Origin of the sequence: Blautia sp. AF32-4BH (assembly GCF_003460565.1) — a bacterium.
Classification (GTDB): Bacteria; Bacillota; Clostridia; order Lachnospirales; family Lachnospiraceae; genus Fusicatenibacter; species Fusicatenibacter saccharivorans.
In genome coordinates, this window is record NZ_QTVL01000003.1 from 1 (window position 1) to 115,343 (window position 115,343).

General features: G+C 48.2%; 97 protein-coding genes, 6 pseudogenes and 1 riboswitch (1 of these 104 running past the window's edge). Of the genes and pseudogenes, 89 read left to right on the forward strand and 14 right to left on the reverse strand.

What is annotated here, in order from left to right; translation table 11 throughout:
- From DWZ44_RS04750 to DWZ44_RS04820, 16 genes and pseudogenes are all read left to right on the forward strand, one after another.
- Nucleotides 1–478: pseudogene (locus DWZ44_RS04750) on the forward strand (radical SAM mobile pair protein B); the annotation flags it as partial.
- A 44-nt stretch (nt 479–522) separates the two neighbouring features.
- A complete protein-coding gene (locus DWZ44_RS04755; RefSeq protein ID WP_055228657.1) occupies nt 523–897 on the forward strand; it encodes a hypothetical protein in 375 nt (124 codons plus the stop codon).
- A gap of 74 nt (nt 898–971) precedes the next feature.
- Nucleotides 972–1,823, forward strand: a pseudogene (locus DWZ44_RS04760) (hypothetical protein); the annotation flags it as partial.
- A 98-nt stretch (nt 1,824–1,921) separates the two neighbouring features.
- On the forward strand, nt 1,922–2,092 hold the full coding sequence (locus tag DWZ44_RS18390) for a CHAP domain-containing protein (protein WP_199607201.1): 171 nt from the start codon (nt 1,922–1,924) through the stop codon (nt 2,090–2,092).
- Nucleotides 2,076–2,291 (forward strand): annotated as a pseudogene (locus tag DWZ44_RS19460) (glucosaminidase domain-containing protein); the annotation flags it as partial. The gene DWZ44_RS18390 and the pseudogene DWZ44_RS19460, both read left to right, overlap by 17 nt.
- Before the next feature lie 113 nt (nt 2,292–2,404).
- A complete protein-coding gene (locus tag DWZ44_RS19465) occupies nt 2,405–2,497 on the forward strand; it encodes a hypothetical protein (protein WP_330411363.1) in 93 nt (30 codons plus the stop codon).
- 279 nt (nt 2,498–2,776) lie between these two features.
- A complete protein-coding gene (locus DWZ44_RS04770) occupies nt 2,777–3,094 on the forward strand; it encodes a helix-turn-helix domain-containing protein (RefSeq protein WP_117801760.1) in 318 nt (105 codons plus the stop codon).
- Nucleotides 3,095–3,229: 135 nt separating this feature from the next.
- Nucleotides 3,230–3,305, forward strand: a riboswitch (cyclic di-GMP riboswitch).
- A 137-nt stretch (nt 3,306–3,442) separates the two neighbouring features.
- Nucleotides 3,443–3,946 carry a hypothetical protein gene (locus DWZ44_RS04775; RefSeq protein ID WP_117804342.1) on the forward strand — a complete coding sequence of 168 codons (504 nt, stop codon included), beginning with the start codon at nt 3,443–3,445 and terminating at the stop codon, nt 3,944–3,946.
- A gap of 395 nt (nt 3,947–4,341) precedes the next feature.
- Nucleotides 4,342–5,583 (forward strand): annotated as a pseudogene (locus DWZ44_RS04780) (ATP-binding protein); the annotation flags it as partial.
- Between the two features lie 89 nt (nt 5,584–5,672).
- Nucleotides 5,673–8,504, forward strand: coding sequence for a hybrid sensor histidine kinase/response regulator (locus tag DWZ44_RS04785; protein ID WP_117804343.1), 2,832 nt, complete (start codon nt 5,673–5,675; stop codon nt 8,502–8,504).
- Nucleotides 8,505–8,551: 47 nt separating this feature from the next.
- Nucleotides 8,552–8,749 (forward strand): hypothetical protein, encoded by a 198-nt coding sequence (locus tag DWZ44_RS04790; protein ID WP_174514952.1) that lies wholly within the window; start codon nt 8,552–8,554, stop codon nt 8,747–8,749.
- Between the two features lie 356 nt (nt 8,750–9,105).
- Nucleotides 9,106–9,723, forward strand: a pseudogene (gene wecB, locus DWZ44_RS04800) (non-hydrolyzing UDP-N-acetylglucosamine 2-epimerase); the annotation flags it as partial.
- Nucleotides 9,724–9,937: 214 nt separating this feature from the next.
- Nucleotides 9,938–10,876 (forward strand): hypothetical protein, encoded by a 939-nt coding sequence (locus tag DWZ44_RS04805; protein WP_147342460.1) that lies wholly within the window; start codon nt 9,938–9,940, stop codon nt 10,874–10,876.
- Complete coding sequence (locus tag DWZ44_RS19470) at nt 10,876–11,565, forward strand: hypothetical protein (RefSeq protein WP_199608659.1); 690 nt, start codon at nt 10,876–10,878, stop codon at nt 11,563–11,565. The genes DWZ44_RS04805 and DWZ44_RS19470 overlap by 1 nt, the downstream gene beginning before the upstream one ends.
- Nucleotides 11,566–11,592: 27 nt before the next feature.
- Complete coding sequence (locus tag DWZ44_RS04815) at nt 11,593–12,438, forward strand: LicD family protein (protein WP_117804346.1); 846 nt, start codon at nt 11,593–11,595, stop codon at nt 12,436–12,438.
- A gap of 31 nt (nt 12,439–12,469) precedes the next feature.
- Entirely contained in the window at nt 12,470–13,645 is a 1,176-nt protein-coding gene (locus DWZ44_RS04820; protein WP_117760761.1) for a glycosyltransferase, read from the forward strand.
- 63 nt (nt 13,646–13,708) lie between these two features.
- On the opposite strand, the gene DWZ44_RS18645 is transcribed toward DWZ44_RS04820, so the two are convergent.
- The 3 genes and pseudogenes from DWZ44_RS18645 to DWZ44_RS04830 form a co-directional block, all read right to left on the reverse strand.
- The gene (locus tag DWZ44_RS18645; protein ID WP_369123060.1) at nt 13,709–13,930 is read right to left on the reverse strand and encodes a diguanylate cyclase domain-containing protein; all 222 of its coding nucleotides are present in this window, start codon (nt 13,928–13,930) and stop codon (nt 13,709–13,711) included.
- A gap of 5 nt (nt 13,931–13,935) precedes the next feature.
- Nucleotides 13,936–14,262 (reverse strand): annotated as a pseudogene (locus tag DWZ44_RS19265) (GGDEF domain-containing protein); the annotation flags it as partial.
- A gap of 158 nt (nt 14,263–14,420) precedes the next feature.
- Entirely contained in the window at nt 14,421–15,242 is an 822-nt protein-coding gene (locus tag DWZ44_RS04830; protein ID WP_226906367.1) for a transposase, read from the reverse strand.
- Nucleotides 15,243–15,589: 347 nt separating this feature from the next.
- On the opposite strand from DWZ44_RS04830, the gene DWZ44_RS04835 reads away from it, so the two are divergent.
- The 4 genes from DWZ44_RS04835 (at nt 15,590) to DWZ44_RS04850 (ending at nt 17,855) form a co-directional block, all read left to right on the forward strand.
- Nucleotides 15,590–15,862 (forward strand): DUF4118 domain-containing protein, encoded by a 273-nt coding sequence (locus DWZ44_RS04835; RefSeq protein ID WP_158565829.1) that lies wholly within the window; start codon nt 15,590–15,592, stop codon nt 15,860–15,862.
- A 131-nt stretch (nt 15,863–15,993) separates the two neighbouring features.
- Nucleotides 15,994–16,302: a sensor histidine kinase gene (locus tag DWZ44_RS04840; protein ID WP_227797315.1), complete on the forward strand. Its 309-nt coding sequence runs from the start codon at nt 15,994–15,996 to the stop codon at nt 16,300–16,302.
- On the forward strand, nt 16,295–16,996 hold the full coding sequence (locus tag DWZ44_RS04845; RefSeq protein WP_022461465.1) for a response regulator: 702 nt from the start codon (nt 16,295–16,297) through the stop codon (nt 16,994–16,996). The genes DWZ44_RS04840 and DWZ44_RS04845 overlap by 8 nt, the downstream gene beginning before the upstream one ends.
- An 82-nt stretch (nt 16,997–17,078) precedes the next feature.
- The gene (locus DWZ44_RS04850) at nt 17,079–17,855 is read left to right on the forward strand and encodes a GTP pyrophosphokinase (RefSeq protein ID WP_117804347.1); all 777 of its coding nucleotides are present in this window, start codon (nt 17,079–17,081) and stop codon (nt 17,853–17,855) included.
- A 326-nt stretch (nt 17,856–18,181) separates the two neighbouring features.
- On the opposite strand, the gene DWZ44_RS04855 is transcribed toward DWZ44_RS04850, so the two are convergent.
- The 4 genes from DWZ44_RS04855 to DWZ44_RS04870 all read right to left on the reverse strand — a co-directional run bounded on the left by DWZ44_RS04855 (nt 18,182) and on the right by DWZ44_RS04870 (nt 24,597).
- Nucleotides 18,182–19,135 carry a tRNA dihydrouridine synthase gene (locus DWZ44_RS04855; RefSeq protein ID WP_055227649.1) on the reverse strand — a complete coding sequence of 318 codons (954 nt, stop codon included), beginning with the start codon at nt 19,133–19,135 and terminating at the stop codon, nt 18,182–18,184.
- A 230-nt stretch (nt 19,136–19,365) separates the two neighbouring features.
- The gene (bsh, locus tag DWZ44_RS04860; RefSeq protein WP_055219508.1) at nt 19,366–20,340 is read right to left on the reverse strand and encodes a choloylglycine hydrolase; all 975 of its coding nucleotides are present in this window, start codon (nt 20,338–20,340) and stop codon (nt 19,366–19,368) included.
- A 284-nt stretch (nt 20,341–20,624) separates the two neighbouring features.
- Nucleotides 20,625–22,697, reverse strand: coding sequence for an EAL domain-containing protein (locus DWZ44_RS04865; RefSeq protein WP_117804348.1), 2,073 nt, complete (start codon nt 22,695–22,697; stop codon nt 20,625–20,627).
- 364 nt (nt 22,698–23,061) lie between these two features.
- Nucleotides 23,062–24,597, reverse strand: coding sequence for an aminotransferase class I/II-fold pyridoxal phosphate-dependent enzyme (locus tag DWZ44_RS04870; RefSeq protein WP_117804349.1), 1,536 nt, complete (start codon nt 24,595–24,597; stop codon nt 23,062–23,064).
- Between the two features lie 298 nt (nt 24,598–24,895).
- On the opposite strand from DWZ44_RS04870, the gene DWZ44_RS04875 reads away from it, so the two are divergent.
- Together DWZ44_RS04875 and DWZ44_RS04880 are read left to right on the forward strand one after the other, a co-directional pair.
- Nucleotides 24,896–26,218 carry an APC family permease gene (locus tag DWZ44_RS04875; RefSeq protein WP_117804350.1) on the forward strand — a complete coding sequence of 441 codons (1,323 nt, stop codon included), beginning with the start codon at nt 24,896–24,898 and terminating at the stop codon, nt 26,216–26,218.
- Nucleotides 26,219–26,240: 22 nt separating this feature from the next.
- On the forward strand, nt 26,241–27,620 hold the full coding sequence (locus DWZ44_RS04880; protein WP_117804351.1) for an MATE family efflux transporter: 1,380 nt from the start codon (nt 26,241–26,243) through the stop codon (nt 27,618–27,620).
- A 177-nt stretch (nt 27,621–27,797) separates the two neighbouring features.
- On the opposite strand, the gene DWZ44_RS04885 is transcribed toward DWZ44_RS04880, so the two are convergent.
- Nucleotides 27,798–28,202, reverse strand: a complete 405-nt coding sequence (locus DWZ44_RS04885) for an amino acid-binding protein (RefSeq protein WP_117801750.1) — start codon at nt 28,200–28,202, stop codon at nt 27,798–27,800.
- Between the two features lie 323 nt (nt 28,203–28,525).
- On the opposite strand from DWZ44_RS04885, the gene DWZ44_RS04890 reads away from it, so the two are divergent.
- The 3 genes from DWZ44_RS04890 (at nt 28,526) to glgD (ending at nt 33,786) form a co-directional block, all read left to right on the forward strand.
- A complete protein-coding gene (locus tag DWZ44_RS04890; protein ID WP_117804352.1) occupies nt 28,526–31,141 on the forward strand; it encodes a glycoside hydrolase family 3 protein in 2,616 nt (871 codons plus the stop codon).
- Between the two features lie 300 nt (nt 31,142–31,441).
- Entirely contained in the window at nt 31,442–32,650 is a 1,209-nt protein-coding gene (locus DWZ44_RS04895) for a glucose-1-phosphate adenylyltransferase (RefSeq protein ID WP_117509275.1), read from the forward strand.
- A complete protein-coding gene (gene glgD / locus DWZ44_RS04900) occupies nt 32,644–33,786 on the forward strand; it encodes a glucose-1-phosphate adenylyltransferase subunit GlgD (protein WP_117801747.1) in 1,143 nt (380 codons plus the stop codon). The genes DWZ44_RS04895 and glgD overlap by 7 nt, the downstream gene beginning before the upstream one ends.
- Before the next feature lie 221 nt (nt 33,787–34,007).
- On the opposite strand, the gene DWZ44_RS04905 is transcribed toward glgD, so the two are convergent.
- Both DWZ44_RS04905 and DWZ44_RS04910 read right to left on the reverse strand, forming a co-directional pair.
- Nucleotides 34,008–35,771, reverse strand: coding sequence for a Na/Pi cotransporter family protein (locus DWZ44_RS04905; protein WP_117804353.1), 1,764 nt, complete (start codon nt 35,769–35,771; stop codon nt 34,008–34,010).
- 283 nt (nt 35,772–36,054) lie between these two features.
- The gene (locus DWZ44_RS04910; protein ID WP_022461386.1) at nt 36,055–36,483 is read right to left on the reverse strand and encodes a hypothetical protein; all 429 of its coding nucleotides are present in this window, start codon (nt 36,481–36,483) and stop codon (nt 36,055–36,057) included.
- Between the two features lie 371 nt (nt 36,484–36,854).
- Between DWZ44_RS04910 and DWZ44_RS04915 the strand changes: the two genes are divergently transcribed.
- The 9 genes from DWZ44_RS04915 (at nt 36,855) to DWZ44_RS04955 (ending at nt 45,712) form a co-directional block, all read left to right on the forward strand.
- Entirely contained in the window at nt 36,855–37,730 is an 876-nt protein-coding gene (locus tag DWZ44_RS04915; RefSeq protein ID WP_022461385.1) for a methionyl aminopeptidase, read from the forward strand.
- A gap of 88 nt (nt 37,731–37,818) precedes the next feature.
- Nucleotides 37,819–38,727, forward strand: a complete 909-nt coding sequence (locus DWZ44_RS04920) for a radical SAM protein (RefSeq protein WP_226906368.1) — start codon at nt 37,819–37,821, stop codon at nt 38,725–38,727.
- Nucleotides 38,728–38,863: 136 nt separating this feature from the next.
- Complete coding sequence (locus tag DWZ44_RS04925; protein ID WP_117804354.1) at nt 38,864–40,066, forward strand: class I SAM-dependent rRNA methyltransferase; 1,203 nt, start codon at nt 38,864–38,866, stop codon at nt 40,064–40,066.
- Between the two features lie 115 nt (nt 40,067–40,181).
- Nucleotides 40,182–40,358, forward strand: a complete 177-nt coding sequence (locus tag DWZ44_RS04930) for a DUF6472 family protein (RefSeq protein WP_226906373.1) — start codon at nt 40,182–40,184, stop codon at nt 40,356–40,358.
- Between the two features lie 74 nt (nt 40,359–40,432).
- Nucleotides 40,433–40,954, forward strand: a complete 522-nt coding sequence (locus DWZ44_RS04935; protein WP_117804356.1) for a nitroreductase family protein — start codon at nt 40,433–40,435, stop codon at nt 40,952–40,954.
- Nucleotides 40,955–41,089: 135 nt separating this feature from the next.
- On the forward strand, nt 41,090–41,761 hold the full coding sequence (locus DWZ44_RS04940) for a response regulator transcription factor (RefSeq protein WP_022461380.1): 672 nt from the start codon (nt 41,090–41,092) through the stop codon (nt 41,759–41,761).
- Between the two features lie 24 nt (nt 41,762–41,785).
- On the forward strand, nt 41,786–42,805 hold the full coding sequence (locus tag DWZ44_RS04945) for a sensor histidine kinase (RefSeq protein ID WP_243002031.1): 1,020 nt from the start codon (nt 41,786–41,788) through the stop codon (nt 42,803–42,805).
- A gap of 146 nt (nt 42,806–42,951) precedes the next feature.
- Nucleotides 42,952–43,719, forward strand: coding sequence for an ABC transporter ATP-binding protein (locus DWZ44_RS04950; RefSeq protein ID WP_117804357.1), 768 nt, complete (start codon nt 42,952–42,954; stop codon nt 43,717–43,719).
- A complete protein-coding gene (locus tag DWZ44_RS04955) occupies nt 43,712–45,712 on the forward strand; it encodes an ABC transporter permease (RefSeq protein ID WP_117804358.1) in 2,001 nt (666 codons plus the stop codon). The genes DWZ44_RS04950 and DWZ44_RS04955 overlap by 8 nt, the downstream gene beginning before the upstream one ends.
- Before the next feature lie 118 nt (nt 45,713–45,830).
- Here the strand turns inward: DWZ44_RS04955 and DWZ44_RS04960 are convergent, their stop codons facing one another.
- The gene (locus DWZ44_RS04960; RefSeq protein ID WP_199608661.1) at nt 45,831–46,370 is read right to left on the reverse strand and encodes an FKBP-type peptidyl-prolyl cis-trans isomerase; all 540 of its coding nucleotides are present in this window, start codon (nt 46,368–46,370) and stop codon (nt 45,831–45,833) included.
- 327 nt (nt 46,371–46,697) lie between these two features.
- On the opposite strand from DWZ44_RS04960, the gene DWZ44_RS04965 reads away from it, so the two are divergent.
- The 10 genes from DWZ44_RS04965 (at nt 46,698) to DWZ44_RS05010 (ending at nt 56,353) form a co-directional block, all read left to right on the forward strand.
- On the forward strand, nt 46,698–48,170 hold the full coding sequence (locus DWZ44_RS04965; RefSeq protein ID WP_243002032.1) for a vWA domain-containing protein: 1,473 nt from the start codon (nt 46,698–46,700) through the stop codon (nt 48,168–48,170).
- Nucleotides 48,171–48,257: 87 nt separating this feature from the next.
- Nucleotides 48,258–49,697, forward strand: a complete 1,440-nt coding sequence (locus DWZ44_RS04970) for an ATP-binding protein (RefSeq protein ID WP_117804360.1) — start codon at nt 48,258–48,260, stop codon at nt 49,695–49,697.
- 105 nt (nt 49,698–49,802) lie between these two features.
- Nucleotides 49,803–50,540 carry a tRNA pseudouridine(38-40) synthase TruA gene (truA, locus tag DWZ44_RS04975; protein ID WP_117760794.1) on the forward strand — a complete coding sequence of 246 codons (738 nt, stop codon included), beginning with the start codon at nt 49,803–49,805 and terminating at the stop codon, nt 50,538–50,540.
- Nucleotides 50,541–50,646: 106 nt separating this feature from the next.
- Nucleotides 50,647–51,975 carry an electron transport complex subunit RsxC gene (rsxC, locus tag DWZ44_RS04980; protein WP_117804361.1) on the forward strand — a complete coding sequence of 443 codons (1,329 nt, stop codon included), beginning with the start codon at nt 50,647–50,649 and terminating at the stop codon, nt 51,973–51,975.
- Nucleotides 51,976–51,988: 13 nt separating this feature from the next.
- The gene (locus DWZ44_RS04985) at nt 51,989–52,945 is read left to right on the forward strand and encodes an RnfABCDGE type electron transport complex subunit D (protein WP_117804362.1); all 957 of its coding nucleotides are present in this window, start codon (nt 51,989–51,991) and stop codon (nt 52,943–52,945) included.
- A complete protein-coding gene (locus tag DWZ44_RS04990) occupies nt 52,942–53,580 on the forward strand; it encodes an FMN-binding protein (protein WP_022461370.1) in 639 nt (212 codons plus the stop codon). Before DWZ44_RS04985 ends, DWZ44_RS04990 begins: the two co-directional genes overlap by 4 nt.
- The gene (gene rsxE, locus DWZ44_RS04995; RefSeq protein ID WP_022461369.1) at nt 53,577–54,281 is read left to right on the forward strand and encodes an electron transport complex subunit RsxE; all 705 of its coding nucleotides are present in this window, start codon (nt 53,577–53,579) and stop codon (nt 54,279–54,281) included. The genes DWZ44_RS04990 and rsxE overlap by 4 nt, the downstream gene beginning before the upstream one ends.
- Nucleotides 54,278–54,853 (forward strand): electron transport complex subunit RsxA, encoded by a 576-nt coding sequence (rsxA, locus tag DWZ44_RS05000; protein WP_022461368.1) that lies wholly within the window; start codon nt 54,278–54,280, stop codon nt 54,851–54,853. The genes rsxE and rsxA overlap by 4 nt, the downstream gene beginning before the upstream one ends.
- Before the next feature lie 13 nt (nt 54,854–54,866).
- A complete protein-coding gene (locus DWZ44_RS05005; protein ID WP_117509259.1) occupies nt 54,867–55,661 on the forward strand; it encodes an RnfABCDGE type electron transport complex subunit B in 795 nt (264 codons plus the stop codon).
- A gap of 191 nt (nt 55,662–55,852) precedes the next feature.
- Nucleotides 55,853–56,353, forward strand: coding sequence for a heme-degrading domain-containing protein (locus DWZ44_RS05010; RefSeq protein WP_022461366.1), 501 nt, complete (start codon nt 55,853–55,855; stop codon nt 56,351–56,353).
- Between the two features lie 113 nt (nt 56,354–56,466).
- Here the strand turns inward: DWZ44_RS05010 and DWZ44_RS05015 are convergent, their stop codons facing one another.
- A complete protein-coding gene (locus DWZ44_RS05015; protein ID WP_117804363.1) occupies nt 56,467–57,357 on the reverse strand; it encodes an RluA family pseudouridine synthase in 891 nt (296 codons plus the stop codon).
- A gap of 257 nt (nt 57,358–57,614) precedes the next feature.
- Here DWZ44_RS05015 and ftsH point away from each other — a divergent pair, with 257 nt between their 5' ends.
- The 36 genes from ftsH to DWZ44_RS05200 all read left to right on the forward strand — a co-directional run bounded on the left by ftsH (nt 57,615) and on the right by DWZ44_RS05200 (nt 104,885).
- On the forward strand, nt 57,615–59,474 hold the full coding sequence (gene ftsH / locus DWZ44_RS05020; RefSeq protein WP_117509257.1) for an ATP-dependent zinc metalloprotease FtsH: 1,860 nt from the start codon (nt 57,615–57,617) through the stop codon (nt 59,472–59,474).
- 152 nt (nt 59,475–59,626) lie between these two features.
- Nucleotides 59,627–61,324 carry a hypothetical protein gene (locus DWZ44_RS18150; protein WP_158565830.1) on the forward strand — a complete coding sequence of 566 codons (1,698 nt, stop codon included), beginning with the start codon at nt 59,627–59,629 and terminating at the stop codon, nt 61,322–61,324.
- Between the two features lie 61 nt (nt 61,325–61,385).
- Nucleotides 61,386–61,778: a TIGR04086 family membrane protein gene (locus DWZ44_RS18155; protein WP_158554962.1), complete on the forward strand. Its 393-nt coding sequence runs from the start codon at nt 61,386–61,388 to the stop codon at nt 61,776–61,778.
- A gap of 133 nt (nt 61,779–61,911) precedes the next feature.
- On the forward strand, nt 61,912–62,052 hold the full coding sequence (gene scfA, locus DWZ44_RS05030; RefSeq protein WP_022461131.1) for a six-cysteine ranthipeptide SCIFF: 141 nt from the start codon (nt 61,912–61,914) through the stop codon (nt 62,050–62,052).
- A gap of 117 nt (nt 62,053–62,169) precedes the next feature.
- Nucleotides 62,170–63,528: a thioether cross-link-forming SCIFF peptide maturase gene (gene scfB / locus DWZ44_RS05035; protein ID WP_117509255.1), complete on the forward strand. Its 1,359-nt coding sequence runs from the start codon at nt 62,170–62,172 to the stop codon at nt 63,526–63,528.
- 24 nt (nt 63,529–63,552) lie between these two features.
- Nucleotides 63,553–65,832: a protein translocase subunit SecD gene (gene secD / locus DWZ44_RS05040; protein WP_117804422.1), complete on the forward strand. Its 2,280-nt coding sequence runs from the start codon at nt 63,553–63,555 to the stop codon at nt 65,830–65,832.
- Between the two features lie 79 nt (nt 65,833–65,911).
- Complete coding sequence (gene recJ, locus DWZ44_RS05045; RefSeq protein WP_117804364.1) at nt 65,912–67,636, forward strand: single-stranded-DNA-specific exonuclease RecJ; 1,725 nt, start codon at nt 65,912–65,914, stop codon at nt 67,634–67,636.
- 131 nt (nt 67,637–67,767) lie between these two features.
- Nucleotides 67,768–68,292, forward strand: coding sequence for an adenine phosphoribosyltransferase (locus DWZ44_RS05050; RefSeq protein ID WP_022461135.1), 525 nt, complete (start codon nt 67,768–67,770; stop codon nt 68,290–68,292).
- Nucleotides 68,293–68,339: 47 nt separating this feature from the next.
- Nucleotides 68,340–70,637, forward strand: coding sequence for a RelA/SpoT family protein (locus DWZ44_RS05055; protein ID WP_022461136.1), 2,298 nt, complete (start codon nt 68,340–68,342; stop codon nt 70,635–70,637).
- A 15-nt stretch (nt 70,638–70,652) separates the two neighbouring features.
- On the forward strand, nt 70,653–71,276 hold the full coding sequence (locus DWZ44_RS05060; RefSeq protein ID WP_117804365.1) for an MBL fold metallo-hydrolase: 624 nt from the start codon (nt 70,653–70,655) through the stop codon (nt 71,274–71,276).
- Nucleotides 71,248–72,747, forward strand: coding sequence for a coproporphyrinogen dehydrogenase HemZ (gene hemZ / locus DWZ44_RS05065; protein ID WP_117804366.1), 1,500 nt, complete (start codon nt 71,248–71,250; stop codon nt 72,745–72,747). The genes DWZ44_RS05060 and hemZ overlap by 29 nt, the downstream gene beginning before the upstream one ends.
- Nucleotides 72,744–73,424, forward strand: coding sequence for an HD-GYP domain-containing protein (locus DWZ44_RS05070; protein WP_117804367.1), 681 nt, complete (start codon nt 72,744–72,746; stop codon nt 73,422–73,424). The genes hemZ and DWZ44_RS05070 overlap by 4 nt, the downstream gene beginning before the upstream one ends.
- Entirely contained in the window at nt 73,357–74,613 is a 1,257-nt protein-coding gene (hisS, locus tag DWZ44_RS05075; RefSeq protein WP_055227609.1) for a histidine--tRNA ligase, read from the forward strand. The genes DWZ44_RS05070 and hisS overlap by 68 nt, the downstream gene beginning before the upstream one ends.
- A 92-nt stretch (nt 74,614–74,705) precedes the next feature.
- The gene (aspS, locus tag DWZ44_RS05080; RefSeq protein ID WP_117804368.1) at nt 74,706–76,514 is read left to right on the forward strand and encodes an aspartate--tRNA ligase; all 1,809 of its coding nucleotides are present in this window, start codon (nt 74,706–74,708) and stop codon (nt 76,512–76,514) included.
- 223 nt (nt 76,515–76,737) lie between these two features.
- Nucleotides 76,738–77,001, forward strand: a complete 264-nt coding sequence (locus DWZ44_RS05085; RefSeq protein WP_022461142.1) for a hypothetical protein — start codon at nt 76,738–76,740, stop codon at nt 76,999–77,001.
- A 222-nt stretch (nt 77,002–77,223) separates the two neighbouring features.
- Nucleotides 77,224–78,654 (forward strand): efflux RND transporter periplasmic adaptor subunit, encoded by a 1,431-nt coding sequence (locus DWZ44_RS05090; RefSeq protein WP_117804369.1) that lies wholly within the window; start codon nt 77,224–77,226, stop codon nt 78,652–78,654.
- Nucleotides 78,651–79,334, forward strand: a complete 684-nt coding sequence (locus tag DWZ44_RS05095) for an ABC transporter ATP-binding protein (protein WP_117509246.1) — start codon at nt 78,651–78,653, stop codon at nt 79,332–79,334. The genes DWZ44_RS05090 and DWZ44_RS05095 overlap by 4 nt, the downstream gene beginning before the upstream one ends.
- The gene (locus DWZ44_RS05100) at nt 79,331–81,718 is read left to right on the forward strand and encodes an efflux RND transporter periplasmic adaptor subunit (protein WP_117804370.1); all 2,388 of its coding nucleotides are present in this window, start codon (nt 79,331–79,333) and stop codon (nt 81,716–81,718) included. The genes DWZ44_RS05095 and DWZ44_RS05100 overlap by 4 nt, the downstream gene beginning before the upstream one ends.
- An 11-nt stretch (nt 81,719–81,729) precedes the next feature.
- Complete coding sequence (locus tag DWZ44_RS05105; protein WP_022461146.1) at nt 81,730–82,980, forward strand: ABC transporter permease; 1,251 nt, start codon at nt 81,730–81,732, stop codon at nt 82,978–82,980.
- Between the two features lie 275 nt (nt 82,981–83,255).
- Nucleotides 83,256–83,723 (forward strand): CBS domain-containing protein, encoded by a 468-nt coding sequence (locus DWZ44_RS05110; RefSeq protein WP_022461147.1) that lies wholly within the window; start codon nt 83,256–83,258, stop codon nt 83,721–83,723.
- Nucleotides 83,724–83,745: 22 nt separating this feature from the next.
- Nucleotides 83,746–85,512, forward strand: a complete 1,767-nt coding sequence (argS, locus tag DWZ44_RS05115) for an arginine--tRNA ligase (RefSeq protein ID WP_022461148.1) — start codon at nt 83,746–83,748, stop codon at nt 85,510–85,512.
- Between the two features lie 292 nt (nt 85,513–85,804).
- Complete coding sequence (locus DWZ44_RS05120; protein WP_243867745.1) at nt 85,805–87,262, forward strand: serine/threonine protein kinase; 1,458 nt, start codon at nt 85,805–85,807, stop codon at nt 87,260–87,262.
- The gene (locus DWZ44_RS05125; RefSeq protein ID WP_117804372.1) at nt 87,259–88,593 is read left to right on the forward strand and encodes a hypothetical protein; all 1,335 of its coding nucleotides are present in this window, start codon (nt 87,259–87,261) and stop codon (nt 88,591–88,593) included. Before DWZ44_RS05120 ends, DWZ44_RS05125 begins: the two co-directional genes overlap by 4 nt.
- A 90-nt stretch (nt 88,594–88,683) precedes the next feature.
- Nucleotides 88,684–90,303, forward strand: coding sequence for an HAD hydrolase-like protein (locus DWZ44_RS19110; protein WP_117801725.1), 1,620 nt, complete (start codon nt 88,684–88,686; stop codon nt 90,301–90,303).
- A gap of 178 nt (nt 90,304–90,481) precedes the next feature.
- Nucleotides 90,482–91,213 carry a 30S ribosomal protein S2 gene (gene rpsB / locus DWZ44_RS05135; RefSeq protein WP_022461152.1) on the forward strand — a complete coding sequence of 244 codons (732 nt, stop codon included), beginning with the start codon at nt 90,482–90,484 and terminating at the stop codon, nt 91,211–91,213.
- Between the two features lie 120 nt (nt 91,214–91,333).
- Nucleotides 91,334–92,272, forward strand: a complete 939-nt coding sequence (gene tsf, locus DWZ44_RS05140; RefSeq protein WP_022461153.1) for a translation elongation factor Ts — start codon at nt 91,334–91,336, stop codon at nt 92,270–92,272.
- A 254-nt stretch (nt 92,273–92,526) separates the two neighbouring features.
- Entirely contained in the window at nt 92,527–94,206 is a 1,680-nt protein-coding gene (locus DWZ44_RS05150; RefSeq protein ID WP_117804373.1) for an FMN-binding protein, read from the forward strand.
- Between the two features lie 740 nt (nt 94,207–94,946).
- The gene (locus DWZ44_RS05160) at nt 94,947–97,685 is read left to right on the forward strand and encodes a translation factor GTPase family protein (protein WP_117804374.1); all 2,739 of its coding nucleotides are present in this window, start codon (nt 94,947–94,949) and stop codon (nt 97,683–97,685) included.
- 1 nt (nt 97,686) lies between these two features.
- Nucleotides 97,687–98,391 (forward strand): IspD/TarI family cytidylyltransferase, encoded by a 705-nt coding sequence (locus DWZ44_RS05165; RefSeq protein WP_055219430.1) that lies wholly within the window; start codon nt 97,687–97,689, stop codon nt 98,389–98,391.
- Nucleotides 98,388–99,401 (forward strand): galactitol-1-phosphate 5-dehydrogenase, encoded by a 1,014-nt coding sequence (locus DWZ44_RS05170; protein WP_117804375.1) that lies wholly within the window; start codon nt 98,388–98,390, stop codon nt 99,399–99,401. Before DWZ44_RS05165 ends, DWZ44_RS05170 begins: the two co-directional genes overlap by 4 nt.
- Nucleotides 99,402–99,405: 4 nt before the next feature.
- A complete protein-coding gene (locus tag DWZ44_RS05175) occupies nt 99,406–100,077 on the forward strand; it encodes a ribulose-phosphate 3-epimerase (protein WP_117801721.1) in 672 nt (223 codons plus the stop codon).
- An 80-nt stretch (nt 100,078–100,157) separates the two neighbouring features.
- The gene (locus tag DWZ44_RS05180) at nt 100,158–100,718 is read left to right on the forward strand and encodes a manganese efflux pump (protein ID WP_055219426.1); all 561 of its coding nucleotides are present in this window, start codon (nt 100,158–100,160) and stop codon (nt 100,716–100,718) included.
- A gap of 139 nt (nt 100,719–100,857) precedes the next feature.
- Nucleotides 100,858–101,622, forward strand: coding sequence for a glycosyltransferase family 2 protein (locus DWZ44_RS05185; RefSeq protein WP_117804423.1), 765 nt, complete (start codon nt 100,858–100,860; stop codon nt 101,620–101,622).
- Nucleotides 101,622–103,019 carry a sugar transferase gene (locus DWZ44_RS05190; RefSeq protein WP_117804376.1) on the forward strand — a complete coding sequence of 466 codons (1,398 nt, stop codon included), beginning with the start codon at nt 101,622–101,624 and terminating at the stop codon, nt 103,017–103,019. The genes DWZ44_RS05185 and DWZ44_RS05190 overlap by 1 nt, the downstream gene beginning before the upstream one ends.
- Nucleotides 103,012–103,887, forward strand: a complete 876-nt coding sequence (locus DWZ44_RS05195; protein ID WP_055219421.1) for a LicD family protein — start codon at nt 103,012–103,014, stop codon at nt 103,885–103,887. Before DWZ44_RS05190 ends, DWZ44_RS05195 begins: the two co-directional genes overlap by 8 nt.
- Before the next feature lie 17 nt (nt 103,888–103,904).
- Nucleotides 103,905–104,885 carry a glycosyltransferase family 2 protein gene (locus tag DWZ44_RS05200; RefSeq protein WP_055219419.1) on the forward strand — a complete coding sequence of 327 codons (981 nt, stop codon included), beginning with the start codon at nt 103,905–103,907 and terminating at the stop codon, nt 104,883–104,885.
- 58 nt (nt 104,886–104,943) lie between these two features.
- Here DWZ44_RS05200 and DWZ44_RS05205 read toward each other — a convergent pair whose 3' ends face one another.
- Nucleotides 104,944–107,190 (reverse strand): hypothetical protein, encoded by a 2,247-nt coding sequence (locus tag DWZ44_RS05205; RefSeq protein ID WP_158565832.1) that lies wholly within the window; start codon nt 107,188–107,190, stop codon nt 104,944–104,946.
- Nucleotides 107,191–107,389: 199 nt separating this feature from the next.
- Between DWZ44_RS05205 and DWZ44_RS05210 the strand changes: the two genes are divergently transcribed.
- From DWZ44_RS05210 to DWZ44_RS05235, 6 genes are all read left to right on the forward strand, one after another.
- Nucleotides 107,390–108,457 (forward strand): DUF6077 domain-containing protein, encoded by a 1,068-nt coding sequence (locus DWZ44_RS05210; protein WP_117804378.1) that lies wholly within the window; start codon nt 107,390–107,392, stop codon nt 108,455–108,457.
- 12 nt (nt 108,458–108,469) lie between these two features.
- Nucleotides 108,470–109,306, forward strand: coding sequence for a hypothetical protein (locus DWZ44_RS05215; RefSeq protein WP_117804379.1), 837 nt, complete (start codon nt 108,470–108,472; stop codon nt 109,304–109,306).
- 16 nt (nt 109,307–109,322) lie between these two features.
- On the forward strand, nt 109,323–109,673 hold the full coding sequence (locus DWZ44_RS05220; protein WP_022462984.1) for an EamA family transporter: 351 nt from the start codon (nt 109,323–109,325) through the stop codon (nt 109,671–109,673).
- The gene (locus DWZ44_RS05225; protein WP_022462983.1) at nt 109,666–110,004 is read left to right on the forward strand and encodes an EamA family transporter; all 339 of its coding nucleotides are present in this window, start codon (nt 109,666–109,668) and stop codon (nt 110,002–110,004) included. Before DWZ44_RS05220 ends, DWZ44_RS05225 begins: the two co-directional genes overlap by 8 nt.
- Nucleotides 110,005–110,099: 95 nt before the next feature.
- Nucleotides 110,100–110,291: a hypothetical protein gene (locus DWZ44_RS05230; protein ID WP_117804380.1), complete on the forward strand. Its 192-nt coding sequence runs from the start codon at nt 110,100–110,102 to the stop codon at nt 110,289–110,291.
- A gap of 126 nt (nt 110,292–110,417) precedes the next feature.
- Nucleotides 110,418–111,230, forward strand: coding sequence for a hypothetical protein (locus DWZ44_RS05235; RefSeq protein ID WP_117804381.1), 813 nt, complete (start codon nt 110,418–110,420; stop codon nt 111,228–111,230).
- Nucleotides 111,231–111,347: 117 nt separating this feature from the next.
- Here DWZ44_RS05235 and DWZ44_RS05240 read toward each other — a convergent pair whose 3' ends face one another.
- Nucleotides 111,348–113,297, reverse strand: coding sequence for a sulfatase-like hydrolase/transferase (locus DWZ44_RS05240; RefSeq protein WP_243002033.1), 1,950 nt, complete (start codon nt 113,295–113,297; stop codon nt 111,348–111,350).
- Nucleotides 113,298–113,602: 305 nt separating this feature from the next.
- Here DWZ44_RS05240 and rfbC point away from each other — a divergent pair, with 305 nt between their 5' ends.
- The 3 genes in view from rfbC to DWZ44_RS05255 are tightly spaced (at most 16 nt apart) and all read left to right on the forward strand, a layout consistent with a single transcriptional unit that may run on beyond the window.
- Nucleotides 113,603–114,163 (forward strand): dTDP-4-dehydrorhamnose 3,5-epimerase, encoded by a 561-nt coding sequence (gene rfbC / locus DWZ44_RS05245; RefSeq protein WP_022462980.1) that lies wholly within the window; start codon nt 113,603–113,605, stop codon nt 114,161–114,163.
- Nucleotides 114,164–114,179: 16 nt separating this feature from the next.
- Nucleotides 114,180–114,980, forward strand: coding sequence for an ABC transporter permease (locus DWZ44_RS05250; RefSeq protein WP_055227566.1), 801 nt, complete (start codon nt 114,180–114,182; stop codon nt 114,978–114,980).
- A gap of 9 nt (nt 114,981–114,989) precedes the next feature.
- On the forward strand, nt 114,990–115,343 hold the start of the coding sequence (locus tag DWZ44_RS05255; protein ID WP_117801715.1) for an ABC transporter ATP-binding protein. The gene runs 978 nt beyond the window's last position; the window shows 354 of its 1,332 coding nt (coding positions 1–354); its start codon is at nt 114,990–114,992; its stop codon lies beyond the right edge, outside the window.

A 115,343-nucleotide genomic window follows, 5' to 3' on the forward strand; every position in this document is an offset into this window, starting at 1 on the left:
CACACTAGATGAAAATTTCAAGAACGATATGGATTCTGCTTCGAGCATTGAGCGCCGTATCTCTGCTATGAAGCAGGTATATGAAGCAGGTATCCGTACAGTCTGTTTCGTATCCCCGGTATTCCCCAGTATCACGGATTTTGAAGCAATCTTTGAGCGGGTAAAGGATCAGTGCGATCTGTTCTGGCTCGAAAATCTCAATCTTCGAGGCGGTTTCAAAAAGACAATTATGGATTATATCGCCGGAAAATATCCTGATCTTGTACCACTTTACGACGAGATCTATAACAAGCATAACCGCAGCTACTTTGAAGCACTTGAAGTAAAAGCTGAGAAAATGGCTAAGAAGTATGATTGTGCCTTTGTGGATAATGAAATGCCTTATGGCAGAGTCCCGCAGGGACATCCGGTGATCGTAGATTATTTCTATCATGAGGAAATCCGTGGGACAGAGAATACCGGAAAAAGAAATCGCTAACTTCAAGTTTGCAGGGAAGGTGGCTATCATGGAGATGAAGAGAAATGGATGAGAGGAAAGCGTATTGGTTTGAACAGCCATATATGCCGCAGATGAAAAATATTGCGGTGGCTCCTGTTATTCTGGAAGATGGAAGACTGTCCTTCTGTGTTCCAGGGGATGATGGTCCTCCGTGGTCCGGGGTGTGGAACCTGACTGGAAAGGTTGTTTTGGACGGGGATGATTATTTTGAGTTCCAGTGTGATGATGAAGTGATGCACAGACGGGGTGGAACATATAAATTTCATGCTTTGGATGTTGATACATTCAGCAGGGAAACGTGTCAGTGGATATCACAGGGAAAAGAGATTGCAGACTGCTGTAAAACAACAGAAGAACTGCATGAATGGTACCTGAAACATTGGACTTATAACAGATAGAATGATTATATTTACGAAGGCATCGGTCACCTGGTTGGCTGGTGCTTTTTTCGTGGGGAAATGGAGGTGGCGGGATGTATCCGGTATCGGATGGGTTTCTGAGAGCTGTGAAGAGCAATACAAGAAAATATTACTGGACGGGTACGATCGTTACCAGAGGCGGAATGACGTATGAGTTCGGGGCGAAGGAGATTGTGAAGGGTTCCGGGTATATTTCCAGGCAGTGCTGTGGAAGCACGGAAATTGAACTGGGGACGGTGTATGCGGCGGAGATGGGGATCACGCTTCTGAGTGACATTGACAGGTATACGCTGGAGGATGCTCAGGTGACGCTGGTGTTTCATCTGGTGCTGGCGGATGATTCGGTGGAAGATGTGCCGATGGGAGTTTTTGAGGTCAGTGAGGCGAACCGTCTGGCAAAGTGCCTGGAACTGAAAGCCTATGATTTTATGCTGCGGTTTGATAAGAGTTTCAACGGGTTTGAGACTGTGGGGACTGCTTATGATTTTATTGCTTTGTGCTGTAAGCGGTGTAAAGTGGAGTTTGCGAATAAGAGGGCGGAGATTGATGCCATGCCGAATGGCGGGGTGACGCTTTCTGTTTATACTGAAAATGATATTGAGACCTGTCGGGATGTGCTGTTTTATGTGGCACAGGTTCTGGGAGGTTTCTTTATTATTAACAGGGAGGGAAAGCTGGAACTGAGAAAGTACGGGAAGGATCCTGTGATGAAGGTGGAGCAGAGACACCGGTTTTCTTCCAGCTTTTCGGATTTTATTACCAGATACACGGCAGTGAGTTCCACCAACAAGCAGACGCAGATTGCAGAGTATTATGCTCTGGATCCGGATAATGGGCTGACCATGAACCTGGGTGTGAACCCGCTTCTGCAGTTTGGGTTAAAGGAGACCAGGGAGATGTTGTGCAGCATTCGGATGAATGGTGTGATACCTGTGTGTCTGCTGCAGGGATCAGGGCAGGATGCAGTGAGTTGATCGGCAGGGAGTGCGGCGTGGAGGAATACGTGAAGATCTTCAGGGAGGTGGGGATCTGGATCGAAGACGGAACCATCACGCCGGAGCCGGGTTATGTGATTGTGTATAACTGGGACAAGGCCACACAGCCGAATGACGGGTACAGTGACCATATCGGTTTTGTGGAGGAGGTTTCCGGTGGGAATGATTACTGCTATTGAAGGTAACCGGGGTGAAAAGGTTGACAGAAGGGTGATCCCCCTGGGATGGGGATATATCCGCGGATATGCGGCTCCGCAGTATGAGAAGGCTGTGAAAGGAACCGGCGGGAATCCTGGTACAGGAAAGAAAAGTGTGGAAGCTGTGGCGAAGGAAGTGATTGCCGGAAAGTGGGGGAACGGCGAGGACAGAAAGAAGAGACTGCAGGCTGCAGGGTATGATTATCCGGCAGTGCAGGCGAAGGTGAATGAGCTGGTGAAAAGTAGCAACAAAAAGAGTGTGGAAACTGTAGCAAAGGAAGTCATTGCCGGAAAGTGGGGAACGGCGGGGACAGAAAGAAGAGACTGCAGGCTGCGGGATATGATTATGGGGCAGTGCAGAGAAAAGTGAATGAGTTGATGAGATAGTAGGAAGCCTGCTGTTGTCTGTGGAGAAATCTGCGGATGATGGCAGGCTTATTTTTTTGTTTGAGGTTTCAAACTTTTATGTGACAAACATAACTGTCTGTGCTATTATAAAAACGATATAAGCGAAAATGACTTTTGCGGAAACGAAAGTATCTTTATATTTTTTTATCCGTATACTTCCTATAATGGGAATGAATACTTGCAAAGTTGATTACTAATATTTTTTCATTATTACAGGTACAATAAGAACATGTAATAGCGGAAATGAGGTATAGTTACTTGCAGATAGAGAAGTATATTGCGGATAAAATAACATTTTTGTGTGAAAAGCGTGATATCAGTAAATATAGATTATCGCAGCTGTCGGGAATTTCCCAGTCATCACTGGGAAGAATCATGGCGCAGGAAAACCTGCCGTCGCTGATTACACTTGAAAAAATATGTGCAGCTTTGGGCGTGACATTATCACAGTTTTTTCAGGAAGGTAATTCAGAGAATCTGACAGAAAAACAGAAAGAAGTTTTAAGGATATGGAACAATCTGAGTACAAATGAGCAGGAAACAGTAATGTCAATGCTGCGTGGACTTCGGAAGTAGGAGAACAGTTCGAGTATATGTATCGGCTGTTCTTCTTTTGTTTTTAGGCGTTAAAACGGTAATGTTTTTCTTGTACATAGTCGAGCATTAGAGTATAATAAAACCAGTTTTTTTTCATATGTTTAAAAGCTATAATAAGAAAAACGGCAAAACAGATGAAAGTCTGCGACGCAAAGCTATAGGGCCTGTAAAATGGTAGCCAGTTGCCACGTTAAAGATGCATTGTCTGCAATGACAATGCTTTTTTCATTTTTGGAGATTAAAAAGAAACTAAAACAGGCAATAATTGGTGGATGCTAAAATATAAAAATGAAGTAGATAAAAACGCAGGTGTAAAGGAAATCGGTTATGTGGAAGAAAATTAAGTCAGCACAGGAACAAAAAAATACATTTAGGATAAAAAAAGAGTTATGGATTCCGGTATTTGTATTGATGATCGGTTTGGTTGTTCTGGTGAATATAGACATTCGTGCGGATAGCAGTCAAAGGGATTTGATAAGGTCAAGAGCTGAATTAAACGCAGTAACGTATGCAGATCATATGAAGGCTGATATCGTGAGGGGAATTGATATTACAAATACTTTTGAACAGATTGTTATTAGTGAAAACGGAAAAATTTCCATGTTCTCGAAAGTTGCAGAGAATATGATGGCAGATTATATCCAGAGTATTCAGATCGCACCAGACGGCGTAGTGACTGAGATTTATCCGGAAGACGGAAATGAGGCTGGAAAGATAGATCTTATTTATGATAAAGAACGAGGAAAGATATCTTGTTATGCCAGAGACAATGATGTGATAACCATGCAGGGACCATTTTCTTTGAAACAGGGTGGAACGGGATTGCTGTAAGAAATCCGGTGTATGTGGAGCAGAAAAATGGCGAAAGGACATTTTGGGGATTTACAATTGTAATTATTCGTGTACCGGATATATTCGCTGATTCTATAAAGTCACTTACCGATTTTAGCTATGAATATAAGTTGTCTAAAAGTATTGCACCGTGGGATGAAACATACGAAGAAGTGTATGGCTCAGTTGTGGAAATGATTGATCCTGTCACATATACTTTCGAATTAGGTGACAGTCAATGGATTCTGGAAGTGATGCCTGAAAACGGATGGAATAGCAATGAAAAGTTATATAGACTATGGGGCTGCGGTTTACTGATTGTTTTGCTTTTAACTGGATTTGTTTTTATGATTATGTTACTGCACAGGACACAGGAATCGGAAAACACAGTAGTGGAATTAAATAAAAAACTGCAGAAAGCATTGGAGCAGGCGAAAACAGCCAGTGTTGAAAAATCTAATTTTCTGTTTAATATGTCACATGATATACGTACTCCTATGAATGCAGTTATTGGTATGACGTCATTAATAAGACATGATGCAGGAAATAAAGATAAAGTAATAGAGTATGCAGATAAAATAGATATTTCATCCCAGCATCTGTTAGGGATTATTAATGATATTCTGGATATGAGCAAAATTGAGGCAGGAAAAACAGTTTTTAAATACGATGATTTCTCTATTCTGAATTTTATACAGGAAATCAATAATCTATTTCATTCACAGATAGATGAAAAGAAACAGATTCTTACAACAAAGAAAAATATCCGACATGAGTGGGTGAACGGGGATCAGCTTCGCCTGATGCAGATTTTCAGCAACCTGCTTTCTAATGCAGTGAAGTACACGCAGGAAGGTGGAGAAATTCAGTTTCTGGTAGAAGAATGTGAAACAAATTCATCCGTCCATGCAAAGTACCGTTTCTTAGTCAGGGATAATGGAATAGGAATGTCAGCAGATTTCAAAGATAAAATCTTTGATGCTTTTACCCGTGCCGAAAGTTCTGTGACGAATAAGATCCAGGGAACCGGTCTTGGAATGGCTATTACCAGAAATCTGGTTGAAGCAATGGGAGGTACCATTGATTTGGAGAGTGAACTGGGACAGGGAAGTTGTTTTGAGGTTTTCATAGAGCTGAGAATTGCAGAGGATAGAACAGTTGCTCTGGCGGCACAAGAAAAAACAGATGAGCAGGATGGTAATATTCTGCAGGGAATGAGGTTCCTGTGTGCAGAGGATAATGAGCTGAATGCTGAGATCCTGACGGAACTGTTAAAGACTGAAGGTGCAGAATGTACCATCTGTGAAAATGGTGAAGAGGTTTTGAAAGCATTTGAACAGTCTGCTCCGGGGGATTATGACATGATCCTGATGGATGTGCAGATGCCTGTTATGAATGGTTATGAGGCAACAAAGGCAATCCGCAGAAGCTCCCATGAACTGGCAAAGAAGATTCCGATCATTGCCATGACCGCCAATGCATTCTCAGAGGATATCCAGCATTCTCTGGCAGCCGGTATGAATGCTCATGTTTCAAAACCAGTTGAGATGAAGGTACTGGAAAAGACAATCAGAAGTATAAAATCCGGCGGGGAGGCACCGAAGTGCAGGTTATTGAAGAGTGATAAATGGATTTGATGCGGCAGTGCAATTTTATGAAATCAGGAGGTTGACAGGAAGATGTATAGAGAAATATATTTGCCAGACAGGCAGACAGGAGATTTAATATGATTTCGAGAGCAAAGAAATATGTGGCAGTGTTACTGGTTTTTGTATGCGTGTGTATGATATTTTCTCCCCAGACTGCATATGCAGCCGAGGACAGTTCGCAGCATGAAACTGTCAAAGTCGGTTTCTTTGCCATGGATGGTTATCACATGATGGATGAAGAGGGGAACCGTAGCGGTTATGGCTATGATTTCCTTCGGTTGATGGCTCGTTATTGGGATGTAGATTACGAATATGTCGGATACGATCAGAGCTGGGATGATATGCAGCAGATGCTTGAAGATGGCGAGATTGACATGGTAACATCTGCCCGCAAAACACCGGACAGAGAAGAAAAGTTTGATTTTTCACGTCCGATCGGAACCAATTATGGGATGCTGACCGTCCGCAGTGACAACAGCACGATTGTGGACGGCGATTACAGCACTTACAACGGTATGCGTGTGGCGCTTTTGAACGGAAACACCCGGAATGAAGAGTTTGCGGATTTTGCAGACAACAAAGGATTTACATATGTTCCATCTTATTTTGATACGACCGCAGAGATGGAGGAAGCCCTTCAGAGCGAAAAAGTTGATGCGATTGTTACCAGTTCTCTGAGAAAAACAAACAATGAGCGAATCGTGGATAAATTTGGCAGCAGCGATTTCTATGTCATGGTTAAAAAGGGCAATACAGAATTGCTGAATGAGATCAATTATGCGATCGATCAGATGAATGCGGTTGAGGGTGACTGGAAAACGACGCTTTACAATAAAAATTATGAAAGCATAGAAACTAAGAATCTGGAATATACGGAGCAAGAAAAAAGTATTATTGCACAATATTCCAAGGACAACCCAATTCGTGTTCTGTGTGATCCGACCCGTTATCCATATTCTTATAATGAAAATGGTGAGATGAAGGGTATTCTCCCGGATTACTTCCGGAAAATTGCAGACTATGCCGGGATTTCCTATGAGTTTCTTACACCTGCCACCAGAGATGAGTATATTGCTTATCAGAAAAATAAGGAAACCACAGATATGAGCATCGATGCGCGTCTGGATACAGATAACTATGCTGAGACGAAAGAATGGGGAATTACCGCACCTTATATTACGATGCAGCTGGCTAAGGTGACACGGCGGGATTTTGACGGAGAAATAAAAGTTGTTGCTACGGTTGACCAGACAGCGTCAACTTCAATTGCAGATGCAATGGCACCCGGCGCAGAAAAGCTGATGTGCAGTACCCGGCAGGAAATGATGGAAGCTGTCCGTAAGGGTAAAGCCGATGCTGCCTTCGTCTACTATTACATGGCACAGGCGTTTGTGAATAGTGACACTACGGGCACCATGGCATATACGCTGCTGGAACAGCCTACATTCACCTACCGCATGGTAGTTTCGTCAACAGAGAACCATGCGCTGGCTGGTATTCTGACGAAAGCAATGTATGCCATGCCCCAAAATCTTGTCGAAGATCTAGCAGCACGGTATACCACATACAAAGCAGCAGAGCTGACATTTGTTGACTGGATCCGTCTGCATCCTGTTGCTACTGTTTGGGTTCTTCTTATTTTCGGATGGCTGCTGACTACTATGGCTGTGATAGCAATGCGTCTCAGTGCAAGAAAAAAAGCTCAGAAGGCAGCCCAGGAGAAGGCTGAGGAAATGGCGGAACTGGCAGAGCATGCGCAGGCTGCAAACAAGGCAAAAACAGCATTTCTGTCACATATGTCCCATGATATGAGAACACCGATGAATGCAATCATGGGATTCACCGGTATTGCAATGAAAAATAATCCGTCAGACGAAGTGAAAAATTGTCTGGAAAAGATTGATGAAAGTTCAGAGCATTTACTGTCGCTGATCAATGATGTATTAGATCTGACTCGCGTGGAAAGTGGAAAAGTGAAATACAATCCGGTACCGGCAGATTTGAAAAGTATCACAGATTCTGCACTGGATATTACAAAAGGCTTTCTTACGAACAGGGATATCAGCTTTAAGATCCAGCGTGAAGAAGCAAAGATCCCAAATGTACTTGTGGATCCTGTACGTCTGCGAGATGTGCTGGTTAATATTCTGAGCAATGCCGTGAAGTTCACTCCGGATGGAGGGACGATTACATTTGAAGCCTGGTGTCAGGAAAAGGGCGGGGATGGATATATAAATATGCATTACCGCATTTCGGATACTGGTATTGGCATGAGTGAGGAATTTACAAAAGAAGTTTTTGAGGAATTTGCACAGGAAGATTCCGATGTGAGAACGCAGTACCATGGAGCTGGACTGGGGATGGCTAGCGTAAAGAAGTATGTAGATATGATGGGTGGAACCATTTCCGTGCGGAGTAAAAAGCATGAGGGAACTACTTTTACTGTGGATATTCCTCTGGAAATTACAGATAAGGAATGTAATAAGTCAGACACAGGTTTTTCTGAAAAGGTAAATCTTACAGGTGTGAATGTTCTTATTGCAGAGGATAATGAACTGAATGCAGAGATTGCTGCCGTGCAGTTGGAAGAGTTCGGGATGAATGTAGAAAGAGCTGTGGATGGAAAGAATGCTGTTGAGATTTTCAGAAATCATCCGAAAGGCACATTTGATGTAATCCTGATGGATATCATGATGCCTGAAATGAATGGTTATGAAGCGGCAAAAGCAATCAGGGCGATGAATGACAGACCGGATGGAAAAAACATTCCTATTATAGCAATGACAGCCAATTCATTTGCAGAAGATGTTCAGGCATCACTGGATGCAGGAATGAACGCACATTTGTCAAAGCCGATTGTGATTGAGGAAGTTATAAAAACGATTTTAAGGTATGTTCATAATGATTAGCAGAGGTTCATGAATTAGTGGAATACAATTGACAGGAGGGCTAAAAGATGACAATGCAGGAGTGCTATAAAGCTATCGGAGGAAATTATGAGGCTGTTTTGGGACGCCTTCACAGCGAAGCACTGATTCAGAGATTTACATTAAAGTTCCTTGAAGACCAGAGTTATCTACAGTTAAAACAGGCATTGGAAAATAAAAATTATGAAGATGCTTTCCGCAGTGCGCACACATTGAAAGGGGTGTGACAGAATCTTTCCTTTGACCGTCTGTTAGTAAATTGACACAAGTTGGCTGTAGAGTATAATTATAGTAAAAGTACAGCAGAAGCTGTCGCAAAGATATTTATAAAAATGTTGTGGGGGTATTGAACATTAATGAATGTAAAATTAAAATCTGGAAGCAAGCAAGCAAGCAAGCAAGCAAGCAAGCAAGCAAGCAAGCAAGCAAGCAAGCAAGCAAGCAAGCAACTGTAGCCCGGAGGGTGGGAGAAAGATGAAGAAGTGCAAATTAGTACAGAATATAAGAAATTTCAAATCTTGTTATTTTATATTTTGCACAATGATATGTTTAGTTGTTTTTCCTGTTTCCACATCTGCCCAAGAAAGATCCAGAGCGGATCTTTATCACAGGAAATACAGGAATTGATGCTTTGCACTATACGGTGCGAAGTGATTTTTATCATCCGGAAACAGAATGGGCAAAAGGCAGCAGACTGATTGCTGTAACAGCACACAGAAGGGAGAATCTGGGAGAGCCCATGCGTGATATGTTCCGGGCTATACGCAGGATCGTGGAAGAATTTACAGATGTGAAGGTTATTTATCCTGTACATTTGAATCCGCAGGTCAGGAAGATCGCAGATGAGGAATTTGGTGGATGCGAGAGAATACACCTGATCGAACCAATGGATGTGGTGGAATTCCATAACCTGATGAAAGCCAGTTATCTGATCATGACAGACAGCGGCGGAATTCAGGAAGAAGCTCCTGCACTGGGAAAACCGGTACTGGTCATGCGGGATACAACAGAGCGTCCGGAAGGTGTGGAAGCAGGAACCTTAAAGCTTGTAGGCACGAAGATGGAGGATATTTACAGAGAATGCAGGCGGCTTCTTACAGAGCCGGAGACATACAGAAAAATGAGTGAGGCTAGAAACCCTTATGGTGATGGGACTGCAAGTATCAAAATCAGAAAAATCCTGGAGGATATAGATGCATAAGCATAAACAGAGCCAATGCAAAAGAAAAGTGAAACATCGAAAGAACTTGATGGGACTTATTATATTTTGCATAACTGTGTGCATTGTGTTTATGTTTGCTTATTATCAGAACCTGAGAAAAGAAATATCTGTCCGGCAGGAATGGCTGGAAACCGTCCTGACCAGAGAAAAAAAGTGGATCCTTGAGAATCAGGGCCCTGAAGGCGAAATATATATGAATGGAAGTAAAGCCGGAGATGTTAATCCATACTTTGCATGTATGGCTGCACTGGGGCTTCTGGCAGAAACAAAGAATTGCCCCATGACTGAAACAGAGCAAAAAGCTGTTGGCAGGTATCTGGACTGGCATACTGGGGTTTTGCTGGAAACAGATGGAAAAATGGGAATCTACAGGAAAGAGGGTGGGGAACTTATTTATAAAGAAAAGGCTGATTCCGAAGACGGATATCTTGGTATGTACCTTTTTCTTATGGGAAAATATCTGGAAAAGACAGAAAGTACAGACCTGCCGGAATCCTGGAAAAATGGAATCAGCCTTGCATTAAAAAAGATTCAAAGCCTGATGCAGGATGGAATTACACAGGTTTCAGAAGAAAACACAACAGTTTATCTGATGGATAATCTGGAAGTGTGGAAAGGCCTGTACGAATTGGAACTTGCAGGACTGGAAGATACGCAGGCGATCAGTGAAATTCGTAAAAAGATACAGAAACAGATAGAAAAGATATTCTGGGATGATGCGAATCAAAGATGGAGAATTATCGGAAACAGTGATCGGTATCATCAGACAGAATTTTATCCGGATGGTGTTGCTCAGATTTATCCGCTGATTTATGAATTTCCGGTAAAAGAGAAGAAAAAGCAAAAGGTATTATATGATCAGTTTACGGAAAGGTTTCAGTGGCAGAAACTGAATAAAAAAAGAACTGGCTTTTTGTGGGCAATGACAGGAATGGCTGCTGCGCAGATGAGGGATATCAATAACCTTGTGGAATTAGTAGGAAATTATGAAACAGAATATTGTAAGGAACGAAAATATCCGCTATATACAGGCGAAGCAGGATGGATATGCATGGAATGCGAGAAATTGTATGGATTATATGAAAGAAAAATAAAAACAGCATATTTGCAATATGCAGTTTGCGGATGTTGATGAAGCCCAAAGAACCCGAATCTGATTGCAATCAAGTAAAACGCCGGTTGTGTGAATTTCTGAAAAAACGTGAGGAAGAATTAAGCTCCACGCATGAAAACCTCCAGTTTATTGCCGTGAACCAGGAAGGATACTATTATTCCGATGAGGGTCTGCAGGGCGTGTGGTACGGATCTAAAGATCTGCAGGATGCGGATATCAAAAGCTTTCTGACATTGGACTGGATCACCAATGAAAACCAGATGGTATTTGCCAGAAAACTGCAGAGCCAGCTGGTGTTCGACGGCAGTATCATCACACACTTTATTCTGATCCGTTCGATGGAGGAGATGGCACCGTATTTCAGAAGCAGTGCATTCAGCAACCAGAGCACGACGTATGTGGTGGACAGCAACGGAACGAAGATGTTCGAGGATACCGCTGTCGAGGAGCTGAGGATTCTGGCAGTAATTCTGCTCCTGATCCTGGCATCGGTTCTCTTTGTGACGAAATTCCGGAACAGCAGCCACCCGCTGGCAAAGAAAATCCCGATTCTTGCGATGACAGCCAATGCATTTTCAGAAGATGTGCAGAATGCCTTCAATGCGGGCATGAACGCACACATAGTAAAACCGGTGGATATGAAGGTACTGATAAAAACAGTGCGGAATCTTCAGACGGGCGCCGGAGCGGCAGGAACTTTAAATTGAAAAAATCCGGCAGAGTGTTTATAATGGATGGGAAAAACAAAACAGAAAGGCAATGCCGTTATGCGTAAAATTACAGAATTAAAAGAAAAACAGGAGATTGCGCTTGGAATATTACTGTATCTGGATGAAGTCTGCCGGAAACATCACCTGATCTATTTTGCAGCAGATGGAACACTGCTCGGGCTGATCCGGCATCAGGGGTTCATTCCGTGGGATGATGATGTGGATGTCTGGATGCCGAGAGCGGATTATGAAAAACTGGAACAGATTGTAAACAGCGAAACGGATAAACCGTACCGCGTCATGAATTTTCATAATACAAAGGGTTTCACACTGGCATACGGAAAGCTGGTACACACCGGAACGAGTCTTGTGGAGCACGTGGCAGGAGCTGTGGATACCGGTCTTTTCGTCGACATTTTCCCGTTTGACGGACTGCCGGAAAAAGATACACCGGAGTACGACCGTCACTGGAAAAAGCTGCTGTTTCTGGAAAGCCAGCGGATGAATGCATTCCGCACCTACCGCCAGACCTTAAAAGGAAACAAAGGAAGCTTCGCAAAATGGTGCAAATGGGCGATCCGGAAATGCTATGGAAAAGAGCGGATTCTGCGCGAGATGGAAAAAGAGTGCAGAAAGTACCGCGCGGAGGACTCAAAGTGGGTGGCCTGCCAGTGCGGCGGTTACCGCAAGTCGGACGCGATTCCAAAAACAGCGATCGAAGAGATCGTGCGCCTTCCGTTTGAAGGCCATCTGATCAATGCCCCGGCGGGATACGAGACGTATCTTCACACCCTGTACGGCGATTACCATCAGCTTCCACCGGAGGATCAGCGTCATCCTGCGCATGTGGGAGATGCCTACTGGCGTTAGAACAGAGAAAAAAGCAGATGAGAGGTAAGCAATGAGTAAAATACTGGTGCTGGGACGTACCATGGACATGGGCGGAACGGAAGTTGCCATGGCAGCGCTGCTGCAGAAACTGGTGGAGAAAAAAGAAGATGTAACGCTTCTTCTGGTCGAAAAAAGAGGCGTTCTGCTGGAGCGGATTCCGAAGGAAGTGGAAGTGCGCCAGATGATCTGGAACAAAAAGCCGCATCCGGCTTTGGAACGGATTGTGGGAAAACGGGAGACACCGGCAGAACGGTCTTTCTATGCCAGAGGAATGGGCGTATTTCTGATGCGCGTCGTGTATGGAAAGAAACGGTATGGAAAACTGTATGAACGGATTCTGGAGTGTGTGGAGCCGGAAACAAAACAATACGATCTTGTTTTCGACTTTTTCGGATTCGGTGCGTTCACAACCGCATTCGGAGCCAGAAAGACGAATGCGCGGAAAAAAGCGGTCTGGTTCCACGGAGAAAATCTCTGGTGGCTGTTCCGGACCAGGGACTTTATTCCGGAGTATGATAAAATTTACTGCGTTTCCGAGCCTGTCCGGAAACAGGTCATTGCCCGTTTTCCGGAACTCGCGGACCGGACAGAGGTTCTGCTGAATTTCATTGACATCAAACAGGTGCAGAGACGGAGTGAGGAGCCGCTTAGCGATCCGCAGTACACAGGAGAGCTGAAATTTCTGACGGTGGGAAGAGCTTCGGAAGAAAAAGGATATGATATTGCGGTGCAGATTACGGCGGAGCTGAAAAAACGGGGACTTCGCTTCAAATGGTTCATCATCGGTGATGGAAGAGATCTGAACAAGCTGCGGACCATGGCAAAGGAATATCAGGTGGAGCAGGAAATTATTTTTCTCGGAATGCGCGAAAATCCTGCGCCGTACGTAAAATCCTGCGACCTGTATCTCCAGCCGTCCCGTCACGAAGGCTATCCGATTACGATTGTAGAGGCGAGAAGCCTGCAGAAGGTCATCATCGCTTCCGATATTCCGTCCATGCGCGAGCAGATCCGGGATGGGGAAAACGGATATCTCTGTCCGCTGGATGTGATGCAGTTTGCCGATAAAATCCAGAAAGTGCTGGCAGATCAGGAAGGACGCGATGCGGTCAGAAAGAAGCTGCGGGAGGAACCCATTGATTTTTCAGCGGGATATGCGCAGATAGAAGCGTTTGCAAAAAAATAAAAGAGAAACAGCAAGAAAAAACGCCAGAACCGGCGATAAGATATTTCCGGTTCCGGCGTTTCTTTAGTCCTGGCGTCCCTGCTTGCTCTGCTGCTTGTTTTCATACATATATTTATCTGCTTTGTCAAACAGCGTGCGGAGCGTACATTCGTTGTAATCGGTGGAAAGTGCCCAGCCGTGGGAATAGCTGATGCGGAACTGGGTTCCGTAGCTGTTGAACTGTTCGACTTCGTTCTGAAGCTCTGTGAGGATTTCTGTGATGCTTTCGCGGGTTGCATCATAGATGACCGCCATAATTCATTGCCGCCGTATCTTCCTACAAAATGCTTCGCGGGAATCGAGTTTCGCAGCAGCCGGGCAAAGTTCAGAATCAGCTGGTCGCCGATGGAGTGGCCGAGGCTGTCGTTGACGCGTTTCAGGTTGTTCATGTCAAAGACGATACAGGCGGTAGGAGTTTTGATGAATTCCACATTGTGGAACAGCTCTTCGCACTTGCTCTTGTTCGGCAGTCCCGTGTGAAGGTCGATGTAGGCTTTCTGTTCCAGCTGGCGGTTGGCACGGGAAACTTTGACTGCGGCAACCGTTTCATCTGCCATCTGGAAATACGTCTCGCTCATGTCTACCAGATCCGCCGTTCCGTTTTCTCCGGATCTGACCTTCTGAATTTCATTTTTCAGTTTATCCCAGCAGGCAATCTGGACATCCAGTTTTTTCTGATAATCCTTGTCGGAAAGACTCACGAGATCGTAGTGGCCGTCCTCGTATTTCAGTCCGCTTAAGATATCGTCCAGGTAAGGTCTATCTCAAATCCGGAAAGATCCCAGACTTCAATACTCTTTTTTCCCTTCCTGAAGCTCCTTTTTCTCCCCTCGTCCCGCTGAAACATGCTTTCCGCATCCTGAAACAGAAGCCTTCTTTCATCTTTCAGACGGATTACCGTTTCTAAACCGCATTCTTTCAAAGTATTGATAAACGGGGCATTCAGGTACAGTGCATCCGCCACAATCACATCTGCGAAATGACCATGCCTTTTCTTTAAACGCCGGATGAGCCTTTTCGCTCCTGTCAGTCCCCCTTCATCTTTTTCTGAACCATCTCTGGGTTTCAGCATTTCCTGCCCAAAGATCACATGCGGCGATTTTCCTACCGTCATACATACCACACTTCGATGAAAGTATTTTGTCTTCCCCGTCCCGTTCTTCCGGCTCAGGCAGTCTGGACAGGACTTTTTTGTACTGCTGAATAATTCCATCCCATCAATACCTGCCGCAACATATCCGCCTATGGTTCCCTCCCGAAATACGCGGTTGCGTTTCAGAACATCAATCGTCTGCGCGTGAATTTCCTCGATTTCTTTTGGATCAATCCGGGAAAGAAGATCCCTGACTGCATCAACTTTTGGGATTTTTCCACGGATACAGTTTTTCAGTCGTTTCTCCATGCTTTCCGGCGCTGAAAAAATGGTGTGAAAACTTTCATACTGAAGCATCAGGAAAATCAGCACTGGCATAACGATATTAAACAACGGGATGGATTTTCTTTTTCTTTCATCGGATAAACCCTTGATTTTTTGTGGAATTTTGTATACACTTTTCATATAAGTTAGCAGTTTCTTCAATGCTAATTTTTCATTAAGGACACCTTCTTTCGTATGTTTGTGGGGTAACATAATTATACAATAAAAGGTGTCCTTTTTGAGTGTTTATCCGGACTGCGGCACAGATGGCCCGGGCATTTGGTGCTAATTTTACAGCACTGTATGTGCAGACCGCGGAACCGGCAGAGAAAACGCCGGAGGATTAGGCAAGGCTGCAGAAGCATATCCACCTGGCAGAACAGAGCGGGGCGGAGATTGTAACGACGCACAGCGAGGACATTGCCCTGCAGATTGCAGAATATGCGAGAATTTCCGAAGTAACGCGGATTGTCATTGGAAAAAGCATGATGGATCAGGGATTTTTTCGAAAGAGAAGGGGATGGACCGAACGGCTGACCGATCTGGTGCCGGATTTGGAAATCCATATCATTCCGGATTCCAATATCATTACCATATATCTGGTCGGCGTTATGATGACGTCAATTCTGACCAGCGGTTATACCTGCAGCGTAATCAGTTCTGTGATCAGTGTAGTGCTGTTTAACTACTTCCTGACAGAACCTTCTTTTCAATACCAGCCAGCTTCTGCAGAAGGCAGAGGATGCGTCGGAGATTTTTGATATTACAGCGACAAAGCTTGTAAAACTGCTGGGAAGGGATCTGACGGCCGCACCGGCAGGGGCACAGGAGAGCAGAATTGTCCGCGGAACACTTTACAGCGCGCAGACAGGAGGAAAGACGGAAAAAATCTTTGACCCAAGGGAACAGGAAATCATTCAGTGGGTTCTCGACAGCCAGAAAAGAGGAGAAAAATGTCTGGATCGCGGTGGAGGACAACGGCCCCGGGATTCCAAAAGAGTCCAGAGAGCATGTGTTTGAGATGTTCTATTCCGGGAAAAATAAAGTAAGCGACAGCCGCAGAAGCCTTGGCCTTGGACTGGCACTCTGCCGTTCGATTGTAAATGCGCACGGCGGGGAGATAGCACTTTATGACTGCGATCCACAGGGCTGCTGCTTTCGGTTTACCCTGCCGCTCAGTGAGGTGAATTTGAATGAATAAGACATTAATTCTGGTTGTGGAAGATGATACGCCGGTTCACAACCTGATTACTACGACGTTAAAAACACACGATTATAAGTATATTTCTGCAAAGAACGGTGCGGGTGCCATTATGGAGGCATCCACACATAATCCCGACATTGTTCTGCTCGACCTTGGCCTGCCGGATATTGATGGCGTAGAGGTGATTGAAAAGATTCGAAGCTGGTCGAATATGCCGATTATCGTAATCAGTGCAAGAAGTGAGGACAGCGATAAAATCGAGGCATTGGACGCAGGAGCGGATGATTATCTGACGAAACCGTTTTCTGTGGAGGAACTGCTGGCCCGCCTTCGAGTCACACAGCGCCGTCTGTCCCAGATGCAGGCAGAAAATGGAGTCCAGTCGGCTGTCTTTGAAAATGGCGCACTGCGGATCGAGTACGCAGCGGGGTGCGCATATCTTGACGGAGAGGAACTTCATCTGACACCAATCGAATACAAGCTGCTCTGCCTGCTGTCGCAGAATGCAGGGAAGGTGCTGACGCATACGTTTATCACACAGAAAATCTGGGGAAGCAGCTGGGAGAATGATATCGCTTCCCTCCGTGTTTTCATGGCGACGCTTCGGAAAAAGCTGGAAAAGAACGGAGAGCAGACGCAGTATATCCAGACGCATATCGGGGTTGGCTACCGGATGCTGAAGGTAGAGTAAAAGAAGAAAAAATTTGACTTTACAGGCCTAAAATGATAGCATAAAGGACAGAGAACGCAGTTTTGGGAGGACGAAAAAACGGATGATGAAAAACCTCGAAGTACTGGAGGAAATAAAAAAACAGGGAAAAAACCTGATTGGGACAAAACGGGATGAATTTGTAAAGCAGAATCTTTTATCGGATGAGTTTATTGAGATGATGCAGAAGAACAAAAAGCCGTTCGATCTTCTGATGTCGTATTATCAGTGCGCCATTATGGAAATCGAGACAAAGTTCCGGGTGCTGAATCAGGAATACTCGCTTTCCTATGACCAGAACCCGATCGAAGGAATCAAAACAAGGGTCAAATCGTATGAGAGCATTATGCGGAAAATCCGCGTGAAAGACATCCCGGTCACACTGGAATCTATTGAGGAAAATATCCGCGATATCGCCGGTGTGCGCGTGATCTGTTCTTTTCCAAGCGATATTTATAAGCTGGCAGACAGTTTTCTGAAACAGGATGACATTACGCTGATTGAGCGGAAGGACTATATTCAGCATCCGAAGGAGAGCGGCTACCGCAGTCTTCATCTGATCGTTCAGGTGCCGATCTTTTTACAGGATACAAAGAAACTGGTTTACGTGGAAGTACAGTTCCGTACGATCGCGATGGATTTCTGGGCGAGTCTGGAGCACAAGATGCGCTACAAGAAAAATATTCCCGAAAATCATGTCAAATATCTGCAGGATGAACTCTACGACTGCGCAAGACAGAGCGCGGAGCTGGATAACCGTATGCAGAATATCCGGAATCTGATTGCAGAGGAAGCAGAAGAGGAAGAGCTCGATACGCTTGCAATGCTGCCGATGAAATAGAGAACGGATTTGGGAGTTGGAGAAAAAGAGCATAAAAATACGCCGCAGGTCTAGTGATCAGATCTGCGGCGTATTTTTGCTCATGCTTCTTTCGAATAATGAATATGCTGCAATTTCCATTTCTCGTCTTCTTTGACGGCGACCTGTGTCTCGAGTCCGCGGATGCCGTACGAAGTGCCATCCTCACGGCGGATGCATTCGGTGTGGTAAGAGAAAAGGATGAGAGCTGTGTTTTCGTTGATCAGACGCGGTTCAATTTTATCTGTGCGGAACAGGATGGAAAAATCAAGCGAAGGTTCATAAGCGGCTTGCGCGGCTCGATTCGGTTAAAAAATCAGCTCCTGTTCCCGAAAGAGCGAATCAACGGCCTCTTCATACTCGGCAAGGCGATTTGCTTTTTTGATCTTTTTCAGATACTTCTGGGGATTCGTAAACGATGTTCCGAGGTAAATCCACAGTGCCTTTAATTTAAACAGCACATTTTTATCCCCGGAAATAACGCGCGCATAGCCGGCACAGAGATCTTCGCAGAATGCGCGCAGCAGCTCCTTATCTGCCGGAGCTAAATTTTCACTGCTGGCAGGATCTGTACTGCGCAGCATCCCGATCAACCAGGGGTTCTGCAGCACCCCGCGGCCGAGCATGACCTTTTCCGTCAAGGGAAAATCATGGCAGAGCTTCTGAAAATCAGCGGTTGAGAAAAGATCCCCATTGTAGCACAGCGAGTGGCGGCTCGTCTCATATGCTGTCCGATAACACTCCATGCGCGGCGTATATTTGTAGAAATCTTTCTGAATCCGCGGATGAATAATCAGCTCTTCCAGCGGATATTTGTCATAAATCGCAAGCAGCGTCTCCCACTCATCGGTGTCGGTTGTGCCAAGTCTTGTCTTGATGGAAATCCGGCAGTCGCAGGACGAAAAGATTTCATCGAGAAATGCATCGAGTGTATGCGGCCACGCAAGCAGTCCGGAGCCGCGCCGCTTGGCGACAACCGTGCCGGACGGACAGCCAAGGTTCAGATTGACGGTATCGTAGCCGTACTCCTTCAGTTCTTTTGTCAGAGAAAGAAAGTCCTCCGCCTGGTTTGTGAGAATCTGCGGGATCACCGTCATCCCTTCGTTATGCTCCGGGAGAATGTCATTGCGCTCGCGGGAGCTCATCTTTTTATTTGTAATAAATGGCGTGAAATAACGGTCAGCCGCCGGAAAATATTTGTGGTAGGCGCTCCGGTACACATATCCGGTCAGCCCTTCCATCGGGGCGAGATAAAATTGCATGATGATAAAATCCTTTCAAAAAAATCGGTTTTCCAATACGAAAAGTGTATCATAAAACTACCGGAAGGGACAGAAAAAAATGAAAGTAAAATAATATCTACTAAACAAGTAAGAGGTTAAAAGAAGAAGCCGGTGCGACGTCTGTTTTACAATGTGTGATGAGATGTAGAAAAAATCCGATACAGAATCTTTTTTTGAGGGGTCCTCAAAGATTTCTGTACCGGATTTTTCTAATTCTGCATATGAATCTGCTCGCCCGTCACCGGCGCAAAGCAGCGAAGCGTTTCGCCATCGAGATTCTCGCGGTGCATATCAACCGCAGAAATCTGATGATTGTCATACGTCGTATAATAGTAAATTCCCTGCGTCGCATTGCAGCAGGAAGTATAGAGCGTGATCTCATACTTTCCGTCCGCCACCTCGCAGCATCCTCTCTGCTGGTCGACAGAATTTAAAATATGGAAAAACTGGCTGACACTCTCCGTTTCGCTGTTTCCCGAGATCGAGTTCTGCTTTACAAACGCCACGCGTGCAAAGCGGGAAGCAGACGAGAGGTCGCCCGGCAGTCCAAGACCGCCCATGCCACGGCTGTACGTAGAAAGATCGAGCTGGTTGGAAAACGTGTTGGCCGGCTGTTTTGGTGACAGATGCAGGTAATTGTTCAGTGAGAACATCTGCATTGGAAACGGCGGATTGTTTGTCAGAACGCCGACCGGATTGTCGTAGACATGCAGACCGTCCGCCGTGGATTCCACGGTGATGGCACCCGATGCATCTGCGATGATCCAGTGAAGCTGTGCGAGCGGAAGATTCTTTTTAAAAGGTGTGCTGATGAGATTGATACGGGAGAGGGATTCTTTTGCTTCCGCAAGCGAAGCACATGTACCGAGAATCCACGGGATCAGCTCGAACTGCGCGATATTGTCTTTCTCCGGTTTCGGATCGAAATAAACGGCATTTCCTACAAAATTAAGGCCGGCGATACCAAGCCCTTTTTCATTGAACGCCTCATAATAGAGCGGGTAATCATCCATCACACACGCCATGCCGATCATTGCATAGTGATGGGAAAGGGACGGCATATGAAGAAAGGAAAACGGGTAATTGCGAGGTGTGACGGTGATCTGGTCGCCATAGGAAAATTCATAATCGAGTGTGCGGCCCATATAAAAGTCGCGTGTTTGATAGGTTGCTGCTGTACACATAGAAAAACTCCTTTCGATGGATGATTTGTCATTGCTGTAAGGTATCATAGCACAGAAGCGGAGGAACGAACAGGAGAAAAATATGAAAAAAGTATAAAAAAGGATCCTGTCAGGCAGAACCCTTCGAGTGTAAACAAAACCCTGCTTTTGCAGGGTTTTGCTATGGGCGTTTTTAAGGGATGACTTCTCAAATACGCTATGGGTCTCTGACCGGTGCATGTTTCAAAACAGCAGATCAGCCATAAATTCTGTCATTTGAAATGATGCTGCAGGAAGAGGTGGAATTACGCAAGATGCTTCCGGAAGTGTTCTATGACAGCAACGGATTCTGCACTGACAGGTTTCGGAACAGCGGACGGTTTTGCAAGAAAATAGCCCTGCAGGAGATCAACATCCAGTTCCAGTACCTTCAAAAGTTCAGCTGGAGTTTCCAGACCCTCGGCAATGATTTTCATGCCTCTTTGATGTGCATAGGAAACAATATTTTCTACGATCTGCTGCTTGTCCGGATCGGAGTCGATATCGCGGATGATGGAAAGATCCAGCTTGATATACGCCGGTGCAAGCTCCAGAAGCGTTTTTTCATTGCTGTAGCCGCTGCCGTAGTCATCCAGGGCAAATACACCGGAAAATCCCGGCATCTCACGTTTTTTCAACAGAGCTGTAAGATCCTGTGAATCCTCCTCTGTGATCTCGATGACAATCCGATCCTGAAGAAAGCTGTATTGTTCGACGTAAGCCACTGACTCATCGTGATTCATGTATTGGCTTGCAATCGAATTGACAAAGAGAAGCTCATCACCGCGTATCTGATGGGTGGAGAGGAATGTGGCATAGGATTTTGCAGAGAGAAACATAGTCAGACATTCTATTTCATGCAGGCACTCTTCCTCGTGAGCCAGCTGCAGGATCTGATCCGGACGAGTAAGTGCCGGGAGATTTCCGCGCATCAGCGCCTCGTAGGCGTAGATACTGCCGTCCGCAGCGGAAACAATTGGCTGGAAGTAATACGTAAACAGCTCTTCATTCAACATTTTATGGAACAGGCGGCGCATCTCGGTTTCCTTTGCGTTTTTTGTAAAAAGCTCCAGATCGAATTCGGTAATGTACCCTTTTTCTGCTTTCTTTACCTGGTACATTGCGAAATCCGCATATTTTTTCAGCGTAGACAGATCTGTACTGTTTTCCGGATACCAGGAAACTCCGCCGGAAAGGCGAAGGGGCAGTTTACGACCACTTGGCAGCTCCAGGGCTGTATTTGAAACCGCAAGGGAAAGATTCTGCAGCAGTGCTCGAATTTCTTCCTGCGATTGGTAGCCGTAGAACAGAAGATTAAATTCATCGCCGGAAATACGGGCACAGAGCGTTTTAGCCGGCACAGAGGAGATAAAACACTGTCCTGCCTGCCGGATATAGGCATCGCCCCAGTCGTGGCCGAAGGTGTCGTTGGTGCGTTTTAGATTGTCAAGGTCGATCATCAGAAGGGCAGCGTGACCGAGAACTTCCGAATGCTCAAAAAGAGCTTCACTTTCCCGTTGAAACGCGCGTCGATTGTAGAGACCGGTCAATGCATCGTAATCACGCTCGTGCTCTATACGCTGCCGTTCCAGCATAACGGAGGTAAAATCTTCGACAAGTCCGATCTGCGCATAGCCCTCGCGGGAGGTCTCCATACGGATGTAGCGGATTGTTCCGTCAGAAAATGAAATTTCATACACCTTAGAATGCCCGACCCATACGGTATGAGAATGTGTCTGGTCAAATTCACGCAGCATCTGCTGGAAATACCGGGTGGAAAGCCCGGAGACATCTTCAGATGGAAGGTTGAGCATGGGAAAAAAGTTCTTTGTGACATAGACCGTGTTGAGATCAAAACGCATCTCATAGCCACCCAGTTCAATACTTGCCATTTCCATGATACGCAGGAATTTTGTGGAGGTTGTCAGAATAATGTGGATACTGCCGTCATCGGAAAAGTCACCTTCTTCCAGGTAATTGGGAAGATAGGCAGCCTTTTCTTTCTCTGTAAGATAAGGGGAAAGATCAACGACCTGTCCCATCTGCTCAAGCGTATAGGCGGTATCGGCGTAGGCGGAAAAAATATTTGGCATGGCAAGGGCACCAACCCTTCCTTTGGCGGCATCGAGAACATTTTTTTCCAGGTCATTGATGCTGCCCTGACTGGAGGCTTCGACCGTAATATGCTCTTTTTTTCCGATCGTTGTATTGAATTCCTCAACAAGACGTTCAAAGGAAGCTAACTGATCTCCGTTGTAATACGTCCATACGGTCAGCGTAACGGGTTTGTCGGAGGCGCGGCATCCGCCAAGAAGCGATACAGCGAGAACAGAACTCAAAAGAAAGGTTGTGACTTGATTTGAAAGAATTATAACATAAAGGAACAGGAGCCGCAATCGAAATTAAGCCGTGGAACAGAAAAGTTGTTACAGTTCACTGGTTCCCAGCGAACTGTAACATTCGCAGCCCTCATTTAAAGTTTTGCTTCGCAAAAGGCGGGCTGCTCACGCCTGAATCACTTTCTTACGCAGCGAAACAGCAAGTGTTTCACTGCTGAGTGAACAGTAACGAAAAGTTACCTGTTGTTTGCCGGGTACCGGTGAAGTGTAATGCAGCAGGAAAGAATCCGGTAAAGGAAAAAAGCTCCGCCGGAAAAAAAGGTGGTATTTCCGGTGGAGCTCTGTGAAAAAAGTGATCAGAATTTTACTGATGATAATAAGAGAGGAAGTCGGTGATCTTTTCAACCGCATCCTTTAAAACTTCAATTCGCGGCAGGTAAACAACGCGGAAGTGATCCGGCTGTCCCCAGTTGAAGCCGCCGCCGTGGACGATCAGAAGTTTTTTGTCGCGCAGCAGATCGAGAGCAAATTTTTCGTCGTTTGTGATATTGAACTTTTTCGTGTCAATTTTCGGGAACATATAGAACGCAGCTTTTGGTTTGACTGCGGTGATACCCGGAATATCGCAGAATGCCTTGTAAACGTATTCGCGCTGCTCGTAAATCCGTCCGCCCGGAATGATGTAGTCGTTGACACTCTGGTGGCCGCCAAGAGCGGTCTGGACAACGGACTGTGCCGGAACATTGGAGCAGAGACGCATGTTGGAGAGCATTTTGAGCCCTTCAATATAGTCCTTTGCGATAGCTTTATTTCCACTTAAGATCATCCAGCCGATACGGAAGCCTGCGATCATGTGCGATTTGGAAAGACCACTGAAGGTGACACAGAACAGATCCGGTGCGAGGGATGCAATAGAAACATGCTCGAGACCGTCCATGACGAGCCGGTCATAAATTTCATCGGAAAAGATGATCAGCTGATGTTCTCTGGCAAGCTCGACAATCTGCTGCAGTACCTCTTTCGGATAGAGTGCACCGGTCGGGTTATTCGGATTGATGATAACAATCGCTTTTGTGCGGTCGGTGATCTTCTTTCGCATATCATCAATGTCCGGATACCATTCGGACTGTTCATCGCAGATGTAGTGGACGGCTTTTCCACCGGCCAGCGTTGCGCAGGCGGTCCAGAGCGGGTAATCCGGGGATGGGATGAGGATTTCATCCCCGTCATCCAGAAGAGCGGACATGCAGAGGTTGATCAGCTCACTGACGCCGTTTCCGGTGTAGATATCATCGATAGAAACATTTGGCAGTTTCTTTAACTGCGCATACTGCATGATCGCTTTTCGTGCAGAGAAGAGACCCTGGGAAGGAGAGTAACCCTCGCAGTCGGTAAGCTGATGGCTCATGTCGTAGATGACCTCATCAGGAGTACGGAAGCCAAATGGAGCCGGATTTCCAATGTTCAGTTTCAGAACCTGTGTGCCGCACGCTTCCATGCGGTTTGCTTCTTCTACGACAGGTCCGCGGACATCATATAAGACATTGTCGAGTTTCGATGATTTTTTAAATTCTCGCATAGGGGAACCTCCTGTTTTTGTCTGGGAAAGGGAAGCGGCAGATGGATCAGAAAAGGATTCTGCCGGATCGGAAACCGTATCTGCCGTATAGTTTACTGTGGAATCTTTTGCAAGCAGCCAGTCGGGATCGACCTGGAGCACATCGGCCAGAAAGTGAAGAATGTCGGAGCGCGGAACCGTTTTTCCGCTGACATACTGGCTGACATGGCTTTTTCCAAGCTTCACACCGCGCCGCTGGGCCGCTCGGATCAAATCGACCTGCTTGAACTGTTTCGCCTGCATGGCCAGTTTCAGACGGTCGGAAAAGGTTTCATTTGTCATAGAAAATCTCCTTAAGATAGAATACAAAATAAAAAAAGTTCAAAACTGTGCTTATTGTAGCATGGACAAGAAAAAAGTTCAATAGAAAAACTGAAAATTGTAAAAATGTTGAAAAGTTCAAAATTAAAGCGAAACAAGTTCAATTATAATATTGTCTATTCTGTACAGGTAAAGCGTTAAACCTTGCGCATTTTGCAAATTGACAAACGATGAGATTTCGGTAGAATAAAAAAATAGGATGCTATGCGTTTCTGTTGGGATCCGCCAATAGAAACGGGAGAGAAAGGAAGGAAAATGTATGGGGGAAGGTCATAAAAAACTGAATTTTTCCGATTGTATGGGACTTGCGATCGGACAGATCATCGGTTCGGGCATCATGGTACTGACGGGAATCGTCATCGGTCTGACAGGACACGGCATTGCCGCAGCGTTTATTTTAGGTGCCGTGCTTGCCATTATCACCTGTGTACCGTTCATCATCCTGACGTCCACAATCCCGTCATCAGGCGCCGGCTTTACTTACATCCGACGATTGATGGGTGAAAAAGCCGGCTTTATGTACATTGCGATGTTTGTTTTAAGCCAGGTTCTGATCGCAACGTACGCGAAAGGCTTTGCAAGCTATTTCTGCTCGATTTTTCCGCAGTTTGGCGAGTCGGCTGTCGCAATGGCAGCACTTGTAATCTGTACCGCCGTCAATCTCATCGGACTGAAATCGAGCGCACTGGTGCAAAAGGGCATGGTTGTGCTGCTGCTTTTAAGCCTGTTCTTATTTATTGTATTCGGGTTGCCCAAAGTAAGCTGGGATGCCCTGACACCGACGGTATCCAACCTGATGCCGAACGGTCCGAAGAACTTTTTCACAGGCGTGGCACTTTTGAGTTTTGCGTGCGGAGGCGCAAAATTCGTTGCGGAGAACGGAGACGATATTGTGGAGCCGTCCCGCACAATTCCAAAGGTTATCGTGCTTTCCACGAGTATCGTTGCTGTATTCTATGTGCTGATCGGTATCGTGGCAGGCGGCGTGCTTCCGGTCGAAACGGTTGCATTTCAGAATCTGACGCTTGTCGCACAGGAGATTTTTCCAACCTGGCTGTACCTGTTTTTCGTGTTCGGTGGTGCTGTATTTGCACTGCTCACCACCCTGAATGGAACCTTGAGCTGGGTGACGCGAGGACTGCAGGCGGCCGCAAAACAGGGCTGGCTGCCAGAAAAAACTGCGAAGGAGAATAAAAACGGTGTTCCGGTGATCCTTCTGATGGTCTTTTTCCTGATGGGCGCTATTCCGATTCTTACGGGAATGGATCTGACATTGATTTCCAACATGGGTGTCGGAACCGATATGGTGACGGAATTTATGGTACTCCTGGCCTGCTGGCGTCTGCCGGATATTTTCCCGGAAGAGTATCAGAAGTCTGCGTTTTGTATGAAAAAGCGGACACTTCACATTCTGCTGTTTTTCATCGGCATTCTGATGATCGGAACCTCGTATGTCAATCTGTCGGATCTTACGGTTCCCGCGGCGATTGCATGCGGCATCTATATTCTGGTGATGTTTGTTTACACGCAGGTCCGATATCCGTATGTGAAGGCAAAACAGGAAAAGAAAGAAAACAAATAAAGAAGAGAAATGGAGAAGAAACATGAGGGCAACAACAAAAGAGCAGGGTTTTTACAGCCAGATTTTTAAGCTGGTTCTGCCGATTGTGATTCAGAATCTTTTAAGCGCGGCAGTCAACTCTGCCGATGTCGTGATGCTGAACTACGTGGGACAGTCCGCTATTTCCGCGGTATCCCTGGCATCCAACTATGCAAATGTATTATTTATGGTTTATTACGGACTGGGAACAGGAGCAACACTTCTGTGTGCCCAGTACTTTGGAAAGGGCAATATGCGCGCAATTCAGACTGTCGAGGGAATCGCACTTCGATTCTCCGTCATCATCTCCGTTATTGTGGCAGGAATTGCTTTTACCATGCCGCAGATGATGATGCGTCTGTTTACAGATAATGCGGAACTGATCCGGATCGGTGCTTCGTATCTGCGCGTCATGGGTGTGACCTACCTGTGTTGGGGCATCACGGAGATCTATCTTGCGGTACTTCGAAGCCTCGGCCGTGTGACGATCAGCATGGCGATGAATATGATGGCATTCGCACTGAACGTATTTTTCAACGCATGCTTCATTTTTGGCCTCTTCGGATTTCCGAAGCTTGGAGCAACCGGTGTTGCAATCGCAACGGCGATGTCGCGTGTCATTGAACTGATCGGCTGCGTGATTGTGTCGATTATGAGTAAGGATATCAAGCTTGATCTGCGGTACATGTTCATCCGCAACAAGCTGCTGTTTTCCGATTTTGTGAAGCTGTCACTTCCGGCGCTTGGAAATGATCTTTCCTGGGGCGTTGCATTTTCGATGTATTCTGTGATCCTGGGCCATCTGGGAAGCGATGCGGTAGCGGCAAACTCGCTCGTTGTCGTTGTAAGAAATATCGGAACCGTGCTGTGCTTTGGTGTGGCAAGTGCAGGCGGTATTCTGCTTGGAAATGTTATGGGAGAAGGAAATCTGGAAAAGGCGAAGGAATATGCATCGAAACTGCTGAAGCTGACGGTTGTTGCCGGAGCTGTGGGCGGACTGGTTGTGCTGGGTATCACGCCGTTTGTATTGAAATTTGCTTCTTTAAATGAGACCGCGATGCATTATCTGAAATATATGCTGCTGATCAATACCTATTATATTATGGGGGCGGCCGTCAATACGACGCTGATTGCCGGAGTATTCCGTGCCGGAGGTGACACAAAGTTCGGACTGGTCTGTGATACGATTGATATGTGGTGCTACGCGGTGCCGCTTGGATTTATTGCAGCGTTTGTCTTCAAGCTTCCTGTCCTTGTGGTTTATTTCCTGCTGTGTACAGACGAGTTTGTAAAATGGCCGTGGGTTCTGAAACGGTATAAGAGCGGACTGTGGGCAAAAAACATTACGCGGGATCACCTGTTTGAGGATGAAGAAAAAGAATAGATGATATAGAAAAAAGACATCTGCAGGGGTGAAAAATCACTTCGCCAGATGTCTTTTTCAAACACGCTCTAACTGTGCTGCAAGAGTCAAAGAAACAACAGCGGAAAGTCAGAATGGTTATAGCATAACGGATCGGAAACTGGTATGATCAGACCGTAAAAGGATAGTGCAAAAGTTTTAAAGAACGGTATATCCTTTGCTCTTTAAGCTTGCTTCTGTCTCGTACACATCCGGTACATGGAACACCATGATCGGGCAGCCGGACTCGCGGTTGAAGGAGAGATAGATATAGTCGATGCTGATATTTGTCTCAAGCAGTGTTTTCAGAAGGGAATTTAAGTTGCCCGGCTGATCGACGACTTCAACACCGAGTACATCCGTCTGGCGTGTCATGTAACCGGCAGCCTGAAGCGCCTGCTCTGCTTTATCCGGATCGGAAACGACCATGCGGACAATGCCGTACTCTGCGCTGTCGTTGTTGACAGAACCTAAAATATTGACGTCGTTTTCAAACAGAATCTGTGTGATCTGCTGCATCGTGCCTTTTTTATTTTCTGCGAAAATAGAAAGTTGTTTTAACATAATGGGGGCCTCCTAAAATTGATCTCTGATTCCATTATACTGCCAAAATCAAACGCGTCAACGAATTTTGTAAAAGAAGACGAAAAAAAAGGTAAAAAAGCGTATCGTTTACAGAAAATTAATAGAATAAAAGCATCAATATAAAAAAATAAAAAAAGAAATCAATGAGCGAAAAAAAGACAGAAAAGTCGGATAATAAGAGAAAATGCACAAAATACAAATAAAATATGAGAAAACAGGTGAAAAAACTTTTGCATAATGACGAAAAATGCGCTACAATATAAGCGCTATATGTGAATTTATTATTGGGAGGTATTAGAATTATGGCAACATTTTATGCATCAAAAACAGGAGAAGTATCTGCTAGAGAAAAAGAACATTCCGCGCTGGTACGTGAACTGGCCGGTGAGTGCATGACACTTCTTGAAAACGACGGAACCCTGCCGCTTGCCGGTGCAGGAAAAGTCGCAGTTTATGGTAACGGCGTCCGCCACACGGTAAAAGGGGGTACCGGTTCCGGAGACGTTAACACAAGAACGGTTGTTACGATCGAACAGGGCTTAAAAGAGGCCGGCTTTGAAATTCTGACTGGTAAATGGCTCGATGAATATGACAAAGTGCTTGCAGATGCGCAGGCTGCATATCAGGCAGAGCTGGCAAAAAAAGCAGAGGAGCTTCACGTTCCGATTTTTGCTGTTATGTTCTCGGAAGTATTTGCACAGCCTGATGTGCCGGTAATTACCGAAAAAGAGGACACCGATACCGCTATCTATGTTCTGTCAAGAAACTCCGGTGAAGGTGCAGACCGCTATAACAGAGCATGCGATTATCTGCTCGGCGAAAACGAGCTCGCTGACATTGCCTATCTGGCAGAGCATTATGAGAAAACAGTTTTAATTTTGAATATTGCGAACCTTGTAGACACCACAGAGTTAAAGAAAATCAAAGGACTGAATGCAATTCTTCTTGCAGGACAGGCCGGAAATGCAACCGGAAACATCGTTGCAGACGTTGTTCTCGGAAAGAGCATCCCATCCGGAAAGCTGACTGATACATGGGCTGCTTCCTATGAAGACTATCCGTCCTCAAAAAATTTCAGCCACAACAACGGTGACACCAACGATGAGTATTACAGCGACGGCATTTATGTCGGCTACCGTTATTTTGACACCTTCAACGTAACCCCGAACTACTGCTTCGGCTATGGCAAAGGTTATACTGATTTTGAGACGGAAGTAAGGGACGTGGAGGCAGATGCCAAGAACGTTACCGTTACCGCATCCGTAAAGAATATTGGTGATACATTCGCCGGAAAAGAAGTCGTACAGGTTTACTATTCCGCACCGGATGGCACGATTGAGAAACCGTATCAGGAGCTTGGCGGCTTCGGAAAATCCGATCTGCTCTCGCCGGGTGAGTCCCAGACGATTACCATTTCCTTCCCGACAAAATCTATGGCTTCCTACGATGAGAAAAAAGCAGCATGGGTACTCGAGGCAGGAACGTATTACATCCGTGTCGGCAACAGCTCCAGAACAACGAAAGTAGCAGCAGCCCTGAAGCTCAAAGAGACCGTTGTTACGGTTCAGGGAAAGAATCTTTTCCCGGCAGATGATGCTCCACAGGAACTCTCCAAAGCAGGCGTAACACCGTACAGCTATGAAGGTGAGGCAGAAGAAAAAGCAGCTGCAAAACAGATCGATATCTGCAGCAAATGCATCAAGACGGAGACTGTTGTCTACAGTGAGACACCGGAAGCATTCCCGGCTTATGAGGGAGAGAAGCTGACCGCGGCAGATGTAAAGAGCGGAAAAGCGACGTTAAAAGATCTCGTATCGCAGCTGACCGTAGAAGAGATGGCTGCCGTTTGCAATGGTACTGCAGACGGACTTGGCCAGGAAGGATTTATCGGATCTTCTTCCGATATGGCGCCTGGAGCAGCGGGAGATACGACTTCCATTCTTCTTGAGGACAGAGGTATTTACAATACGATTCTTGCAGACGGTCCGGCCGGTCTTCGTCTGATTCCGCACTTTGTCGTTGATGCAGACGGAAAGATGGTATCCTCCGGAAATCCTCTGGAAGATGCGTTTAACAAAAATGAAATCGAAGTTCCGGAAGGCGGCACGGAGTATTTCCAGTACTGCACCGCAATCCCGGTAGCAGCGCTTCTTGCGCAATCGTGGAACATGGATCTGATCCGGAAATGCGGTGATATCGTCGGAAAAGAGATGGAAGAATTCCACATTTCCGTATGGCTGGCGCCTGGCATGAATATTCACAGAAATCCGCTTTGCGGAAGAAACTTCGAGTACTACTCGGAAGATCCGCTGGTGGCAGGTATGTGCGCCGCAGCCGATACCAGAGGAATCCAGTCCCATGCCGGAATCGGAACCAGCATTAAGCACTTTGCAGCCAACAACCAGGAAGACAACCGTATGTACGTCAATGAGCACATCAGCGAGCGCGCAATGCGTGAAATCTATCTGAAGGGCTTTGAAATCGCAGTCAAGACAGCACAGCCGATGACGATTATGTCTTCCTACAACCTGGTAAACGGTGTGCATACTGCCAACAGCCACGACCTTCTGACCGCAGCAGCAAGAGATGAGTGGGGCTTCGCAGGCTATGTCATGACCGACTGGGGAACCTCAGAGGACATGAGCGGATTGTTCGCTTACAAATATAACCTGAAATATGGACATTCCACTTCAAGAGAGTGTGTTCTTGCAGGAAACGATCTGCAGATGCCTGGCCAGCAAGGAAACCGTCAGGAAATTGTAGCATCTGTTGCAGACGGAACTCTGCCGCTTGGACAGCTTCAGACCTGTGCATACCGCATTCTGAATGTTGTTCTGCAGTCCCTCGCCTATGATGATTGCAAACCATACGGTGATCAGTTCGATCTCGAAGAGGCAGTTACCGTTACAAAAGCATAAAAAATCAAAAAAACATAGAAGCAGCCCCGCAGACCTTTACCATAAGGCTTTGCGGGGCTGCTTTTTGTACGGTCAAAGGAGCAAGGCTGTGACTGCAAGAGATAAGCGATTTCCGCAATCTGCAAGCCCAGCTTGGTGGCATAAAATGTAAAAAGCTCACGAAAGAACTGTAAAACTGGAGAAAAATACAGAATAAAATCGGTAAAAAAATAAAAAATAGTGAAAAATGCACAAAAAGATTGTCCATAGAGCAAATAGTGTGTTATAATGAATGCATCTATTAAAACAGGGGGATAGATTATGGCAAAAGAAATGATAGCAATGCTTCTTGCCGGAGGTCAGGGATCTCGCCTTTATGCGCTGACCGAGAAGCTTGCAAAACCGGCAGTTCCATTTGGCGGAAAATATAGAATCATCGATTTCCCACTTTCTAACTGCGTAAATTCCGGAATTGATACCGTAGGTATTCTGACACAGTATCAGCCAATGGTGTTAAATGAGTACATAGGAAACGGCCAGCCGTGGGATCTGGACCGCCTCCATGGAGGTGTTCACGTGCTGCCTCCTTATCAGAAAGCCTCAGGTTCTGACTGGTATAAAGGAACTGCAAATGCCATCTACCAGAACATTCCATTCATCGAGAGCTACGATCCGGAGTACGTCATCATCCTTTCCGGAGACCAGATCTGCAAACAGGACTACAGCGATTTCCTCCGCTTCCATAAGGAAAAGGGCGCAGAATTCAGCGTTGCGGTTATGGAAGTGCCGTGGGAGGAGGCATCCCGTTTCGGACTTATGGTAGCAGATGAAAATGACAAAATCACCGAGTTCCAGGAAAAACCAAAACAGCCGAAATCCAATCTGGCATCCATGGGTATCTACATTTTCAACTGGGATATCCTGAAAAAATATCTGATTGAGGACGAGGCAGACCCGAATTCTTCGAACGATTTCGGAAACAACATCATCCCGAATCTTTTAAAAGACGGACGCAATATGTACGCTTATCATTTCAGCGGATACTGGAAAGATGTAGGAACCATCTCCTCTTTGTGGGAGGCAAATATGGAAATCCTCGATCCGGAACACAGCGGAATCAACCTGTTTGACAATAACTGGAAGATTTACAGCCGAAACAGCGGAAAAACAGGCCATAAGATCACCGAAACCGCTGTTGTGGAAAACTGTATGATCACCGATGGCTGCCGTATTGCAGGTCATGTCAAACATTCGATTCTGTTCTCCGGTGTAAAGGTTGCAGAGGGCGCAGAAGTAGAAGATGCCGTTATCATGGGAGGAACCGTGATCGAATCCGGAGCAGTCGTGAAACACTGTATCGTTGCGGAAAACGTTGTGATTGGCCAGAATGCCGTGGTAGGAGAAATGCCGCATGACGGTGAAAAAGGTGTTGCCACCATCGGATCCGGAATCCATATCGGTGAGCGTGCCAAAGTAGGACCAAATGCAATGGTAAATGCAAATGTAAAGGATGGTGAAGAAGAATGGTAAACGCAAATGCAGATGCACTGGGCATCATTTTCCCAAACAGTTATGATGAGCAGGTACCGGATCTGGTAAACGAGCGTCTGATGGCCTCCATTCCTTTTGCCAGCCGTTACCGCATGGTGGACTTTATTTTATCCAGCATGGTAAACTGCGGAATCGGAAATGTATCCATTATCGTCCGCAAAAATTACCATTCGCTGATGGATCATCTCGGCTCCGGACGTGAGTGGGATCTCGCCAGAAAAAAAGGCGGCTTAAACATTGTTCCGCCTTATTCCGAGAAGAAAATTCAGGTGTATTCCGGAAGAGTGGAAGCACTGGCAAATGTTCTCGATTTTCTGAAATGGCAGAAAGAAAAATATGTTGTTATGGCGGACACCAACATTGCCTGCAATTTTGATTTCAAAGAGATGCTGAATCAGCATATCGAAAGCGGCGCAGATGTTACTGCAGCTTATACCAAGCAGCCGATTCCGGAAGGCGTCAGAAGCTCTTACGAGAAAACCAATTATCTGCACTACACCTTCTCCATGGCAGGACAGAAGATCAGCAAGATCTTTGTAAACTCGGAGGAAAACGGAGTACAGAATGTATCGATGAATATCTACGTGATGGAGCGTCAGCTTCTGATCGACGAAATCAAAAAAGGCTTTGTCCTTGGAAATAAATTCTTTGAGCGTGATGTCCTGGCACCGCAAACGGAGAAACTGAACATTCAGGGATATGAGTTTACCGGTTATCAGGCAAGAATTGATGATATGAAGAGCTATTTCGATGAGAACATGAAGCTCTTAAAAGATGAGAATCTCGATAGTCTCTTCTCCGGCAACCCGATCTATACCAAAGTCCGCGACGACAATCCGACCCGTTATATCAACGGATCAAAAGCGAAAAACGTGATGGTAGCAGACGGCTGTGTGATCGAAGGCGAAATCGAAAACAGCATTTTGTTCCGTGGTGTCAAGGTAGCCAAGGGAGCAAAAGTAAAGAACTGCATTCTGATGCAGGATACTGTGATTGAAGCAGGCGCTGAGATTGAGTACGTTGTTTCTGATAAATACGTTACGGTATCCGAAGGAAAACAGCTCAAAGGAACCGATTCCTTCCCGGTATTTATTGCGAAGGATCAGGTGGTATAAAGAAAAGAATAGAATGAAATAGAAATACCGACTGCCAATGTAGAATATATCAATATTGATGGGCAGTCGGTATTTTTTGGAAAAATTCAGAGAAAAATAGTAGATTGAGTAATGCATCTGTGATATTGTAATAAAACAAAACAGTGACAGCCTAAGGAAGGGAAGATTCTTACCATAAAAATTCCCGGTTGTACAGCTTATGGTTACAGTACAGTCTGTTTTCAGGCTTTTACATCCGGCAGCTGATACTGTTTTTTCAGCTCTTTATATTCTGCCTCAAATTCTTCTTCTTTCTTCAATGCATGCAGATATTCATGTGTATCGAACGATCCGCTGTGGATCTGGCTGACGCAGACGGCGATGTTGGAGCAGTGGTCGGAGATTCGCTCGAAATCGGTCATGACGTCGGATAAGATGAAGCCAAGCTCGATCGTGCATTTTCCACTCTGGAGCCGTTCGATGTGGTGGTTCTTCAGGCTGGAATTCAGGCTGTCAATCACCTGCTCGAGCGGTTCTACTTCATTTGCTTTTTTCACATCTTCATTATTGAAAACGGAGAAGGTCAGGCTGACGATATCTTTGACTGCCTTGCCATAAACAGCAAGCTCTGCGGCTCCGTCAGCGGAGAACTGCAGGTTCTTGTCATGCATTTCTCTTGCTGCTTTCATGATGTTGACGGTGTGATCGGAAATTCGTTCGAAATCGCCGATGCAGTGCAGAATCATGGAAAGTGTCTGGCTGTCCTTCGGGGAAAGCTTTTCACTGGAAAGCTTCACCAGATATGTGCCGAGGGCATCTTCAAAATGATCCACCTTTTTCTCAAGAATATCTACATTTTCCGCATCCGCCTCGTTGTAGGAGGCCATCAGGTCAACAGAAGTAACAAGACCGGTTTCGGTCAGTTCTGCCATTTTTGCGGCTGCAACTTTACACTGCTGCAGAGCAAAAGCCGGGCTGTCGAGGAAACGGGTATCGAGCATCTGAACCGCTTCGTCTGCTTTTTCTTCCGGTCCGTCCGGAATGGTCAGTTTCGCAAGTTTGACCAGTCCGTCTGCAAACGGAAACAGGATCAGTGTTGCAAAAATATTGAAGCCGGAGTGAACGATTGCGATGCCGGCTGCATTTGCGGAGGTTTCCAAAAATGGAAAATGTACAAAGGCATTGATTCCATAGAAGAGAACCAGGAAAATAACAGTACCGATGATGTTAAAATAAAGGTGAACCATTGCGGTACGGCGTGCATTGCGGCTTGTACCGATGGAGGAGAGCAATGCGGTGATACACGTACCGATATTCTGTCCCATAATGATCGGAATGGCCACGGCGTAGCTGACGGAACCAGTTGCGCAGAGTGCCTGAAGAATACCGACAGAAGCAGAGGAACTCTGGATCACGGCGGTCAGAATGGTTCCGGCGAGAACACCTAGAACCGGCATGGAGAATTTTACGAGAAGTCCCGTGAATTCCGGTACATCTGCAAGCGGTGATACAGCGCTGCTCATGGTGTGCATACCAAACATCAGAATGGAAAAACCGGTTAACAGGGTACCGACATTTTTCTTTTTATCGCTCTTTGCCAGCATCAGCATAAAAACGCCGATGATTGCAAGAATGGGGGAAAAGGACGACGGGTTCAGCATTTTAATGAACACATTGTCGCCCTGAATGCCGGTAAGACTTAAGATCCAGGAAGTGATGGTGGTACCGATGTTGGCGCCCATGATAATACCGACTGCCTGGTTCAGCTTCATGATGCCGGAGTTTACGAATCCGACAACCATAACAGTAGTTGCAGAAGAGGACTGGATAACTGCGGTAACACCGGCACCTAAAAGAACCGCCATAATCCGCTTTGAGGTCAGCTTTTCCAGCAGGTATTCCAGTTTACCGCCGGAAAGTTTGGTCAGGCCATCGCCCATGGCGCTCATGCCGTATAAGAACATGGCAAGACCACCGACAAAGGATAACACTCCAAAAATGTCCATAATTTCTCCCTTTACGTAATTTTCTTTTTCTTTTCGTGGTTTTAACAATAGATACACGTTTTGCAGGTCTTACTCGAGAAAAAACCTACATTTAGAAGATAACACATCTAAAAACAGTTTTGTGTTAAATGTATGTAAAGTTTGTAAAACGGTCAAAACAACTCAAAATCCGGTGCGGCACTGTTTTGTGCCGGTACCGGATCGTTTCTCGATTCCTTTGCATCCGAAAGAAGCTGCCACTCGCAGGATCTGCAGATGCGGGTAGTTTGGCTGAATATGATTTTCATAAGAAATCTTTTAACTTTTCCATGTTGTATTCTTCAAATTTTCGCAGCTTATCCATCAGATCCCGGATTTTGGGATCCGCGTCCTCATACTGGCGGTACTTCTGGATTGCCTCGACGATGCCCATGCTGCTTCCGGTAATCAGCATGCTGGCAATGTGTGAGACGGACGGATCCGTCATAGTCTGCAGGTTTATCATAAAATACGTGCGTGCTTTTTCCATTATGCCAAGGCCTTTTTCATCGTAGCCGTGTTCATTCAGCAGCTCCTTTGCTGCCTGATGAAATTCCTCATAGCCCTGAAACTGGGTTTTCAGATGTTCTTTTAAGTCTTTGTCCTCAACGACTCCAATGAGCTGCCGGATCGTGTCGACACCCATCTGGGAGTTCTGGTAAATAAAGTTTAAAAGCTCTGCATCTCCACTCATCGTGCATCTTCCTTTCTTACTTTCTTTGGTGGTTTCATGAAAAAGTATTGCCGGAAATCGGGGCAAATATACCTGATTTTAATTGTAATTTTACCTGAAATCCATATTTCGGCAGCGACAGGAAAGACGGCTGGCATCTGCTAAACACAAAAGATATGGTGCATTACGGGCCGGAGACGGCGATTGGGATTCTGGGAGGAACGGGATCTGTCATCTGGGCAGATGGTCTCTTTTGAGAGAGTTATTCATTTGGTAACTTTTGCTTGCAGTTTTGCCGGAGTGTGGTAAAGTAGTAGAGGAGTTATATGAATTTCAGCGGGAGACAGAAAATCGGATCTGTCGTTCCGCGTTCAGAAAGAGGATAGAACATTATGCTGAAAAAAATTGGAAGAAATGATCCCTGCTGGTGCGGCAGCGGGAAGAAGTACAAAGACTGCCATCTGGCGCTGGATGAGAAAATCAATTCTTATAAATTAAAGGGATGGAAAATTCCGCCGAAGAAAATTATCAAAAGACCGGATCAGATCGATGGGATTCGTGAAAGCGGTCTTGTCAATATTGCAGTTCTGGATTATGTGGCCGAAAACATTCATGCAGGCATGAGTACGGAAGATATCGACCGTCTGGTCGCAGAAAAGACAAAAGAACTCGGCGGAATTGCAGCACCGCTGAATTATGAAGGATTTCCGAAGAGCGTGTGTACCTCCATCAACGATGCAGTATGCCATGGAATTCCGAACGAAGAGGAAATTCTGCAGGACGGAGATATCATCAATGTTGATGTTTCTACCATTTATAAAGGATATTTTTCCGATTCTTCCCGTATGTTTTGCATCGGTGAGGTAGACGATGTTTCAAAGAAGCTGGTGGAAGATACGTTAAAAGCCGTACAGCTTGGACTCTCCGAAGTACGTCCGTTTAACCGGCTTGGCAATGTCGGCGCGGTAATCAATGAATTTGCCCAGAGCCAGGGCTATAAAGTTGTCCGTGACATCGGTGGCCATGGCGTCGGTCTGGAGTTCCATGAGGATCCGTTCGTCAGCTATGTCACAAGACGAGATACCGGAATGCTGCTCGTACCGGGTATGGTATTCACCATTGAGCCGATGATCAATCTCGGAACGGATGAGATCTTCATCGACTCCGACAACGACTGGACTGTCTACACTGAGGACGGCGCACCGTCAGCCCAGTGGGAGGTTACGGTTGCGGTAACAGAAGATGGATATGAAATTCTGGCATATTAATTGACGCATAGAAATACGAAAGCTGTGTCTGTGGAAGAACTATTTTCCGGAGACACAGCTTTTTCTAAAGAGAAAAGGGAGAAACACGATGCTGGATTTGGAACAGGAGATGAGCCGGTGCCGGGTTTGTCCGCGGAAGTGCGGAGCGGACCGGGAGCATGGAAAGACGGGATATTGTAAGGCGCCCTCCGGGGTTGCGGCGGCGCGGGCTGCACTGCATTTCTGGGAGGAGCCGTGTATTTCCGGGACGACGGGGTCGGGGACGGTTTTCTTTTCCGGATGTAATCTGCGGTGTGTTTACTGTCAGAACCATCATATTGCGGAGATGGAGAGCGGAAAAGTGATTTCGATCGGGCGGCTTTCGGACATTTTTCTGGAGCTGCAGGCACAGAATGCAAACAATATCAATCTTGTGACACCAAGCCACTACGTGCTGCAGATCCGGGAGGCACTTTTTCAGGCAAAGAAAAAGGGACTTACCGTGCCGGTTGTGTATAACTGCGGCGGGTATGAGAGCGTGGAAGCCCTGCAGGCCCTGGATGGGCTGATCGATATTTATCTGACAGATTTTAAGTATATGGACTCCTCCCTTGCAAAAGTGTACTCGCGGGCAGAAGATTACCCGGAAACAGCAAAACGGGCGCTGGCGGAAATGGTGCGTCAGACAGGAGAGGCTGTATTCGATGAGAATGGTCTGATGAAAAAAGGTGTGATTGTGCGCCATTTATTGCTGCCCGGTGCTGTAAAAAATGCAAAAGCTGTGGTAAAATACGTCTATGAGACGTACGGCGATACCGTCTGGCTGAGCCTCATGAGCCAGTACACGCCGCTTCCGCAGGTGGAAAACATAAGTCCGCTGAACCGGAAAACGACAAAGCGGGAGTATGAGCGTCTGCTGGACTATACGTTTTCCCTCGGCGTCACCAACGCCTTTTTACAGGAAGGCCCGGTGGCCGAGGAGAGCTTCATTCCGGAGTTTGACGGAAGAGGAATCTGACGTTATAGTTCACTCGTGCAAAAAGGAGCTGCGCAGCAGCAAAAAGCGCTGGAAGCGCGGTTTTGAGAATGCAAGCAAAACACAGTTGTCTATGATTAGATATGGCTAACTATATTGTTTTAAGGAGGAAAAACTTTTGAGCAACGCAGTTGTAACATTGAAAAAAGGAGAGGGCCGCGCCTTAAAGCAGGGCGGAGCCTGGATTTTTGATAATGAGATCGCTTCGATTTTAGGAGCATATGAAAACGGAGATATCGTGCTGGTGCGCGACTTCGACGGATACCCGATGGGACGAGGTTTCATCAATGAGCATTCCAAAATCCGCATCCGTATGATGACAAGAAATATCGACCAGGAAATCGATGAAGCATTTTTGAGAAAAAGAGTGCAGGATGCCTGGGAATACCGCAAAAAAGTGACGGACACATCGAGCTGTCGTTTGATTTTCGGTGAAGCAGACTTTCTGCCGGGACTCGTAGTGGATAAATTCTCTGATGTGCTGGTTGTCCAGTCGCTGGCACTCGGCATCGACAAAATGAAAATGACGATCATCCGCCTGTTGGAGGAGGTTCTGGCAGAAGACGGTGTTAAGATCCGCGGTGTGTTTGAGCGAAGCGATGCAAAAGTGCGTGAGCAGGAAGGCATGGAGCGTGTGAAAGGATTTCTCTCCGAGCCGTTTGACACCAGCGTGGAAATCGTCGAGAATGGTGTCCACTATCTCGTCGATGTCAAGGACGGCCAGAAAACTGGTTTCTTCCTGGATCAGAAATACAACCGTCTGGCTGTGCAGAAGCTCTGCAAGGACGCGAGAGTGCTCGACTGCTTTACCCATACCGGGTCGTTTGCACTGAATGCGGCATATGCAGGAGCAAAGGAAGTTATCGGCGTTGATGCATCAGAGCTCGGTGTAGAGCAGGCACGGAAAAACGCAGCCTTAAATGGTCTGGAAAACGTAGCATCTTTCGTGTGCGAGGATGTCTTTGAACTGTTGCCGCGTCTTGAAAAAGAGGGAGAAAAATTCGACGTCGTTATCCTTGACCCGCCGGCCTTCACAAAATCAAGAAACTCTATCAAAAACGCAATCAAGGGATATCGTGAAATCAATCTGCGCGGCATGAAACTGGTCAAAGACGGCGGCTATCTGTGCACCTGTTCGTGTTCCCACTTTATGGACTACGAACTCTTCACGAAAACCATCAACCAGGCGGCTCACAACGTCCACAAACGCCTTCGTCAGGTAGAATACCGCACTCAGGCCCCGGATCACCCAATTCTGTGGGCGGCGGATGAGTCCTATTACCTGAAGTTTTATATCTTCCAGGTTGTGGATGAAAAATAGAAATTCTTCCTCTGCCGGAAGCGCCGAAACGGAAAAGCAAAGTGTAAGAAATGGGAGGAATTGCCATATGATAGAACCAACACCCCATGCACAAAAGAAAAAGCACTCCCGCCAGATGGCCACAAGCTGTGAGTCGTGCGGTAATTTTGTGTATGATGAGGATTATGAGTGCTACACCTGCGAGGTGGATCTCGATGAGGATGAGATGGCACGTTTTCTGCAGGATAAATTTTACAACTGTCCGTACTACCAGCTCGGCGACGAGTATCGGATTGTGCGGAAACAGATGTAGGCAGGCAATGCGTCCGGTATACAAAGCTGCGGCGTTTGCGATAAAAACAAAAAAAGAACAGGAGGATTTTTACCATGAACAACGAAGTATTAAATGCAATCAAAACAAGAAGAAGCATCCGCAAATACAAAGCGGAGCAGATTACCGATGAGCAGCTCGATGCGATTCTGGAGGCCGGAACGTATGCGGCAACCGGCATGGGAAAACAGTCGCCGGTGATTGTTGTGGTACAGAAACCGGAGCTGATTGCAAAGCTTTCGAGAATGAATGCGGCTGTTATGGGTACAACATCCGATCCGTTCTACGGCGCACCGACCGTTCTGATCGTGCTTGCTGACCCGGAGCGCGGAACTTATGTGGAGGACGGCTCTCTTGTCATGGGAAATCTGATGCTGGCAGCACATGCCGTTGGTGTGGATTCCTGCTGGATCCATCGTGCAAAAGAAGAGTTCGCGAGCCCGGAGGGAAAAGCCCTCTTAAAAGAGTGGGGACTTTCCGAAAATTATGTTGGAATCGGCCACTGCATCCTCGGCTATCGCGACTGTGAGTACCCGGAGGCAAAAGAAAGAAAATCAGATTATATTGTAAGAGTATAATCATCTGCGAAAACGGCTCCGGGAGCGGCTGTGCGTTGAAAACACCCGCCCGGAGTCCATATTTTTAACCGAATCAAGCAAGTAGCGAAGCGGATTGCGAATATCCGCTTTGCTAGAGACAACAGAGGAACAGCCATGTATCGAATTATGATTGTAGAAGATGATGAAGTCATCGCCCGCGCCGTGCAGCAGAGCCTGGTTTCCTGGGGCATGGATGCGTTCTGCGTACAGGATTTTTCCGGCGTTCTCGCCGAATTTGCCGTGAAAAATCCGCAATTAGTGCTGATGGACATTCATCTTCCCTTTTTTAACGGATTTCACTGGTGCCAGGAGATTCGAAAGGTCTCTAAAGTGCCGGTAATTTTTCTTTCTTCTGCATCGGACAACATGAACATCATTATGGCCGTTAATATGGGCGGCGATGACTTTATCGCGAAGCCGTTTGATTTAAGTGTCCTGACCGCCAAAGTCCAGGCGATGCTCCGCCGCACCTACGAATTTGCCGGAGAAACGAATTTCCTCGAGCACCGCGGTGCCATGCTCGATACGGGAAGTGGTGTGCTGAATTACCGGGGAAAGCGGATTGAGCTGACAAAAAATGAGTGGCGCATTCTGCAGTCCCTTCTCGAAAATAAAGGAAAAGCCGTCAGCCGCGATATGCTGATGATGCATCTGTGGGAGTCGGACAGCTTTATAGATGACAACACGCTGACCGTCAACGTCACGCGCCTGCGGAAAAAACTGGAGGAGGCAGGACTTACAGACTTTATCCAGACGAAAAAGGGTGTTGGCTACCTGATCGCATGACGGAAGCAGAACAGGAGAAAAAGGATGGAACAACAGAAAGAGGGAATCCGGCAGGAGTTTATGCTTCTTAACTGGTATTTGAAAGAGCATCTTGCATCGGCCGTGCGGATTGCCGCTTTTATAGGAGTATTTTCACTCCTCTGTTTTCTGCGCAATGTGCCGCAGGATGTCACCGTTTATATGATCGTGCTGATGGCTGCTGCCGGAGCCGCAGGTTTTTGCTTTCATTATGGGAAGTACCGGAAACATCATCTGGTCTTAGCACTCCTTGCCGCCGAACCGCAGGGCAAAACAGAAGCGCTTCCGGAGGCGGACGGGCTTCTGGCGCGGGATTACCAGCAGATCATCGCATCCTACGAGCGGCAGTTTCAGGAAGAACAGATTAAGATGGAGCAGAAATACCGCGATATGATGGAGTATTACACGATGTGGACCCATCAGATCAAAACGCCGATTGCGGCGATGCGGCTGCTTCTGCAGGAGGAGGATACGCCGTTTTCGCGTGAAATGCAGAGCGAACTTTTCCAGACGGAGCAGTATGTGCAGATGGCGCTGCAGTACCTGCGCATGGAAAAAATGACATCGGATCTTGTCTTTGCAAGGTACGATTTGGATGCGCTGATCCGCCAGGCTGTGCGGAAATATGCTCCGCTTTTTATCCGCCGGAAGATTATCCTTTCCTACGAGCCGGTGCACTGCGAGGTGCTGACAGATGAAAAATGGCTCGTCTTTGTGCTGGAGCAGATTCTGTCAAATGCGCTGAAATACACGAAAAGTGGAAGCATTCACATCTATCTGTCACCGGATGCACCAAAAACGCTGGTGATTGAGGACACCGGCATCGGCATTGCGCCGGAGGATCTGCCGCGGATTTTCGAAAAAGGCTACACGGGCTGCAACGGCCGCGCAGACAAGCGGTCAACGGGCATCGGACTGTATCTGTGCCGCCAGATCATGGAGAAACTTTCGCATACCATCCGCATCGAGTCGGAGATGGGAGTGGGAACGAAGGTGTATCTTGGGCTGGATACCGTATCCCTGTAGTACATAGAGAGCTTCGCCGGGAATCTTACAGAAATGTAAGGTTGCCGGTCTTTTTGTAAGATGATCCTAAGGCAGAAGAGGGCGCGGACGGGTATAATAAGCCTTGTCAATTAAGAAAACAGTTCAGACAGAAAGGAAAATGTGACATGGCAATTCTGGAAGTAGAACATCTGAAAAAAACATATACCACGCGCCTTGGCAGCAACCGGGTGGAAGCGTTGAAAGACGTTAATTTTACAGTGGAACGGGGCGAATTTGTTGCAATCATGGGCGAATCGGGAAGCGGAAAAACGACGCTTCTGAACCTGCTCGCGGCACTAGACAAGCCAACTGGCGGACAGGTGCGGTTAAATGGAAAGAATCTCGGCGAATTAAAAGAGAAGGAGATTGCCGGATTCCGCCGCGAAAACTTAGGCTTCGTGTTCCAGGACTTCAACCTGCTCGATACCTTTTCCCTGCGTGACAACATTTATCTGCCGCTCGTGCTGGAAGGAAAAAAATACGAGGAGATGAGTCTTCGGGCAGAGCCGATTGCGAAAAAACTCGGCATCACCCAGATCCTCAATAAATACCCATATGAGGTATCCGGCGGACAGAAGCAGCGTGCAGCCGTTGCGCGTGCGCTGATTACCAATCCGGAACTGGTTCTTGCGGATGAGCTTTCCGGCGCGCTCGATTCCCATGCAGCGGATGGCCTCATGCAACTGTTCGGGGAGATCAACGAGGAGGGCCAGACGATTGTTATGGTAACGCACAGTGTGAAGGCGGCCTGCTCGGCGAAACGTGTGCTGTTCATCAAGGATGGCGAGGTCTTCCACCAGCTGTATCGCGGTTCTTTAGGGCGCGATGAGATGTATCAGAAGATCTCCGATACGCTGACAATTCTTGCGACGGGTGGTGAACGGGATGAATAATCTGCTGTATGCCAGACTGGCAAAAACAAATTTGAGCAAAAACCGTCAGAATATTCTTCCGTATCTGCTGTCATGCATCGGCACGGTGGTGATGTTTTTTATCATGGATACACTGGCGCAGGGAAGTGGCTTTGATCCCATGATCGGAAAAGATACGATCCTGACAGTGATGGGGATGGGAACCTATATCATTGGCCTGTTCGCGGTGATTTTTCTGATCTACAGCAACAGTTTTCTGGCAAAAAGAAGAAAAAAAGAGTTCGGTCTGTTCCAGATTCTCGGCATGGAGAAAAAGCATCTGGCGAAGATCCTCTTTTTTGAGAGTCTGTATCTGTGGGCGGCATCGCTTGGAATCGGTATTCTGCTCGGTGTGTTGCTGTACCGCCTGCTGTTTCTGGTGCTGATGAAGCTGACCGGACTGAACGGAACAATTGGTTTTGCGTTCAGTGCAAAAGCCGTGGGAAGTACGATGCTGCTGTTCGGCCTGACTTTTGTGATCAATTTTCTCTTAAGCCTTCGCCAGATCCACGTCTCACAGCCGGTCGAACTGCTGCACGGCGGCGCGCAGGGTGAGCGGGAACCGAAAACGAAGCTTTTGACGGCGGTTCTTGGATTCATGCTTCTTGGTGTTGGCTATTATCTGGCTCTGACCAGCCAATCCTCGATGGACGCACTTGATAAGTTTTTTAATGCAATCGCCTTGGTTATGGTGGGAACGTACTGCCTATTTTCTGCTGGAAGTATTGCATTTTTGAAAATTCTGAAGAAAAACAAGAATTACTATTACCAGACACGCCATTTTACAAGCATTTCGGGCATGCTGTACCGCATGAAGCAAAATGCGGTCGGTCTTGCGAATATCTGTATTCTGTCAACGGGTGTGCTTCTGGTTATCTCCATCAGCACATGTCTGTGGACGGGAATTGAGGAGGTTACCTATACGCGGTTTCCACATCAGATTTCGATCGAAGCAAATACTGGCGTGAGCGGCATTATGAAGACGGTGGAACCGGTCAGTCAGAAGATGATAGAGGAAGTGAAAACTGGGATTGATCAGCATCTGGAAGAAAAGCAGCTCAGAAAAAAGTATGAAAGTGATCAGAGATACTATGTTATGCTTGCTGATGTAGATAGAAACAAAGTAGAAAAAACACAGTCAGATGATGCTGCGGCGAGTACACTGATAAAGATTATGGAAGAGTCGGAGTACGAACAGGTAACCGGCGAACAGGTAGAGCTGGAACCAGGGCAGGCTCTGGTTTTTCAGGCAAAACAGAAAAATTATGGATATGACACGATTGAACTGGGAAATCAGACGTATGAAGTAAAAAAATGGAATACCGATAAGAAATCGTACATTCTGGATGAGAAGACGCAGGTGTATGAGACAATGACGGTGGTGACGCGGAACCATGAAGCAAAGGAAGCGTATGCGGCTGTGCAGGGAAAGGAGCCAGAAGGATACAGTTGGGAATATGCTCTGGATCTTATCGGGGATGCCGGCGAACAGATCACAGTTGGAGATGAGGTTGAGACGATACTGACGGAGTCATCTTTTAACGGATGGGTGGAAGTGCGCGAAAAAGAGCGCAATACGGTTTACAGTCTGTATGGTTCACTTCTGTTTTTAGGTGTTTTCGTCGGTGCGCTGTTTTTGATGGGTGCCGTTATGATTATCTATTACAAGCAGGTTTCAGAAGGCTTCGATGACCGAAAACGGTTCCAGATTATGCAGAAGGTCGGCATGAGCCGCAAAGAAATCCGTCAGACGATTCAGTCACAGGTGGTAACGGTCTTTTTCATGCCGCTCGCGGTGGCCGTGGTGCATACAATGGTAGCGTTTCCATTGACCAGGCGTATCATGGCAATGCTGAATTTCCCGGACAGCAATCTGTTCCTGGCTGCAACAGCGATTACGATTGCGGCGTTTGCCGTGGTTTACCTGATCGTCTATGTGCTGACGGCGCGGGCGTATTACAAAATTGTGGAATAAGAAGATGTACTTTTTTTAATACATCGAAGCGCCTTTGAAAAAAACTTAACAAAAAAATAATAAGAAAAAGACATCCGGCGCAGACGGAAAATCTGCGGGGGATGTCTTTTTGGTTGTTCTATTTATAAATGCCGTTGATAGTAACTTTGAAAAGAGCTTCCTTTCCATTGAGTTCGTCTTTTCCATAGTCTTCCGGGAAAGTGACGGTTACATCTACGCTGTCGCCCGGGTGATGGCCGATGAGCTGTTCTTCAAAGTCATCGATGTAAGTGTGGGAGCCGATCACAAGATCAGCGCCGTTTCCTTTTGTGTTTCCACCTTCAAATTCCACGCCGTCAATGGAGCCGACATAGTCGATATTGACGGTATCACCGTCCTCAATGGTGAGGGAAGTGTCGGTCTGCAAAGAGGCAGAAGCCGAAGTGGAGGCTGATGAGGCGGATGCGGCCGATGAGGCTGTGGAGGTATCCTCCGAGGCACTTTTGACAGAGAGTCGTTTGGAATCGAGTACGCTGGCAATAATAAGGCCGACGATCACAACGACAATCAGAGCTGGTCCGGCCCAGCTCCAGATCTTTTTGTAATGCGCTACGTTCGCTTCGTGCTCCCGCTCTTTGGCACGCCGTTCCCTGGCAGCTTTTCTGTTTTCTTTGTTCATAAAAAGGATCTCCTTTGCGCTTTTACGACTGCAATCGTATTTTATAATATCAAGTATATCATAAAAATATGGTAAAAGTGTGAAAAAAATAACACGATCCAACATTGTCAATGCTCAAAAATGACGATATAATGAGTGCAAGTGAGTCAAATGAAAATTTATTTTCATTTGACGAACGACGAATGTCGCTTACGCGGCAGCGTAAGATTGAGTGCAAGTGAGTCAAATGAAAATTTATTTTCATTTGACGAACGACGAATGTCGCTTACGCGGCAGCGTAAGATTGAGTACAAGTGAGAAAACGCGGCGAGTAAGGGAGTGAATAAAATGGATGACTGGAGTAGTTTCAGAACGACGACATCCGAACAGCAGCGCCTCCGGGCTGCACTTTCCGGCTTTTGTGAATCGCAGGATCTTCCGGAAGAACAGCGAGCCGCATATACTGCATACCTGCGGAAACGCATTCGTCCCGCTGTCGAAATGCTGATTCGTGAGGATGATTTTTCAAAGCTGGAACGTATTCTGCAGACCGGATGGCTGTCCGATGCAGACCGAAAACGTTTTCTCAACCTTGCCGCCGACCAGCAGAAATGGCAGGCCTTCCGCATTCTCCTGAACCGGAGCTCACAGGATCCGATGCAGGAGAATACGGAAAGCAGAAAAACAGAAGCTGTGGTTCAAAAAGAAAAGCCCACAAAAGAAAAAGAAGCACTGGCGCTCCGGCTTTTCGAAGAAGCCCGCAAAAACCTCTGCTGGCTGTATCCGGAACTTGGTGAAGCGATTCTTTTCTTTCGTCATCAGCCGTCCGGCAGGACAAAAACCATCACATCCGACGGTCATACGATATATTTTAACTCCGATTTTGTACTCCGCATGTGTACCGAAAATTCATCGTTCCTCAAGGAAGGCTATCAGCACCTGCTGCTGGAATGCATCCGCCGGTTTGGGAAAGAAACACTGGAGCCGAAAAAAGAAGAACAGTCCCCGGTTCCATGGCTGATGCTGGAAAAAGAAAAACAGTTTCCGGTTTCATGGCTGGTGCCGGGAAAAGAGCCGGAACTTATCGAGTCTTTTCAACCAGTCTGGAAACGTGCTGCCCGCAAGTTGGCGGAAAACTACGGCACCGGCGGCCTGCGGCGAGGCCAGAACTGCGGTGGAAAAAAAGAAACTCTGTCCGAGATCGAAAAAAGAGCGTACAATTACCGCAGCTTTTTAAAACAATTCACCGTCACCCGTGAGGAGATGGAACTGGATCTCGACAGTTTTGACCCAGTCGCCTACCATTACGGCCTGGAACACTACGGCAGTCTCCCTTTCATCGAGCCGCCAGAGACGCGGGAAGGAAACCGTCTCGAAGAGCTGGTTATCGCGATCGACACATCCGGTTCGTGCAAAAAAGAAATCGTAGCAAAATTTCTCGGTGAGACGCGCAGCATTCTTGAAGAAAAAGAAAACTTCTTTTCCCGATGGAACGTCTGCCTGATCCAGTGCGACAGCTTCGTGCAGGATGTCACGATGATCCATTCACCGAAAGAATGGGAAGCTTACCGTGAAACAATTACCATCAAGGGCCGAGGCGGAACCGATTTCCGTCCTGTCTTTCAGAAAGTGGAAGAGTTGCGGAAACAGCATGTATTCCGAAACTTAAAAGCGTTGATCTATTTTACCGACGGAGACGGAATTTATCCCGAACAAAAGCCAGATTACGAGACGGCATTTGTCTTTGTCAGACAGACCGAAAAAATGAATCTTGTCCCAAAATGGGCAAAAAAACTGCTGACAGAAGAATGTACTCTTTGAACACAACTGACAAAAAAGCATCTCGCAAAATCAAACACAGAAAGATTTCGAGAGTACATAAAGAGTGCACAAGATAAGAGAGAACATATGAACATACAAGAAGCAAAAGAGACAATTGAAAAAGCCCTGCGCGCATACTTTGCAAGAGATGAAATTGGTTTTCCACTGGTTCCCCTCCGGCAGCAGCGTCCCATTCTCCTGATCGGCCCGCCGGGCATCGGAAAAACGGCAATTATGGAGCAGATCGCAGAAGAGTGCGGTGTGGGGCTTGTCGCCTACACGATGACACACCATACGCGTCAGAGTGCCATGGGCCTTCCGGAGATCTGCAAACGTGAAATCGAAGGGAAAACGGTACATACAACGGAATACACGATGAGCGAGATCATCGCCTCGATCTATGACCGCATGGAGCAGACCGGAAAGAAGCGGGGTATCCTCTTTCTCGATGAAATTAACTGCGTCTCCGAGACCCTCGCTCCGGTAATGCTGCAGCTTTTGCAGGACAAAAAATTCGGCAATCAGCACATCCCGGATGACTGGCTGATCGTGGCCGCCGGAAATCCGCCGGAATATAATAAATCTGTGCGGGAATTTGATGTGGCAACGCTTGACCGTGTGCGGAAGATCGAGGTGCTTCCCGAGCTTTCCGTCTGGCTCTCCTATGCAGAGAAAAATCAGATCCACAGCGCCGTGACAACGTACCTTATGGCACACAGTGACCATTTTTATTCTGTTTCGCAGGAAGCGGATGAGAAGCGTTTTGTGACAGCACGCGGCTGGGAGGATTTGTCGGCAGTGCTGAAAAGTTATGAAATCCTGCATTTTCCGGTCGACGAAGCACTGATCGGACAATATTTGCAGGAAGAAAAGACGGCGGAGGAATTCAGCTCGTACTACAGGATTTACGAAAAATATGGACAGGATTACGGTGTAGAGGAGATTCTGACCGGTGCATTTTCCGGAAAAATCATGGCAGAAAAACAGAAGATGGCGGCAAATGGTTCCGCAGAAGAGCGATCTGTACTGCTGTCTCTGTTTCATGCGGCACTTCAGAAAGAGGCATCCGGCTGCCAGAAGCAGGAGCACACGGCAAAGGAGCTCTCCGAGTGCTTTCGCCAGTTTACCGGGCTTTGCAGGCAGAAAAAAGATGAGACATACGCATCCTGGCTACAACAGAAAGAGCAGGGATTTGCAGTGTGCAAACAGCAGGGACTGCTGAAAAAGGGCGAGGAAGAAACGAATGCGCGGGTCTTGAAAAAGTTAAAAAAACTCGAGGAGACCGCTAAAAAATGTCGCAAAACCGATTCAGATCAGATGAAAGAGCTTTTTGAAACGGTATGTGAACTGGAACAGGAAAAAGTGGAGAAGGAAGTAAAGGATGTGAAACTGCAGATCCGCCGTGCCGCTGAATTTTTACAGAACAGCTTTCCGGGCGGAGCAGAAGTGGTGCTGTTTGAAGCAAATCTGGCGCGAAGTCCAGCGTTACGGAGCTTTTTGATTGAGAAAAGCATGGATGCCAAATGATAAGCTGCCACTTTGTAAAGAAGAAAATGGTTCTGAAAAGCCCATTTCTGGAGAAAAATGATTTGAAAGGAAGAGGAAGAACAGGACAGAGGAAGGAAGAAAAAGATGAATTATAAAATGATCCTGCAGTACGATGGCACGCGCTATAACGGCTGGCAGAAGCAGGGAAATACGGACAACACGATTCAGGGCAAGCTCGAAACGCTGTTGTCCAGAATCGCAGGAGAGCCGGTGGAGATCCACGGCGCGGGCAGAACCGATGCCGGCGTCCATGCGGCGGGACAGGTCGCAAATGCAAAGTTCCATACGGATCTATCCGATGAAGAACTTCTGCAGACAATCAACCATTATCTGCCGGAAGACATCGAAGTCACCAGCCTCGCGCGGATGCCGGAGCGCTTCCACAGCCGTCTGAATGCGGTGGACAAAACATACGAATACCGTATCGTGATCGATGGCAGAAAGCATGTTTTCGAGCGGAAATACGTGTATTTTCCGGAAGCACCGCTCGATGTGGAAAAAATGAAAGAAGCATCGAAAGCGTTTATCGGAACGTATGATTTCAGGAGCTTCTGTGCCAACAAACGTATGAAAAAATCGACGGTACGGACGATTACCGGAATTGATTTCTGCGAGAAAGACGGGATTCTTATCATTTCCTATACCGGAACCGGTTTTCTGTACCACATGGTGCGGATCCTGACCGGAACGCTTGTGGAGGCCGGGATGGGAAAACGGGATATCGCATCAATGACGGAGCTTCTCAAAGCAAAAAATCGCGAAAGTGCGGGTTTTCTTGCACCGGCATGCGGACTCCTGTTAAAAGAAGTCCGATATGAATAACCGAAATAATCAGGGCAATGCACCAGCCTTTTTTGCATAAAAAACCGAAAAAAGGCTGTGAATTGATAAATGCAGCATAGAAAAGAGAAAGGATGAGGTGAAAAGCATGTTTCAGAAGAAAAGAAATACTTTTCATGGCGGCGTTCACCCGTACGAGGGAAAAGAGCTCTCCAAGGACAAACCGATTGTCAAAGCGCAGCCGGGCAACTTATTGTATTACGCAGTGTCACAGCACATCGGAGCGCCTGCTGTGCCGATCGTACAAAAAGGCGACCATGTAAAAGCGGGACAGAAAATCGCAGAAGCGGGAGGATTTGTTTCGGCTCCTGTTTACGCATCGGTTTCCGGCACGGTAAAAGGAATTGAGAAAAAAGTTTCCGCAGCCGGTTCCCCGGTAGACTGTATCGTTGTGGAGAACGACGGGGTGTATGAAAAAGAAACATTTGAGGAGTGCCCGCACTGGGAAAAACTCGACGCAGATACGATACGGAACAAGATCAAAGAGGCCGGAATCGTGGGAATGGGAGGTGCAGGCTTCCCGACACACGTCAAAGTATCCCCGAAAGATCCGTCAGCGATTGACCACATTCTCGTCAATGGAGCAGAGTGTGAGCCGTATCTGACGAGCGACTATCGCAGAATGCTCGAAGAGCCGGAAAAGGTGATCGGAGGCTTAAAAATCATGCTGCATATGTTCCCGAAAGCAAAGGGAATCATCTGCATTGAGGACAACAAACCGGACTGTATCGCGAAATTTTGCGAGCTGGTGCTTCCGGGGGACAATATTGAGGTTTTGGAACTTAAAACGAAATACCCGCAGGGTGCCGAGCGTATGCTGATCTATGCAGCAACGGGACGAAAGGTAAATTCCTCCATGCTGCCGGCGGACGCGGGCTGTATCGTGGACAACATCGACACCGTAACCGCTATTTACCAGGCAGTCCGCTTCGGCGAACCGCTGATGAGCCGTATTGTTACCGTGACGGGAGATGCAGTACAGAATCCATGCAACTTTGAAGTGCCGGTCGGCATGCTCTTGTCCGAACTTTTAGAGCAGGCAGGCGGTCTGAAACATGAGGCAGCTAAGATCATCTGCGGAGGCCCGATGATGGGAAGAGCATTGTTTACAATGGATGTTCCTGTTACTAAGACAACATCTGCACTGACCTGCCTTACGGAGGATGAAGTATCTGCGCTGGCACCATCTGCCTGCATCAACTGCGGACGCTGTGTTTCCGTCTGTCCGGGTCAGATTCTTCCGGCCCGCCTTTCTGTTTTTGCGGAGCACGGTGAGGAAGAGAAGTTCCTGAAATATGGCGGAATGGAGTGCTGTGAATGTGGCTGTTGTTCCTTTATCTGCCCGGCAAGACGTCCGCTGACGCAGGAGATCAGCTCAATGCGTAAAGTGCTTCTGGCAAAGAGAAAGAAGAAATAGGGGGACCTTACATATGAATGGATTATTACACGTATCATCTTCCCCGCACGCACGGTCCAAGGTAACGACGGATAAAATCATGTTTGCCGTCCTGCTTGCCCTTGCCCCGGCAGCCTGCGTGGGAATCTGGAATTTCGGCCTTCGGGCGCTGCTTCTGATTGTGATTTCGATGGCAGTCTGTCCCCTGACGGAATATCTGTATGAAAAAGGAATGAAGAAACCGGTGACGATTGCCGACGGCAGTGCACTGGTAACCGGCCTTCTGCTGGCCATGAACATGCCGGTGCAGGCGCCTCTTTGGATGCCGGTGATCGGCGGTGTGTTTGCAATTCTCGTCGTAAAACAGCTTTTCGGCGGTCTTGGCCAGAACATTATGAACCCGGCGCTTGCAGGAAGATGCTTCCTTTTGATTTCCTTCCCGGGTCATATGACCAACTTCGCTGCCCCGGCAGCCGCACATCTTGTGGATACCGTATCCGGTGCGACACCGCTTGCCGCAGCAAAAGCAGGAGAGCAGGTGAATCTGCTGTCCATGTTCCTTGGGAATACGGCCGGAACGATCGGTGAGACTTCCGCACTGGCCCTTCTGATTGGCGGCATTTTCCTTGTCTGCATTCATGTGATTGACCTCAATATTCCGCTCATCTACATCGGAACAGAGCTTTTATTTGCCCTGATTTTCGGCGGCCACGGTTTTGATATCAACTTCCTTGGCGCGCATCTTTTTGGCGGTGGTCTGATGCTCGGCGCATGGTTCATGGCAACCGATTACGTTACCCGTCCGATCACAAAGAAGGGACAGTATATCTACGCGGTCATTTTAGGACTTCTGACCGGTGTATTCCGTATCTTTGGAAATTCGGCAGAGGGCGTTTCCTATGCCATCATCTTTACCAACCTTCTGGTTCCGCTCATTGAGCGCGTGACCGTGCCGGTTGGATTCGGAAGAGGAGGCAAGAAAAAAGCATGAACAAAATCATAAAAAACGCACTGATTCTTGCGGCGATCACGCTGATTGCCGGATTGCTTCTCGGGGCGGCACATCAGGTAACCCTGGAGCCGATCCAGAAACAGCAGGAGAAAGAAAAACAGGAATCCTGTCAGAACGTATTCCCGGAGGCAGCTTCCTTTGAAGAAGTAACAATGAGCGATGCAGAACAGGCAGAGCTTACGGCAGCACTGATCGGCCACGGTTTTGAAGCACAGACGATTGACGAACTGCTGCTTGCAAAAGACGCATCCGGCGCGACGATCGGCCTGGTTGAGATCATCTCCACAACCGAAGGCTATGGCGGCGGCATGCAGTTCTCGATGGGAATTGCATCGGACGGAACGACAAAAGGAATCTCTTTCCTGTCACTTTCCGAGACGGCCGGCCTTGGTATGCGTGCCGACACAGACGATTTCAAGAATCAGTTCAAGGATAAAAACGTAGAAGCATTCTCCTACACAAAATCCGGCGCATCCGCGGATGATGAAATCGATGCGCTGAGCGGAGCAACTCTGACAACGAACGCTGTAACAAACGGTGTCAATGCAGGAATCTGCTGTTTTAACTACTGCAACGAATCCGGTCTGCTTTCCGGAGAGGGAGGGAACTCATGAGAAAAGATACGCCGCTGGAACGGCTTTATAATGGTATCATAAAAGAAAACCCGACCTTCGTCATGATGCTGGGTATGTGTCCGACGCTTGCGGTTACCACTTCTGCAAAGAACGGTATCGGCATGGGCCTTGCGACGATGGTCATCCTGACCGCCTCCAACCTGATGATTTCCCTGCTTCGGAAAATCATCCCGGACGGCGTGCGTATGCCAGCATACATCGTTGTTGTGGCATCGTTTGTAACCATCGTGGAATTTTTGATGGAAGGTTTTATTCCGGCACTCTATTCCGCCCTTGGCATCTACATCCCGCTGATCGTTGTAAACTGTATCATCCTGGGACGCGCCGAGGCATATGCTGGAAAACATGGTCCGATCCCGTCTTTATTTGATGGTATCGGCATGGGCCTTGGATTTACCGTCGGCCTGACCCTGATCGGTATGTTTCGTGAGCTGATCGGAGCTGGAACCCTGTTCGGTATCCAGGTAATGCCGAGTGCTTACGAGCCGGTCAACATCTTCATCATGGCGCCGGGTGCATTCCTTGTGCTGGCAATGCTCGTTGCGGTGCAGAACCGCATCAAACGCCAGAAGTCAGAGAAAACCGGAAAACCGGCAGTCCCGGCAGAAGAGACCGGCTGTATGGCATGCGCCAATAAGGCATACTGCCAGGCTGTGAAAGGAAAGGAGGAAGCGAAATGAAAGAACTGATTTTAATTGCGATCGGTGCGGCGCTGGTGAACAACGTTGTCTTAAGCCAGTTCCTCGGCATCTGTGCTTTCCTCGGTGTTTCCAAAAAGATGGATACGGCGGCCGGCATGGGCGGAGCGGTTATTTTTGTCCTCACGATTTCTTCATTTGTGACAAGTCTGATTTACAAATTTATCCTGGCACCGGCAGAACTTGATTATCTGAAAACGATCGTTTTCATTCTTGTCATCGCGGCGCTGGTACAGCTCGTTGAGATGTTCCTGAAAAAGACGATTCCGTCTCTGTATCGAGCGCTCGGCGTTTACCTTCCGCTGATTACAACAAACTGCGCGGTACTCGGTGTGGCACTCATCAACGTACAGAAGGATTACACGATTCTGCAGGGTACGGTTTACGGTCTGGCAACCGCAATCGGCTTTACGATTGCCATGGTGCTGATGGCCGGCCTGCGGGAAAAGATGGAGTACAACGATATCCCGGAGTCATTCAAAGGAATGCCGATCGTTCTTCTTACGGCTATGCTGATGTCAATGGCATTTATGGGATTTTCCGGAATGATCTAGGAGGGATGAAGAGATGAATGGTATTTTAGCAGCCACCCTGATGGTGGGTGGAACCGGCCTTTTGATTGGTATTCTCCTTGGAATTGCCGGAAAGAAGTTTTATGTGGAAGTGGACGAGCGCGAGACGAAGGTCCGTGAAGCGCTGCCGGGCAACAACTGCGGCGGCTGCGGTTACCCGGGCTGTGACGGAGCGGCGGCTGCAGTGGTAAAGGGTGAAGCCCCGATTTCGGTCTGTCCGGTCGGCGGAGCGCCGGTTGCGGCAGCGATCGGTGCCATTATGGGACAGGAAGCCGGAGCACAGGAGCGCAGAAAAGCAGTGGTACGGTGCGCCGGTACGTGTGACGTGGCAAAGAACAAGTATGAATACACGGGTGCAAGGGACTGCTCCTACGCTGGTTTTGTACCGGGCGGCGGTCCGAAGAGCTGCGGAAACGGATGTCTTGGTTTTGGAAACTGCGTGAAGGCATGTAAGTTTGATGCGATCCATATTGAAAACGGCATTGCCGTTGTGGACGGCGAAGCGTGCAAGGCATGCGGTGCCTGCGTGAAGGCCTGTCCGAGAAATCTGATCGACCTGATTCCGTATGAGCAGAGGATCACGGTGAAATGCCGCTCAACCGAGAAGGGCAAGGCGGTGATGGCAGCGTGTGAGATCGGCTGTATCGGATGTAAGAAGTGCGAGAAGAACTGCCCGTCGGATGCAATTCACGTTGTGGACCAGCGCGCGGAGATCGACCCGGCAAAATGTACAGGCTGCGGCCTCTGCGCGGAGAACTGCCCGCGGAAGTGTATTATGGTAGAAAAATAAAAATGAGAAATTCCATGCTGTGGGAGGGAACTTCTGCGGCGTGGAATTTTTGCTTTTCGGTGATATCGTGTTAGCCAATGCCGGGGGTGGCTGGCTTGACTTGAATTTGGGAAAATGATAAACTGAAAGTCAGAAAACGAGGGGCAAAAAGCTAAAAAAATATAAAATAGCAGAAAGGACGGGGCAAAAGTATGACAATGACAATGGATGAACTGATGAAAGTGCTCGATATGCAGGAGGATATTCTGCAGTTTACGCATTTTACAAATGCAGACGCATGGGAACTGGGAACGATGATCCTGATGGAGGCAAGACGGCGCGGAGCACAGGTTGGCATCATGATCCGCAGAAGCAACGGGGAAGTTGTATTCCAGTATTGTGATAACGGCATTACGCCGCACAATGTGGAGCTGATGAGACGGAAGAGCAATTCGGTGCTTCTGACGGAGCGGAGTTCGCTGCAGCTCTACATGGCAGCGACGAATGCGCCGGAGAGCGTAAAACAGATGGTACTGGACCCGAAGGAATACGCAATGCTGGGCGGAGGTTTTCCGATCTGCGTGGAAGAAGTCGGCGTTGTGGCAACCGTAGCAGTGTCCGGCATGGGACAGGTTTCGGATCATGATGTGATTGTGAAATGCATCAGCAAATATTTGCATATCGATGAAGTACCGAGAATCAGAACTGTATGAAAATGATGATTGAAACTAAATTTTGTGTATGATACAATGTCACCGGCAAAAAGACATGACAGTTCCATCAGGGACAACAAAACCCCCGTGAGCGGCAACTCACGGGGGTTGGTTTATGTCAGCAGGTTTTGCATATCTTCCGGCAGTGGTGCGTGGAAGTTTAAGGGTTCTCCGGTGATCGGATGGACGAAGGAGAGCGATGCAGAGTGAAGTGCCTGGCGGGGGAAAGTGCCGGGAGTTTTGTTGTAGAGGGTATCGCCGAGCAGCGGATGGCCGATGTAAGCCATGTGGACGCGGATCTGGTGGGTGCGGCCGGTTTCGAGATTGAGTTCGAGATGGGAGAAAACGGAGCAGTGCGCGAGGGTGCGGTAATGGGTTACGGAGCGCTCGCCGGAGGCAAAGTCGACGGTGCGCTGGATGAGGGAGCCGTTGAGGCGGGCGATCGGTGCGTCGATGGTGCCGGATGCAGCGGTTTCGCCGAGGGCGAAGGCCTGATACGTGCGGTGGATTTCGCGGGAGCGCATGGCCTGGGAGAGAACGGCGGCGCTTAAGGCGTGCTTGGCGAGCACGATAAGGCCGGTGGTGTCGCGGTCGAGGCGGTTGATACAGCGGTAGACGAAGGGTTCACCTTTCTGTTCAAAATACCATGCAATGCCGTTTGCCAGCGTATTTTCATAATTTCCAATCGACGGATGAATCGGCGTATCAGCGGGTTTATCCACAACGAGGATGTCGTCATCCTCATACACAACCGAAAACGGAACCGGCCGCGGCAGAATTCCGTCGGAGGGTTCTGTTTCGACAAGGTGCGTTTCGATCACATCCCCGGCGTGCACGGCCTGGCTCGTCCAGGCGCGGACGCCGTTTCGGAAAATGCCGTCCTCTGTGCGTTTTAAGCCCGTAATAATATGGCGCGAATATCCATGCCGGCGGAGAAACCATTCCACAGTCAGATTTTCCCGTTCCTCCTCCGGCGAAATCACATATGTAAACCTGTGTCCCATACACAAAACCTCCGTTTCTATAGCTTTTTTATCGAATGAACCCTGTCATTTCGGGGCAAAATTTCAAAAAGAGACTTTCCCAGTCTTTCGCAAGTATAGCCGAAAACAGATGGAAAAGCAAGAAACTTACCTTTCTATAGCGAAAATATAAAAAAGTATAAAAGTTTCATGAAATGTCAGAATTTGATTGATTTTAGCGAAAGAAAAGTTTATGCTACTAAAAAAGAAAGAAAATCAAGAAACAGGAGGGGATACAGATGAAACAGGTGCAAAAACCGAAAAAACCCATAATTTTTTATTATGTGATTGCGCTGATCGTCATTCTGCTGTTAAATCTTCTGCTTTTCCCGAGACTTCTCGAGCCAAAAGTAACAGAAGTTGATTACGGAAAATTTTTGCAGATGGTAGATAACAACGAAATCAGCGAAGTCCAGATCCAGTCAAATGAGATTATTTTCAGCGACAAATCAAGCCCGGCGAATTATTATAAGACGGGTGTGATGAATGATTACAAGCTGGTAGATCGTTTATATGAGGCAGGTATTACCGAATTCGGAACGCCGATCATAGAGCAGATGTCGCCACTCATGGAATTTCTTTTAACATGGGTAATACCGATCGTTGTGATGGTTGCGCTCGGACAGTGGCTGATGAAACGCATGACGAGCAAGATGATGGGCGGCATGGGAAATGCGATGAGCTTTGGAAAGAGCAACGCCAAGGTTTATGTACAGTCCGAAACCGGCATTAAATTTGCAGATGTTGCCGGAGAGGATGAGGCAAAAGAAATTTTACAGGAGATTGTTGACTTCCTGCATAATCCCAAAAAATATGAAGAAATTGGTGCAAAAATGCCGAAAGGAGCACTGCTTGTCGGCCCTCCAGGAACCGGTAAAACGCTGCTTGCAAAGGCAGTAGCCGGAGAGGCAAATGTTCCGTTCTTCTCCATTTCCGGTTCTGAGTTTGTCGAGATGTTCGTCGGCATGGGAGCTGCGAAGGTGCGTGACCTGTTCCAGCAGGCAAATGAGAAAGCACCGTGTATCGTCTTTATCGATGAGATCGATACCGTCGGCAAAAAACGTGACGGCGGCGGATTCTCCGGAAACGACGAGCGTGAGCAGACCCTGAACCAGCTGCTTGCCGAGATGGATGGATTCGATGGAAAGAAAGGCGTTGTCATTCTGGCAGCGACGAACCGTCCGGATTCCCTGGACCCGGCACTTCTTCGTCCGGGCCGTTTCGACCGCCGTGTGCCGGTTGAACTGCCTGACTTAAAAGGCCGTGAGGAAATCCTGAAAGTCCATGCGAAAAACATCCGCGTGGGCGACAATGTCGATTACAATGCGATCGCACGTATGGCATCCGGTGCTTCTGGTGCAGAACTTGCCAATATGATCAACGAGGCAGCACTCCGTGCCGTCCGTGATGGAAGAAAATTCGTCACCCAGGCGGATCTGGAGGAGAGCGTTGAGGTTGTCATCGCCGGATACCAGAAGAAGAATAAGATCATGACCGACAAAGAGAAACTGATCGTTTCCTACCACGAGGTCGGCCATGCACTCGTCGCAGCACTGCAGAGCCATTCCGCTCCGGTTACGAAGATCACCATTATCCCGCGTACGTCCGGCGCCCTCGGCTATACGATGCAGGTGGATGAAGATGAGCATAATCTGATGAGCCGTGAAGAGCTGGAAAATAAAATTGCAACCCTGACCGGCGGCCGTGTGGCAGAGGATCTGGTGTTCCATTCCATCACGACAGGTGCTTCGAACGATATCGAGCAGGCAACGAAGGTGGCAAGAGCCATGATCACCCGCTTCGGTATGAACGAGGAATTTGGTATGGTTGCATTTGAGACGGTAACGAACCAGTACCTCGGCGGTGACACTTCCCTGGCATGCTCCGAATCGACAGCAGCACAGATTGATGAGAAGGTTGTTGCAGCAGTCAGAAAACAGTACGACAAAGCAGAGCAGCTCTTAAAAGATAACATGCCGAAACTCCACGAGCTGGCAAAATATCTGTATGAGAAAGAGACGATCACAGGTGATGAGTTTATGGAAATCCTGAATTTATCCCCGGATCAGCTCACGACAACGAGAATGGAAACAAACTAAAAAGCGATAAAAGCAGATGAGAATCCCGCGTTTCAAGGCGACTTCAGCCTTGCGCGGGATTCTTTCTTGTGCTATAATGCTGTAATGCGAAATTATGACACAAAAAGACAGATTTTTTTAGGATAGACCAAGAGAACATAAGGAGAAACGCAATGAAGAAAAAACAGGCATGGAAAGTGATGGGTGCTGTCCTTGCGGGCACACTGGTATTTTCCGATGCAGTTCCGCTCCGTGCCAGCGCATCGGCAGGAACGGAAAAAAGCGCAGTACAGAACGAAACTGTCTCCGGAACGGAGAACGGTACAGAGACAAAACGGGCAGCCGTTTATGTGAATCTGAAAACCGGCGATGATACGGCAGACGGTACAACGGCAGAGACAGCAGTAAAAACCGTGGAAAAAGCACAGGAGCTTCTTGCGGTTGCAGCGGCAGAACTGCAGGCGGACGGGAAAACAACCGAAAAAAACACTGCTGCAGATACCAGCAAAACGGCAGCGGAGGAAGCAGCAGAAAAATATCTGGTATTCGTCGGAATGGATGAAAAAGAGCTGGAAACGTATCGAAAGAAACAGCAGAAAACAGACTTCAGGGGAAGAGTAACAGATACCGTTTTTGCGGCAGATGAAATCGTGGTGACAGAAGCCGGATATGAGGCTGTTCTGGCAGCAGAAAAAGCAAAAGAAACGGTTTCGGAAACACCAACGCTTGCGCCAGGCGAGTCTCCGGCACCGGATGCGGCAGAAGATACCGTAACACCAACTCCGGGTCCGACGGAAACGCCGGATGCAGAGCCAACCGCAGAACCAACGGTGACCCCGGACGCAGAACCGACGGAAACGCCGGACGCAGAGCCGACCGTAACGCCGGCGGAGGAACCAACGGCAACTCCGACACCGGATGCGGACAACGGAGAAGATACAGGGGATACACCAACGGCAGCGCCGACACCGGATGCGGAACCGACCGTAACGCCGGAAGTAACTCCGACGACAGCACCGGGCGAGAATACCGATGACAGTGAAAATCCGGAGAATCCGGAAACTCCGGCAGAAGATCCAACCGTGACACCTGCCCCGGATGATACAGCAAAAGACGATCCTGCAGCAGATGATACAAACCAGGACGATACAAACCAGGATAACCAGAACGGAACGGGAAATGATGCATCATCGGACCAGTGGAAACAGGATGAAAATCTGGATGACCTTGTAAAAGATGAAATTCAGAAAGAAAACGAAACCGTAAAAAATTTCGATGAAATTTCCAATCCATCCGGTACGGACAGCACAGAAGACGGCTATCTGATCTCCAATGTCTCTCTTTTGATCCAGCCGGTGGCAGTAAGTCTGTCCAGAAGCCTTGTATCAGAGGAGCAGACGGAAACAGCAGAAGCTGAGACGGCGGACGAAGGCGAGCATGAACTGCTTGCAGCTGCAGAGCAGAAATCCAACCTGAGTGCAGGTGAAATGACAGCAAGTGCAGCCGATGACGTAAGTACGCTGCGTGCCGCAGGAACGATCCTTGTAGGACCGGACAACTACGGAACGAATAAGACATCCACTCCGACTCCGACAGCCACACCGTCGAAGAGCAGCAGTAACAACAGCTCTTCCAATTCCAATACCGGAAGCACAAAGATTCCGCAGAAGAAGACACAGACCACTGTAAGCATCCGCAGCATCCCGGTCAACACCGGCGATGAGACGATGGTGCTTCCGCTGGCGATCAGCTCCGCACTTTCTGCAGCCGTTATGTTCTGCATGGCATTCCTTCAGATGCAGGCGAAACGCGCAAAGAGCATGGCCGCATGGCTGGAATTCAAAAAGAATCATCCGTTTGACGAAAAATAAAGAAACAGGCATATCCGGAAAAGCCATTCCATACATTTACAGTATGGGAGGGCTTTTTCTTATGGAAGAAAAGAAAACATGGGCGGTGGGTGCGGGCAGCGGGATCAGCTGGCTGAAGGCTCTTCTCGTTTCCTATCTGATCTCGGTGCTTCTTCTTTTGCTGCTGTCTTTCCTGCTCTGGAAATTTTCCTGGAAGGAAAGCTGGGTGCAGGCGGGCATTGTGGTGATCTATCTGGCATCAAGCTTTTCCGGCGGAAGAATGGCAGGAAACATGGCGGGAAAACGGCGGTTTCTCTGGGGCATCTGCTTTGGAATCGTGTATTTTGCCATTCTGATCATCGTCTCCGCAGTCTTCCTGCCGGGCGGATTTGCCGGAGCCGGAAGACTTCTGTGGGCGGCAGCAGTCTGTGCCGTCGGCGGAATGGCAGGCGGAATGACGGCACACGGCAGATAAAAGCGGACAAAACAGAACATTTTTTCAAAAAACAGACTTTTAAATTTGAAAAACCTATGCTATAATGGGAAGAGCTAATGGCCGAAGACTATAAAAAAGTCGCGCGTCAACTACAATGAAGGAGGAATGTGCCATGAAACACATCAAAACTTTAAATACAAAAAGCTTACAGAACACTGTAAAAAAAGGTGGATGCGGTGAGTGCCAGACATCCTGCCAGTCCGCATGTAAGACTTCTTGCACCGTAGGCAACCAGAGCTGCGAGCATAAGTAAAAGTAATCCATAAGGACGAGTAAAAGGTGTTCCCAGAACCGGTTTCGCCGGATTTGGGAACATTCTTTTTGCCAGGCACATCAAAAAAAAGAGAGAGTTATAGAAAGGAATACCACAGTGATACATTTATATAAAAGCAATGGCTTCAACATGGTGCTGGACGTCAACAGCGGCTCCGTCCATGTTGTGGATGACTGCGTATACGATGTCCTTTCCTGCATGAACGAAGGAAAAAATGCAGAAGAGGCAGCAGAGGCGCTTAGCAGTAAATATGCCGAGCAGGACATCACCGAAGCCAGAGAAGAAATTCAGGAACTTACAGACAACGGCATGCTCTTTACAAAAGACATTTACGAAAACGCAATTGATCAGTTTTCCAACCGTCCGACCGTCGTAAAAGCACTCTGCCTCCACATTGCACACGACTGCAACCTTGCCTGTCGTTACTGCTTCGCAGAAGAGGGCGAGTATCACGGAAGACGTGCACTGATGTCCCTGGAAGTCGGCAAAAAAGCGCTTGATTTCCTGATCGCAAACTCCGGCAGCAGAAGAAACCTCGAGGTAGATTTCTTCGGCGGTGAACCGCTGATGAACTGGGATGTTGTAAAACAGCTCGTAGCCTACGGAAGAGAACAGGAGAAGTTACATAACAAGAACTTCCGTTTCACCCTGACCACCAATGGTGTTCTCTTAAACGACGAGGTCATGGAGTTCTGCAATAAAGAGATGGGCAACGTCGTATTAAGTATCGACGGAAGAAAAGAAGTTCACGATCACATGCGTCCGTTCCGCAAAGGTGCCGGAAGCTACGATCTGATCGTGCCGAAATTCCAGAAATTCGCTGAGCTTCGTCATCAGGATAAATACTATGTGCGCGGAACCTTCACGCATTACAACACAGACTTTGCAGCTGATGTTCTCCATCTGGCAGACCTCGGCTTCAAGCAGATCTCGGTTGAGCCTGTTGTAGCGCCTCCGACCGAGGACTATGCGATCCGTGAGGAAGACCTTCCGGTGATCTTCGAACAGTACGACATTCTGGCAAGAGAGATGATCAAGAGGGAAAAAGAGGGAAGAGGCTTCAATTTCTTCCACTTTATGATCGATCTGACCGGCGGACCATGTGTTTATAAACGTCTTTCCGGCTGCGGTTCCGGAACCGAGTACCTTGCGGTAACACCGTGGGGCGATTTCTATCCGTGCCACCAGTTCGTAGGACAGGAAGATTTCTGCCTCGGAAATGTTTACGAAGGCGTGAAAAAGACAGAAACTGTCAACGAATTCAAAAAATGCAACGTTTATTCCAAGAAGGAGTGCAGCCAGTGCTTTGCACGGTTCTACTGCAGCGGCGGATGCGCGGCAAACTCCTACAATTTCACAGGTAAGATCAACGATGTTTACGAGATCGGATGCAAGATGCAGCAGAAACGGATCGAGTGTGCATTGATGATAAAGGCAGCTCTGGCCGAAGATTAAAGAAAAGAGGAAAATCGCGACATGATGAAGAAGAAACAGAGTATCATCGCACTCGTCCTGGCAGCCATTGTAACAGTGCTTCTTGGATGGACGATGATCAAAGGATGGGGTCCTACCGGAACCGGTTCGATGAAGAACATCAACCTGGGTCTGGATCTGTCCGGCGGTGTCAGCATTACCTATCAGGCCGTAAAGGACAACCCGACAGACGAAGAAATGTCAGATACCCGCTACAAGCTGGAACAGCGTGCGCAGCAGTACAGCGAAGAGGCACAGGTATATCTGCAGGGCGACAACCGTATCACCATTGAAATCCCGGGTGCAACCGATGCAACCACCATTCTGGAAGAGATGGGTAAACCGGGAAGCCTGTATTTCATCAAACAGACCAACGATGACGGAACAGAAAACTACACCTACGACAGCTCGACCGGCGAGTACGTTCTGAACGGAAAAACTATCGAAGAGCTCGAGGAGGACGGCTCCGTCGTTCTGACCGGTAAAGATGTGGAGAGCGCAGAAGCCATGCATCAGCAGAACTCCACCACAAAAGCAACCGAGAGCGTCGTTCAGCTGAAAATGACCGACGAAGGAAAACAGAAATTTGCAGACGCAACCCAGGAAGCCTACAGCGCAGGAAAGAGCATCGGTATCTATTATGATGAAAAATTCGTCAGTGTACCGAGTGTAAACGCTGTGATTTCCGATGGTACTGCAGTCATCTCCGGCGGAAACATGGACTGGGATGAAGCAACCAGCCTGGCATCCACCCTCCGTATCGGTTCCCTTTCCCTGAAACTTGAGGAGATCAACTCCAGCGTCGTTGGAGCACAGCTTGGATCTGCAGCTGTTTCCACCAGTGTAAAAGCGGGAGCGATCGGCATTGTACTGATTATCCTTTTCCTTGCAATCGTATATCGCCTGCCTGGTATTGCTGCCGGATGGGCACTGCTCATCTATGTTGAGCTGAATCTGATTGCTTTAAATGCATTTGACCTGACATTGACCCTGCCTGGTATCGCAGGTGTTATCCTGTCGATCGGTATGGCGGTCGATGCGAACGTTATCATCTACGCCCGTATCGAGGAGGAGATCGGTGCCGGAAAGACGGTTCATACGGCAATCCGCGACGGATTCAAGAAGGCAGCTTCTGCCATCCTGGACGGAAACGTGACGACCCTGATTGCAGCAGCTGTTCTGTATGCGCTTGCGAGCGGAAGTGTCCGCGGATTCGCCATGACACTTGCTCTTGGTATTGTTCTTTCCATGTTCAGCGCCATGGTTGTTTCCAGACTGCTGGTCAACAGCCTGTACGGTATGGGACTGAAGGATGCGAAATACTACGGAACCAAGAAAGAGCGCAAGGGATTTCCATTTGTGGAAAAGAGAAAGATCTTCTTCACGATCTCCTGCATTCTGCTGCTTGCCGTTCCGGCCAGCATGATTTTCATGCATCAGACAAAGGGAAGCGCACTGAACTTCGGCCTTGACTTCAAGGGCGGTACTTCCATCAACGTTCCGTTCAACGAGGATTACTCCATCGAAGAGCTGGACAAAGAGGTAGAGCCGGTTGTGGAAGGCGTGACAAAAGATTCCAATATTCAGATGACAAAGGTTGTCGGAGGCAACAATGTCATCATCAAAACACGTTCTCTGACTCTGGAAGAGCGTGAGCAGGTTTACCAGGCAATGGCAGACAATTTCGGTGTCGATACTTCTGAAATCACTTTCGACAACATTTCTTCTACTGTAAGTAAAGAAATGAGCCAGAATGCGATGAAAGCAGTTATCATCGCTGTAGTCTGCATGCTGCTGTACATCTGGATCCGTTTCCGCGACATCCGTTTCGCATCGAGTGCCATCCTTGCACTGATGCACGATATCGCCATTGTATTCGGATTCTATGTGGTATCCCGTATTTCGGTCGGCAGCACCTTTATCGCGTGTATGCTGACGATCCTCGGCTATTCCATCAACAGTACGATCGTCATCTTCGACCGTATCCGTGAGAATCTGCCGGAGTTAAAGAGAGAGCCGATCGAGTCCCTGGTTGACCGCTGCATCACGGACACCCTGACCCGAAGCATTTACAGTTCCCTCACCACCTTTATCACCATCTTTGTTCTGTTCGTGATGGGAGTTTCTTCCATCCGCGACTTTGCAGCACCTCTGATGGTTGGTATCGTATGCGGAGCTTACACTTCTGTCTGCATCACAGGTGCCCTGTGGTATGTGATGAAGCACGTTGGAAAAAACAAATATGTGCCGTCCAAAGCAGTACAGAATAAGACAAAAAATAAATAAAAGCAGCAAAAACCATAAAAAGAGAAACGCCGGACCGGAAAAGTCCGGCGTTTCCTGCTAACAGGAAAGAGGAGAACATATGAAGAAAGAACGCTGGGTAGTTTCGGCAAAACGCGCCGATTTCCAGGCAATTGCGGACCGGTTCGGCATCGATCCCGTCATCGCCCGCCTGATCCGGAACCGGGATGTGACCGGGGAGAAAGAGATCGAAGAGTATCTCTTCGGTGATCTGGAGCAGCTCCACGATCCGCTGCTGATGAAGGATATGGAGCGCGCGGCAGATCTGATCGCAGAAAAAATCCGGGAGAAAAAGCCGATCCGCATCATCGGGGACTACGACATCGACGGTGTTACGGCAACGTATATTCTGCTGACCGGCTTAAAAGATCTCGGTGCCGATGTGGATGTGCGTATCCCGGACCGGATTGCAGACGGATACGGCTTAAATGAGCATCTTGTGCAGTTTGCCGCGGATGAGGGGCGGGACATGATCGTCACCTGTGACAACGGCATCGCGGCGGGCAGTCAGATCCGTCTGGCAAAAGAGCTTGGCATGACGGTTGTTGTGACGGACCACCACGAGGTTCCGTTTGAGGAGGATGAAAACGGAGAACGCCGCTACATCCTGCCGCCGGCGGACGCGGTTGTCAATCCGAAACAGAAAGACTGTTCCTATCCGTTTCCGGGCCTCTGCGGTGCGGCCGTCGCATGGAAACTGATCCAGACGATGGAGGCAAAAGCAGGTATTCCAAAGGAGCACAGCTTCCGCTTTCTGGAATTTGTCGCCATTGCGACGATCGGTGATGTGATGGATCTGCAGGGAGAAAACCGGATTTTTGTAAAAGCCGGCCTTCGGGCGCTCCATAAAACGCAGAACCTCGGCCTGCAGGAGCTGATCCGTGTGCAGGGCATCGAGGCGGAAAACGTGACACCGTATCACATCGGCTTCGTTCTCGGCCCATGCATCAACGCATCGGGACGGCTTGACACGGCGGAGCATTCGTTAAAACTGCTCTGCGCAAAGACACGTGAGGAGGCTGCAAAGCTTGCCGGGGACTTGAAAGACCTGAATGAAAGCCGCAAAGAGCTGACGCGCCAGGGTGAGGCGAAAGCAATCGAGCTCGTGGAAACCTCCCCGCTGCAGAACGACAAAGTCCTCGTCGTCTATCTGCCGGACTGCCACGAGAGCCTTGCCGGAATCATCGCTGGTCGCCTGCGGGAGCACTTCCACAAACCATCCTTCGTACTCACCAGAAGTGAGGAGGGCGTCAAGGGCTCCGGCCGCTCGATCGAAGCGTATTCGATGTATGAGGAGCTCTGCAAATGCAAAGAACTGATGACGAAATTCGGCGGCCACCCGATGGCTGCGGGCCTTTCCCTCGCAGGAGAGGAGATGATCGAACCGTTCCGCCGGGCACTGAACGATAATTCCACGCTGACGGAAGAGGATTTCGTCGAAAAAGTTGTGATCGATGTGCCGATGCCGATCACCTACATCACCAAAAATCTGATCCGCCAGTTAAGTCTCTTGGAGCCGTTCGGAAAAGGCAACACGAAACCGCTGTTCGCACAGAAAGGACTGACTGTATTAAATTACCGCATTTTTGGAAAGAATAGAAACGTGGTGAAAGTACAGCTTGCCGATGCGGGCGGATACCAGATGGATGGTGTCTATTTCGGCGAGGGAGAAGCGTTCGCCGCATACGTGGATGCACATCCGACCCTCTCGGTAGCGTACTATCCGTCGATTGATACGTGGAACGGACGCGACAAATTACAGATCAATATCCAGAGTTATTTTTAAAGATGCAGAAAAGCCGCAAATACCTGATTTTTCTGCCCTGTTTTCTATCGGAAACAAAATTGACGCAGAAGAATATTGATGCTATACTGTAAGGTGAATTGTCAAACCTTGACGAAACGGAGGAATATTTTATGAAAAAAGTAGAGGATTACGTAAGAAGTATTCCGGATTTCCCGGAACCGGGTATTATTTTCAGAGATGTAACGAGTATCCTGCAGGACGCAGACGGACTGCAGCTTGCCATAGATGAGATGCAGCATTTTGTAGAAGAAGTAGACTGTGATGTAATCTGCGGAACCGAGTCCCGCGGCTTCATTTTCGGTATGCCGATTGCTTACAATCTGCACAAACCGTTCGTGCCGATCCGTAAAAAAGGAAAACTTCCTCTGGAGACCGTCGAGGAGAGCTATGACCTGGAGTACGGCAGCGCAACGATCGAGATGCACAAAGACTCCATCAAACCGGGCCAGAAGGTAGTCATCATCGACGACCTGATTGCAACCGGCGGTACCGTGGAGGCTTGTGCAAAAATGATCGAGCGCCTCGGCGGCGAAGTAACCAGAATCGTGTTCCTGATGGAGCTTGCCGGCTTAAAAGGACGCGAAAAACTGGCAAAATATGATGTAAAATCTGTCATCCGTTACGATGGCAAATAACGTATCCAACGAAACGCAGGGGTTAATCATGAGAGCGGAGGATACATATGGAAGAAGAGAAAAGAATCAGTGAAGAAGAATTAAAGAAGGATGTGGCGGCGGCAGAAGCCAGAATCCGCAAGACGGACGATTTTACAAGTCCGGAGGAATTATACGGGGAATTGATCGCTTCTGTGAAAAAATATCATCCATCGGACGATATTTCCCTGATCGAAAAAGCATACCGCGTGGCAGCGGATGCACATAAGGACCAGAAAAGAAAGAGCGGGGAACCGTACATCATCCATCCGCTCTGTGTGGCAATTATCCTGGCAGATCTGGAGCTCGACAAGGAGTCGATCGCGGCAGGCCTTCTGCACGACGTTGTCGAAGATACCGTCATGACCGAAGAAGAGCTGACCGAGGAGTTCGGCCCGGAGGTGTCCCTGATTGTAAGCGGTGTCACGAAGCTGGCACAGCTGAAATATTCTGCGGATAAGGTCGAGGAGCAGGCAGAAAACCTGAGAAAGATGTTCCTTGCGATGGCAAAGGATATCCGTGTTATTCTGGTAAAACTGGCGGACCGTCTGCACAACATGCGGACCGCACAGTACTGGTCGCCGGAGACGCAGAAGAAAAAAGCGCGTGAGACGATGGATATTTATGCCCCGATCGCACAGCGCCTCGGTATTTCCAAGATCAAGGTCGAACTCGATGACCTTTCTCTGAAATATCTGGAGCCGGATGCGTACTATGAACTGGTGCAGAAGGTCAGCATGAAGCGGGAGCAGCGGCAGGAGTTTGTCGATGCGATCGTAAAAGAGGTGACCCGTCATATCCACCAGGCCGGCATTGAGGCAGATGTCAACGGACGAATCAAGCACTTTTTCAGCATCTACAAAAAGATGGTCAACCAGCACAAGACGCTGGATCAGATCTATGACCTCTTTGCGGTCCGCATCATCGTGGAATCCGTCAAAGACTGCTATGCAGCGCTCGGTGTCATCCATGAAATGTACACGCCGATCCCGGGCCGTTTCAAAGATTACATTGCGATGCCGAAGCCAAACCGTTACCAGTCCCTGCATACAACCCTGATCGGACCGAACGGACAGCCGTTTGAGATTCAGATCCGTACTTATGAGATGCACCGGATTGCAGAATACGGTATCGCTGCACACTGGAAATACAAAGAGGCCTCCGACGGCAAGAAACCGGGACCGGAGCAGGAAGAGGAAAAACTGACCTGGCTGCGCCAGATTCTGGAGTGGCAGCAGGACATGGCGGACAACCATGAGTTCATGAACCTCTTAAAGAGCGATCTCGACCTGTTTGCCGACAATGTTTACTGTTTCAGCCCGGCGGGCGATGTCAAAACGCTTCCGGTCGGCTCCTGTGCCATCGACTTTGCTTACTCCGTCCACAGTGCGGTCGGCAACAAGATGGTCGGAGCGAGGGTCAACGGAAAACTCGTGCCGATCGAGACGGAACTTCACAACGGAGACCGCGTCGAGATCATCACCTCGCAGAACTCCAAGGGACCGAGCCGCGACTGGCTGAAAATTGCGAAGAGTTCCCAGGCAAAGAGCCGCATCAACCAGTGGTTCCGCCAGCAGAACAAGACGGACAACATCGTCAAAGGCAAGGAAATGCTCACCAGCTATGCAAAGCTGAAGGGCAAAAACCTTGGAATCTATACGAAACCGATGTACGAAGAGGCTGTCATGAGAAAGTACGGCTTCCGCGACTGGGATTCCGTTCTTGCGGCCATCGGCCACGGCGGCTTAAAAGAGGGCCAGGTCCTCAACAAGCTGATTGAGACGTACGAAAAGCAGCATAAAAAAGAGATCACCGACGAGCAGGTGCTCGAAGCGGCATCCGGAGAGAAGGTTCTGCCGGTTGGAAAGAGCAAGGGCGGCATCGTCGTGCGTGGTATCCACGATGTGGCGGTGCGCTTTTCCAAATGCTGCAACCCGATCCCGGGAGACGAGATCGTGGGCTTTGTCACAAGAGGACGCGGCGTGACCATTCACCGCACCGACTGTGTCAATGTCCTGAATCTGCCGGAATCCGAGCGGGCGCGCCTCATTGATGCTGAATGGCAGGCAGAGGACAACGGCGGCTCTCTCTATACCGTGGAGATCAGCGTTTACGCAAACAACCGTACCGGTCTTCTGGTGGATATCTCCAAGATCTTTACCGAGCGGAAGATCGACCTTGCGGCGATGAACGTGAGAACGAGCAAGCAGGGAACGGCTTCCATCGATGTGACGTTCGACGTGCACAACAACGAAGAGCTGAACAGCATCATCGAGAAGGTGCGCCAGGTGGAGAGCGTGATTGATATTCAGAGATCGAGAGGATAAAAAGGAGAAAAGCGTATGATAAAGGTAAATTACCGGGCACTTGGAATGCTCTCGACAAACTGCTACGTTGTGGAAAATCCGGACAGCCAGAAGGTGCTGATCGTGGACCCGGGCGATTCGCCGCTGGAGATTGAACGCCAGATCGACGAGATCGACGGCGACCCGGAGGCCATTCTGCTGACCCATGGCCATTTCGACCATATGCTGGCAGCGGATGCGTTGCGGAAAAAGTACCATATCCCGGTCTATGTCCATGAAAAAGAGCAGCACCTGCTGGGGGATCCAAAGGAAAATCTTTCCGGGCTCTGGAGCAAACCGTACACGATGCAGGCGGACAAAACCGTAAAAGAGGGCGATGTGCTGCATCTCGCAGATTTTGAAATCCACGTTCTTGCGACACCGGGGCACACGGCAGGCGGTGTCTGCTACTATATTCCGGCAGCGAAAACACTTTTTTCCGGTGATACGCTGTTCTGCGAGTCCTACGGAAGATACGACTTCCCGACATCCTCCGGCAGAGAGCTGACCGCGTCGGTCAAGCGCCTGTTAAAAGAGCTTCCCGGGGATGTGACCGTGTATCCGGGCCACAACGATGAAACTACGATTGAACATGAAAAGAGGTACAATCCCCTTGCTTAATATCAGCCTTTGTTTTAACAGAAAAGATTTTGAATACGATGTGTATTCCCTGATCAAGGCATTCTATCCCGGCTGCGAGATCACCTCGTGGTACGAAGAGGATGGAGCGCCGGACGGGGAATTTGCATATTATGATAAGATCCTGTACGCGGCAGACCAGATCTGCTTTTCCATAGAAAATGAGAAGCACGAAGAGCTTTCTGCCGCGTGTGAGGCGGTGGAATATGAAAAAGACCGCCACGAAACGAAAAATGTCCTGAAACGGATGGTCTATCGCACGCTCTCGAAAGTGAGCGGAAAAGAACTTCCGTGGGGCGATCTCACCGGCATCCGTCCGACGAAAATTCCGATGAAGATGCTGGAAGAGGGCAAAACAAATGTAGAGATTGCGAAATACATGCGCGAGACCTACTACACCAGCCCGGAAAAGACGGCACTTGCAATCACGATTGCCAACCGGGAAAAGGATATTTTAAAGACGATCGACTACGAGCACGGCTACAGCCTGTACATCGGCATTCCATTCTGTCCGAGCATCTGTCTGTACTGTTCCTTCGGTTCCCATGTGTTAAGCCGCTGGGCCCATATGGTAGATCCGTATCTGGATGCGCTGATCAAAGAGCTGACCTTCATCAGCGAGCGTATGAAAGACTATACACTTGATACGATCTACATCGGAGGCGGAACGCCGACGACGCTGAATGCAGCACAGATGGAACGTCTGCTTTCGAAGGTGACAGAGCTCTTCCCGATGGATCAGGTGCAGGAGTTTACCGTGGAGGCAGGACGGCCGGATACGATCCATGAGGAGGTCTTAAAGGCCATCCGCAAATTCCCGGTGACTCGTATTTCGATTAACCCGCAGACGATGAACCAGGAGACACTGGATCTGATCGGACGCCATCATACGGTGGAGGAGATTGAAGAGAAGTTCCGCATGGCGCGTGACCTTGGTTTCGACAACATCAACATGGATCTGATCGTTGGTCTGCCGGGCGAGGACAGGGAAAAAGTGGCGCATACCCTGGAAAAAGTGGAGGCGCTGAACCCGGATTCCCTGACGGTCCATTCCCTTGCATTGAAGCGTGCGACGAGACTCAATTTGTTCAAAGACAAATATCAGGAAATCTCGTTTGAAAATTCCGCTGAGATCATGAAAATGACGATGGACAGCGCACATCGCATGGAGATGGGGCCGTATTACATGTACCGCCAGAAAAATATGGCGGGAAACTTTGAGAATGTAGGTTATTCCCGGGAAGGAAAGGCCGGTATTTACAACATTCTCATTATGGAAGAAAAACAGTCCATTCTGGCTGCAGGAGCCGGAGCATCCACGAAATTCGTGTTTGACCACGGAGAGCGCATTGAGCGGGTGGAAAATGTGAAGGATCTGAAAAATTATGTGGAGCGTATCGATGAGATGATCGAGAGAAAGCGTATCGGAATGGAGAAGTATCTGCCAAAATGAAAAAAAAATCCAGTCAGCAGCTTCACATGCTGCGATATACCCTGACCGAACAGCTCATCCACGGCATGGAAGTGAGTAATCTGGCTTACGATCTTGCGCGGGAACTGGGGTATGAAAAAGAAATTTGCTATGAGCTTGCAAAAGCGGGCGTTCTCCACGACATCGGAAAGGTTGTCCTGGAGAATTACGTAGAAGAACAGGATACGCTCGTTGTCGAGGAGATGCGCTTTGTGCGGACCCATCCCACACTGGGATATGAGCTGCTGCAGGGACGCGGATACTCCGATTTTGTGCTGGAGAGCATTCTGTACCACCATGAAAATTATGACGGAACAGGATATCCTGCGAATCTGGCAGGAGAAAAGATTCCGTTTGGGGCGCGTATTTTGCGTATCTGCGATGTGTACTGCGCACTGACCTCCGACCGCCCGTACCGGAGCGCGTTTACGCAGGAACAGGCGATGGAGCTTATGGCAGAAGAAGTCAAAAATTTCGATCTGAAAATGTTCCTGGCATTTCAGAGAGTGATCCACAGCGGCAGCCGGAAAGCGATCGAGCTTTCTGATGTCGATGAATTGATCCAGGAAATCATAAAGGAGAAAACAGAAAATGGCATTAAAGAAGAAACCGGTTACCGGAATGAAAGATATTTTACCGAAAGAAATGGCAATCCGTGACTACGTGATCCGTCTGATCAAGGAAACTTACGGAACCTTCGGCTTTACCTCCATGGAGACCCCATGCGTGGAGCACATCGAAAACCTGAACAGCAAACAGGGCGGCGAGAATGAGAAACTGATTTTCAAGATCTTAAAAAGAGGAGAGAAGCTGAAACTCGAGACCGCTGAGAAAGAAAACGATCTCGTAGACAGCGGCCTGCGTTATGACCTGACCGTTCCGCTCTGCCGTTACTATTCCAACAACGCAAACGAGCTTCCGTCCCCGTTCAAAGCACTTCAGATGGGAAATGTATGGCGTGCAGACCGTCCGCAGAGAGGAAGATACCGCCAGTTCATGCAGTGCGATATCGATATCCTCGGCGAGCCGACCAACCTCGCAGAGATTGAGCTGATCCTTGCTACCACCACACTGCTTGGAAAACTGGACTTCAAGAACTTTACGATCCGTATCAATGACCGCCGTATCTTAAAAGCAATGGCAGCCTACAGCGGATTCCCGGAGGAGTCCTATGACACCGTATTTATTATCCTCGATAAGATGGATAAAATCGGTTTTGAGGGCGTTGCCAAAGAGCTCGAGGAAGCCGGCTTTGCAAAAGAGTCCGTAGAGAAATACCTGAAAATGTTCGAGGAGATCACCCCGGATACCGCAGGCGTAGAGTACTGCCGTGAGAAACTTGAGGGATTCCTTGACAAAGAGTACGCAGACGGCCTGAAGACCATCATCGACAGTGTCAATGCCGTGAAGACCGCAGAATTCAAGATCGCTTTCGATCCGACTCTGGTGCGCGGAATGTCCTACTACACCGGACCGATCTTCGAGATCGCTATGGATGAGTACGGCGGATCTGTCGGAGGCGGCGGACGCTACGATGAAATGATCGGAAAATTCACCGGAAACCAGACCTGCGCATGCGGATTCTCCATCGGATTTGAGCGTATCGTTATGCTTCTGCTTGAGAGAGATTACCAGATCCCGGGCGCGCAGAAGAAAAAAGCGTACCTGATCGAGAAAAACATGCCGGCAGAGGGAATGCAGAAGATCATTCAGCAGGCGACAAAAGAGAGAAGTGAAGGCACGGCCATCAACATCGCCGTGATGAAGAAGAACAAGAAATTCCAGAAAGAGCAGCTTGCCAGCGAGGGCTACACTGAGATCGAAGAATTTTTTGTTGACAAAATGTAAGGAATATCCAATAATAGTAATCGCATGAAAAAACGATGTGCTGCGGATGCAGATTCTTTGTGTCCGCAGTTCCAAATAGGAGGAACAAGAAAATGGCTGAATCCATGAAAGGCCTGAAGAGAACCTGCCGCTGTGCGGAAGTCACAAAAGCAGATATCGGAAAAAAAGTAACCCTGATGGGCTGGGTACAGAAGAGCCGTAATAAAGGCGGAATTATTTTCGTCGATCTGCGTGACAGAAGCGGTATTATGCAGATTATCTTTGAGAACGGCCCGATCAGTGAGGAAGGTTTTGAGAAAGCAGCAAAACTGCGCAGCGAGTTCGTCATCGCCGTAGAAGGTGAAGTTATGGCCCGCTCCGGTGCTGTCAATGAAAATCTGGCAACAGGAGAGCTCGAAGTAAAGGCTGAGTCCTTACGCATTCTTTCCGAGGCAGAAACCCCGCCGTTCCCGATCGAGGAGGATTCCAAGACGAGAGAAGAGCTCCGTCTGAAATACCGTTACTTGGATCTGCGCCGCCCGGACATCCAGAGAAACCTGATTATGAGAAGCAAGGTGGCAATGCTCACCCGTGAGTTCATGTCAAAAGAAGGTTTCCTTGAGATCGAAACCCCGATGCTGACGAAATCCACACCGGAAGGCGCCAGAGACTATCTGGTACCGAGCCGTGTTCATCCGGGCAGCTTCTATGCACTGCCGCAGTCTCCGCAGCTGTTCAAACAGCTTCTGATGTGCTCCGGCTATGACCGCTATATCCAGATTGTAAAATGCTTCCGTGACGAGGACCTGCGTGCCGACCGTCAGCCGGAGTTCACCCAGATCGATATGGAGCTTGCTTTCGTTGATGTAGATGATGTTATCGATGTCAATGAGAGACTGCTGGCACACCTGTTCAAAGAGGTGCTCGGCGTTGAGGTACAGCTCCCGATCCAGAGAATGACCTGGAAAGAGGCTATGAACCGTTTCGGTTCCGACAAACCGGACCTGCGTTTCGGTATGGAGCTGGTTGATGTTTCCGAGACCGTAAAAGATACCGAGTTCGTTGTATTTAAGGGCGCACTTGAAAACGGCGGTTCTGTCCGCGGTATTAACGCAAAGGGACAGGGCGCAATGCCGAGAAAGAAAATCGACAAGCTCGTTGAGTTTGCGAAAGGTTACGGTGCAAAAGGTCTTGCATACATTGCAATCCATGAGGATGGAAGCTGGAAATCTTCCTTCTCCAAATTTATGACAGAGGAGCAGATGGAAGCCCTCATCAAAGCCATGGACGGACAGGCTGGAGACCTTCTTCTCTTCGCAGCAGACCGCAACAAGATTGTTTGGAACGTTCTTGGCGCACTTCGTCTGGAACTGGCAGAGCAGATGGGACTGCTCGACAAGAACGAGTACCGTTTCGTATGGATTACCGAGTTCCCGCTTCTGGAGTGGTCCGATGAGGAGAACCGTTTCACCGCAATGCATCACCCGTTCACCATGCCGATGGACGAGGATCTGCCGCTTCTGGACACCGATCCGGGCGCAGTTCGTGCAAAAGCTTACGATATCGTCCTGAACGGCACTGAGATCGGAGGAGGAAGCGTTCGTATTCACCAGAACGATGTGCAGGAGAAAATGTTTGAGATGCTTGGTTTCACAAAGGAACAGGCACATGAGCGATTTGGTTTCCTTCTGGATGCTTTCAAATACGGAGTTCCGCCTCACGCCGGACTGGCTTACGGACTGGACCGTCTTGTGATGCTGATGGCAAAAGAGGACAGCATCCGCGACGTCATCGCATTCCCGAAGGTAAAAGATGCTTCCTGTCTGATGACCGAGGCTCCGTCACCGGTTGACGCAGTACAGCTGGAAGAGCTTGGTCTTGAGGTTGAGCCGCAGGCTGAGGAAGAGACAACAGAAGAGTAAAGAAAATTTTGTGATTTACAGGACAGACAATTTTGCAGAAGTGCAGCGTTGTCTGTCCTTTTTTAGGTTTCACTCGATCGGTGTAAAGAAAAACTTAAGAAATTCTTCCACGTCTTCCCCGTTGTTTTGCTGGAAAAAAGTGCTACAATATGGTTTGTAAGAAAGATACGGAAACATCCACAGCAAGTGGAACACATAGAGAAAAAGACAAGGAGGGATCACGATGTTAGTTACATTAGTCATGCTGGCAACCTGTTTTGGTCTGCTCTGCGGAATTGGAATTTTATTTGGGATCGTCGGACTGCTGCTGAAATTTGGAGGAAAAGTCCTCGGCGCATGCGCCACTATTCTTCTCCCGATCGGCGTGATCTGGCTTGGATTTAAAATCGTGTTCGCCGTCGTTCCGCTTCTGTTCAAACTGGTCTGTGCAGCGCTGATCTGTTATCTCGTATACCGCATTCTGCGGGAGATGAAACTTGTAGCATAAAAAATAAAATCTAACAGATTCGAAAGAAAACCTGCTTTCCGTCATAAACACGGAGGCAGGTTTTTAATGACAAAAACAAAAATCTATTTTCAGAAAAAGCCAGTATTTGCTAAAAAAAGAGTAAGGAAAAAGTAAGAAAACAAAAAACAAAATGTGATACGATAGAACTAACTTGGGAAAGCAGAAAATTAATTTGTAAAATAGAAAAGTGGGAGGAAGCATATGAAGAAAAAAGTAATCGCGATTGTGTGTGCAGTCGCAGTGCTGGCGGCAGCCGGAGGGGGAGTGACATGGCATTTCCTTGGAAACGGTACAAAAGAGGACGATAACGTCGTCTATGTCAATACTGTAAAAGCCCTGACCAATCTGGGAACTGGAAATGGAATGGAAAACCGCTATGCCGGTGTTGTGGAGTCGGAAAATACCTGGAAGGTAGAGAAAAACAGCGAGAAAAAGGTAAAGGAAGTTTATGTGGAAGTCGGTCAGGAGGTTCAGGTCGGAACACCGCTGTTCTCCTACGATACCGAGAAATTCCAGAGTGACCTCGAGCAGGCGCAGCTGGATCTGGAACGCATAAACAATGAACTTTCAAGTATGAATACCAATATCAACCAGCTTTACAAAGACAAAAAGCAGGCATCAAAAGACCAGCAGGCAAGCATCACACTGGAAATTCAGGAAGCGGAGCTGGATTTAAAGAAAAAAGAATATGAAGGAAAATCAAAACAGGCGGAGATTGATAAATTAAACGATAACATCACCAATGCGACCGTGATCAGCGAAATCGCCGGTGTTGTAAAATCAATCAACAACGATGACAGCAGCGCCGGCGCTTACTCCGGTGACAGCTCCGACAATTCCTTCCTGACTGTTCTTGCAACGGGAAATTTCCGTGTAAAAGGCCAGATCAATGAACAGAATATGAGTGACGGTTCGATTACGGAAGGAAGCAAGGTGATCGTGCATTCTCGTGTAGATGAGAATCAGACCTGGACCGGAACCGTGACAAAGATTGATCGGGAAAATGCAAAGACCGGCAATAACAACATGTACAGCAGTTCCGGCGATGGCATGACACAGTCGAGCTCCTATCCGTTCTATGTACAGCTTGCCGGAACGAATGGTCTGATGCTCGGCCAGCACGTTTACGTAGAGCCGGATGTCGGCCAGCAGGAAGTCAAAACAGGAATCTGGCTGTCTGACTCCTTTATCAACGATGTCGACAGCAATCCTTACGTCTGGGCCGATAATGGAAAAGGCAAACTGGAAAAACGAAGCGTAACGCTTGGAACGTACGATGAAAACATGATGGAATATCAGATCACCGACGGCCTTGCAGAAGATGATGCAATCACCTTCCCGGAGGACGGTCTGGAAGAAGGGATGAAGACCGTAGTCAGCACCGACGGATCACTGGGACAGAGCAATCCGGCCGGCGGCGAGGATGACGGTATGCTTGACAACGACGATGGAATGGTCGACGACGGTATGAAGCAGGATGAAAACGGCATGGTTGACAATACCATGGACGGCGCAGAGTACAGCGGTGAGGAAGATACAACGAACGTGATCGGCGGCGCCGACAATGGTGATGCAGAACCGGCAGACACACAGGAAGCCGGATCAGCAGATGACGGGGAGGTGCAGCCGTGATTCTGGAATTAGAGAATATCTGTAAAGAATATATGCAGGGCAAAATCCCGGTTCCGGTTCTGAAAAACATCAACTTCTCCATGGAAGAAGGCGAGTACGTTGCGATCATGGGTCCTTCCGGTTCCGGAAAAACAACACTGATGAATATTGTCGGCTGCCTCGACCAGGCGACGAGCGGACGGTTGATCCTCGACGGACAGGACATCAGCAAATGCAGTGACAATCAGATGTCGGACATCCGCCTGCAGAAAATCGGCTTTGTCTTCCAGAACTTCCAACTCCTTGCAAGACAGAGCGCAATGGAAAATGTATGCCTGCCGTTGACGTACGCGGGCGTGCCGAAAAAAGAGAGAAGAGAGCGGGCAGCGATTGCCCTCGAGCGGGTGGGGCTCAGCGACCGTATGAGTTTCAAACCGACCCAGCTCTCCGGCGGACAGAAACAGCGTGTGGCGATTGCAAGAGCGATCGTCAACCATCCGAAAATTCTGCTGGCTGATGAGCCGACCGGAGCGCTCGACTCCCATTCCGGCGAGCAGGTCATGGAGCTGTTCCAGAGCCTGAACGACGAGGGCGTCAGCATCTTGATGATTACGCATGACGCGGAGATCGCATCGATGGCACAGCGCACCGTGGAGATCCGCGACGGAATGATGAAATCGAAGGAGGTGGCCGAAACATGAAAAAAGGAAAAGCCGCAAAGAAAGTCGTGATTGCAGTTGTGACCGCAGTTGCCGTGGGCGGTGTCAGTGTCGGCGGTTATTACGGCATCCGCCAGGCGCAGAAGACGACCGTAAAAGTGTATCCGGTCAGTGACTTTACGAGTGGTTACTGGGAAGACAGCATGAATATGGAAGGCCAGATCACCTCGACGGCTTCCCAGAACATCTATCTTTCCGACAGCCAGACCATTTCCCAGGTTCTCGTCAAAGAGGGCGATGTGGTAAATGCCGGAGACACGCTGATGACATACGATACCAGCATGATCGAGCTGGATCTGGAAACGCAGCAGTTACAGCTTGCACAGACAAAGCTGAAAATCCAGCAGAGTGAAAAAGAACTGGAAAAGCTGAAAAAGACAAAACCGGTAGCGGATACGCCGCTGGATCCGGTGGAGCCGGATTTCCCGGATTTTCCAGATGAACCCATCGATCCGGATTTCCCGGACGAACCGATTCCGACCCCAGAACCGGAGCCGACGTACGAGGATGCTGTTCTGTACAGCAGTACGAATAAGCTTGTATTTGGTTCCAAACCATACAAAGGAGAAGGAACGCAGGAAGACCCATACACCTATCTCTGCGCACCGGGGACAGTCCTGACAGGCGGATTCCTGAATCAGATGGCAGGATACGCGGATGAAAAGGGAACGAAAAAAGAAGAGGACAGCGAAGGATACTGGTTTCGCCTGGAGATTCATGAGGAAAACAAAGCCGCAGAGGCGCTGGAAACCGTGTGGGAGCAGGATGGAACGAAGATTGCGAAAGCATACGAGACTTCGTATGAAGCAGTCCTGAGTCTGAAAGAATCCGAATCGGCGGATGCACCGGAAATAAAAATTACCACGCCGATTGCAAACACAGAGGTTGCAGAGGGCGGCGAGCTGAAGCTGAAAATCGGAATCAATGAGAAGAAAGATACCGAAGAGAAGCCGGATGAGAAAGCCGACGATAAAACGGATGATAGAACCGAGAGTCCGTCCGAGGACGATGTGACACAGCCGGGTGAAGCCGGAAATGGAAGCGGTGAGGCAGACGATTCCACGGAAAACACCGAAACGGATGGCACTTACACATACGTCTGGAAACACAACGGAAAGACAATCGACGGAGATTTTAAGGATACTTACACAAAAGAAAACATCACAAAAGAGGATGCCGGAATCTATATAGTAGAAGTGACAGCGAAAAATGACAAGGGTACTTCCATGGCAGTCAGCACTGCAAATGTGGCGGTAAAAGAAGGAACGATTACCCCGACACCAAGTGTAACTCCGACCCCGAGCGTTACGCCGGGACCGAGTGTAACTCCAGAGCCGACCGTCAGCCCGGAACCAAGTACAACACCGATTCCGACCACAGAGCCGGTTCCAACAGAAACTCCGGTGCCGAGCGAGACCCCAGTTCCGACGGAAACGCCGACGCCGACCGAAGCCCCGGCAGAACCGGAAGCGGAACCGCAGAGCGAAGATGCACCGGAAGCAGTGCAGACGACAGCAAAAACCGTATTCTACGGTGAAAAAGCATCGGTACAGTCCCTCTTTACATCATCCACAGGAAGCAGCGCAAATAACAATACTTCTTCCGGTGATGATACCCAGATGACCTACACAAAAGATGAGTTGAAAAAAGCCATCAGCGAAAAAGAAAGCCAGATCCGTAATCTGAAGCTGGATCAGAAGGAAGAGGAACTCAAAGTCAAAAATACGCAGAAATCCCTGGATTCCCAGACCGTAAAAGCGACGATCAGCGGTGTGGTAAAGAAGGTTGGAAATGCAGAAAACCCGTCCAACGACGGAAGCGCCTTTATCCAGGTCAGTGGAAACGAAGGTCTGTACGTGCGCGGCTACTTAAGCGAGACGTATCTCGATCAGGTAAAAGTCGGCGATGAACTCAACGTGACTTCTTGGTCTTCGGGTGCTTTTGCAGCGGCAACCGTAACCGAGATTTCTCCGTACCCGACAACAAGCTACATGTCGTACAGCGAGACACCAGCCTCCTTCTATCCGTTCACAGCCGTTATCCCGGAAGGCGGAGAAGGTTTTGAAAACGGTGACTGGATCGAGATTGCAATCACTGTCGGAAACGATGTAGAAAACGGCAACGGCCTGTACGTCAGCAAAGAATTCATCCGCGAGGAAAACGGACAGAAATTCGTTTATATCCGGGATGAAAATGATAAATTAAAGAAACAGAATGTGGTAACCGGAAAACTTCTGTGGGGCAGTTATTACGAAGTGAAGAGCGGTCTTTCCGAAGAGGATTACATTGCATTTCCGTACGGCAAAACCGTGGTGGAAGGCGCAGACACGAAGGAATCCAGTTCATCGGATTATTACAACAGTTAAGGAGGCGCATTATGTTAGAAAATGTAAGACTTTCCTTTCAGGGAATCTGGTCACACAAAATGCGTTCCTTCCTGACGATGCTGGGCATTATCATCGGAATTGCGTCGATCATCTCAATTGTCTCCACGATCAAGGGAACGAATGAGCAGATCAAACAGAACCTGATCGGAGCCGGAAACAACAACGTGACCGTCAGTTTAAAGCAGGGCGACGGCGATTACTGGATGGACAACGGACTGCCAAGCGGCGTGTCGAAACTGTCCGATGATCAGAAAAAGCGGATCCGTGAGCAGGATCAGGTGGAAAATGCATCGTTTTACACCGAAAGAACGTATGTGAGCGGCATCGCAAAAGGAAACACAACACTGGACAGTGCGAAGGCGCTTGGCGTGGATGAAAATTATCTGTCGACGTGCGGATATCAGATTTATCAGGGACGCGGCTTTGTGGAGAGCGATTTCTCGAAGATCCACAAAGTTGTCCTCCTCGACGATACCGCAGTGCTGACACTCTTCCCGGATGAGTCGCCGGTCGGCAAAACGATCGAGATCATGGGAGAGCCGTTCACGGTGATCGGCGTGATCAAAAAAGCCGATTCGTTCCAGCCGGTCATCAATTCCAGAGATGACTACTATACGTACAATCAGGAATCCTATCCGCTGGTGCTGATGCCGGATGTCTGCTGGCCGATCGTATTCCAGTATGATGAACCGGAAAATGCCGTTGTGATGGCAAAAACGACCGAGGATATGAGCACGGTGGGAAAGACAACAGCGGATATCATGAACGAATCCGTGACCAATACAACTGATTCTCTTTCCTATCAGGCAGAGGATCTGCTGGAGAAAGCAAAGAGTCTGCAGGAGTTAGGCCAGAGCACGAACCAGCAGCTGATCTGGATCGCGAGCATTTCGCTTCTGGTCGGCGGTATCGGTGTTATGAATATTATGCTGGTATCTGTAACGGAACGTACAAGCGAGATCGGCCTGAAAAAGGCGATCGGAGCAAGAAAACGCAGAATTCTGTTCCAGTTCCTGACCGAGGCGGCGGTGCTCACCAGCATCGGCGGACTGCTCGGCGTGCTGGGCGGCATTATCATGGCACAGGTGATTTCGAGGGTATCGCAGACGCCTGTGGCGATCAGTATTCCGGCAATCATTTTCTCCGTGGTCTTCTCCATGGTGATCGGTATCGTATTCGGCCTGCTGCCGTCGGTAAAAGCAGCGAACCTGAATCCGATCGATGCGCTGCGAAGAGAATAGAACAAAAAAGAGTTGAAAAATCCGTGCGGGTACAGCGTAGGTGCTGGATCCGTGCGGATTTTTTGTGCGGCGTGTGCGGATGAAACTTAAGATCTTTACTTTTTGCGGAAAGTCGGTTATACTGGAAAATAAGCGCAATTTGCGGCGCAGCAAAGAGGCATTCGAGTTTCGGATTCGGTATGTTTATGAAAATATAAGAAAGATTCAAAGACATTTCACATTCGTTTATGGTATAATCAAACAAGAGTATGACCAACGAAAAGGAGTATACGCGAATGAATATTTTGTTTTTTATCACACCGAAAAGTGAAACGGCTTATCTGTATGACGACTGCTCACTTCGGCAGGCCATCGAGAAGATCGAATATCATAAATACACGGCGGTTCCGGTACTGAACAAAAAGGGCTGCTACGTGGGAACACTGACGGAAGGAGATCTGCTCCGCATCATAAAAGAACGGTATCTGCTGAATTACCATGAAGCAGAGGATATCCCGCTCTGGCAGGTTCCGAAACGGTGGAATTATGAGTCCGTCAACATCAACAGCAACATCGAGGACCTGATCGAGATGTCCATGCGGCAGAATTTCGTTCCAGTTGTGGATGACGAGGGAATCTTCATCGGCATCATCCGAAGAAGAGATATCATCCAGTACTGTTATCAGAAAAGCGGCATCAAAGAAGAGGAAGAAGCCCGGCGCAGCGCGCGGAAACAAAACGCAGAACAGATGATTCTGCAGTAAAGAAGAAAATGAGGGAAACATTATGAAAAAACTGATCGATCTTATCCAGGAAGAGCTGGTAAAAGCCTTTACCGCTGCGGAGATGGACCCGTCCTATGCAAGGGTTTCCGTTTCCAACCGCCCGGATCTGTGCGAATACCAGTGCAACGGCGCAATGGCAGCTGCAAAAGCATACCACAAAGCACCGATCCAGCTGGCTGAAGCAGTTGTAGAAAAAGTGACCGATCACAGCGTGATCGGTGAAATTGAAGCCGTAAAACCGGGATTCATCAACCTGAAAATCAACCCGGAATTTCTGGCAGATTATCTTTCCAAAATGCAGAACGATGAAGATCTTTCTGTAGAGAAAGCAAAAAATCCGAAAACCATCATCGTAGATTACGGCGGAGCAAACGTGGCAAAACCGCTTCACGTCGGCCATCTCCGTTCTGCGATCATCGGCGAGAGCATCAAGCGTATGGGACGCTTCATGGGCCACAACATGATCGGTGACGTTCATCTTGGAGACTGGGGTCTGCAGATGGGACTGATCATCACCGAGCTGCAGGAGCGCCATCCGGAGCTTGTTTATTTTGATGAGTCCTTTACGGGAGAGTACCCGGAGGAAGCACCGTTTACGATCAGCGAGCTCGAGGAGATTTATCCTTGCGCAAGCGGCAAATCAAAAGAGGACGAGGACTATAAGAAACGTGCACTCGAGGCAACGAGAGAGCTGCAGCAGGGCAGAAGAGGATATCGTGCGATCTGGAAACACATTATGAACGTTTCTGTTGCCGATCTGAAAAAGAACTATGGAAACCTCGACGTTCATTTCGATCTGTGGATGGGTGAGTCCGATGCACAGGAGTACATTCCGGACATGGTAGATTACCTGAAAGACAATGGTTATGCACATTATGACCAGGGCGCACTCGTTGTTGATGTCAAAGAAGAGACAGACACAAAAGAGATCCCGCCGTGCATGATCTTAAAATCCGATGGAGCAGCTCTGTATGATACGACAGACCTGGCAACCATCATCCAGCGTATGAAACTGTACAAGCCGGACGAGATCTGCTATCTGGCAGACAAACGTCAGGAGCTTCACTTCGTACAGTGTTTCCGCTGTGCAAGAAAAGCAAAACTGGTGAATGATGATACCGTTCTTTCCTTTATCGGCTTTGGTACCATGAACGGAAAAGACGGAAAACCGTTCAAGACCCGTGAGGGCGGCGTTATGCGTCTGGAGCGTCTGATCGGCGAGATCAACGATGAGATGTATCAGAAGATCGTGGAGAACCGCAGCGTAAAAGATACGGATGCAAGAGGAACGGCACAGATTGTCGGACTGTCTGCTATTAAATACGGTGACCTGTCCAACCAGGCATCGAAAGATTATGTATTCGATGTTGAGAGATTTACTTCCTTCGAGGGAAACACCGGTCCGTACATCCTGTACACGATCGTTCGTACAAAATCCATCCTCGGAAAATATAAAGAAGAGGGAAATGAACTGAAGAAAGGCGCACTTCTGGCACCGAAGAGCGACAGCGAGAAAGCTCTGATGCTTTCCGTATCCCGTTTCAACGGCGTTGTGGAGAACGCATTCGAGGAGAAAGCACCGCATAAGATCTGTGCTTATATCTACGAGCTTGCAAACGAGTTCAACCATTTCTACCACGAGACCAAGATCTTAAGTGAGCAGGATGAGGCAAGAAAAGCATCTTACCTGGCACTGCTGGATCTTGTCCGCGAGGTACTTGAGACCTGCATCGACCTGCTGGGATTCTCGGCACCGGAACGGATGTAAGATTCGTCAAGAGGGAAAAAATAGATAAAAAACAGGCGATTTTTTTGGCAGCCGTCGGCTTCTGTAGTTCTTGCAGAAACGGCGGCTGTTGTGTTATACTTACATCACGATTTTTCATCCGCTTGGACATTTGTCCTGAAAAATCGATTCTATATTACTCTATCGAAGAGCCATTCGGCTCAATTTATATCCATGTACAAAAACAGAATATCGGACTGACAAACACTTTGACGTAAAAAGAGGAGGCGGGATCATTGGAAAAGTAGAACTTCCGGGAGGGAAGTATCGCCTGCTGTCAGTGCTCGGAAGAGGGGCAACGTCTGTCGTTTATCTTGCAGAGAAAACTGGATCCGGAAAGCGGTATGCAGTCAAGGTAAGTATATGTGACAGGGAAAAACTGCGCCGGGAAGCGTTTCTTTTACAGAAGTTTTCATATCCCGGGATTCCCTGTGCGGTGGAACTTCTGGAAAGTGGGACAAAAAGCTTTCTGGTGATGGAAGCTGTAAACGGAAAATCTATCGGACAGCGTATGCGTAAGGGAGAACGGTTTTCCAGCCGGGAAATTCTGAAAACGGGAATTGCCCTGAGCGGGATTCTCTGTTATCTCCATGCACAGAACCCGCCGGTTTTCTACCGGGATCTGAAGCCGGACAACGTGATGATAACAGAGCGTGGTGAAATATACCTTGTGGATTTCGGTGCAGCCGGAACAGAAGAAACGGGTGTGGAAGTCCGTTATGGAACCCGCGGTTATGCAGCGCCGGAGCAGTATAACGGGAAGTGTGACGCCCGTTCCGATCTTTATGCACTCGGCGCACTGCTTGCGGCAATGGCGAAGCATGCGAAAAAGCGGCAGAAAAGAGGACTCTGGCGGGTGATGGAAAAGTGTATGCAGAAAAAGCCGGAGGAGCGGTATGCGTCTGCCAGAGAAGTCAAAAAGGCACTGCGGCGGCTGGAAAGAAAGCAAAAAGGCAGGAAGACTCTGCGGATCTTTGCAGTTTTTGCTTTTCTGACAGGAGGAGCGGCTGCAGTTGCCAGCAGGATGCCATGGGGTCAGTTTCCGGCGGCAGACGAATGGGAGGAGCAGGGCGATCTCTGGTTCTGCGGAAATCCGGTGGAAGAAGGCAGTCTGCCGAACTACCAGAAAGCGCGGGAAGCGTTCTTAAAGGCAGACCATCTCAGTCAGGCGGGGCGTGTGGAGCAGGAACTTGTGGAATACTGTCTGGCGGATGATGCGGCAAGGGAAAAAATGCAGATGGAGCCATTGCTGGCTGAATTTTATGATGACACGCAGCAGGAGCCGGAAAAAGAAAAACGCTGCCGCAGATATCTTGCTGTTGCAGGAATGTATTTCAGTTTTTCCGAAGAACTGGCGCGTGAAAATGACATAGACGCCATGCGGAAAGGAATCGAAGTGCTGGAAAAGGCCGCAGGCGAGAATATGGAGGGGAAGTGGGAGGCGGTTATCTGGCAGAGACTGGCGGATGCGTGCTATCTTGGCGGAAAATCTGGGGATGGGGAAAGAGAACAGGACTGGTGCCAGGAGAGCTTTCTCTATTACGAACGGCTTCTGTGCAGCAGACAGGATGGAAACCGGCGGAAAAATCTGCTCAGGGCCGCAGAGCTGGCACTTCAGTTCGACATGCAGGAAAAAACAGAACAGTACCTCAACGAGGCAGCAGAAATTCCGGGAATGGAGGAGGACATTTTTTATCAGCAGATCAGAAAAAGATGGGAGGAAGCAGGATGAGAAAAAAGACCATATGCGCAATGATGACAGGATTCCTGGCCGTCCAGGGAATCGAAGTCCACGCGGAGACACAGCAGACGACAGGCGAGGCCGCAAGTGCGGTGGAAAGCGTGGAATTAGAAGCTGAAATCATCGAGAACAGTGATGTGACAGATGCAGACGGGAAAGCCGGACCGGAGGAACTGCTGCCGGACGAAAAGTCAGAAGAAGAACCGCCTATAGAAGAGAAACCAGAGCAGGAACCAGAGCCGCCGGAAGAGAAAACAGATCCGGCAGAGACCGGAAAGAAAGAGACAGAAGAAGAAAAAATGCTTCCCCCGACGGTAATTCCGGATCCGGAGAAAGAACCAGCGGAAAGGTGGGAAGAAACAGATACAAAAGAATCAGAGACAGAAGAGTCAGATTCGGAGAGAACGGATTTTGGAGAAATGGACACAGAAAAACCAGATTATGAAGATGCAGGTTCAGAAAAATCCGGAACGGAAAATTTGATGCCAGAAGATTCGGAACCGGAAAAGCCTGATATGGAAGAAACGAAGCAGGAATCTCCGTCAACCGAAAAAGAGTCAGAAAATCAAACCTCGGAAACAAAAGCACCAGAAAAAGAAGAGCCTACCGTAATGCCAGATGCCGGAAAGGCAAACACAGAAAAGCAGGAACAAACGGAGCCCGGGCAATCGTCTCCGGAGAAAGAAGAACTCAAAACAGACGAACAGCTGCCCGTTGCTGCAGCCACGCCCGAGGAGGTGACCCAAGATCCAGATGATACTCCGCTACAAACAGAAGAAAGCAGTCCTCCGCCTGCCGAAACTCCATCTGAGAGTGCCGGGGAGGAGCCATCTCAAATACCGCCGCAGATCATCGCTGATTTCATATTATCACAGATAGCAGACGAAGATTTCGAAGCGCCGAACCCCCTGATTATCCGCCCGGCCGACACCAGCGTCGAAATAGATCCCGGTTATACCCCGGAAATTCTGCTCGAGGGAGCCGCCGACACGGCTGAAATTCTTTCCTGCATGGTAAATGGCTCCGAAGCCGAATACGAATGGAAAGAAAACAAAATCTGTCTGAAAGCCGAGAGCCTTTCCGAAGGCTACAACCGCATCACTGTAAAAGTGCGTGGCGCAGACGGCATTGTACGAACCATGAAACCGTGGGAAGTCAACGTGAAACCAAAAACTTCCACACTTGTCAGCCAAAGAACCAGCCAGAAACCAAAAGGAACCCGCCTCTTGCAGTCCTTAAGGCGCCTCTGGAACCTGATTCGTGCCATTGCCGAAATTCAGAATCAGACCACCCGCTATCTGCGTGCACTCTGCAGAAAATAGCCTGATCCGGTTTTGTTTGTATTTCTAATTTCGATATGCTAGAATAAAAGACATGTCATACGATAAAAAAGTAAAAGAGGAAATAAGAGTATGTCAGATATGATATTATTTGATCTGGACGGAACCCTGACCGATTCCGGTCCTGGAATTACAAGATGCGTACAGTATGCGCTGGCATCCTTTGGCATCGAAGAGCCGGATCTGGAAAAACTGAACTGTTACGTGGGGCCGCCGCTTCTGGAATCTTTCATGAATTTTGCAGGCCTTGGCTGCGAAGAAGCACAGCAGGCCATCACAAAATACCGGGAGCGGTACGAGGCAGAGGGCATTTTTGAAAATGAAGTATACGAGGGAATCCCGGAGGTTCTGGCGTATCTGAAAGAGAAGGGAAAAATTCTGGCGGTAGCATCGTCCAAACCGGAAAAATACGTGGAGCAGATCCTGGAGCATTTCGAAATCAGAAAGTATTTTACCGTAGTAACCGGTTCAGAAATGAACGAAACCAGAACCGATAAAGGAGAAGTCATCGCAGAGACGCTGCGCCGACTCGGAGCAGAAGACAGCCGTTCCGACGTGGTGATGGTTGGTGACAGAAGCTATGACGTAATCGGGGCAAGAGAAAACGGACTGCTCTGTGTCGGCGTATCGTATGGGTACGGCGGAAGAGAAGAACTCGAGGCAGCAGGTGCCGCAAAGGTATGTGATACACCGGAAGAACTGAAACTGCTGGCGGAGGATCCGAAAGAAGAGAAGAAAAGACGCGACCGCATCAAAAAAATGAAGCCGGAGCGTATCCCGTGGCTGACAAGAGGAGAAAGTGGAACAGGAATCTTTGCGCCGAAAGAGAAAAAAGCAGAGAATATAAAAGAAAAAAGGACAGCGAAAACAGAGCCAAAAACGGAGGAAATCGTAATTCCTATCCAGCGGAAGCTATGGCGTCTTTTAAAACCGCTTCTGACGTACGAACTGTTTCTGATCGGAGCAACCGTACTTCTGGCGCTGATCCTGATGACGTTTACGACCGGCGGTTATCTGGAAGAGCGTATGCACGCGACATCCGTTCTTGCATCAGCAATCGGCAGTCTGGCGGCGATCCCGGTTCTCTGGAAACAGTACAAAAAAGATGAAGGCATGTTCCCGAAACCGGAAAAACGGTGGAGTGCGGCAGAGGCAGCCGCCTGTATTCTGCTGGTTATGACCTTCGGCCATCTCCTGAATACTGTAATGAACGTGACCGGCTTTACCAGAATCTTTTCCGGCTATCAGGACATGGCATCAAAGATTTATGAAGGACAGAACCCGCTGCTTCTGATCCTGTCCGTCGGTGTGCTGAGCGCGGCCGCAGAGGAAATTGTTTTCCGCGGCATGATTTACCGCAGGGCAAAAGATTTCTGGGGAACCGGCTGGGGCATCGCAGCATCATGTCTGCTGTTCGGTGCATATCACGGCAATGTGACGCAGTTTGTCTATGCAGCCGTGGTAAGTGTGCTTCTGATCCTTATTTATGAGCGGTGCGGAACACTCCTTGCCCCGGTTCTTGCGCACATGGCAGAAAATATCTGGGGACTTTACCGGAGCCAGTTCGTATCCTGGATGACCCAAAAAGCGCCGGCAGGTGCATGGATGTTCATCTTTTTGGAAGCGGTAATCTGCGCCGGAACATTCTGGTATCTGTTTTTAAAGGATAAACAGGGAAAAACACAAAAATAACAGAAAAAAACCGCAGAATCCGCGAAAAAAATGCTTGTCATGAAAAAAACTCTGTGATACAATCTTACTGTTGCACAATAAGCACCCATGCGGTACCAAGGATGGTGCCTGTTTTTTGAAAAACAGGTTCCAAGGTGAAAAAACATGGGGAAGAATAAAACCATAAGGAGATAAAACAATGAGCGTAATTTCAATGAAACAGTTACTGGAAGCCGGTGTTCATTTCGGACATCAGACAAGAAGATGGAATCCTAAAATGGCTCCGTACATCTACACAGAGCGTAATGGTATCTACATCATCGACCTGCAGAAATCTGTAGGAATGGTAGATGACGCATACAAAGCTGTTGCAGACATCGCAGCAGACGGCGGCACAATCCTTTTCGTAGGAACCAAAAAACAGGCTCAGGACGCTATCGCTGTTGAGGCAGAGCGCTGCGGAATGTACTATGTAAACGAGAGATGGCTCGGCGGTATGCTGACCAACTTCAAAACCATCCAGAGCCGTATTGCAAGACTGAAAGCAATCGAGACCATGGAGCAGGATGGCACCTTCGAAGTTCTTCCGAAAAAAGAAGTCATTGAGTTAAAGAAAGAGCTTGCAAAACTGCAGAAAAACCTTGGCGGTATCAAAGAAATGAAGAGACTGCCGGACGCTATCTTCGTAGTAGATCCGAAAAAAGAGAGAATCTGCGTACAGGAAGCTCATACACTGGGAATTCCGCTGATCGGTATCTGCGATACCAACTGCGATCCGGAAGAGCTTGACTATGTAATTCCGGGTAATGACGACGCTATCCGTGCCGTAAAACTGATCGTTTCCAAAATGGCAGACGCAGTGATCGAGGCAAAACAGGGCGAGGCTGAGGAAGCTGCATACGAAGAAGCAGCAGAGACAGACGCTGAATAATTTACGCGAAGTAATGAACTGGGGGGAACTTGAAATTCAGGTTCCCTTCGGCGAATCTCACAATAGCAGACCGGCATGAAGATGCAGTCTGCTGAATCACGTATACGGAGGAATAAAACAATGGCTATTACAGCAGCAATGGTAAAAGAGTTAAGAGAAGTAAGCGGTGCTGGTATGATGGACTGCAAGAAAGCTCTTACAGCTACCGAAGGTGATATGGACAAAGCAATGGAGTTCCTGAGAGAAAAAGGACTTGCTACTGCTCAGAAAAAAGCTGGCAGAATCGCAGCTGAGGGTATCGTTATGCTGAACGTATCCGAGGATGGAAAGAAAGCTGTCGCTGTAGAAGTAAACGCTGAGACAGACTTCGTTGCAAAGAACGAGAAATTCCGTGGCTATGTAGCACAGGTTGCAGAGCAGGCTATGGATACAACTGCAGCAGACGTAGAAGGATTCCTGGCAGAGCCTTGGAAATTCGATACCAACGAGACCGTTGGCGAAGAGCTGGCTCATCAGATCGCTACCATCGGCGAGAACATGAACATCCGTCGTTTCCAGCAGGTAAAAGAGGAGAACGGTTTCGTTGCTTCTTATACTCATATGGGCGGTAAAATCGGTGTTCTGGTTGACGTTGAGACAGATGTTGTAAACGATGACCTCAAAGAGATGGCTAAAAACGTTGCAATGCAGATTGCAGCTCTTCGTCCGCAGTACACAAACCGCGACGAAGTAAGCGCTGATTACATCGCACATGAGAAAGAAATCCTCATGGCTCAGATTCAGAACGACCCGAAAGAGTCCCAGAAACCGGAAAAAGTTATCCAGGGAATGATCCAGGGCCGTATCAACAAAGAGCTCAAAGAGATCTGCCTGCTTGACCAGGTATACGTAAAAGCAGAAGACGGAAAACAGTCCGTAGCTCAGTATGTAGCACAGGTTGCAAAAGCAAACAACGCAACCGTAGCAGTAAAAGGTTTCGTTCGTTTCGAGACCGGTGAAGGAATCGAGAAGAAAGAAGAGAACTTTGCTGAGGAAGTTGCTAAACAGATGAACGCATAATTCAACTGTGAATTTGTAAAAATAACGCAAAAATATAAAACCCTCATAAATGTGCAGAAAATACACGATTTATGAGGGTTTTTTACTGTCACAGGCAGTATCCATCGGAAATGCAGTAAGTGCCCTGAAGGATACCGTCCCCGGAGATTTCTCGGCAATGAATCTTTCGGAGATTTGTGAATTAATCCAGGAACATAAATCGAATGGTCCGGTAATGGAGATGAAACGTTAAACATAAGAAAAGAGGAACAAATTTGAAAAAACAAGACAAAAGAAACTGGCCGAAAGCAGTGATTCAGATCCTTTCTTTCCTGCTGATCCCGGGCTTGTTTGAGGCGCAGTTTTCTGCGGTTGGGACGATTATTTCCGCAGTTTATCAGGGGACGGTTTCGTGGGAACGGATCAGGTATTCGGTATGGATGGTGCTGGCGACGGTTCCGGCGGTGATTATTGTGGGACGGTTTTTCTGCGGATATTTCTGCAGCTTCGGGGCTGTGCAGGATTTTCTGTGGTTTGCAGGAAATAAGCTGAAAAAGCGGTTTCGAAAAGCAGGTGCGAAAAACCTGCATTCAAATTCAAAGAAGAGTGGAAGAAATGTTCCAACAGGCTGGATCAAATATGGTGTGCTCCTGTTCTGGGCAGTCTTCGTATGGAGCGGTATGATAAAATGGAACATCGCAGGGCCGTGGCAGGTATTTGGACAGTACAGTTCCATCGGACACTGGCCGGGCGTGAAGCCGATGTTTTCGATTGGCGGTGCGCTGATTCTGGTGATTTTCGTCGGATCCGTCTTAATCCAGCGCTTTTTCTGCCGGTATCTCTGTCCCATAGGAGCCATCTACAGCATGATTTCCAGATGTACTCTGTTAAAAATTGTAAAACCGCGGAGCAAATGCGGAAACTGCCGTCTCTGTACTGCAAAATGTACCATGGGAATTGATCTGACAGAAAAAGAGCAGACGGCAGGCGGCGAGTGCATTGGATGCGGGGTATGTATAAACGGATGTCTGAAGAACAATGCACACTGGAAGTACCGATACAGCGTGTGGATCGGTGTCGGGGTGACCTGTCTTACGATTGCAGCGTCACAGTTCCTGATCCGGAGCGAGAGCGGTTCCGTTGGTAAGACAGCAGGTGATGCGGCCATTAATACGGCAGAACAGAATCTGGACAGCAGATTCCAGGACGGCGCTTATTCCGGAAGTGGAGAAGGCTACCGCGGAACCGTGACCGTTTCCGTAAAAGTGGAACAGGGAACGATAACCGGATTGACGATAGAGAACGCCGAGGATGATCAGACATATCTGGACAGAGCAAAGTCAGGAATCTTTTCGGAAATCATGAAAAAACAGAGTGCCGAGGAGATAGATACCGTTTCCGGCGCCACCTACAGCAGTAAAGGGTTGATTGAGGCCACTCAAAATGCGTTAAAAGAAGCCGCCGGAGATGAGAATACTGTACAGGAAAATACAGCATCTGAATCGACGGATACAACGGAAGAAAAACAGGCATTCCTGGACGCCGGCCGTTTCCACGACCTGAAAGACGGTATCTGCACGGGTACCGCCGATGCCTTCCGCGGGGATGTCGAAGTGCAGGTAACGGTAGAAAACCAGAAAGTGACCGACATCTCCATCCTTTCCTACTGCGACACCGAGGAATACTTTTTCCGTGCAGCGCCTTACGTGATAGGGCAGATGAAAGAAGAACAGAGCCTTAACATCGACGCCTTGAGCGGTGCCACCTACAGCAGCAACGGTATCATTCACGCCACCGCCAATGCACTCGAAATCCCGGAAGACGAATATGCACCGCGTCCTGGCCGGGATCTGGCACATAAGCAGAAAGAGCACGGTCATATTGTAAAACATACGATCGAGAGCCAGGAGCAGTATGAAGAAAAAGTAAAAGAATACGAAGACGCACAGAATTAAAAAACAAAAATAATCTCAAAATAAGCACTGTAAATACATCCATCTGTATTTGCAGTGCTTTTCTGCTGTAACAGAACCCCGCCTGACTGCATCAAAAATATAAAAAATTTAACAATCATTTGATATAGACCTTATAGGAACAGGATAGCAGTTAAAATACAAATGTGCCACGATCGTGATTGTAGTAAAAAATATTCTGAAAGAAATGGCAGGAACAGCAAAAATACAGCGGTTAGGCTGGAGTCTGGAATGGATGCAGCGCATATCTGAAAAAGGAAACGAAAACCTGGGACAGCTGGGGTATACGGATCATTCGCAGAAACACTGTATGCAGGTTGCCCATCAGGCAGAGTACGGTGCACTTCTTGCAAATGAACTTTTAAAAGAAACGGATATGACGTTGGAAGACAGAGTAACCATCGTTCCTTGGTTCTGCAGTTATTGCAGCTGTAAAACTGGCAGGCGGAACGATCAACGTGGCGGTTGCATGCCTGGCGATTTTCTTTGCACTGGGATTTATTTTCCTGAAAATTGCAGATCGGCAGCCGATGGCGGGGGAGAGATAAAACAGAACATAACATAAAAAATCTCAAAGCAGGAGAGAAATCCGCTTTGAGATTTTTTGCGTTTCACTCCGGGGTTCCGCAATGAGAGGTTTTGTGGTACAATAAGCAGTGAGTCGGGCCGCAGGGGATGAGGGGGCCTGAAAAATATGAATCATACAGACAGGATGAAACAAAATGGAAAAAACCAAAAAACTGGCGGTAGGCATTTTAGCGCATGTCGATGCGGGAAAGACGACGCTGGCAGAGGGAATTTTATATAAAACAGGCCAGATCCGGAAAGCCGGAAGAGTGGATCACAAGGACGCCTTTCTGGACACGGAGGAACTGGAAAAAGCAAGGGGCATCACGATCTTTTCCAAACAGGCCGTGCTGAAGCTGAACGAGACGGAGGTCACACTCCTTGACACGCCGGGCCATGTGGATTTCTCGGCGGAGATGGAGCGCACTTTACAGGTCATGGACTATGCGGTTCTTCTGATCAGCGGTGCGGACGGCGTGCAGGGGCATGTGGAAACCCTGTGGCGGCTGCTCGCGCGGTATGAGATCCCGGTCTTTCTCTTTATCAACAAGATGGATCAGCCAGGCACGGATGCGGAAAAACTGCTGGAAGAACTGCAGAGCCGTCTCTCAGAGCACTGCCTGAATTTCTCGCAGGATCTCCAGAACGCAGAATTGCTGGAAGAACTCGCCATGTGTGATGAGGACGTGCTGGAGCAGTATCTGGAAACGGGAAGCGTGGAAGAAAACCAGATCCGCACGATGATCGCAGAGCGGAAGGTTTTTCCGTGCTGCTTTGGCTCTGCACTCAAGATGGAGGGCGTGACGGAATTTCTGAAAATTCTGGACCGGTTTACAAAAACGCCGGAGTACGGCGGGGATTTTGGCGCGCGCGTTTTTAAGATTTCAAGGGACACGGCAGGAAACCGTCTGACGCATCTGAAAATCACGGGCGGCGTGCTGAAGGTGAAGCAGATGCTCGGCGAAGAAAAGGCAGACCAGATCCGTATTTATTCCGGTGCGGGCTATACGATGGTACAGGAAGCACCGGCGGGGACGATCTGTGCCGTAACGGGACTGAACAGCACTTTCTCCGGTCAGGGCATCGGCAACGAAACCGAGGCGGAAAAACCGGTGCTGGAGCCGGTGCTGACGTACCGCATCGAGCTTCCGCCGGACTGCGATGTCCATCAGATGCTTGGAAAACTGCGCCAGTTAGAAGAAGAAATCCCGGAGCTCCACATTGTCTGGAATGAGCGCCTCGCGGAAATCCATGCGCAGGTCATGGGTGAGGTGCAGATCGAGATCTTAAAGAGTCTGATCCACGAGCGTTTCGGCGAATGGGTGGAATTCGGAGCCGGAAATATTGTATACAAAGAGACGATCCGCAGTACCGTGGAGGGTGTCGGCCATTTCGAGCCGCTGCGCCATTATGCGGAAGTTCATTTGCTGCTGGAGCCGGCAGAACCGGGCAGCGGACTGCAGATTGGAACCGTCTGCAGCGAGGACACCCTGGACCGCAACTGGCAGCGTCTGATCCTCACACATCTGCTGGAGCGGAAGCATCCCGGCGTGCTGACCGGGTCGGAGATTACCGATATGAAAATCACGCTGGTCAAGGGCCGTGCGCACATTAAGCACACCGAGGGCGGCGACTTCCGCCAGGCGACGTACCGTGCGGTGCGGCAGGGACTGAAAAAAGCAGAATCCGTTCTGCTGGAGCCGGTCTATGCGTTCCGTCTGGAAATTCCGTCGGAATCGACGGGACGGGCGCTGAACGATATCCAGCGGATGTACGGCAGCTTTGAACCGCCGGAAATGGAAGGCGATATGACAGTGATCACCGGAACCGCACCGGTTGTGACGATGCGGGATTATCAGAAAGAAGTGACTGCTTATAGCCGGGGACGCGGAAGAGTGTTCTGTACCTTAAAAGGATATGAGCCGTGTCACAACGCGGAGGAAGTGATTGCCTTCATCGGCTACGATTCCGAGGCGGATGTGGAAAATCCGACGGGTTCTGTGTTCTGTGCCCACGGGGCAGGCTTTGTCGTTCCATGGAATGAAGTGGAAGACCATATGCATCTGGAATACACGCTGGAAAATCCGGAAGAAGAAAGCGATTCAGCCGAATCTGCGGCAGACCGGAGCGGCGGAGCATCCTCTGTGCAGAAAGCAAAAAAAGCATCCGACCGCGTGCCGATGGCAGCTTCCCTGCAGGAGGCAAAGGAGCTGGAAGAAATCTTTACGAGGACATACGGCAAAGTGGAGCGGAAGCGCGCCGGTTTCGAGCGGCGGACACGTCCGGTCACCTCGTCATCCGGCATCGGGGATCCCAAATATGCAAAATCAAACCGCCCGAAGGAGCCGCAGGAGGAATATCTGCTGGTGGACGGCTATAACATTATTTTTGCATGGGATGATTTAAATGAGCTGGCGAGGTATAATATTGAGAGCGCCAGAGGAAAGCTGATGGACATCCTGTCAAATTATCAGGGATATAAAAAAATGACGCTGATTCTTGTCTTTGATGCCTACAAAGTAAAAGGCAACCAGGGTGAGGTCGGCATGTACCATAATATTCATGTCGTTTATACGAAAGAGGCGGAGACGGCTGACCAGTACATCGAGAAAACGGTTCACAGGATCGGCCACAACGGCAACGTAACGGTGGCTTCCTCGGACGGTCTCGAGCAGATCATCATTATGGGAGCGGGCGCGCATCGTCTCTCCGCACGGGATCTGCGCACCGAGATTGAACATACAAACGGCCAGATCCGGGAAAACTATCTGGAGAAAGAACAGAAAACGAAGTCGTACCTGCTGGAGAACGCCTCTGGAGAACTGGGAGACTTTTTAAAAGAGCTGGAAGAAGAGCGAAAAAAAGAGAGTAAAAAGAGCAAAGGAAAGGCTTAAGATGAATTACGCAATCATATTATCGGGGGGAATCGGAACGAGAATGCAGATGGGGGATTTTCCGAAGCAGTATCTGGAAGTGGAAAAGAAACCGATTCTGCTGTATACGCTGGAGCAGTTTCAGAAAAGCAGTGCCGTTGAGAAAATCGTCATCGTGGCGGCAGATGCCTGGAGAGAGAAGATCCGCGGATGGATGGAAGAAGACGGGATTACGAAATTTCTCGCCTTTGCGGATGCCGGGGATACGCGGCAGGAATCCATTCATAATGGCCTTACCGTCTGCATGGAGGATTCCGTATCGGAGAACGACGGTGTGATCATCCACGACGGCGTGCGGCCTCTGGTGAGCGAACAGCTGATTGGCGACTGCCTTGCGGCGCTTGCCGATCATGAGGGCTGTATGCCGGTGCTGCCGATGAAGGACACGATCTATCAGAGCAGCGACGGAACGAAAATTGACCATCTGCTGGAGCGCAGCACGCTGTTTGCCGGTCAGGCGCCGGAAGCCTTCCGGCTGCATCCGTACGCGAAGATCAACCGGGAAGCATCGAAAGAGGAGCTGTCCCTCACAAGGGGAACGAGTGAAATTGCCTACCGCCATGGAATGGATGTGGCGATGATCCCAGGGGATGAGCGGAACTTTAAGATTACAACAAGGAGCGATCTGGAGCGTTTCTGTACGATTGTGGAAGGAGAAACGAAATGAGAGCATACGAGCTGCATGGAGTCAATGATTTAAGAAGGGAAGACATCGAAAAACCGGAAATCCCATCCGGCTGGGTTCTGGTGCAGGTAAAGGCATCAGGAATCTGCAGCTCCGATATTCCGCGGATTTTCACAAACGGAACATACCATTTTCCAACGATTCCGGGTCACGAGTTTTCAGGCGTGGTTGCCGCATACGGCGAGGGTGTGCCGGAAGAGCGAGTTGGAAAACGGGTCGGCATTTTCCCGCTGATCCCATGCCGCACCTGCCCGCAGTGCCGGCAGAAAAAATATGAGATGTGCGAACACTACGATTACCTCGGCTCGCGCCGGGACGGCGGCTTTGCGGAATACGTGGCCGTGCCGGACTGGAACCTGATGGAGCTGCCGGAAAACGTCAGCTTCCGCGAGGCAGCAATGCTGGAGCCGCTCTCTGTGGCGCTTCATGCGGTGAAACGAAGCGGTGTGAAGCCGGGCGATACCGCAGCAGTGATCGGAACGGGCATGATCGGTTTTGCAGCGGCAGCGTGGGCGAAAGCGCTCGGCGCCGAAACCGTTTTTGTGATTGGACGGGGCGAAGCAAAACGTGCGGTCGCAGAACAGATCCCGGGCATCTCATATGTGACGGAAGAGGAGAGTAAAGCGATTCAGGCGGATGTTGTAGTAGAAGCGGTCGGAACGCCGCAGGCCGTTTCCGGTGCAGTTCTTCTTGCAAGACCGGGCGGAAGCATCGTGCTGATGGGAAATCCATCGGGCGATCTTGCGATGGAAAAGAACGTGTACTGGCGCATCCTGCGCAAACAGCTGAACCTGATGGGAACGTGGAATTCTTCTTATGAAAAAGATGAAGCCTGCGACTGGACGGAGGCACTCGATGCGCTTTCGAAGAAGAAAATCCCGGCACAGGCGCTGATCACGCACTGTTTCCCGTCCGAAAAGCTGATGGACGGACTGGAACTGATGAAAAATCATAAAGAGCCATACTGCAAAGTAATGGTTTCATGGGAGTAGAAATATGAGAAAAAGTCAGATATCGGCATCCATGATGTGCTCAAACCTTGTGGATCTGCAGGCGACGATCGATGTATTTGAAAAAGAAAAAGTCGAATATCTCCATATTGATGTGATGGACGGCGAGTTCGTTCCGAACTTCGGCCTTGGCGTCGACTACATCCGCGGACTGCGGGAACTGACGAGTATTCCGCTCGATCTTCATCTGATGATTAAAGACCCGGAGTACAAGCTGCCGTGGATCGGCATTTACAAAGAGGACATCGTGACGATTCATTATGAGAGCACTTTCCAGGTGCAGCGCGCGCTCGATTACCTCGTGCCGTACGGCTGCAAGCGGTTCCTCGCGATCAACCCGGCGACACCGATCGGGCAGATCGAGGAAGTGCTTGATTATATCGACGGCGTCAATCTTCTGATGGTGAATCCGGGCTTTGCCGGACAGAAAATTGTGCCGAGTACGCTGCGCAAGGCGGAAAAGCTGCAGAAATTTCTGCAGGAGATGCACCGGGAGGACATCATTTTAGAAGTGGACGGAAACATTACGAAGGAGCACGGCGCGACGCTGCGTTCCTTTGGAGCCAGCATTTTTGTGGCGGGAACTTCGAGCATTTTCTGCACCGATGTATCGCACTTCGGAGAAAAAATCCGGGAATTCCGGAAAGCAGTGGAATAAGAAAAAGAACTGCCTTCCCGGGATGCACGGTTTGAAAAACAGACGAATACTGTAAAGTGAGAAATGACGGAGCGTGTCATATGGTAGAATTGCTTCTGCTTGCTGCGGCGCTCTCAGCCGATAACTTTGCAGTAAGCATCGGATATGGAAGCAGCAATACGAGAATTTCACCCGGCATGACGGCGCTGCTGAATCTGTTTTGCAGTGCTGCCCTGGTTGCTTCCGCGCAGTTTGGAAAAAGATTTCTGCAGTCCGCAGGACCGGAATGGGGAACCAGAGTGGGTGCGGGCTGCTTTTTTCTTATGGGAACGCTGAAAATTTTCGAAGAACTGAGAAAACGCAGAAGAAAAAAGCAGGGAAAACCAGAAGCAAGACTGGAACATCTGGAAAAACAGCTCCACCCACTGGAATTTGGCCTGCTGGCGGTTTCGATGTCGGTGGATGGAATTGTCTCCGGCGTCTTTGCCGCGGATCTTCCGGTGACAGGAGGACAGATCTTTTTTGCCTCCTTCGCGGTCGGAATGGCGGCGATGTATGCCGGAACTGCCATCGGAAAAAAGACGGGGCAGAAAAACGGCGGAAACGGAGCACTGTTCGGAGGAATTCTGTTCTATTTACTGGCGTTTTTAAAGCTCACATAGAATTACATGTAAGAAAGAAAAACCAGCAGATCCCGGCGTAAAATTGACAAGCCCGTGCAGATATGCTATAAAAGTAGGAGGTTTGCTGCTGGAAAATTTAAAAAACAGATGCAGCAGACAAAGTAAGAGAGGAAAATACATGATTTCAGTAGTAATCCCTTCGTACAACGGTGCAGAAACACTGTTTCAGGCAATCGACTCAGTCCTTTGCCAGACAACAAAAACCCCGCTGGAAATCCTGGTGATCGACGACCATTCCACGGACGATACGATGGAAAAGATGGGGCGTTACGGAGAAAATGACCGGGTACGGTATATCCGGAATGAGACAAACAAAGGAGCATCCGCATCCAGAAACCGCGGTGTACAGCTCGCAAAGGGCGATTACATTGCCTTTCTGGACGCGGATGATTACTGGGATCCCGAAAAACTGGAAAAGCAGGAAAAAGCCCTTGCAAAGACCGGTGATGTGCTCTGCTGTACGGGTCGGGAGCTGATTTACGATCAGGAACCGGAAAAGCAGAAGATTTTTTCTGTCCCGGAGCGGATCACCTACAAAATGCTACTGCGCGGCAACGTGATCGGCTGCTCGTCGGTACTGGCCAAAAGAAGCGTTCTGCTGGAATTCCCGATGGAAAAGGACGAGTGCCACGAGGATTATCTGGACTGGCTGCGGATCCTGAAAAAATACGGGACAGCCTGCGGTGTGGATGAGCCTTTGCTGAAATACCGGCTGTCCAGCACAGGAAAATCGGGGAATAAACTGCATTCTGCAGGAATGACTTACCGTGTTTACCGCGAGCTGGGAATGGGAACGTTCCGCTCCCTGTACTGTTTTGCGTGCTATGCCGTAAACGGTGTGCGGAAGTATTACGGTAAGGGCAAAAAGAGAGGAAGAGATTGATGAACTATAAAAACAGGGAACAGTACAAACATCTGATGCGTGTCCTGGCGGTCGCGGCGATTGTGCTTCTGGAATGCGCTGTTTTTTCTGTGTTCTGGGACAGATACTATGCGAGCCACCTGTGGCTGGAGCCGTTCTGGGATAAGGGAAATCAGATTATCGTCGTGATCTACGGTATTTTTCTTCTGGTTTTCATGTACATTTACGGCGGCATGAAGATCGGCTACATGAAGGGAAGCAGCATCATCTATTCCCAGATGATGACGGCATTCTGTGCCAATGCGCTGATGTATCTGCAGATTATCCTGCTGTGGCGCCACCTGCCGTACATTCTGCCGATGGTCGGCATGACACTCGTGGACTTTGCGCTGGCAGGCATTGTATCCTGGCTTTTTGAGAAAACGTTTGCGCGTCTCTTTCCGCCAAGAGAGGTGCTTCTGATTTACGGTGAATACCCGATGGAAAGCCTGGAGCTGAAGATGAACCAGCGGCCGGACAAGTATATTGTAGCACATAAGGTGAGCGTGGAAGTGGGAGAGAAAGAGCTCTGCCGCCAGATTGACACATACGGTCAGGAGGGTGTGATCCTGGGCGATCTTCATTCGGAGCTGCGCAACCGTCTGCTGAAATATTGCTATGCGAAAGAAATCCGTGTCTATCTGACGCCGAAGCTGTCGGATATTATGGTACGGAAAGCGGAAGCGCTCCATATTTTCGATACACCGCTTCTGCTCGCGCGAAACAGTGGTCTTTCGTTTGATCAGAGATTCTGCAAGCGCCTGCTGGATCTGCTCGTATCGACGATTCTTCTTGTGATCACGTCGCCGATTATGCTGATCGCAGCGCTCTGCATCAAGCTGTATGACCATGGCCCGGTGTTCTTTAAACAGAAACGTCTCACGATCGGCGGAAAAGAATTCTATGTCTACAAATTCCGAAGCATGATCGTGGATGCCGAAAAAGACGGCGTAGCCCGCCTGGCAACGAAGAACGACAGCCGCATTACGCCGGTCGGGAAGGTGATCCGCGCGACGAGAATTGATGAGCTGCCGCAGCTTCTGAACATTTTCAAGGGCGATATGAGCGTCGTCGGACCGCGCCCGGAGCGGCCGGAGATTGCAAAGGAATATGAGGAATCGATTCCGGAGTTTGCTTACCGTCTGAAAGTAAAGGCAGGCCTTACCGGCTACGCCCAGATTTACGGAAAGTACAACACGACCGCATACGACAAGTTGAAGCTGGATCTGATGTACATAGAAAGCTATTCGATTTTAGAGGATCTGAAGCTGATTCTTGCAACCTTTAAGATTGTCTTCACAAAGGAGAGCACAGAAGGGCTCGAGGAAGGACAGACGATCAGCCTGAACGCAAAGGAAGAGGAGAAAAAAGATGTTTAATACCGAGGACGAAATTCTGCGCCGGCTGCAGGAAAAAAATCTGGAAATGGCCGTTATGTTTTACCACTGGTGCCAGAGAAATCATCTGACCTGTTATCTCTGCGGCGGCGGCTGTATCGGTGCAATCCGCCACGGCGGCTTTATTCCGTGGGACGATGATCTCGACTTTTTCATGCCGCGGAAAGATTACGAGAAGTTCCTGAAAATCTGGGATACGCAGGAGGAGAGTAAAATCTACAAGCTCGAGTACCCGAAAGAGGGCTTCTGCAATGCTCACACGTTTGCGAACATCCGCGACAGCCGCACCACGCAGGTGAAAAAGGAGCAGGTCGATATGGATCTCTGCCACGGCGTTGCACTTGATATTCTCCCGATCGAGGGCTATGCACCGGGAAACCTTGCGCGGAAATGGCAGGTGATCGAGGGAAAGATTTTCCAGCTCTTCTGCACGCAGGTTATTCCGACCAAAGAACGCCACGGCGCGTTTATGCATTACCTGGGAACGATTCTGCTGGCGCTGGCTCCGACGCAGAAGATGCGGTACCGGATCTGGAAGCAGGCAGAGAACTATATTACAAAATTTGATATCGACAGCCCGCGGGTGGACGGCATCACCGAGATGTGCGCACCGCAGGCGATTCTCCGGAAATATCCGAAAAAGATTTTTGCATCGGCGATTGAGGTTCCGTTCGAGAACGAGCGCCTGCCGATTCCGGTCGGATATGACACATATCTGCGCATGGCGTTCGGCGATTATATGAAACTGCCGCCGAAAGAACAGCAGAAAGGCCACCACGATGCGGCGTTTCTGGATCTCGATCATCCGTATGAGCAGTATAAGGGGATACACTACTGCTGTAAGAAATAAAGAAAGAGGATAAAACAATGCCGGAAATTTCAATCATTACCCCGGTGTATCAGGCAGAAAAATTTTTAAAAAAATGTGTGGATTCCATTCTCTCCCAGTCTTTTACGGACTGGGAGCTGCTTCTTGTAGATGATGGAAGCACCGACAAGAGCAGTGAAATCTGCCGGACATACGCAGAACAGGATGCGCGGATCCGTTATCACCAAAAAGAGAACGGCGGTGTCAGTTCGGCGCGGAATGCGGGCGTTGCGCTTGCAGAGGGGCGTTATATCACGTTTGTGGACAGCGACGATTTCGCAGCGGAGGATCTTCTGGAAACACTGTATCGTCTGGCGGAAAAATATGATGCCGAAATGAGTATCTGCCGCGGATACGATCTCTATGAAGGAAGGCCGGTGCCGGATCTGAAACAGGAGGGAATCGAATCTGTGACCGACAGCGAGGAGGGACTGCGCCAGGTGATGAAGGCGCGCGTGTTCGGCGTGATGCCGTGGGGCAAGCTGTATCGGAGAGAGATTTTCGAGGGCGTTGTCTATCCGGAGAAAACAATCGCCGAGGATGCATACGTCATCGTTCCGTTAATGGAGCACTGCCGGAAGGTGGCCTTTTCCACAGCACAGAAATACTATTATGTGCACCGGCGCGAAAGCCTCACGACAAGCGGTTTTCGCTGGTCAGATCTGGGTTCGGTGGAAGTATGGGATCATAATCAGAATGTCGTGGAAGAACGCCACCCGGCGCTGAAAAAAGAAGCAGGTGTGCGCTGCTGCTGGGCGCGGTTTTTCGTGCTGGACAAGCTGATGCTGTTGGAAACCATGGACGCGGAGAAAAAGGCGCTTGCGAAGAGGCTGGCAAAAGAGCTTAAAAAGCATCCGCTTCTGGTACTGGAAGGCGATCACTTCACGAATGGGCGGAAAATCGCCTATCTGACCCTGTTTCTGGGAACCGGAATTTACCGGCAGTGCGTTCGTGCACTGTTCCGGAAAAGAAATTTATAAAAAATGCGGCAGAAACGAATGAGATTTTCGTTTCTGCCGCATTTTTATATGGATTTTTCTAGCTTTCTTTTTCGGAAAGCAGAACACCGTTTTTATCAAACACATACGTTGTTCCGTCAATTTTTTTCGTCCCGGTGACGCATCCGCCCCAGCTCTGGAAATAATATGTTTTTCCGTCAATTTCTGCCCAGCCGGTCTGCATGGAAGCATCATCGTTGAAGTAATACCAGTTGTTTTTATAATAGAACCACTGCGATTTTCTCGCACCGCCCCAGCTGTAGGTAAAGTACCAGACACCTTCCCGGATCACCCATTGGTTTGCCGGCATGACGCCGTTTTCATCAACAAAATAAAGATTGTTGTCGTACGTAAAGGCTTCATCCGTTTTCCGTGTACAGTCCTCATTAATATAATAGTATTTATTCTGAAGCAGCAGCCAGCCTTCGTGTGCGGCACCGCCCCAGCTTCTGAGATAATAATAGTTTCCATCCCATTTCAGCCACTGGTTCTGATACATTTTTCCGCTCTTATTTACAAAGTAGAGATTGTTGTCATACAGGAAACTTTCGTTCTGCTTCAGGGAACCGTCCGCATTCATAAAATACCAGGCGCCATCGATCTGATACCAGCCATTGGTTACGCAGGAATATTTCTGTACATAATACCAGGCACCGTCATGGTACAGCCAGGTGCTGCCGGAAATACCGCCCCAGGAAAGAAATTTGACGCGGTAACCGTTTAAGGTAAGTGTCGTATTGCGTGCGGCACCTCCCCATGTGTAAAAATAGTACATCGTTTTGGTCTCCGGATCAGCGTGCCATCCGGACGAATACATAATACCGGTATCCTTGGCGAGATAGTACCAGTTGTTGCTGATAAACTGCCATCCGGTCTGCATCTCACCGCTGCCGGAAAAATAATAGTAATCTCCATCAAGCAGAAGCCAGCCTGTTGCCATAACGCCGTCCGCGCCGAGGTAATACGTTTTGTGGTCGAGGGTGAGCCAGCCGGTATACGGTGTTTCATCATCGTTGTAGTAATACCATTTTCCATCCCGTTTTACCCAGCCGATGACGTGGCGTTCGTTTGTGATCACGCCGTTTTCATCGGAGGTATATTCGATGCCCGTTTCTGTGTCGCGCCAGGAAGTGGAGCATACGAGAAGATGGCTGCTGTCTGCATAATATTTCTGTCCGCCGCGGGTGAAAAATCCGCTGTACGGGATGCCGTCATGATAAGCAACGAGCTTGGAAGAACGGCCGCGGTAAATTTCATAGGTATCATCCACGTTGGAAGTGACCGCGGAACCGGAAAAGTCAGCAATGACTGCCGGAAGATCGCCGGAATATTCTGTCGTGGAAAATACGCGCAGCCCCAGAGAGGTCAGGGTCTCGACGGTATCGTTATCCATAATACGGAAGTCACCGGTCTGGATAAAATATTCCGGGTTGACGGCAGCAAGATAGTCTGCATCGACAGCATTCGGATATCCGTGATGATTGGAAGTCATCAGATCAATGCTGTACAGCCCGTAGTTCGAAACAATCCGGCTGGCATCTCCCTCGACGTCGTCGATATCGCTCGTCAGAAAAGCGCGGTGGTCGTTTGCGGAGGCAATTACACCAAGACAGAACTGGTTGGCGTCCTCTTTTGGACTTGTGAGATAATCTTCCTCGTAGTTGACAATCTGGATCTGGAAATTTCCAAAAGCAAAATCAGGAGATCCTTCTTCTGCGGAGGCGGCACCGGGATTCAGATGCTGGATCAGGGTCACGCCTTCAGTCTCTTCTGCAGCAGTAAGAAGCTGGTCGTAGACATAAAGATTGTCCCAGAGACGCGCAGTATTATAGATATAACTGTCATCATACGGGAGCAGATAAACCCGGTCGGGGGAATACAGCCGCACGATGGTATCGCCGGTTCCAATATGGTCGCTGTGCGGATGTGTTGCAACATAAAACTGCAGATTATCGGAGGTGACACCGAGGGAGTCCAGGTAGGAGAGTACCTCATCGTCGTAGCCGGTCGACGTTGTGATGCCGCTGCGCAGCGGATAACGCGGATCAGATCCGTCAGGGTAATCCCAGTCCTCGCCGGAGTCTACCATGCCGAAAATTTTCTGGCCATTATCGTCTACACTTTCCAGAACGATGGCATTGGAGCCGCTGCCGAGTGTCAGAATGTGAATTTTTGCTGTAGTATCAGCCGCATGTGTGTTTTCCGGGGTGAGAAAAAGAAAAGCAGCGGCAAGGGATGCAGCGCCGATGGAAAACACGGATCTGCGGGTATGCCGGGAAAAAGGCATATCAATGGCTCCTTTCGTAACATATATCATTAAAACAAAAAGTAAAACAGCCGGGTGGAAAATAAGCGCTCAACATCACAATTATACAAAATTTCAGGGAAAAGTCAATGTTTATTAGAATTTCGATTACTTGACGCAGACAGGGCATCATGTTAGAATGAGTGGGATTGGGAATGTAAGGAAAAGAAAGGAACCAAACATGATTACCTTATTAAAAATGCCGGCACTGTTTCTGGGAATGCTCGCAGTGTTCTGCTGCCTGGGTTCTTTTTTTATCAGAGAAAACAGGTATGAGAGCGGACATCTGGGTGAAACTGTGCTGTTTGGCTTTATTGCATATTACTTCTTATTTGAACTGATTTCTGTGCCGATGATGGTGCTCGGTGCAAAGCTGCATCTGCTCGCATGGGTATGGGCTGCTGTTGTGGCTGTCCTTGTAATTGCTTCCATCTGTCTTCATCTGGGAATGTGGAGAGAGTGGGGAAAAAGAAGCGGCGGTTTCTGGAGAGGAAAGACGGCGGCTTTTTATGTGATGCTGGTGCTGATTGGAATCCAGCTGTATTTTGTTGCTGCACTGCAGGAAAACGGCAGTGCGGATGCAGCGTATTATGTGGGAAGTGTGACAACGAACCTTGCGACAGATTCCATCAGCAGCTTTGACCCATATACAGGAAAAGCACTGGATTTTTTTAACATCCGTTATGTGTTCAGCATGTATCCGGCAGCAAATGCAGTACTGTGCTGTTTAACGGGCCTTCATCCGCTCGTAGTGACGAAGGTGATTCTCTGTATGATGACGGTAGTTTTAAGTTATCTCGTCTATGCACAGATCGGAAAGGCGCTGTTAAAAGAAAAACAGATGGTATGGGTGCTCCTGTGCTTTATTAGTGTTGTGAATCTGAATTTTCATACGATCTTTTCGAATGCGTCGTTCCTGCTGACGAGGGGATACGAGGGAAAGGCCGTATTGTGCAATATCATCCTCCCGTTTCTGTTTTATCTTGGCCTGCGCATGTATCAGGAGAAAAACGGAAAGAGAGTCTGGCTGCTGTTTTTCATGACAGGCGTCGCTGCAATTGACCTTACGATGTCATCCATGATGACCGTACCGGTGGCCATGAGTGCTGTGATTCTGCCGAATCTTGTGCGGAAAAAACGCTGGGGACAGAGCGGGCTCTATCTGCTTGCTGTGCTGCCGTGTGTGCTGGTGCTTGGGGTCTATCTCCTTGGTGTGCGCGGTATCCTGCAGATTCCGGTTGTGCGGTAGAAAGGAGAAAATGTGGGCGGAATAAATCTGAATGAGAGCGGCCTCGATTTTGTGAGACAGGTCTTTGTGACGTTTGGAGGAAACACAACCGTACTGACGCTGTTTCTGCTGTCGGTGCTGTATCTCGCTTTAAAAGGAAAAAAGGAAGAGCGGTATGTGTTCGTAACAACCGCTGTTTTTCTGGCCTTTACGGTATACAATCCATTTGCGGTGAAATATATCCTGGGAAAACTTGGAATGGTCAATGTCTATTACCGGTTTTTCTGGATTCTGCCGATGGTACTGACCATCGGATATGCCTGCACGAAAGTTGTGGGCGGGCAGAAAAAAGGCTGGAGACGGTATCTGACCGCGGCTGTGCTGGCAGCGGTCATCTGTTTTGGCGGAAATTCCGTACTGGCTGGCGGACTGCCGAAGCTGCCGGATAACCAGTACAAGATGCCAGATGATCTTCTGGCCGTCTGTACGGTGCTGCACGAAGAAGCGGGAGAGGGAACCGTAAGAGTTGTCTTTGAACCGGATTTCAACCTGATCGTGCGGCAGTATGATGCTTCGTTTGAACTGGTTCTGGACCGCGATATGGTTCTGACCTATCAGGGCTCCAATACGGTATCAACTGATGCACTGACCGAGCAGGAAATTGAAGACGAAACAAAGATCCTTCAGATTATCACACAGATGGATCTGTCGCTGGATCAGAAAGAATTTTACAGAAGTCTTAGGGAAATGAATGCAGAGTATATTGTACTTTCGAGCAGTTCAGCGGCAGTATCCTATGTGGAAACAGCGGGGTGCATCCCGGTAAGAGAAGTAGAAGGGCATATCATTTTCCGCGTGGAAGAAAAGTAAAAAGGAGGACTTGTTTTTGAATAAGGCAAAAGATTATATTCAGCTGCACCTGAATATCCTGCTGTTTTCTCTGACGAGTGTGTTCTCGAAAGCAGCATCGGTTCAGCTGAACCGGGGAGGAATCAAAAATCCTCTATTATATGTATTTTTATTTCTGATGGTTGCAAACTGTGGCATTTACGCTATTGCATGGCAGAAGGTAATCAAAAAATTCTCTTTGTCAACCGCATATGCAAACCGCAGCGTCTATCTGATCTGGTCCCAGATCTGGGCCGTGATCATTTTCCATGAAAATCTGACGGTAAAAAATATCATCGGCCTTCTGATTGTGCTGGTGGGAGTTATGGTGGTGCAGCGATATGAATAAATATATGATTTTAATGCTGATCTGTACAATGTTTTCAGCAGTATCACAGATTCTGCTGAAACAAAGCGCCAACGAGGAGCATGCATCTGCACTTCGCGAGTATCTGAACTGGCGCGTGATTGTGGCGTATCTGATTTTTGGCAGTGTACTTCTTTTAAATACGTATGCCTACACACAGGTAGATTTGAAATACGGTCCGGTGTTGGATACCTTTACGTACGTCTTTGTCCTGCTGCTTTCCTTTGGCGTTTTGAAAGAAAAGGTATCAAAAGGAAAGCTGATTGGGAATCTGATTATTATTCTGGGGGTACTGGTGTATACATTGCCGTAAAACGTTCCGATGATGGAAAGAAAGCGATATCAGCTAAGCTGTCCTTGTCCTTTGAAATAGGGGGTCTGCGTACAACAAACGAAAGGCTTTTGATTATGAATAAGAAAAAAATAGATTATCGTTTTAAGATATTATATGCTGTGGCGATTCTGATGGTTGTTGCGGGACATTGTGATGGTGGTGGAATTTCTTTGGACTTTGCGCAATGGTTTCCGTATGAGGGAATCCATCTGGCGCTGTTTACTTTTTGTTCAGGATATTTTTTTAAAGATGCAGCACTGAAATGACCGGGGAGATATGTCTGTAAAAAGCTTCGTACCCTGATACTTCCAATGTATGGGTATACGATTGCGTATGGGCTGATTGTCAGGTTATTACATCGGTGGGGCTTTCAAATCGGTGGAAAATTTAATTTGCACAATATTCTGATTTCACCTTTAAACGATGGGCATCAGTTTGTCCTTAATATGGCCGGCTGGTATATTGTGCCCTTGTTTATGGTAGAAATATTAAATTGTATGATTCGGGCATTTTTTAAGCGAAAAGGATGGCAGATACCGGAATGGATATTTTTTGCAGGGGCAGTACTTATTGGAATGGGCGGCAATTTTTTGGCGATTATGGAATATCGCACCAGCTGGTGGCTGACAGTGGTCAGAATTCTGTATTTTGCTCCGTTTTATGCAATGGGTATTTTTTATAAAAAGATACTGGAGAAATATGTGGACAGGATTCCATCTGTAGTGTATTTTGCGATTGTGTTTGCTGCAAAACTTATGATTTTTCTTCATTATAAAACTAGGTTGGCTTATACGCCAGCGTGGTGCAATGACTTTAATCAAGGACCGGTCATGCCAATTATTATTGGTTTTTTGGGAATTGCACTTTGGATGCGGATTGCAACGATAATGGAACCAGTATTTGGAAGAAAAAAGTGGATTAATCTTCTTGCAGACAACACATTTTCGATTATGGAAAATCAGTTTTTGGGTTTTTTACTTGTAAAAGTTGCTTTCGGAACAATTGCGAATGGCACAAAGCTGTTTTTGAAGTTTGACTGGTCAAGATGTAAAAGTGATATTTGGTGGTATTATATGCCGAAGGACGTAGAACAGACAAAAATTCTGTATTTATTAGCAGCGATTTTTGCTGCCTTACTGATCCAGTGGATCCTTACACAGGTGAAAAAAATGGGAAAAAACATATTTTTGTACGTAAGACAATAGTTAAGCGTATACTGCTTTAAATATTTTGCAAGATAAAAATCCCGCAGAAAAAGAAATGAAAACTTTTTCTGCGGGATTTTATTTTATATTGCATAGATCTGAATCGTTATCAAATTTTTATTGATAATCGATAGGAGACAGGTCGTGAGGATCATCTTCCGCAGAAGAGCCTAGATGTCTGATGGTTTTGGAATTATCCTCATTTTCAGAGAAATCGTCCTCATCTATTCCAGAAGAAGAACTTTCGACTGTGGAATCCAAATCGTTTTCTGTAAAAGAAGAAGCGGAGGAAATGTCATTTACCGAAGTGGAGTCGGGTGTTTCCTCTTCCAATTCAGGATTTGTATCGCAAGGACCCTCGATGAGATGGTAATCCGACTCGGAAAAATGATACCATTTCCCATCCTCAAGCTTTTGCCAGCCGGAAACCGCGTGGCCGTCCTTATCAATAAAATAAGACTGCTTACCGTCAGCCCAGAGCTGATGTGGATTGTAAGTTACCCATTCGTTATTGGCAAATCGATCTTCTTCCTTAATATAAAATTTCTGATATTCGCCATCGCCGACCCAGACGGGGGTAAGATCAGCATCAAGTTCATCGAAGAATCGGGAGCCCATAGAGAGCTGGCGATTCAGTTCATCGAAGCCAAGTTCTTCGGCAAGTGTAGGCTTGTCTGAAAAAAGATTCGTACCAAGTCCAAGACGGTCACCGTCAATGACAGCTCCAAGGCTTGCGAGAGTAGTTGGGAACATATCCATCGTGGTGAAAATCCGATTTTTTTCATGAACCGGAAGAATGGGTGAATTTAAAATAGCGTTATAAGTAGAACGTTGATAATCTTCAGCGATGTTTTCACAAAAATCAGAGTCCATGGTCAGATGATCACCGGAAAGAATTATAGTCGTGTTTTCATAAAAAGGCTGTTCCTTGATCCAGTCTATAAACTCACTGACACGGGAACTGGAGCAGTCAATCACCATACCGTAGTGGTCATCTCCGTACTGCTTTTCATCACACTCGTCACATTTGTAGCCGTCCTCGAAGTGGGTGGCAACAGTCAGCATACTGAAGTTGAACGGTTCGTCATTCTTGGAAATCTCCGTCAGTTTATCTTTTGCATACTCAAACAGTTTGGCATCTTCATAGCCCCACCACTGGTAGTAGCCTTCCGGGATCAGTCCCTCGCTGATCGCCCAGTAGTAATCGTCAATTTCATAATCACCGTGCGAAGTGAAGTAATTCTTCCGTCCGCCGAATGCGGCATCGGAACCCATCATAAAGTACTGTTTGTAGCCGGCTTCATTGAGAACGTCGCCAAGTGTTGAAAGCTGCGGAAAAAAGCTGTCCTGATAAGCCATCTCATTGCCTTGAATCGAAAGCTTCAGCGGAAGACCGGAAGTCTGTGCAAAGAGACCGCCCATGGTCCAGGTGGTTCCGGTTGTCGGATAAGCGCCGCCCAGCTTGTCGGAGTTGGAAAAATTGATATTGTCCAGGGCAAGATTAGTCAGGGCGGGAATAAAATTGTGGTCGTAAGCACCGCCGTCTTTTTTATCAGAATAGGTGCTTTCCATTGATTCCAGATAAATATAGATCAGATTCCGTTTCTTTTCCGGGAATGTAATCGTTGTCTGGGACGGATTGACGTAATTATCTTCGATCAAAGTGCTGTAGCTGTTCTGAATGTGCAGGTAAGTATCGATATCCAGCGTCGTCCAGACATTATAAAGAGAATAGGAAGAAAGAGCGATTCCCAGGGCAATGCAGATGCAACCGAGAATGATTTCCACTTTCTTCCGATGGCGCAGGATAATAAAAAGCGCGATCAGAATAGCAAGAACGGCAAAAGAGATCATGCCGCAGGACCAGACGTAACTCCAGAGCACATCCTTGCTGGTACCCTCAAGGGGTGCCTTTAAGTGATAAACAAGTTCTTCCATATCAAGATGCGCCCAGGTCGCGAGCATCCAGCGGGAAGACGTAAAAAGAAGGATCCCAAGGAATCCTAACAGAACGGAAAGAATGGAAAAAAGTATCTTTCCAACATGCTGTACTTTTTTGCGAGACACAGTAAATAACCTCCAGTTTTCTTTAGTGTTTTATAATAGGTAACAAACAGGTAGCGTTAGGTATAAAATATAACTGGGAACTTACGATATTATAACAGAAACTTTACGAAAAAAATAGTATTTTCTTAAAAAATACGAGTGGAAAATGAAAATCCGGGAATTTACATAAAAAGCGGCGGGGCGGGCGTGAAAATGGGTTCTTGAGTTTCTCAGAAAAGAATGGTATAATAGCAAAGATTGTAGACACAAAAGAGGTCAAAAAAAGATCTGTTCACATTTTTGTGGAGAAGAGAAAGGAAAGAAAAATGGGAAAAATTAAAGTAGAATCTTGTGAAATTGAAGGATTAAAAGTAATTACCCCGACCGTATTCGGCGATGAGCGCGGATATTTTATGGAGACATACAATTACAATGATTTTAAAGAAGCCGGCATTGATGTCCAGTTCGTACAGGACAACCAGTCTGCATCCAAAAAAGGTGTCCTGCGTGGACTTCACTTCCAGATCAATTACCCGCAGGACAAACTGGTACGCGTGGTAAACGGAGAAGTATTCGATGTTGCGGTTGACCTTCGCGAGGGATCCAAAACCTACGGAAAATGGTTCGGCGTCCTGCTTTCGGCAGAAAATAAGAAACAGTTCTTTATTCCGAAGAACTTTGCACATGGATTTATCGTACTCTCTGATTATGCAGAGTTTGCTTATAAATGTACCGATTTCTATCATCCAAACGATGAGGGCGGTCTGTACTTTGACGATCCGGAGATCGGCGTGGAGTGGCCGATGCCGGAAGGAATGACAAAAGAAGATCTGATTATTTCGGAAAAAGATCATAAATGGGGCGGAATTAAGGATTTAAAGAAATAAGGAGTAAAAAACATTTATGAACGTATTCAAAGAACTTTATCAGAACCGGAAACTGATCTGGAAACTGTCGAAAAATGATTTCCGCAACAAATTTGCCGGAGCGTATTTTGGCATCGTATGGGCATTCATTCAGCCGATGGTGACGGTTGCTGTTTATTTTGTCGTGTTTCAGCTCGGACTGCGTGTACAGCCAGCTGCCACTGGATATCCGTATATCTGCTGGCTGGTTTCCGGTATTATTCCGTGGTTCTTCTTTTCTGATGCACTGCCAAGTGCGTCAAATTGTCTGCTGGAATACAGTTACCTGGTAAAGAAGGTTGTATTTAAGATCAGTGTGCTTCCAATTGTGAAGGTGATTTCTTCCCTGTTTGTACATCTGTTCTTTATTGTGTTTGCTATTTTGATTTTTGCACTGATGGGAAAACTTCCGCCGGTTCAGATTATCCAGATCGGGTACTATACCTTTGCGGTGATCTGTCTCGTCGTTGTACTTTCCTATCTGACCTGTTCCATCACACCGTTTTTCCGCGATTTCGGCCAGATTATCAATGTAATTCTGAATGTCGGCATGTGGGCAACCCCGATTCTGTGGGATACCACAACAATTCCGAATATTCCGAACTGGCTGAACAGCCTTCTGAAGCTGAATCCTCTGTACTATATTGTCCAGGGATATCGTGACAGCTTTATGAATGGACTCTGGTTCTTCGAGCATCCATGGCACACCCTTTACTTCTGGGCTTTTGTGCTTATGGCAGGACTAATCAGTTCCAAAGTGTTCAAGCGCCTCCGGGTTCATTTCTCAGATGTATTATAGGAGGATGGAATGAGCACAGAAAATACAGAAACAGTAATTTCAATTAACCATGTCAGCAAGGTCTACAAGCTGTTTGAAAAGCCGATGGACCGTCTGAAAGAATCGCTTTCACTGACACATAAAAACTATCACACCGATCATTTTGCGCTGGAGGATATCTCGCTCGAGGTGCATAAGGGCGAGTGTGTCGGTATCATTGGAACGAACGGTTCCGGAAAATCCACACTGCTGAAAATCGTCACAGGTGTCTTAAACCCGACGAGCGGAAACGTGGAGTTAAAGGGAAGAGTCAGTGCCATTCTGGAACTGGGTGCAGGCTTTAACATGGAGTATACCGGTATTGAGAACATTTTCCTGAACGGA

Coding starts and splice junctions, on each gene's coding strand:
- DWZ44_RS04755 (WP_055228657.1), top strand. CDS start 523: ATGGATGAGAGGAAAGCGTATTGGTTTGAACAGCCATATATGCCGCAG.
- DWZ44_RS04775 (WP_117804342.1), top strand. CDS start 3,443: ATGTGGAAGAAAATTAAGTCAGCACAGGAACAAAAAAATACATTTAGG.
- DWZ44_RS04785 (WP_117804343.1), top strand. CDS start 5,673: ATGATTTCGAGAGCAAAGAAATATGTGGCAGTGTTACTGGTTTTTGTA.
- DWZ44_RS04790 (WP_174514952.1), top strand. CDS start 8,552: ATGACAATGCAGGAGTGCTATAAAGCTATCGGAGGAAATTATGAGGCT.
- DWZ44_RS04805 (WP_147342460.1), top strand. CDS start 9,938: ATGAATGGAAGTAAAGCCGGAGATGTTAATCCATACTTTGCATGTATG.
- DWZ44_RS19470 (WP_199608659.1), top strand. CDS start 10,876: ATGAAGCCCAAAGAACCCGAATCTGATTGCAATCAAGTAAAACGCCGG.
- DWZ44_RS04815 (WP_117804346.1), top strand. CDS start 11,593: ATGGGAAAAACAAAACAGAAAGGCAATGCCGTTATGCGTAAAATTACA.
- DWZ44_RS04820 (WP_117760761.1), top strand. CDS start 12,470: ATGAGTAAAATACTGGTGCTGGGACGTACCATGGACATGGGCGGAACG.
- DWZ44_RS04830 (WP_226906367.1), bottom strand. CDS start 15,242: ATGAAAAGTGTATACAAAATTCCACAAAAAATCAAGGGTTTATCCGAT.
- DWZ44_RS04835 (WP_158565829.1), top strand. CDS start 15,590: ATGGATCAGGGATTTTTTCGAAAGAGAAGGGGATGGACCGAACGGCTG.
- DWZ44_RS04845 (WP_022461465.1), top strand. CDS start 16,295: ATGAATAAGACATTAATTCTGGTTGTGGAAGATGATACGCCGGTTCAC.
- DWZ44_RS04850 (WP_117804347.1), top strand. CDS start 17,079: ATGATGAAAAACCTCGAAGTACTGGAGGAAATAAAAAAACAGGGAAAA.
- DWZ44_RS04855 (WP_055227649.1), bottom strand. CDS start 19,135: ATGCAATTTTATCTCGCCCCGATGGAAGGGCTGACCGGATATGTGTAC.
- bsh (WP_055219508.1), bottom strand. CDS start 20,340: ATGTGTACAGCAGCAACCTATCAAACACGCGACTTTTATATGGGCCGC.
- DWZ44_RS04870 (WP_117804349.1), bottom strand. CDS start 24,597: ATGACAAATGAAACCTTTTCCGACCGTCTGAAACTGGCCATGCAGGCG.
- DWZ44_RS04875 (WP_117804350.1), top strand. CDS start 24,896: ATGGGGGAAGGTCATAAAAAACTGAATTTTTCCGATTGTATGGGACTT.
- DWZ44_RS04880 (WP_117804351.1), top strand. CDS start 26,241: ATGAGGGCAACAACAAAAGAGCAGGGTTTTTACAGCCAGATTTTTAAG.
- DWZ44_RS04885 (WP_117801750.1), bottom strand. CDS start 28,202: ATGTTAAAACAACTTTCTATTTTCGCAGAAAATAAAAAAGGCACGATG.
- DWZ44_RS04890 (WP_117804352.1), top strand. CDS start 28,526: ATGGCAACATTTTATGCATCAAAAACAGGAGAAGTATCTGCTAGAGAA.
- DWZ44_RS04895 (WP_117509275.1), top strand. CDS start 31,442: ATGGCAAAAGAAATGATAGCAATGCTTCTTGCCGGAGGTCAGGGATCT.
- glgD (WP_117801747.1), top strand. CDS start 32,644: ATGGTAAACGCAAATGCAGATGCACTGGGCATCATTTTCCCAAACAGT.
- DWZ44_RS04905 (WP_117804353.1), bottom strand. CDS start 35,771: ATGGACATTTTTGGAGTGTTATCCTTTGTCGGTGGTCTTGCCATGTTC.
- DWZ44_RS04910 (WP_022461386.1), bottom strand. CDS start 36,483: ATGAGTGGAGATGCAGAGCTTTTAAACTTTATTTACCAGAACTCCCAG.
- DWZ44_RS04915 (WP_022461385.1), top strand. CDS start 36,855: ATGCTGAAAAAAATTGGAAGAAATGATCCCTGCTGGTGCGGCAGCGGG.
- DWZ44_RS04920 (WP_226906368.1), top strand. CDS start 37,819: ATGCTGGATTTGGAACAGGAGATGAGCCGGTGCCGGGTTTGTCCGCGG.
- DWZ44_RS04930 (WP_226906373.1), top strand. CDS start 40,182: ATGGCCACAAGCTGTGAGTCGTGCGGTAATTTTGTGTATGATGAGGAT.
- DWZ44_RS04935 (WP_117804356.1), top strand. CDS start 40,433: ATGAACAACGAAGTATTAAATGCAATCAAAACAAGAAGAAGCATCCGC.
- DWZ44_RS04940 (WP_022461380.1), top strand. CDS start 41,090: ATGTATCGAATTATGATTGTAGAAGATGATGAAGTCATCGCCCGCGCC.
- DWZ44_RS04945 (WP_243002031.1), top strand. CDS start 41,786: ATGGAACAACAGAAAGAGGGAATCCGGCAGGAGTTTATGCTTCTTAAC.
- DWZ44_RS04950 (WP_117804357.1), top strand. CDS start 42,952: ATGGCAATTCTGGAAGTAGAACATCTGAAAAAAACATATACCACGCGC.
- DWZ44_RS04955 (WP_117804358.1), top strand. CDS start 43,712: ATGAATAATCTGCTGTATGCCAGACTGGCAAAAACAAATTTGAGCAAA.
- DWZ44_RS04960 (WP_199608661.1), bottom strand. CDS start 46,370: ATGAACAAAGAAAACAGAAAAGCTGCCAGGGAACGGCGTGCCAAAGAG.
- DWZ44_RS04965 (WP_243002032.1), top strand. CDS start 46,698: ATGGATGACTGGAGTAGTTTCAGAACGACGACATCCGAACAGCAGCGC.
- DWZ44_RS04970 (WP_117804360.1), top strand. CDS start 48,258: ATGAACATACAAGAAGCAAAAGAGACAATTGAAAAAGCCCTGCGCGCA.
- truA (WP_117760794.1), top strand. CDS start 49,803: ATGAATTATAAAATGATCCTGCAGTACGATGGCACGCGCTATAACGGC.
- rsxC (WP_117804361.1), top strand. CDS start 50,647: ATGTTTCAGAAGAAAAGAAATACTTTTCATGGCGGCGTTCACCCGTAC.
- DWZ44_RS04985 (WP_117804362.1), top strand. CDS start 51,989: ATGAATGGATTATTACACGTATCATCTTCCCCGCACGCACGGTCCAAG.
- DWZ44_RS04990 (WP_022461370.1), top strand. CDS start 52,942: ATGAACAAAATCATAAAAAACGCACTGATTCTTGCGGCGATCACGCTG.
- rsxE (WP_022461369.1), top strand. CDS start 53,577: ATGAGAAAAGATACGCCGCTGGAACGGCTTTATAATGGTATCATAAAA.
- rsxA (WP_022461368.1), top strand. CDS start 54,278: ATGAAAGAACTGATTTTAATTGCGATCGGTGCGGCGCTGGTGAACAAC.
- DWZ44_RS05005 (WP_117509259.1), top strand. CDS start 54,867: ATGAATGGTATTTTAGCAGCCACCCTGATGGTGGGTGGAACCGGCCTT.
- DWZ44_RS05010 (WP_022461366.1), top strand. CDS start 55,853: ATGACAATGACAATGGATGAACTGATGAAAGTGCTCGATATGCAGGAG.
- DWZ44_RS05015 (WP_117804363.1), bottom strand. CDS start 57,357: ATGGGACACAGGTTTACATATGTGATTTCGCCGGAGGAGGAACGGGAA.
- ftsH (WP_117509257.1), top strand. CDS start 57,615: ATGAAACAGGTGCAAAAACCGAAAAAACCCATAATTTTTTATTATGTG.
- DWZ44_RS18150 (WP_158565830.1), top strand. CDS start 59,627: ATGAAGAAAAAACAGGCATGGAAAGTGATGGGTGCTGTCCTTGCGGGC.
- DWZ44_RS18155 (WP_158554962.1), top strand. CDS start 61,386: ATGGAAGAAAAGAAAACATGGGCGGTGGGTGCGGGCAGCGGGATCAGC.
- scfA (WP_022461131.1), top strand. CDS start 61,912: ATGAAACACATCAAAACTTTAAATACAAAAAGCTTACAGAACACTGTA.
- secD (WP_117804422.1), top strand. CDS start 63,553: ATGAAGAAGAAACAGAGTATCATCGCACTCGTCCTGGCAGCCATTGTA.
- recJ (WP_117804364.1), top strand. CDS start 65,912: ATGAAGAAAGAACGCTGGGTAGTTTCGGCAAAACGCGCCGATTTCCAG.
- DWZ44_RS05050 (WP_022461135.1), top strand. CDS start 67,768: ATGAAAAAAGTAGAGGATTACGTAAGAAGTATTCCGGATTTCCCGGAA.
- DWZ44_RS05055 (WP_022461136.1), top strand. CDS start 68,340: ATGGAAGAAGAGAAAAGAATCAGTGAAGAAGAATTAAAGAAGGATGTG.
- DWZ44_RS05060 (WP_117804365.1), top strand. CDS start 70,653: ATGATAAAGGTAAATTACCGGGCACTTGGAATGCTCTCGACAAACTGC.
- hemZ (WP_117804366.1), top strand. CDS start 71,248: ATGAAAAGAGGTACAATCCCCTTGCTTAATATCAGCCTTTGTTTTAAC.
- DWZ44_RS05070 (WP_117804367.1), top strand. CDS start 72,744: ATGAAAAAAAAATCCAGTCAGCAGCTTCACATGCTGCGATATACCCTG.
- hisS (WP_055227609.1), top strand. CDS start 73,357: ATGGCATTAAAGAAGAAACCGGTTACCGGAATGAAAGATATTTTACCG.
- aspS (WP_117804368.1), top strand. CDS start 74,706: ATGGCTGAATCCATGAAAGGCCTGAAGAGAACCTGCCGCTGTGCGGAA.
- DWZ44_RS05085 (WP_022461142.1), top strand. CDS start 76,738: ATGTTAGTTACATTAGTCATGCTGGCAACCTGTTTTGGTCTGCTCTGC.
- DWZ44_RS05090 (WP_117804369.1), top strand. CDS start 77,224: ATGAAGAAAAAAGTAATCGCGATTGTGTGTGCAGTCGCAGTGCTGGCG.
- DWZ44_RS05100 (WP_117804370.1), top strand. CDS start 79,331: ATGAAAAAAGGAAAAGCCGCAAAGAAAGTCGTGATTGCAGTTGTGACC.
- DWZ44_RS05105 (WP_022461146.1), top strand. CDS start 81,730: ATGTTAGAAAATGTAAGACTTTCCTTTCAGGGAATCTGGTCACACAAA.
- DWZ44_RS05110 (WP_022461147.1), top strand. CDS start 83,256: ATGAATATTTTGTTTTTTATCACACCGAAAAGTGAAACGGCTTATCTG.
- argS (WP_022461148.1), top strand. CDS start 83,746: ATGAAAAAACTGATCGATCTTATCCAGGAAGAGCTGGTAAAAGCCTTT.
- DWZ44_RS05125 (WP_117804372.1), top strand. CDS start 87,259: ATGAGAAAAAAGACCATATGCGCAATGATGACAGGATTCCTGGCCGTC.
- DWZ44_RS19110 (WP_117801725.1), top strand. CDS start 88,684: ATGTCAGATATGATATTATTTGATCTGGACGGAACCCTGACCGATTCC.
- rpsB (WP_022461152.1), top strand. CDS start 90,482: ATGAGCGTAATTTCAATGAAACAGTTACTGGAAGCCGGTGTTCATTTC.
- tsf (WP_022461153.1), top strand. CDS start 91,334: ATGGCTATTACAGCAGCAATGGTAAAAGAGTTAAGAGAAGTAAGCGGT.
- DWZ44_RS05160 (WP_117804374.1), top strand. CDS start 94,947: ATGGAAAAAACCAAAAAACTGGCGGTAGGCATTTTAGCGCATGTCGAT.
- DWZ44_RS05165 (WP_055219430.1), top strand. CDS start 97,687: ATGAATTACGCAATCATATTATCGGGGGGAATCGGAACGAGAATGCAG.
- DWZ44_RS05170 (WP_117804375.1), top strand. CDS start 98,388: ATGAGAGCATACGAGCTGCATGGAGTCAATGATTTAAGAAGGGAAGAC.
- DWZ44_RS05175 (WP_117801721.1), top strand. CDS start 99,406: ATGAGAAAAAGTCAGATATCGGCATCCATGATGTGCTCAAACCTTGTG.
- DWZ44_RS05180 (WP_055219426.1), top strand. CDS start 100,158: ATGGTAGAATTGCTTCTGCTTGCTGCGGCGCTCTCAGCCGATAACTTT.
- DWZ44_RS05185 (WP_117804423.1), top strand. CDS start 100,858: ATGATTTCAGTAGTAATCCCTTCGTACAACGGTGCAGAAACACTGTTT.
- DWZ44_RS05190 (WP_117804376.1), top strand. CDS start 101,622: ATGAACTATAAAAACAGGGAACAGTACAAACATCTGATGCGTGTCCTG.
- DWZ44_RS05195 (WP_055219421.1), top strand. CDS start 103,012: ATGTTTAATACCGAGGACGAAATTCTGCGCCGGCTGCAGGAAAAAAAT.
- DWZ44_RS05200 (WP_055219419.1), top strand. CDS start 103,905: ATGCCGGAAATTTCAATCATTACCCCGGTGTATCAGGCAGAAAAATTT.
- DWZ44_RS05205 (WP_158565832.1), bottom strand. CDS start 107,190: ATGCCTTTTTCCCGGCATACCCGCAGATCCGTGTTTTCCATCGGCGCT.
- DWZ44_RS05210 (WP_117804378.1), top strand. CDS start 107,390: ATGATTACCTTATTAAAAATGCCGGCACTGTTTCTGGGAATGCTCGCA.
- DWZ44_RS05225 (WP_022462983.1), top strand. CDS start 109,666: ATGAATAAATATATGATTTTAATGCTGATCTGTACAATGTTTTCAGCA.
- DWZ44_RS05230 (WP_117804380.1), top strand. CDS start 110,100: ATGAATAAGAAAAAAATAGATTATCGTTTTAAGATATTATATGCTGTG.
- rfbC (WP_022462980.1), top strand. CDS start 113,603: ATGGGAAAAATTAAAGTAGAATCTTGTGAAATTGAAGGATTAAAAGTA.
- DWZ44_RS05250 (WP_055227566.1), top strand. CDS start 114,180: ATGAACGTATTCAAAGAACTTTATCAGAACCGGAAACTGATCTGGAAA.